Source organism: Caballeronia sp. LZ029, from assembly GCF_031451275.1.
GTDB classification, from domain to species: domain Bacteria; phylum Pseudomonadota; class Gammaproteobacteria; order Burkholderiales; family Burkholderiaceae; genus Caballeronia; species Caballeronia jiangsuensis.
In genome coordinates this window covers 1954577-2069919 of record NZ_JARUXO010000001.1, presented here as the reverse complement: position 1 = coordinate 2069919, position 115343 = coordinate 1954577, and the positions used below count along the sequence as shown (strand labels likewise).

The 115343-nt window shown below is 63.2% G+C and carries 99 protein-coding genes and 6 tRNA genes; 69 read left to right on the top strand and 36 right to left on the bottom strand.

From position 1 onward, the window contains the following. Window positions 1-53: 53 nt before the first annotated feature. From QCE73_RS09810 to earP, 4 genes are all read right to left on the bottom strand, one after another. A complete protein-coding gene (locus tag QCE73_RS09810; RefSeq protein ID WP_035501655.1) occupies window positions 54-1448 on the bottom strand; it encodes a sigma-54 dependent transcriptional regulator in 1395 nt (464 codons plus the stop codon). Window positions 1449-1606: 158 nt separating this feature from the next. Continuing rightward, window positions 1607-1957: a BON domain-containing protein gene (locus QCE73_RS09805; RefSeq protein WP_309880984.1), complete on the bottom strand. Its 351-nt coding sequence runs from the start codon at window positions 1955-1957 to the stop codon at window positions 1607-1609. 264 nt (window positions 1958-2221) lie between these two features. Then, entirely contained in the window at window positions 2222-2779 is a 558-nt protein-coding gene (efp, locus tag QCE73_RS09800; RefSeq protein WP_035501653.1) for an elongation factor P, read from the bottom strand. Between the two features lie 253 nt (window positions 2780-3032). Then, complete coding sequence (gene earP, locus QCE73_RS09795; protein ID WP_309880981.1) at window positions 3033-4190, bottom strand: elongation factor P maturation arginine rhamnosyltransferase EarP; 1158 nt, start codon at window positions 4188-4190, stop codon at window positions 3033-3035. A 103-nt stretch (window positions 4191-4293) separates the two neighbouring features. Here earP and uvrC point away from each other — a divergent pair, with 103 nt between their 5' ends. The 6 genes from uvrC (at window position 4294) to QCE73_RS09765 (ending at window position 8220) form a co-directional block, all read left to right on the top strand. After that, complete coding sequence (gene uvrC, locus QCE73_RS09790) at window positions 4294-6357, top strand: excinuclease ABC subunit UvrC (RefSeq protein WP_309880980.1); 2064 nt, start codon at window positions 4294-4296, stop codon at window positions 6355-6357. Window positions 6358-6467: 110 nt separating this feature from the next. Then, entirely contained in the window at window positions 6468-7064 is a 597-nt protein-coding gene (gene pgsA, locus QCE73_RS09785) for a CDP-diacylglycerol--glycerol-3-phosphate 3-phosphatidyltransferase (protein WP_035501650.1), read from the top strand. Between the two features lie 154 nt (window positions 7065-7218). Further along, window positions 7219-7294, top strand: a tRNA-Gly gene (locus QCE73_RS09780). Window positions 7295-7381: 87 nt separating this feature from the next. Next, window positions 7382-7457: transfer RNA gene (locus QCE73_RS09775), tRNA-Gly, on the top strand. 78 nt (window positions 7458-7535) lie between these two features. Further along, window positions 7536-7609 (top strand) — tRNA-Cys (locus QCE73_RS09770). Window positions 7610-7725: 116 nt separating this feature from the next. Continuing rightward, on the top strand, window positions 7726-8220 hold the full coding sequence (locus tag QCE73_RS09765; protein WP_309880978.1) for a GNAT family N-acetyltransferase: 495 nt from the start codon (window positions 7726-7728) through the stop codon (window positions 8218-8220). On the opposite strand, the gene QCE73_RS09760 is transcribed toward QCE73_RS09765, so the two are convergent. After that, the gene (locus tag QCE73_RS09760; protein WP_309880976.1) at window positions 8215-9093 is read right to left on the bottom strand and encodes a cytochrome c oxidase assembly protein; all 879 of its coding nucleotides are present in this window, start codon (window positions 9091-9093) and stop codon (window positions 8215-8217) included. The two genes, QCE73_RS09765 and QCE73_RS09760, sit on opposite strands and share 6 nt — an antisense overlap. A gap of 2 nt (window positions 9094-9095) precedes the next feature. After that, the gene (locus QCE73_RS09755; protein ID WP_309880974.1) at window positions 9096-9725 is read right to left on the bottom strand and encodes an SCO family protein; all 630 of its coding nucleotides are present in this window, start codon (window positions 9723-9725) and stop codon (window positions 9096-9098) included. Window positions 9726-9989: 264 nt separating this feature from the next. Between QCE73_RS09755 and otsB the strand changes: the two genes are divergently transcribed. Together otsB and otsA are read left to right on the top strand one after the other, a co-directional pair. Next, window positions 9990-10742 carry a trehalose-phosphatase gene (gene otsB / locus QCE73_RS09750; protein ID WP_187605778.1) on the top strand — a complete coding sequence of 251 codons (753 nt, stop codon included), beginning with the start codon at window positions 9990-9992 and terminating at the stop codon, window positions 10740-10742. After that, window positions 10739-12124, top strand: coding sequence for an alpha,alpha-trehalose-phosphate synthase (UDP-forming) (gene otsA / locus QCE73_RS09745; RefSeq protein ID WP_309880971.1), 1386 nt, complete (start codon window positions 10739-10741; stop codon window positions 12122-12124). The genes otsB and otsA overlap by 4 nt, the downstream gene beginning before the upstream one ends. Window positions 12125-12181: 57 nt before the next feature. On the opposite strand, the gene QCE73_RS09740 is transcribed toward otsA, so the two are convergent. After that, window positions 12182-14062 carry an ABC transporter ATP-binding protein gene (locus QCE73_RS09740; RefSeq protein ID WP_309880969.1) on the bottom strand — a complete coding sequence of 627 codons (1881 nt, stop codon included), beginning with the start codon at window positions 14060-14062 and terminating at the stop codon, window positions 12182-12184. Between the two features lie 809 nt (window positions 14063-14871). Between QCE73_RS09740 and QCE73_RS09735 the strand changes: the two genes are divergently transcribed. From QCE73_RS09735 to QCE73_RS09725, 3 genes are all read left to right on the top strand, one after another. Next, window positions 14872-15936 (top strand): glycosyltransferase family 4 protein, encoded by a 1065-nt coding sequence (locus QCE73_RS09735; RefSeq protein ID WP_035501645.1) that lies wholly within the window; start codon window positions 14872-14874, stop codon window positions 15934-15936. A 220-nt stretch (window positions 15937-16156) separates the two neighbouring features. Further along, window positions 16157-16987 (top strand): hypothetical protein, encoded by an 831-nt coding sequence (locus tag QCE73_RS09730; protein ID WP_238215403.1) that lies wholly within the window; start codon window positions 16157-16159, stop codon window positions 16985-16987. A gap of 64 nt (window positions 16988-17051) precedes the next feature. After that, entirely contained in the window at window positions 17052-17525 is a 474-nt protein-coding gene (locus QCE73_RS09725; protein ID WP_309880967.1) for a DUF2214 family protein, read from the top strand. A gap of 91 nt (window positions 17526-17616) precedes the next feature. Here the strand turns inward: QCE73_RS09725 and QCE73_RS09720 are convergent. The 4 genes from QCE73_RS09720 to QCE73_RS09705 form a co-directional block, all read right to left on the bottom strand. After that, window positions 17617-17691: transfer RNA gene (locus QCE73_RS09720), tRNA-Val, on the bottom strand. A 69-nt stretch (window positions 17692-17760) separates the two neighbouring features. After that, window positions 17761-18498, bottom strand: coding sequence for a DNA polymerase III subunit epsilon (gene dnaQ / locus QCE73_RS09715; RefSeq protein ID WP_187605772.1), 738 nt, complete (start codon window positions 18496-18498; stop codon window positions 17761-17763). Window positions 18499-18516: 18 nt separating this feature from the next. Then, window positions 18517-18978, bottom strand: coding sequence for a ribonuclease HI (rnhA, locus tag QCE73_RS09710; RefSeq protein ID WP_035501642.1), 462 nt, complete (start codon window positions 18976-18978; stop codon window positions 18517-18519). Continuing rightward, entirely contained in the window at window positions 18978-19811 is an 834-nt protein-coding gene (locus QCE73_RS09705) for a class I SAM-dependent methyltransferase (protein WP_238215397.1), read from the bottom strand. The genes rnhA and QCE73_RS09705 overlap by 1 nt, the downstream gene beginning before the upstream one ends. Before the next feature lie 27 nt (window positions 19812-19838). Here QCE73_RS09705 and gloB point away from each other — a divergent pair, with 27 nt between their 5' ends. From gloB to QCE73_RS09670, 7 genes are all read left to right on the top strand, one after another. Next, window positions 19839-20672 (top strand): hydroxyacylglutathione hydrolase, encoded by an 834-nt coding sequence (gloB, locus tag QCE73_RS09700; protein WP_309880965.1) that lies wholly within the window; start codon window positions 19839-19841, stop codon window positions 20670-20672. Window positions 20673-20833: 161 nt separating this feature from the next. Next, the gene (locus tag QCE73_RS09695; RefSeq protein WP_309880963.1) at window positions 20834-22489 is read left to right on the top strand and encodes a transglycosylase SLT domain-containing protein; all 1656 of its coding nucleotides are present in this window, start codon (window positions 20834-20836) and stop codon (window positions 22487-22489) included. A 109-nt stretch (window positions 22490-22598) separates the two neighbouring features. Further along, window positions 22599-23846 carry an MFS transporter gene (locus QCE73_RS09690; RefSeq protein ID WP_309880961.1) on the top strand — a complete coding sequence of 416 codons (1248 nt, stop codon included), beginning with the start codon at window positions 22599-22601 and terminating at the stop codon, window positions 23844-23846. 344 nt (window positions 23847-24190) lie between these two features. After that, the gene (carA, locus tag QCE73_RS09685; RefSeq protein WP_309880960.1) at window positions 24191-25333 is read left to right on the top strand and encodes a glutamine-hydrolyzing carbamoyl-phosphate synthase small subunit; all 1143 of its coding nucleotides are present in this window, start codon (window positions 24191-24193) and stop codon (window positions 25331-25333) included. A gap of 30 nt (window positions 25334-25363) precedes the next feature. Further along, window positions 25364-28618, top strand: a complete 3255-nt coding sequence (gene carB / locus QCE73_RS09680; protein ID WP_309880958.1) for a carbamoyl-phosphate synthase large subunit — start codon at window positions 25364-25366, stop codon at window positions 28616-28618. Window positions 28619-28731: 113 nt separating this feature from the next. Further along, a complete protein-coding gene (gene greA, locus QCE73_RS09675; RefSeq protein ID WP_035501637.1) occupies window positions 28732-29208 on the top strand; it encodes a transcription elongation factor GreA in 477 nt (158 codons plus the stop codon). Further along, complete coding sequence (locus QCE73_RS09670) at window positions 29208-29723, top strand: DUF4149 domain-containing protein (protein WP_035501636.1); 516 nt, start codon at window positions 29208-29210, stop codon at window positions 29721-29723. The genes greA and QCE73_RS09670 overlap by 1 nt, the downstream gene beginning before the upstream one ends. A 57-nt stretch (window positions 29724-29780) precedes the next feature. Here the strand turns inward: QCE73_RS09670 and QCE73_RS09665 are convergent, their stop codons facing one another. Beyond that, window positions 29781-30317 (bottom strand): YhbY family RNA-binding protein, encoded by a 537-nt coding sequence (locus QCE73_RS09665; protein WP_309880955.1) that lies wholly within the window; start codon window positions 30315-30317, stop codon window positions 29781-29783. A gap of 283 nt (window positions 30318-30600) precedes the next feature. Here QCE73_RS09665 and QCE73_RS09660 point away from each other — a divergent pair, with 283 nt between their 5' ends. The 11 genes from QCE73_RS09660 (at window position 30601) to phoR (ending at window position 42887) form a co-directional block, all read left to right on the top strand. After that, window positions 30601-31263: an RlmE family RNA methyltransferase gene (locus QCE73_RS09660; RefSeq protein WP_238215386.1), complete on the top strand. Its 663-nt coding sequence runs from the start codon at window positions 30601-30603 to the stop codon at window positions 31261-31263. A gap of 183 nt (window positions 31264-31446) precedes the next feature. Continuing rightward, complete coding sequence (gene ftsH / locus QCE73_RS09655; RefSeq protein ID WP_035501633.1) at window positions 31447-33333, top strand: ATP-dependent zinc metalloprotease FtsH; 1887 nt, start codon at window positions 31447-31449, stop codon at window positions 33331-33333. Between the two features lie 259 nt (window positions 33334-33592). Next, window positions 33593-34393, top strand: a complete 801-nt coding sequence (folP, locus tag QCE73_RS09650) for a dihydropteroate synthase (RefSeq protein ID WP_309881969.1) — start codon at window positions 33593-33595, stop codon at window positions 34391-34393. 114 nt (window positions 34394-34507) lie between these two features. Continuing rightward, window positions 34508-35869: a phosphoglucosamine mutase gene (gene glmM, locus QCE73_RS09645; RefSeq protein ID WP_035501631.1), complete on the top strand. Its 1362-nt coding sequence runs from the start codon at window positions 34508-34510 to the stop codon at window positions 35867-35869. 224 nt (window positions 35870-36093) lie between these two features. Beyond that, a complete protein-coding gene (gene pstS, locus QCE73_RS09640; RefSeq protein ID WP_035501630.1) occupies window positions 36094-37125 on the top strand; it encodes a phosphate ABC transporter substrate-binding protein PstS in 1032 nt (343 codons plus the stop codon). Window positions 37126-37250: 125 nt separating this feature from the next. Beyond that, window positions 37251-38234, top strand: a complete 984-nt coding sequence (pstC, locus tag QCE73_RS09635) for a phosphate ABC transporter permease PstC (protein WP_035501629.1) — start codon at window positions 37251-37253, stop codon at window positions 38232-38234. Further along, a complete protein-coding gene (gene pstA / locus QCE73_RS09630) occupies window positions 38234-39121 on the top strand; it encodes a phosphate ABC transporter permease PstA (RefSeq protein ID WP_035501628.1) in 888 nt (295 codons plus the stop codon). The genes pstC and pstA overlap by 1 nt, the downstream gene beginning before the upstream one ends. Window positions 39122-39136: 15 nt before the next feature. Beyond that, window positions 39137-40012: a phosphate ABC transporter ATP-binding protein PstB gene (pstB, locus tag QCE73_RS09625; RefSeq protein WP_035501627.1), complete on the top strand. Its 876-nt coding sequence runs from the start codon at window positions 39137-39139 to the stop codon at window positions 40010-40012. A gap of 39 nt (window positions 40013-40051) precedes the next feature. Next, on the top strand, window positions 40052-40756 hold the full coding sequence (phoU, locus tag QCE73_RS09620) for a phosphate signaling complex protein PhoU (protein WP_035501626.1): 705 nt from the start codon (window positions 40052-40054) through the stop codon (window positions 40754-40756). A 52-nt stretch (window positions 40757-40808) separates the two neighbouring features. After that, entirely contained in the window at window positions 40809-41510 is a 702-nt protein-coding gene (phoB, locus tag QCE73_RS09615) for a phosphate regulon transcriptional regulator PhoB (protein WP_035501625.1), read from the top strand. 63 nt (window positions 41511-41573) lie between these two features. Further along, on the top strand, window positions 41574-42887 hold the full coding sequence (gene phoR, locus QCE73_RS09610; protein ID WP_035501624.1) for a phosphate regulon sensor histidine kinase PhoR: 1314 nt from the start codon (window positions 41574-41576) through the stop codon (window positions 42885-42887). A gap of 649 nt (window positions 42888-43536) precedes the next feature. Here the strand turns inward: phoR and ppk1 are convergent. Beyond that, window positions 43537-45600 (bottom strand): polyphosphate kinase 1, encoded by a 2064-nt coding sequence (gene ppk1 / locus QCE73_RS09605; protein ID WP_035510828.1) that lies wholly within the window; start codon window positions 45598-45600, stop codon window positions 43537-43539. 267 nt (window positions 45601-45867) lie between these two features. Here ppk1 and ppx point away from each other — a divergent pair, with 267 nt between their 5' ends. Beyond that, entirely contained in the window at window positions 45868-47379 is a 1512-nt protein-coding gene (gene ppx, locus QCE73_RS09600; RefSeq protein ID WP_309880945.1) for an exopolyphosphatase, read from the top strand. Between the two features lie 50 nt (window positions 47380-47429). On the opposite strand, the gene QCE73_RS09595 is transcribed toward ppx, so the two are convergent. Further along, complete coding sequence (locus QCE73_RS09595; RefSeq protein ID WP_309880943.1) at window positions 47430-48254, bottom strand: GNAT family N-acyltransferase; 825 nt, start codon at window positions 48252-48254, stop codon at window positions 47430-47432. A gap of 141 nt (window positions 48255-48395) precedes the next feature. Continuing rightward, window positions 48396-48854: a histidine phosphatase family protein gene (locus QCE73_RS09590; protein ID WP_309880941.1), complete on the bottom strand. Its 459-nt coding sequence runs from the start codon at window positions 48852-48854 to the stop codon at window positions 48396-48398. Window positions 48855-48960: 106 nt separating this feature from the next. Between QCE73_RS09590 and QCE73_RS09585 the strand changes: the two genes are divergently transcribed. The 3 genes from QCE73_RS09585 to QCE73_RS09575 all read left to right on the top strand — a co-directional run bounded on the left by QCE73_RS09585 (window position 48961) and on the right by QCE73_RS09575 (window position 49731). Further along, window positions 48961-49037 (top strand) — tRNA-Pro (locus tag QCE73_RS09585). Between the two features lie 70 nt (window positions 49038-49107). Continuing rightward, complete coding sequence (locus QCE73_RS09580) at window positions 49108-49281, top strand: hypothetical protein (RefSeq protein ID WP_309880939.1); 174 nt, start codon at window positions 49108-49110, stop codon at window positions 49279-49281. Between the two features lie 147 nt (window positions 49282-49428). After that, complete coding sequence (locus tag QCE73_RS09575; protein WP_309880937.1) at window positions 49429-49731, top strand: hypothetical protein; 303 nt, start codon at window positions 49429-49431, stop codon at window positions 49729-49731. Window positions 49732-49742: 11 nt separating this feature from the next. On the opposite strand, the gene QCE73_RS09570 is transcribed toward QCE73_RS09575, so the two are convergent. The 3 genes from QCE73_RS09570 to QCE73_RS09560 all read right to left on the bottom strand — a co-directional run bounded on the left by QCE73_RS09570 (window position 49743) and on the right by QCE73_RS09560 (window position 51794). After that, complete coding sequence (locus tag QCE73_RS09570) at window positions 49743-50063, bottom strand: hypothetical protein (protein ID WP_404989742.1); 321 nt, start codon at window positions 50061-50063, stop codon at window positions 49743-49745. Window positions 50064-50092: 29 nt separating this feature from the next. After that, window positions 50093-50767, bottom strand: coding sequence for a peptidoglycan DD-metalloendopeptidase family protein (locus QCE73_RS09565; RefSeq protein WP_309880935.1), 675 nt, complete (start codon window positions 50765-50767; stop codon window positions 50093-50095). A 124-nt stretch (window positions 50768-50891) separates the two neighbouring features. Further along, a complete protein-coding gene (locus tag QCE73_RS09560; protein WP_309880933.1) occupies window positions 50892-51794 on the bottom strand; it encodes an aldose epimerase in 903 nt (300 codons plus the stop codon). A gap of 554 nt (window positions 51795-52348) precedes the next feature. Here QCE73_RS09560 and QCE73_RS09555 point away from each other — a divergent pair. The 3 genes from QCE73_RS09555 to QCE73_RS09545 all read left to right on the top strand — a co-directional run bounded on the left by QCE73_RS09555 (window position 52349) and on the right by QCE73_RS09545 (window position 54117). Further along, the gene (locus QCE73_RS09555; protein WP_035510816.1) at window positions 52349-53179 is read left to right on the top strand and encodes an undecaprenyl-diphosphate phosphatase; all 831 of its coding nucleotides are present in this window, start codon (window positions 52349-52351) and stop codon (window positions 53177-53179) included. 95 nt (window positions 53180-53274) lie between these two features. Then, a tRNA-Arg gene (locus tag QCE73_RS09550) sits at window positions 53275-53351 on the top strand. Window positions 53352-53661: 310 nt separating this feature from the next. Continuing rightward, window positions 53662-54117, top strand: a complete 456-nt coding sequence (locus QCE73_RS09545; protein ID WP_035510814.1) for a hypothetical protein — start codon at window positions 53662-53664, stop codon at window positions 54115-54117. Here the strand turns inward: QCE73_RS09545 and QCE73_RS09540 are convergent. After that, entirely contained in the window at window positions 54017-55321 is a 1305-nt protein-coding gene (locus tag QCE73_RS09540) for a cyanate transporter (protein ID WP_309880932.1), read from the bottom strand. The two genes, QCE73_RS09545 and QCE73_RS09540, sit on opposite strands and share 101 nt — an antisense overlap. Window positions 55322-55522: 201 nt before the next feature. On the opposite strand from QCE73_RS09540, the gene QCE73_RS09535 reads away from it, so the two are divergent. Next, complete coding sequence (locus QCE73_RS09535; RefSeq protein WP_309880930.1) at window positions 55523-56236, top strand: GntR family transcriptional regulator; 714 nt, start codon at window positions 55523-55525, stop codon at window positions 56234-56236. Window positions 56237-56308: 72 nt separating this feature from the next. Here QCE73_RS09535 and QCE73_RS09530 read toward each other — a convergent pair whose 3' ends face one another. Further along, window positions 56309-57877, bottom strand: a complete 1569-nt coding sequence (locus QCE73_RS09530; protein WP_309880929.1) for an acid phosphatase — start codon at window positions 57875-57877, stop codon at window positions 56309-56311. A 247-nt stretch (window positions 57878-58124) separates the two neighbouring features. Between QCE73_RS09530 and QCE73_RS09525 the strand changes: the two genes are divergently transcribed. The 3 genes from QCE73_RS09525 (at window position 58125) to QCE73_RS09515 (ending at window position 60490) form a co-directional block, all read left to right on the top strand. Continuing rightward, complete coding sequence (locus tag QCE73_RS09525) at window positions 58125-59477, top strand: cytochrome-c peroxidase (RefSeq protein WP_404989741.1); 1353 nt, start codon at window positions 58125-58127, stop codon at window positions 59475-59477. 145 nt (window positions 59478-59622) lie between these two features. After that, on the top strand, window positions 59623-60021 hold the full coding sequence (locus tag QCE73_RS09520; protein WP_309880927.1) for an RT0821/Lpp0805 family surface protein: 399 nt from the start codon (window positions 59623-59625) through the stop codon (window positions 60019-60021). A 19-nt stretch (window positions 60022-60040) separates the two neighbouring features. Further along, window positions 60041-60490 carry an NUDIX hydrolase gene (locus QCE73_RS09515; protein ID WP_309880925.1) on the top strand — a complete coding sequence of 150 codons (450 nt, stop codon included), beginning with the start codon at window positions 60041-60043 and terminating at the stop codon, window positions 60488-60490. Window positions 60491-61157: 667 nt separating this feature from the next. On the opposite strand, the gene QCE73_RS09510 is transcribed toward QCE73_RS09515, so the two are convergent. Together QCE73_RS09510 and QCE73_RS09505 are read right to left on the bottom strand one after the other, a co-directional pair. After that, window positions 61158-62132: a transporter substrate-binding domain-containing protein gene (locus QCE73_RS09510; protein ID WP_075583963.1), complete on the bottom strand. Its 975-nt coding sequence runs from the start codon at window positions 62130-62132 to the stop codon at window positions 61158-61160. A 90-nt stretch (window positions 62133-62222) separates the two neighbouring features. After that, a complete protein-coding gene (locus QCE73_RS09505) occupies window positions 62223-63932 on the bottom strand; it encodes a glutamine--tRNA ligase/YqeY domain fusion protein (protein WP_309880921.1) in 1710 nt (569 codons plus the stop codon). Window positions 63933-64287: 355 nt separating this feature from the next. Here QCE73_RS09505 and QCE73_RS09500 point away from each other — a divergent pair, with 355 nt between their 5' ends. Then, the gene (locus QCE73_RS09500; protein ID WP_035510797.1) at window positions 64288-64500 is read left to right on the top strand and encodes a hypothetical protein; all 213 of its coding nucleotides are present in this window, start codon (window positions 64288-64290) and stop codon (window positions 64498-64500) included. Between the two features lie 7 nt (window positions 64501-64507). On the opposite strand, the gene QCE73_RS09495 is transcribed toward QCE73_RS09500, so the two are convergent. Next, window positions 64508-65728, bottom strand: coding sequence for a CaiB/BaiF CoA-transferase family protein (locus tag QCE73_RS09495; protein ID WP_309880913.1), 1221 nt, complete (start codon window positions 65726-65728; stop codon window positions 64508-64510). A gap of 211 nt (window positions 65729-65939) precedes the next feature. On the opposite strand from QCE73_RS09495, the gene alaS reads away from it, so the two are divergent. From alaS to QCE73_RS09450, 9 genes are all read left to right on the top strand, one after another. After that, window positions 65940-68564, top strand: coding sequence for an alanine--tRNA ligase (gene alaS / locus QCE73_RS09490; protein ID WP_309880909.1), 2625 nt, complete (start codon window positions 65940-65942; stop codon window positions 68562-68564). Between the two features lie 751 nt (window positions 68565-69315). Beyond that, entirely contained in the window at window positions 69316-69552 is a 237-nt protein-coding gene (locus tag QCE73_RS09485; protein WP_035509248.1) for a hypothetical protein, read from the top strand. A gap of 165 nt (window positions 69553-69717) precedes the next feature. Continuing rightward, the gene (locus tag QCE73_RS09480) at window positions 69718-70752 is read left to right on the top strand and encodes a low specificity L-threonine aldolase (RefSeq protein ID WP_309881963.1); all 1035 of its coding nucleotides are present in this window, start codon (window positions 69718-69720) and stop codon (window positions 70750-70752) included. A gap of 65 nt (window positions 70753-70817) precedes the next feature. Beyond that, a complete protein-coding gene (locus QCE73_RS09475) occupies window positions 70818-71966 on the top strand; it encodes an iron-containing alcohol dehydrogenase (protein WP_035509246.1) in 1149 nt (382 codons plus the stop codon). 3 nt (window positions 71967-71969) lie between these two features. Further along, window positions 71970-72407, top strand: coding sequence for a thioesterase family protein (locus QCE73_RS09470; RefSeq protein ID WP_309880906.1), 438 nt, complete (start codon window positions 71970-71972; stop codon window positions 72405-72407). Between the two features lie 70 nt (window positions 72408-72477). After that, window positions 72478-73359, top strand: a complete 882-nt coding sequence (locus tag QCE73_RS09465) for a branched-chain amino acid ABC transporter permease (protein WP_309881961.1) — start codon at window positions 72478-72480, stop codon at window positions 73357-73359. Next, window positions 73352-74434, top strand: coding sequence for a branched-chain amino acid ABC transporter permease (locus tag QCE73_RS09460; protein ID WP_309880904.1), 1083 nt, complete (start codon window positions 73352-73354; stop codon window positions 74432-74434). The genes QCE73_RS09465 and QCE73_RS09460 overlap by 8 nt, the downstream gene beginning before the upstream one ends. Continuing rightward, complete coding sequence (locus QCE73_RS09455; RefSeq protein WP_309880903.1) at window positions 74431-75171, top strand: ABC transporter ATP-binding protein; 741 nt, start codon at window positions 74431-74433, stop codon at window positions 75169-75171. Before QCE73_RS09460 ends, QCE73_RS09455 begins: the two co-directional genes overlap by 4 nt. Further along, window positions 75168-75866: an ABC transporter ATP-binding protein gene (locus QCE73_RS09450; RefSeq protein WP_309880901.1), complete on the top strand. Its 699-nt coding sequence runs from the start codon at window positions 75168-75170 to the stop codon at window positions 75864-75866. Before QCE73_RS09455 ends, QCE73_RS09450 begins: the two co-directional genes overlap by 4 nt. Window positions 75867-76535: 669 nt before the next feature. Here the strand turns inward: QCE73_RS09450 and iolB are convergent. From iolB to QCE73_RS09415, 7 genes are all read right to left on the bottom strand, one after another. Beyond that, entirely contained in the window at window positions 76536-77348 is an 813-nt protein-coding gene (gene iolB / locus QCE73_RS09445; RefSeq protein WP_309880899.1) for a 5-deoxy-glucuronate isomerase, read from the bottom strand. Further along, the gene (gene iolE / locus QCE73_RS09440; protein WP_309880898.1) at window positions 77345-78247 is read right to left on the bottom strand and encodes a myo-inosose-2 dehydratase; all 903 of its coding nucleotides are present in this window, start codon (window positions 78245-78247) and stop codon (window positions 77345-77347) included. Before iolE ends, iolB begins: the two co-directional genes overlap by 4 nt. A gap of 700 nt (window positions 78248-78947) precedes the next feature. Beyond that, window positions 78948-80831 carry a 3D-(3,5/4)-trihydroxycyclohexane-1,2-dione acylhydrolase (decyclizing) gene (gene iolD, locus QCE73_RS09435; protein ID WP_309880896.1) on the bottom strand — a complete coding sequence of 628 codons (1884 nt, stop codon included), beginning with the start codon at window positions 80829-80831 and terminating at the stop codon, window positions 78948-78950. Further along, on the bottom strand, window positions 80828-82822 hold the full coding sequence (gene iolC, locus QCE73_RS09430) for a 5-dehydro-2-deoxygluconokinase (RefSeq protein ID WP_309880894.1): 1995 nt from the start codon (window positions 82820-82822) through the stop codon (window positions 80828-80830). Before iolC ends, iolD begins: the two co-directional genes overlap by 4 nt. Window positions 82823-82835: 13 nt before the next feature. Then, on the bottom strand, window positions 82836-83624 hold the full coding sequence (locus QCE73_RS09425) for an ATP-binding cassette domain-containing protein (RefSeq protein WP_309880892.1): 789 nt from the start codon (window positions 83622-83624) through the stop codon (window positions 82836-82838). Window positions 83625-83637: 13 nt separating this feature from the next. Further along, window positions 83638-84804, bottom strand: coding sequence for an ABC transporter permease (locus tag QCE73_RS09420; protein WP_035509222.1), 1167 nt, complete (start codon window positions 84802-84804; stop codon window positions 83638-83640). Between the two features lie 141 nt (window positions 84805-84945). Continuing rightward, a complete protein-coding gene (locus QCE73_RS09415) occupies window positions 84946-85998 on the bottom strand; it encodes a sugar ABC transporter substrate-binding protein (protein WP_309880890.1) in 1053 nt (350 codons plus the stop codon). A 202-nt stretch (window positions 85999-86200) separates the two neighbouring features. Here QCE73_RS09415 and QCE73_RS09410 point away from each other — a divergent pair, with 202 nt between their 5' ends. From QCE73_RS09410 to QCE73_RS09400, 3 genes are read left to right on the top strand one after another with little or no spacing between them, the layout of a single operon-like run. Beyond that, window positions 86201-87079, top strand: a complete 879-nt coding sequence (locus QCE73_RS09410; RefSeq protein ID WP_035509218.1) for a MurR/RpiR family transcriptional regulator — start codon at window positions 86201-86203, stop codon at window positions 87077-87079. Further along, entirely contained in the window at window positions 87069-88073 is a 1005-nt protein-coding gene (gene iolG, locus QCE73_RS09405; protein WP_309880887.1) for an inositol 2-dehydrogenase, read from the top strand. The genes QCE73_RS09410 and iolG overlap by 11 nt, the downstream gene beginning before the upstream one ends. Then, entirely contained in the window at window positions 88070-89086 is a 1017-nt protein-coding gene (locus tag QCE73_RS09400) for a Gfo/Idh/MocA family oxidoreductase (RefSeq protein WP_309880885.1), read from the top strand. The genes iolG and QCE73_RS09400 overlap by 4 nt, the downstream gene beginning before the upstream one ends. 34 nt (window positions 89087-89120) lie before the next feature. On the opposite strand, the gene QCE73_RS09395 is transcribed toward QCE73_RS09400, so the two are convergent. Next, complete coding sequence (locus QCE73_RS09395) at window positions 89121-89456, bottom strand: helix-turn-helix domain-containing protein (protein ID WP_035509212.1); 336 nt, start codon at window positions 89454-89456, stop codon at window positions 89121-89123. Between the two features lie 418 nt (window positions 89457-89874). Between QCE73_RS09395 and QCE73_RS09390 the strand changes: the two genes are divergently transcribed. The 4 genes from QCE73_RS09390 to QCE73_RS09375 all read left to right on the top strand — a co-directional run bounded on the left by QCE73_RS09390 (window position 89875) and on the right by QCE73_RS09375 (window position 93553). Continuing rightward, a complete protein-coding gene (locus tag QCE73_RS09390) occupies window positions 89875-90711 on the top strand; it encodes a VWA domain-containing protein (RefSeq protein WP_309880884.1) in 837 nt (278 codons plus the stop codon). Window positions 90712-90718: 7 nt separating this feature from the next. Beyond that, window positions 90719-91453, top strand: coding sequence for a hypothetical protein (locus QCE73_RS09385; RefSeq protein WP_035509210.1), 735 nt, complete (start codon window positions 90719-90721; stop codon window positions 91451-91453). Further along, window positions 91450-93183 (top strand): hypothetical protein, encoded by a 1734-nt coding sequence (locus tag QCE73_RS09380; protein WP_309880881.1) that lies wholly within the window; start codon window positions 91450-91452, stop codon window positions 93181-93183. The genes QCE73_RS09385 and QCE73_RS09380 overlap by 4 nt, the downstream gene beginning before the upstream one ends. Window positions 93184-93325: 142 nt before the next feature. After that, window positions 93326-93553, top strand: coding sequence for a sulfurtransferase TusA family protein (locus QCE73_RS09375; protein WP_035509205.1), 228 nt, complete (start codon window positions 93326-93328; stop codon window positions 93551-93553). Window positions 93554-93644: 91 nt separating this feature from the next. Here the strand turns inward: QCE73_RS09375 and galU are convergent, their stop codons facing one another. Further along, complete coding sequence (galU, locus tag QCE73_RS09370; protein WP_035509203.1) at window positions 93645-94526, bottom strand: UTP--glucose-1-phosphate uridylyltransferase GalU; 882 nt, start codon at window positions 94524-94526, stop codon at window positions 93645-93647. A 78-nt stretch (window positions 94527-94604) separates the two neighbouring features. Further along, the gene (locus tag QCE73_RS09365) at window positions 94605-97472 is read right to left on the bottom strand and encodes a valine--tRNA ligase (RefSeq protein WP_309880878.1); all 2868 of its coding nucleotides are present in this window, start codon (window positions 97470-97472) and stop codon (window positions 94605-94607) included. Between the two features lie 195 nt (window positions 97473-97667). On the opposite strand from QCE73_RS09365, the gene QCE73_RS09360 reads away from it, so the two are divergent. The 7 genes from QCE73_RS09360 to QCE73_RS39385 all read left to right on the top strand — a co-directional run bounded on the left by QCE73_RS09360 (window position 97668) and on the right by QCE73_RS39385 (window position 104672). Continuing rightward, a complete protein-coding gene (locus QCE73_RS09360) occupies window positions 97668-100028 on the top strand; it encodes a UvrD-helicase domain-containing protein (protein WP_309880876.1) in 2361 nt (786 codons plus the stop codon). Between the two features lie 2 nt (window positions 100029-100030). After that, window positions 100031-100783 (top strand): 5'-methylthioadenosine/adenosylhomocysteine nucleosidase, encoded by a 753-nt coding sequence (locus tag QCE73_RS09355; protein ID WP_309881959.1) that lies wholly within the window; start codon window positions 100031-100033, stop codon window positions 100781-100783. A gap of 118 nt (window positions 100784-100901) precedes the next feature. Continuing rightward, complete coding sequence (locus QCE73_RS09350) at window positions 100902-101150, top strand: hypothetical protein (protein WP_035509196.1); 249 nt, start codon at window positions 100902-100904, stop codon at window positions 101148-101150. A 26-nt stretch (window positions 101151-101176) separates the two neighbouring features. Continuing rightward, on the top strand, window positions 101177-101626 hold the full coding sequence (locus tag QCE73_RS09345) for a hypothetical protein (RefSeq protein ID WP_222946526.1): 450 nt from the start codon (window positions 101177-101179) through the stop codon (window positions 101624-101626). A gap of 95 nt (window positions 101627-101721) precedes the next feature. After that, on the top strand, window positions 101722-103617 hold the full coding sequence (locus tag QCE73_RS09340; protein ID WP_309880874.1) for a propionate--CoA ligase: 1896 nt from the start codon (window positions 101722-101724) through the stop codon (window positions 103615-103617). Between the two features lie 223 nt (window positions 103618-103840). After that, window positions 103841-104230, top strand: a complete 390-nt coding sequence (locus QCE73_RS09335) for a BPSL0067 family protein (RefSeq protein ID WP_309880873.1) — start codon at window positions 103841-103843, stop codon at window positions 104228-104230. After that, on the top strand, window positions 104175-104672 hold the full coding sequence (locus QCE73_RS39385) for an STY0301 family protein (RefSeq protein WP_404989740.1): 498 nt from the start codon (window positions 104175-104177) through the stop codon (window positions 104670-104672). The genes QCE73_RS09335 and QCE73_RS39385 overlap by 56 nt, the downstream gene beginning before the upstream one ends. 175 nt (window positions 104673-104847) lie before the next feature. On the opposite strand, the gene QCE73_RS09330 is transcribed toward QCE73_RS39385, so the two are convergent. Beyond that, window positions 104848-106104: an MFS transporter gene (locus QCE73_RS09330; protein WP_309880872.1), complete on the bottom strand. Its 1257-nt coding sequence runs from the start codon at window positions 106102-106104 to the stop codon at window positions 104848-104850. A 343-nt stretch (window positions 106105-106447) separates the two neighbouring features. Here QCE73_RS09330 and QCE73_RS09325 point away from each other — a divergent pair, with 343 nt between their 5' ends. Next, window positions 106448-108112 carry a methyl-accepting chemotaxis protein gene (locus QCE73_RS09325; protein ID WP_035509188.1) on the top strand — a complete coding sequence of 555 codons (1665 nt, stop codon included), beginning with the start codon at window positions 106448-106450 and terminating at the stop codon, window positions 108110-108112. A gap of 268 nt (window positions 108113-108380) precedes the next feature. Next, window positions 108381-108713: a hypothetical protein gene (locus QCE73_RS09320; RefSeq protein WP_309880870.1), complete on the top strand. Its 333-nt coding sequence runs from the start codon at window positions 108381-108383 to the stop codon at window positions 108711-108713. A gap of 35 nt (window positions 108714-108748) precedes the next feature. Here QCE73_RS09320 and QCE73_RS09315 read toward each other — a convergent pair whose 3' ends face one another. Then, the gene (locus tag QCE73_RS09315; RefSeq protein WP_309880868.1) at window positions 108749-110221 is read right to left on the bottom strand and encodes an HDOD domain-containing protein; all 1473 of its coding nucleotides are present in this window, start codon (window positions 110219-110221) and stop codon (window positions 108749-108751) included. 143 nt (window positions 110222-110364) lie between these two features. After that, entirely contained in the window at window positions 110365-112251 is a 1887-nt protein-coding gene (locus tag QCE73_RS09310) for an EAL domain-containing protein (protein WP_309880866.1), read from the bottom strand. A gap of 460 nt (window positions 112252-112711) precedes the next feature. On the opposite strand from QCE73_RS09310, the gene QCE73_RS09305 reads away from it, so the two are divergent. The 3 genes from QCE73_RS09305 to QCE73_RS09295 are packed head-to-tail and all read left to right on the top strand — an operon-like array spanning window position 112712 to window position 115122. Next, complete coding sequence (locus QCE73_RS09305) at window positions 112712-114010, top strand: EAL and HDOD domain-containing protein (protein ID WP_035509180.1); 1299 nt, start codon at window positions 112712-112714, stop codon at window positions 114008-114010. Between the two features lie 25 nt (window positions 114011-114035). Further along, on the top strand, window positions 114036-114599 hold the full coding sequence (locus QCE73_RS09300) for a peroxiredoxin (RefSeq protein ID WP_309880864.1): 564 nt from the start codon (window positions 114036-114038) through the stop codon (window positions 114597-114599). A 40-nt stretch (window positions 114600-114639) separates the two neighbouring features. Beyond that, window positions 114640-115122 carry a hypothetical protein gene (locus QCE73_RS09295; RefSeq protein WP_309880863.1) on the top strand — a complete coding sequence of 161 codons (483 nt, stop codon included), beginning with the start codon at window positions 114640-114642 and terminating at the stop codon, window positions 115120-115122. Window positions 115123-115343 lie beyond the last annotated feature (221 nt).

The window sequence follows — 115343 nt, the reverse complement described above, 5'->3', positions numbered from 1 at the left end:
CGAAAACGCCACGATCTGAATCGTGGCGTTTTTGCTTTTGGCGCCGTCGTGAATCACGACGATTCCAGCTTCATCCTCTGCAGCTTGTTGTAGAGCGTCTTCGGGCTGATGCCGAGCAGCGTCGCCGCGCGATGGCGCGTGCCGCCGACCGCTTCGAGCGTCGCGCGGATCAGCATGTCTTCGACATCGGCGAGCGCGGTGCCGACTGTCACCTGCACGCTGCTGCCGTTCAGGCCGCGTCCGCCGAGCCCGCCCGGCTCATCGACGCGCAGCGTCTCGATGGTTTCGCCCGACGCGTGATACGCGCGCCGCACGCGCTCGCGCATCTCGCGCACGTTGCCCGGCCATTCGCTAGTGATGCACTCGCGAATGAACGCCGGACTGATGCGCTTCGGCGAGCCGCTCGTGATCCCGGCGATGTGATTCTCGCGGTTCAGTTCATCGACGAGCGTTTCCGCGATCAGGGCGATGTCGTCGTCGCGATCGCGCAGCGGCGGCAGCATGATCGACGACGCCGACAGGCGCTGAAACAGATCCTCGCGCATCGCGCCGCTCGCGACCGCCTCGCGCATCGGCAGGCGGGACGCGGCGATCAGCCGGAAGTCCGTCATGATGCGGTTGCTGCCGCCGACGCGCATGAAGGTCTGCGAATCGAGCGCGCGCAAGAGCGCTTCCTGCTGCGCGGGAGGCAGCGAATCGATCTGATCGAGGAACAGCGTGCCGCCGCCCGCCTGTTCGAGCAGGCCCGGCTCGCGGTTCTCCGCGCCGGCGAACGCGTTGCGCTCGTGACCGAAGAGGATGCTTTCCATCGAGCGCTGCGAGCCGTCGCTATTGCGGCTCGCGGAGCAATCGAAGGTGACGAACGGGCCTTTGCGTCGACGGCTCAGCTGATGAATCGTGCGCGCCGCGATCTTCTTGCCCGTGCCCGGCTCGCCGCAGATCAGCACGGCGGCTTCTGTCGGCGCGGTGTGCTCGATCAGGTCGTAGACGTGCTGCATCGCGGCGCTGCGGCCGATCATGTCGCCGAAATGGCCCAGTTCGCGCAACGTCGAACGCAGCGCCTGGACTTCCTCGGTGAGCTCGTATGGTCGCGGTATGCGGGCGAGGAGGCTGCGCAGACGCGGAATGTTCACCGGCTTCAGCAGATAGTCCCAGATGCCGTGCCGCAGACCTTCGATCGCGCTTTCGACCGTCGCATTGCCGGTCATCACGATGACGGGCAGCGCGCCATCGGGCGGTTGCGAGGGCAGGCTCGGCAGCAGGTCGAGGCCGGAACCGTCCGGAAGATTCAGGTCGATCAGCACGACATCCGGAATGAAGCGGGTCAGCGCGGAGCGCGCCTCGGCGAGCGTCGTCGCTGTATCGACGGAAAAGCCGTCTGCCGTGAGGATCGCGGACAGGCCGGAGAGGCTATTGGGATCGTCTTCGACAATCAGTGCGTGTGGCATGGCGGACCAACGTATCAAAGTGGACTGTAGTGCGCCGTCTCCGCGTGGGATCGGGCGGTTCGTGGGCGGGAAACGGCGCCTCGTTCCGGCGTCTGGCGCGTCACTCGCTGCGGTTTTCGTCCTGCGTTACTCGTTCGTCATCTCTGGTGCTGCGCGCGTCATTGCGGCCTGAGATGCAATTCGTTGCTGACGGATTGCACGCCCGGCACGCCACGCGCCACGGCGAGCGCTTTTTGAATCTGTACCTCCGAATCCACATACCCCGACAACTGCACGACGCCGCGATAAGTCGCGACGCTCATCGGCAAGACCTTCAGCGCCGGATCCGCGACGAGCGCGGCTTTCACACGCGCGGCAAGCGCTGCGTCGTCGGTGGCGATATCGCTGCCTCCGTTCGTGTTCGCCGATGTCACCGGGGTGGACTTGCAGCCGGCAGTGAAAGCGAAGGCGGGCAGGGCGAGCGCCGCGACGATCAGAAACCGGCTCTGGATGAAAGGCGTGCTGTGCATGTCGGTTCTGAATTCTGGATTTGCACGTTCGAGCAGAAATCGTGCCAAGCAGTTAATTTTGCCGATGAAAGCGAATCGCGCGGGCCGGACGCGGATGCTTGCGTGGATTGTCGACAAAACTTATCGGGGCGCGACCGGTAAAGTTTGCCTGAATTTGTCAAAAAATTCATGCAAAAGAAAAAGCGCCCGCGAAGGGGCGCTTTTTTGGAATGGCGGCGAGCCTTTTACAGCGGCCGCTCCGCTTACGATGCGGCGGCGTGAGGCTTACGCGCGGCTGCGATATTCGTTCGTGCGGGTGTCGATTTCGATCTTGTCGCCGATGTTGCAGAAGAGCGGCACTTGCAGTTCGAAGCCGGTGTTCAGCTTGGCGGTCTTCAGCACCTTGCCGGACGACGTGTCGCCCTTGACGGCCGGTTCCGTGTAGACGATCTCGCGAACCAGCGTGGTCGGCAGCTCGACCGAGATGGCCTTCTCGTTGTAGAACACGACTTCGCAAGCCATGCCGTCTTCGAGGTAGTTGAGCGCGTCGCCCATCATTTCGGCTTCGACTTCGAACTGGTTGTAGTCGGCGTCCATGAAGACGTACATCGGGTCCGCGAAGTACGAGTACGTCACTTCCTTGCGGTCGAGCACGACGACGTCGAACTTGTCGTCCGCCTTGTAGACGGTTTCCATGCCGGCGGCCGTCAGCAGATTCTTGAACTTCATCTTGACGACCGCGGAGTTGCGGCCCGATTTGTTGTACTCGGCGCGCTGCACGACCATGGCATCGTTGCCGATCATGACGACGTTGCCGACGCGGAGTTCTTGTGCGGTCTTCATAAAACTAGGTCCTGTACAAAAGGATTTGGCTTGAATGCCTGGAATGAATCGATCGGACGGCGGCGCTGCCGGTTTTTATTGCCGCCACCGTGCGAGAGTTCTGGCTAACGAGGGAGGGACTCGCCTTCGGGCGAACCCGCGCGGCGTAATGTTGAAACTGCAACCTGCTTCCTCGGATAACCGCTTATTTTAACTGACTTTTTGCTGGTTTGGCCAGTCGCATGGCGCGGCGGGAAACGCCGTGAGGCAACGCTCATCGGCCCAGACGCGAAGCCGCGTGCGCGACGAGATTGCCCGCCAGATCGCCGACGCCCGCCAGTTCCTTCGCCCAGCGCGCCGCGCACGTCTCCAGCTTCTGCCGATGACGCCAGAAATCGGCCCAGTCGGGCGCGCCCGCGCCGTTCCACGCGTGCCAGAAGCGCGCGACGGCCTCGCGGGCGGACGGATCGAGCGTGCCCGTGTAATGCGCGAGCGCGGCGTCGAGTTTCGGCAAGTGGGCGTCGTCGGCTTGCGGATAGATTTGCCAGACGAACGGCTTGTGCGCCCATTGCGCGCGCACGAAAGAATCCTCGCCGCGCACGAAATTGATGTCGGCGGCCCAGAGCAACTCGTCGAAGCGCGGCTGCTCGACGAAGCCGAGCGCGTGCGCCCGCAACGCGCCCGCGCTCGCCGACGTGCCCGCCGCGAACGCCGGCAAGCCGAAAAAGCGCGCGAGTGCGCCGGAAATGCGGCCTTCGGGCACGAGCAGGACGACGGGCGCATCGCCGTCGCGCCATTGCGCGAGCAGCGCATCGACCGCCGGATTTTCATAGACGAAGAGCGACACGACCGTCTCGCCGTCGCCCGGACGCGCGATGCCGACGCGCTCGCGCCACCATGCGTGCGCATCGAAGTGCTCGCGTCGCGTGTCGAGATCGCGCTCCTTCAGCACGCCGCCCGTGCCCTTGCCGAGACCCGGAAAGAAGAAGCTCTTGTCGAGCGGATAACGCGGGTGCGGCGACGGCCGCATGTGGAAATCGGCGACCCAGTCCTCGCCGCTCAGATATTCGAGATTGATCCAGACGGGCTTCGGCTCGCGGCGCGCCATCGCGGCGATGTACGCGTGCGGCAACTCGCACCCGAACGCCTCGATCACGACATCCGGGATGGCGAGCGTATCGCCGGCGTGCGACGGCTCGTGCCAGCGCTCGATCGTGACGCCCATCGCATCCTGACGCGAAAGCGTCGCGTCGACTTCGGGGCAGAGCGCATGGAAGACCTTCAGGTCGTCGACGAAAAGACGCACGCGCCAGCCGTGCTCCGCGCGCAACTGCCGCGCGAGACGCCAGCACACGCCGATGTCGCCGAAGTTGTCGACGACCGCGCAGAAGATGTCGCAGGCGAGTTCCGGATCGGCGGGATGTGGAGTCATGAGGATGAAGGCGCGCGGTTTAATGTTCTAAACTGGCGATTCTAAGATAACGCGCCTGGCACGGCTCACCGTCGTGCCGATGCTTTTCCGTCCCCCTTGCTGCATGACCGACACCGACGCCCCCCAACCGGATTTCGACCCGAAGAAGACGCTCGCGCAATTGCCGCATCTGCCCGGCGTGTACCGCTATTACGACGGCGACGGCAACGTGCTCTACGTCGGCAAGGCGCGCAACCTGAAAAAGCGCGTGTCGAGCTACTTCACGAAGACGCTGCATTCGCCGCGCATCGCGATGATGGTCACGCGCATCCGCAAGATCGAGACGACCGTCACGCGTTCGGAAGCCGAAGCGCTGCTGCTCGAAAACAACCTCATCAAGGCGCTCGCGCCGCGCTACAACATTCTCTTTCGCGACGACAAGTCGTATCCGTTTCTCAAGCTCACGGGCCACAAGTTTCCGCGCATGGCCTACTATCGCGGCGCGGTCGACAAGAAGAATCAGTACTTCGGCCCGTTTCCGAGCGCGTGGGCGGTGCGCGAGAGCATCCAGATCCTGCAGCGCGTATTCCAGTTGCGCACGTGCGAGGACTCGGTCTTCAACAACCGCACGCGGCCGTGCCTTCTGCATCAGATCGGGCGCTGCACGGCGCCGTGCACGGGACTCATCACGGAAGAGGACTACGCGCGCGACGTGTCGAACGCATCGCGTTTTTTGCTCGGGCGTCAGGGCGAAGTGATGAAGGAGCTGGAGCAGAAGATGCACGCGTTCGCCGCCGATCTGAAGTTCGAGCAGGCCGCGGCGGTGCGCAATCAGATGAGTTCGCTGTCGACCGTGCTGCATCAGCAGGCGATCGAAGTCGGCGGCGAGAGCGACGTCGATATCCTCGCGGTCGTCGCGCTCGGCGGCAAGGTCTGCGTGAATCTCGCGATGGTGCGCGGCGGCCGGCATCTCGGCGACAAGGCGTATTTCCCGGCGCACGTCGAAAGCGCGATTGCCCTTGACGATGAAGACGATCTCCCCGAAGTCATCGATCTCCCCGAAAGCGACGAAGCGATCGCGCAGGCGGGTGTCGAGCCGGTGCAAGTCGATCCGGAATCCGAACCCGAATCGCGCGAAGGCGCGCTCGAAACCGAAGTGCTCGAAGCCTTCATGGCGCAGCATTACATCGGCAATCGCGTGCCGCCGGTGCTCGTCGTGAGTCATGCGCCGTCGAGCCGCGAGCTCGTCGATTTGCTGACGGAACAGGCGGGCCACAAGGTCACGCTGCTGCGTCAGCCGCAGGGCCAGAAACGCGCGTGGCTCTCGATGGCCGAAAACAACGCGAAGCTCGCGCTCGCGCGGCTTTTGTCGGAGCAAGGCTCGCAGCAGGCGCGCACGCGCTCGCTCGTGGACACGCTCTCGATGGAGATGGACGATCTCGCGCAACTGCGCATCGAGTGCTTCGACATCAGTCATACGATGGGCGAGGCGACGCAGGCGTCGTGCGTCGTGTATCACCATCACAAGATGCAGTCGGGCGAATACCGGCGCTACAACATCAACGGCATCACGCCCGGCGACGACTACGCGGCGATGCGCCAGGTGCTCACGCGTCGCTACGAGAAGATGGTCGCGCAGGCAGCCGCGAACGCGAACGACGAAGCGGCGACCCTGCAACCCGACGATGCCGCCGATCCCAACGTCACGCCCGATGCCGCCGAACCCGTGGCTGCGGGCGGCACGCTGCCCAACATCGTGCTGATCGATGGCGGCAAGGGGCAGGTCGAGATCGCGCGGCAGGTTTTCTCCGAGCTCGGGCTGGATCACGGCATGCTGGTCGGTGTTGCGAAGGGAGAAGGGCGCAAGGTGGGGCTCGAAACGCTGGTGTTCGCCGACGGCCGCAGCGCGCTCGAGCTCGGCAAGGAAAGCGCGACGCTGATGCTCGTCGCGCAGATCCGCGACGAGGCGCACCGCTTCGCGATCACCGGCATGCGCGCGAAGCGGGCGAAAGCGCGACAGACTTCGCGGCTGGAAGAGCTGGAAGGCGTCGGTGCGAAACGGCGTCAGCGGCTGCTGTCGCGCTTTGGCGGATTGCGCGGCGTGCAGGCGGCGAGCGTCGAGGACCTGGCGAGCGTCGAAGGCATTTCGCTCGCGCTCGCGCAGCAGATTTATCGTCAGTTGCATTGAGCCGCGAGAGCCGGCTGCGAGGCGCGCTGCGCGGGCGGCGCGCCTTGTGAGCGCGGAGTCGACGCGGCACAATGGCGGCTTCCTTACACGTCCATCAAGCGCTTTCGCCCATGCCGTTCAATCTACCGATCTTCCTGACGTGGCTGCGAATCGTGCTGATTCCGCTCGTGGTGGGCGTGTTCTATTTGCCGGACATGATGATGAGCCCGGAGCATCGCAACCTGCTCGGCATGCTTATCTTCGTGCTCGCCGCACTCACCGACTGGTTCGACGGCTTTCTTGCGCGCAAGCTCAATCAGACGTCTTCGTTCGGCGCGTTCCTCGATCCGGTCGCCGACAAGCTGATGGTCACCGCCGCGCTGCTCGTGCTCGTGCAGTTGTCGCGGCTGAATGCGGTGATCGCGCTCATCATCGTCGGACGCGAGATCACGATTTCCGCGCTGCGCGAATGGATGGCGCAGATCGGCGCATCGAAGAGCGTCGCGGTGAATCAGCTCGGCAAGTTCAAGACCGTATGCCAGATGGTCGCGATTCCGATGCTGCTGTTCTACGGGCCGCTGAAGATCGCCGGCACGCCGTGGATGATCGACACGCGCGTTTGGGGCTTGTGGCTCATCTACGTCGCGGCGTTCCTCACCGTGTGGTCGATGCTCTACTACATGAAGCTCGCGTGGCCCCAGATTCGCGAGCGCGGCGGCATGCTGTGAGACGAGCGAACGGCACATTGCAAAAATTGCGCCGGGGCGAAAAATTCCTCTCACAAAACAGTTGACAGCCCTCTTTGGCTTCTACATAATCTCGTTTCTCTGATGCACGGCGCGACGCAATAAGCGAAGCAACAGCAAAAGAGCAGCAGTAAATGCGGGAGTAGCTCAGTTGGTAGAGCGCAACCTTGCCAAGGTTGAGGTCGCGAGTTCGAGACTCGTCTCCCGCTCCAGATTTTGAAGGTTCGATGTCATCGGCGCTGAATTGGCGAAGCGCAACGGGGCATCGGGAGCCGGCAGTTTTAGCATTGCAGGATATTGCGGGAGTAGCTCAGTTGGTAGAGCGCAACCTTGCCAAGGTTGAGGTCGCGAGTTCGAGACTCGTCTCCCGCTCCAGTCAAAGGGGAAGCCAAGCTTCCCTTTTTGTTTGGTGATTCAGCCGGCATCATGCCGGTAAGCACCAAAACCGCTTGTGGCGCGGTAGCAAAGCGGTTATGCAGCGGCCTGCAAAGCCGTTTAGACCGGTTCGACTCCGGTCCGCGCCTCCACTTGAAAAGCCCTGATCCGTCAGGGCTTTTTTCTTTTCAGAACGCCGGCATCCAGCCGATTCTGCGTCCCCGTCGCGGCACGGCATAATTGCCATACTTCTGCCACACAAATCCAAATGACCGACCAACTCTCCGAATTCGAATGGCGCTGGAAGCGCTTCGACGACCTGACGACCACCGAGGTGTACGACATGCTCGCCGCGCGCAGCGCCGTGTTCGTCGTCGAGCAGAATTGCGTGTATGGCGATATCGACGGACTCGATGTCGATGCATGGCACCTCTTCGCCTACGGCAAGGGCGACAAGCGTCCCGCGCTCGCGGGCTATCTGCGCGTGCTGTTGCCTGGACACCCGGACGAGAGCGAGAAGGAAGTGCGCATCGGTCGCGTGCTGACGACGGCCGGCTTTCGTGGCCTGAAGCTCGGCAACGCGATGCTCGAGCGCGCGCTGGAACACATCCTGAAGCAATGGCCGGATCAGCCGGTCAGCCTGCATGCGCAAGCGCATCTGCAACGCTTCTACGGCGCGTTCGGCTTCGTGCCGTCGTCGGGTCTGCATGACGAAGACGGCATTCCGCACGTATGGATGCGCCGCCCCGGCTTCGGATCATGAAGTCGTGGCCTTCGGGCCGTTGACCGGCGCGCCCGCGCCGCGTCCGACACGTTCCTTTCTCAGCCGCGATCGCGCTGACAGCCGCAGCCAGTGGCGCAGGGCGATCAGCGCGCCGACGACGCTCATCATCGATCCCGGAATCCACAGCAAGAGGCCGCCGATCTGCTGATCGCGCATCGGCGTGATCCACGTGAACGCGCGGCCGCAGATCGAATAGATCGGATACAACTCGTGCGGCGTGAAGAAGATATAAGCGCCGAGGATGATCTGCGGCGGAATCGCGGCGATCACGACGAGAACGCGTCTGCCGGGCGCGAGCCGCGCGGGCGGCGCCGGGCGCGGATCGAGAATCAGCCACCAGAACAGCAGTCCGTCGATCACCATGCTCCAGTTCATCACGCGATAGAGCCGGTAATCGAGCATCGCCTTGAAGTGGATTGGCGAAAGCAGCCAGAAGTAAATCAGCCCGACGAACAGCGCGACCGCGATCACGGGATTGAACACGATATCGAAGAACACGCGCGCCACGCGGCTCTGCGCGGCCGGGCGCAGCCAGCGTTGCCGCCATGCGAACGGAACGCCCGCGCGCAATGCCGCGCCGGGGTACGACAATGCGATCAGGAACGGCCCGAGATGATGCAGCACGAGATGCTGCAGCCGATGCATGAAGAATTCGTGCTCGAAGAAGTAATCGAGGCGCGTGTGGAGCGCGACATAAAGGGCGATCAAGCCGAACCAGAACGCGATGCGACGCGATATCGACACGCGCGCATGCCGCGCGCCGCGCGCGAACAGAATCCCCGCGACGAGCACGGCGATCACGACCGTCGGCGACGGTTCCCACGGGTCGAGCCAGTACAGAAGCGCGCTCATCGTCAGGCATCCTTCGCGTGGATCACGCGCTTCAGATCGTTCGCGATGGCGTCGATGGAATCGTGATCGGTGGCGAGCAGGCGCGCGTGACCGGCGGCATCGAAGATATAGACGGCCGAGCTATGCGTGACTTCGTACTCGCCGTTCGGGTCGCGCTTTTCCATCTGATACGCGATGCGATAACGCTGCGCGACCGATTCGATCGCGCGCTCGGTGCCCGTCAGGCCGACGGCGTGTTTGTCGTCGAAAGCGCGCACGTAGGAGCGCAGGAGCGCGGGCGTGTCGCGCGCCGGATCGACCGAGACGAACACGATGCGCGTCCTGTCCGCGTCGGCGCCCACGCGCTGGAGCACCTGCATGAGGCGCGCCATCGTTTCGGGGCAGACGTCGGAACAATGCGTGTAACCGAAGTAGACGAGCGTCGTTTTGCCCGCGAACGATTGTCCGGTGACGGGCGCGCCGCCATCGTCGACGAGCGAGAAGTCCAGGTCCGGCAAATGGCCCGATACATCGGTCAATTGCCACGGGTCGGCGGGCCTGGAGCACGCCGCGAGCGCGCACAGCGAGAGAAGGGCGATGAAGCGCCGGAGTCGCACGGACCGCGCGGCGAGAAGGAGGAACGAAGCGTGCATCGGAGATCGCGTTGCAGGATGATTCGATATGAACTTCGTCGCAAAATACACGCCTTTTGCTGCGCTGCCAGCGCATCATGTCGCCATTAGACTATTTTTGAGACGATTTGCCGCATGACTCAGGCGTGCTGAAAGGGCTTGCAGCGAAGGTTGTAAGCTAGGAGCTTTCTTACCCGAAAGCGTTCGCGCGGTAAGATGCGCACGCATTGCGATGTCCCAAACGGGCGCGCGCCACATCACAGGCAAACCACAGGCCAAAGATCGATGCCAAATCTTCCCGATTCCCTGTCTCTTGCCGAGACCGCCTTTTTCTTTGATTTCGACGGCACGCTCGTCGAACTCGCGTCCACGCCCGACGGCATCTTCGTGCCGCGCTCGGTGCCCGACATCCTGGCCGCGCTCCGGCGCGCGACCAACGGCGCGGTGGCGGTCGTGTCGGGGCGCGGCATCGACAATATCGATTCGTTCCTGCAGATGCCCGATCTGCCCGTCGCGGGCATGCACGGCGCGGAACGGCGCGATTCGAACGGCGACGTGCAGCGCATCGGTTTCAACGACGAGCGGCTGCTGCGCATGGAGCACGCGCTCGAGAAGGTCGTGAGCGCGAATCCGGGCATGCTGCTCGAAATCAAGGGCGCGGCGCTCGCGCTGCATTACCGCAACGCGCCCGACCGCGAGCCGGCCGCGCGCGCGGCCACCGAGAAGCTGGTCGCGGAATACGCCGACGCCTACGTGCTGCAACCCGGCAAGATGGTCTACGAGATCAAGCCGAAGGACGTCGACAAGGGCCGCGCGGTGCGCGCGTACATGAGCGAGCCGCCGTTCACGGGCCGCAAACCGGTGTTCATCGGCGACGATCTCACCGATGAGAAGGGCTTTGCGGTGGTCAACGAATTCGACGGACTGTCGGTGAAGATCGGTCCGGGCGACACCGTGGCGCGCTCGCGTATCGAATCGGTCGAATTGCTGCTGGACTGGCTGCAGGTGATCGCGGGCACGGCCGGGAAGCACGCGTGAGCCGGCTGATCATCGTTTCGAACCGCGTCGCGCCGATTTCCGAAGGCGGCCCCGCGGCGGGCGGTCTCGCGGTCGGCGTGTACGACGCGCTGAAAGAAACCGGCGGCATGTGGTTCGGCTGGAGCGGAGACGTGCTCGCGTCTCATCCCGAAGGCATCAAGCTGGAAGAGCACGGGCCGGTGACCTTCGCGACCATCGGCCTCGTACGGCGCGACTACGACCAGTACTATCGCGGCTTTTCCAACGCGACCTTGTGGCCCGCGTTTCATTATCGGCCGGATCTGATCGAGTTCGATCGCCACGAATACGACGGCTATTGCCGCGTGAACCGCTGGCTCGCGGAGCAGCTCGCGCCGCTGCTCAGACCCGACGACGTGATCTGGGTGCACGACTATCATCTGATTCCGTTCGCGCAGGCGCTGCGCGCGCTGGGCGTGAAAAATCGCATCGGCTTCTTTCTGCATATTCCGTTTCCGGCGGCGCAGATTTTGTTGAGCGTGCCGCGCCATCGCGAACTTGTGGAAGCACTGTGCGCGTTCGATCTCCTCGGTTTTCAGACCGAGCCCGATCTGCGCGCGTTCTGCGATTACATCGAAACCGAAGCGGGCGGCTCGCTAAGGCGCGATGGCGCGAAACCGGTCGAGGTCCGCGCGTTCGGCCAGACGCTGCGCGCGGCGGCGTATCCGATCGGCGTGTATCCCGACGAGATCGCCGCGCTCGCGAAAGACGGCGAAAGCGGGCGTGACGTCGAGATCGTCAAGGCGACGCTGCATCATCGCAAGCTCGTGATGAGCGTCGATCGCCTGGATTATTCGAAGGGTCTCGTCGAGCGATTTCGCGCGTTCGAGCGGCTGGTCGAGCACGATTCGCGTCAGCGCAACAACGTGTCGTTTCTGCAGATCGCGCCGCCGACCCGTTCCGATGTCGATGCCTATCGCGACATGCGCTTCCAGCTCGAAGCGGAATCGGGCCGCATCAACGGCCGATATGCCGAGCTCGACTGGACGCCGATCCGCTATATCCATCGTCAATATGAGCGGCCGGTGCTCGCCGCGCTGTTCCGCGAGGCGCACGTCGGCCTCGTCACGCCATTGCGCGACGGCATGAATCTCGTCGCGAAGGAATACGTTTCGGCGCAGGATCCGGACGATCCCGGCGTGCTGGTGCTGTCGCAGTTTGCGGGCGCGGCGCGCGAACTGACGGCCGCGCTCATCGTCAATCCGCTCGACATCGACGGAATGGCCGATGCGCTCGCCATCGCGCTCAAGATGCCGCTCGACGAACGCAAGGCGCGCTACGGCGAGATGATGCAGCAGCTTCGCGAGAACAATGTCTCTGTGTGGCGCGACAACTTCCTGCGCGATCTGAAAGCCGGCGCGTAGACGCAAAAAAGCCGTGTTTCCTCACGAAAACACGGCTTTTCTCGACGGGCGTTGCGTTCAGGCGGGCTGCTTGTGCGGCGTCGCGACGATCGACGGCAGCTTGCCGTGCTGCTTCGCGAGCAACTCGCGATACAGCCCCGGGCGATCGCGCAATTCTTGCGGCGAGCCGTCGTCGATGACCTTGCCCGCGCTCATCACGATGATGCGATCGAAGTTTTGCAGCGTCGACAGACGGTGCGCGATCGCGATCACCGTGCGGCCGACCATCAGACGATCGAGCGCCTGCTGGATCGCTTCTTCGGATGCGCTGTCGAGTGCGGAGGTCGCTTCGTCGAGCAGGAGAATGGGCGCGTTCTTCAGGATCGCGCGAGCGATCGCGATGCGCTGACGCTGGCCGCCCGACAGTTTCACGCCCCGGTCGCCGACGATCGTGTCGAAACCTTCCGGCATCGCTTCGATGAAGTCCGTGCAGCGCGCCTCGCGCGCGGCGGCGAGCACGTCCTCGCGGCTCGCTTCCGGACGCCCGTAAGCGATGTTCTCGAACACGGTGCGATGGAACAGCGAAATATCCTGCGGCACGAGCGCGATCGCGTGGCGCAGGCTGTCCTGCGTGATCGCGCCGATATCCTGGCCGTCGATCTTAATGCTGCCTTTCTGCGTCTCGTAAAAGCGCTGCAGCAGCGCGAGCACGGTCGACTTGCCCGCGCCCGATTTGCCGATCAGACCGACGCGCTGACCCGGCTCGATATGCAGATGGAAATTGTCGAGAATCGGGCGACGGCGCGGATACGCGAACGTGACGTTGTCGAAATCGACGCGGCCGCCCTGCGGCACGAGTTCGGTCGCGTCCGAGCGATCCGGCATGCCGTGCGGTTCGAGCAACGTCTGGACGGCTTCGGCGAGACGCGCGACGTGCTGGGTGACATCGACGAGCGCGACCGCCAGATCGCGCGTGCCGTGCAGAATCGTGAAGCCGAGCGAGCTGACCAGCACGATATCGCCCGAGGTCGCGCGCCCTTGCGACCACAGCCACAGCGCCCAGCCGAGTAGGCCGGCGGAGAGAATGGCCGTGACGACTGCGTGGAACAGGCGCAGTTTTTCGAGGTACAGAAGACTCTGCTGACGCGCGACCATTTCGGCCTTCACCGTCGAGCCGAAGCGCTTTTGCTCGCGGAACGTCATGCCGAAGGCGCGCACGAGCGCCATATTGCCGATCACGTCGACGAGCTCGCCATCGACCGACGCCGCCTTCGACGCAAAGCTGTGATGCCGTGCCGAGCCGCGCTTCGCCAGGCGGTAGAGGATCAGCGCGAGAATCACCGACGCCGACATCAGGCCGGCGGCCATCAGCGGATTGACGGAGACGATCATCACGATCGCGCCCAGCACCGCGATGCACGGCGGCAGGACGTTCCACGCCATCACGTTTTCGGAGGTGTAGATCGCGTTCGACGTGGCCGTGATCCGGCTCGCGAGCATGCCGGGCTGTTTCTCGGAGAAGTACGTCGGCGAATGGCCGGACAGGTACGAGAACAGATCCTTGCGCAAGTCGCCGGTAACGATCACGAATACGTGCGCGCCGACCCAGCCGCCGACCCGCCAGAGCAGGTTGTCGGCGGCGATCAGTCCGACGAGGATCATGAACGCGCCCCAGAGCGGCCCGGGATGCCCGCGGCCTTGCCCGAGGACATCGATCAGATGCTTGATCGCGTACTGGGAGGCGAGGGCGCAGCCGACGGCGGCGAATACGCTGAAGAGCACGATGGCATGCGCGACGGGATGCCGGCGAATGTAGCGGAGCAGAAACGCGAGCGGCCGATGCGCGTAGCTCGAGAGCTTCGCGTTGTGCGCGTTACGCTGGGAGACGGTGAGTTGGTCCAATGGTCTTTTTTGGTCGTAGAGCGGTTGAGCGTATGTTGCGCCTTCGGGCAGTGCCATGCGCGGTGTCGACTGCGGCAACCGGCATGCGATGCGTCGCCCGATCCGGCGCGACTGACGTCAAGCGAGGCGACGCTGCGCCGTCTCCATCACGAATTGTAGCCAGTATCGCGGCGGGCAACGCGTTCTCGGGCATATGACGTTCGGGCTATGTGGCCATCCGAACGTCGCCCGTGGCGAAAATTGGGCTGCGGCCCGGCCTTCAGGCCTGCCGGGCGCACGGCTGACGGCATGGGCGCGCATTGTAAGCATATTGCGCAGCTTTTTGCGACGAAACGCTCGCCGGGCAGGCAGACATCTCGAAGAGCACGCGACGCGCCAGCCTTCAGGCTTGGCAGGCGCAATCGAACAGACACCATTGTTTGCCGCGGCGACGGGCGCATGCCGCGACAAGTCCGTGCTCCAATGTAGAACAACCTTAATAAACAGGGGTTTGCAAAATGTATCCCCCGTGTAACAAGGTAAATAAGTTGAAATGACTGCCGTCGTGACCCTGTAAAAAGCTCCATAATTCGATCCGGGTTTGCCCTTAGGTTTCCGACAGGTTTTTGCAAGTTCCCGTCAACCGCCGAAGCAGACGCGCGTTAATTGCTGGCGCGCGGCGATTTTCGAGATATGGAACCGCATTTGCTTAGTCCGAACGCCAGCGCGACAAACCGGTGATCAGCGACCCCGCTTTTTCACTCGAGCATCAGCCATAGCGCCGCGGCCACCGCGCCGCGGGAAGCTTCGCCCGAGCCGAGCGATTCGCTCTCCAACGTCAACATGACTGTAGTACTTGCCTGATCTTTCATTAGGAGTTTCACGACATGCGAATCGCTCAAATCGCGCCCCTCCACGAGGCTGTTCCGCCGAAGCTGTATGGCGGCACGGAACGCGTGGTGTCTTATCTGACCGAGGCACTCGTGGATGCTGGACACGATGTCACGCTCTTCGCGAGCGGTGATTCGCAGACGTCCGCCAAGCTCGAAGCATTCTGGCCGCAGGCACTGCGCCTCGACCCGACCATCCGCGACACGATGGCGCCGCACATGCTTCTGCTGGAAGAAGTTCGCCGCCGCGCGGACGAGTTCGACGTGCTGCACTTCCACATCGACTACTACCCGTTCTCGCTGTTCGCGCGCCAGCCGGTGCCGTTCCTGACGACGATGCATGGCCGTCTCGACCTGCCCGAACTCCAGCCGATCTTCAACACGTTCAACGACGTGCCGGTCATCTCGATCTCGGACAACCAGCGTCAGCCGCTGCCGCAGGCGCACTGGCTCTCGACGGTCTACCACGGTCTGCCGGAAAACCTGCTGAAGCCGATCCCGAACGTGAAGCCCGGTTATCTCGCGTTCCTCGGCCGCATCTCGCCGGAAAAGCGCGTCGATCGCGCGATCCGTATCGCGCAGGCCGCTGGCATGAAGATCAAGATCGCCGCGAAGCTCGACAAGGCCGACCGCGCGTACTACGAAGAAGAGATCAAGCCGCTCTTCGCGCTGCCGCACGTCGAGTACATCGGTGAAATCAGCGAAGCCGAAAAGACCGAGTTCCTCGGCAACGCGCACGCGCTGCTGTTCCCGATCGACTGGCCGGAGCCCTTCGGCCTCGTGATGATCGAAGCGATGGCCTGCGGCACGCCGGTGATCGCGTTCAACCGTGGCTCGGTGCCGGAAGTGATCGAAAACGGCGTGTCGGGTTTCGTCGTGGAAGACGAACTCTCAGCGATCGCCGCCGTCAAGCGACTCGACACGCTGTCGCGCGAGAAGGTCCGCGGCGCTTTCGAATCGCGATTCTCGTCGAAGGTGATGGCGCAGAATTACGTCAACGTGTACGAAGAATTGCTGCGCCAGAAGCGCCGCACCGTTCTGCGCGAAGTCAACGCAAGCTGAGTAAGTCTTGCCGCGTTGCGCGGCATCGGCTGTAAAACAACGCCCCGCGTGCCTCAAGGCACGCGGGGCGTTGTCGTAATAGCACACTTGGGTCTGCCTTTCGCGCGCCAGACCGCGCTACGGTTGTCAAACCTCTGACGACATCCGTAATCTCCCTATAATGACCGGGCTTCGCGATGCGCGGAGCGGCATGCAATGTTCGTGGACAGGAGTGTTTCTTTTGGCGAGACCCAAGCAAATCAGCGCGAGCCCGGTTCCGGGCGCCGGCACCGTGTTCGCGTTGCGTGCGATCGGACTGGTGCTCGCGGCGCGTTGGGCGTTCTCGATGTCGCAGATGGGCTACTTGTCCTCGCTGCGCGCGATGACGTCGTCGCCGTGGGCGTGTGTGAACCTCGTCCTGATTTTTCTCCTGATCGTGCTGCCGGGCGCGAAGGCGCGCATGGAGCGCCCGCTGCATCCGCTGCCGCAGTGGTTGCGGCAAGCGCTGCGCTTCATCGCGCTCCTGGCATTCGGCTTTGCGATGTTTTCCGTCGGCGCGTTCATCTGGAGTTCCGGATGGCGGCGCTTTACGCAAGCGCTCGCCGAGACCAACGGCTGGCTCGTCGTCGGTCCGGCGCTCTATGCGGTCGTCATGTGGATCTGTCGGCCGCGTGCGCTGTGGCGCACCAACGCCGCCGCACGGCGTTTCGCGATCGGCCGTTATGCGATCTCGCTCGATCCCGTCACGCGGACCGCGGTCGTCTGGGCGGAGAGCCGCAAGCTCGGCCAGTACGATGCGCGTGAACTGTCGGTGAAATGGCCGGCGCCATCGCCGGATGTATCTCCGTCAACGACGATGCTCACGCCGGCAACGGAACCCGCTGGCCCGTCGATTCGCGCAAGCGGCGAAGTGCGGCGGGGCGTGTTCGCGCGGCCGCCGAAGGTCGAATTGTTGTGGGACTCGCCCGCCGCGGCCGGACATAATCGCACCACTGTGTTCCGCGCGCCGCTCGCCAGCGAGGGCGACCGCAACGCGGCGCGTGCGCTCGATGTGACGCTGCGTCAGATCTGAATCGTTCGCCTTCGCAAGCCGAAATTGCCGTGCACGTCGTTCCTGTCTCTTCAGGGAGGAAAGGATGCTGATACGTTGGACGCTGGCCGCAATTCATCTTCTTGCTTTCGGTTTCGCGCTCGGCTCGGTGCTCGCGCGCGCCCGCGCGTTGCGGCATCTCGATGCCACGCAGTCCATTCAGGCGAACGAACTGCGGTTGCGCGACGTGTTTCGCTCGGATTCGGTGTGGGGCGTCACCGCGATCGTGCTGATCGTGACGGGCGTGACGCGCGCGTTCGGCGGCTTCGAAAAAGGGGCCGCGTATTATCTGCACGAGCCGCTGTTCCATTTGAAGATGACGGTGCTCGTCGCGATTCTGCTGATCGAAGTCTCACCGATGCTCGCGCTGATTCGCTGGCGCATCGCGCTTGCGCAGGGCGGGGCGATCGATTTGACGCGCGCGCGGCGTTTTGCGTGGATGAGCGATCTTGAAGCCGGGCTCGTGATGGTGATGGTGATCGCCGCGAGCGGGATGGCGCGCGGTATATGGGCGTCGTAACCACATTAAGCGATGGAAAATGAAAAAGGCCCAAGTCGTGAGACTTGGGCCTTTTGTTCTTCGGTGCTTGTCTTTACCAACACCAGAATTCTGGTGGGTAGTACTGGGATCGAACCAGTGACCCCTGCCGTGTGAAGGCAGTGCTCTACCGCTGAGCTAACCACCCGAAGAGAAACGAGATTATGTCAGGCGTTTCGCGTTTCGTAAAGACCCTCTTAAGCCAAATTCGAAAAATTTATGCGGGAACGGCATCGCCTTCGGCCGGCGCGGGTTCCGTGCGCCATACGCTCGTGCCTTTGAGCGCCTTGTCGAGATCGGTCAGCACGGCTTCGTGCGCGGCGAGCTCTTCCACGCTCGCGACGATCACCGGCAAATCCAGATCGTCGAGCGCGATGCGCGACGTCGACACCGAGCCCGACGCAGGCTGATCGCCGAGCATGTCGATGACGAGGCTTTCCTGGCCGCGCGTCATCGCGAGATAGACCTCCGCGAGCAACTCCGAATCGAGCAGTGCGCCGTGCAGCGTGCGATGCGCGTTGCTGATGCCGAAGCGGTCGCACAGCGCGTCGAGCGAATTGCGCTTGCCGGGGAACATCTGCTTGGCCTGCGCGAGCGAGTCGATCACACCGGCGCATGTTTCGGACACCTTCGGCAATCCGAGCAGCGCGAACTCCGTGTCGAGAAAGCCGACGTCGAAGGGCGCGTTATGGATGATCAGCTCGGCGTCCGCGATGAAATCGCGCAACTCGGCGGCGATCTCGGCGAACTTCGGCTTGTCGCTCAGGAACTCGGTCGTGAGACCGTGCACTGCGAGCGCGCCGGGATCGCTGTCGCGCTCCGGGTTCACGTAGAGATGCAGATTGTTGCCGGTGAGCCGGCGGTTGATCAGCTCGACGCAGCCGATTTCGATGATCCGGTCGCCCGTCCTCGCGTTCAGGCCGGTGGTTTCGGTATCCAGTATCAGTTGGCGCATAGATGACGTGTAGTTTGATTAGCTGTCCGCGAGCGAGGTCACGCCACGATTGGCGAGCGCATCGGCGCGTTCGTTCTCGGGATGACCGGCGTGGCCCTTGACCCAGCGCCACTCGATTTCATGCTGAGCGACGAGGCCGTCGAGCCGCTTCCAGAGATCGGCATTCTTGACGGGCGTCTTCGCGGCGGTCATCCAGTTCTTTCTCTTCCAGCCGTGGATCCATTCGCTGATGCCTTTTTGCACATATTGCGAATCGGTGTGGATGACCGCGTGGCACGGGCGCTTCAACGCTTCGAGCGCGGAGATCACGGCCATCAGTTCCATGCGGTTGTTGGTGGTCGCGGCTTCTCCGCCGAACAGTTCCTTTTCCTGCGTGCCGAAGCGAAGCAGGGCGCCCCAGCCGCCGGGCCCGGGATTGCCTTTGCAGGCGCCGTCCGTGTAGATGTCGATTACCTTGTTCGATGCGGGTTCTTGAGTCATCAATGCTCGTTGCGAGTCTCGTTGCGCGTGTGCGGAGCCGCGACCGGCGCGAGGCCGGGCGCGAGCGCGGTTTTTTTCAGCTTGCGCGGACCGATGACGCGCATGCCGCGCACGCGTTTCACCGCCGTGATCATGTACGCCGCGCCGAAGATGGGCCACCAGCGATCGCCGGCAGCTTCCATGAATTCATAGCGCTGCAGCCACTTGTCCGCGACGAGCGGCGGACGATAACAGCCGAAGCGCCCGCGTTCAAGATCGAATCCGAGCAGCTTGATCCAGTCCTTAATGCGCGTGAACGCGATCATTTCGTGCGCCGACGGCACGAACGGCCGGCCCGCCACCTTGCCGAGCGATTGCCGCGCTCCCCACAGGCTCAGCGAATTGAAGCCGAGGATGATCAACTGGCCCTCGGGCACGAGCACGCGTTCGGCTTCGCGCAAGAGCCGATGCGGATCCGGCGAGAATTCGAGCGTGTGAGGCAGCACCAGCAGATCGACGCTTTGCGCTTCGAAGGGCAGGTCGAGCAGATCGCACCATACGGTGCTGCGGCCATCGGGTGCGCTTGCGGCGGGCAGTGCGCTCACGCCCGGCGTTGTGGCGCGCGGCGGCGTGTAGGGCGCGCTCGACGCGCTTTCGGCGTCGAGCACCAGCGCGCGGCCGGTCATGCGATTTTCACGCAACGCGTCGAGCTGCGGCATGCCGAGCTGCAGCGCGTGATAGCCGAAGATGTCGGACACCACGTGATCGAGCTGCGCCTGCTCCCATTCGAGCACGTAGCGTCCGGGCGCCGAGCTCGTCCAGGTGGGCCAGTCTATAATCGGTCGGTCAGACATGTTCGAATTGCCGCATAGAAAATCGCCATGAATTCGCTTGCCAAGAATCTATCTGCTCAGGATGCACTCGAATACGTGCCGGTTCCGGCGTTCGAGGACAACTACATCTGGCTCGTATCGGACTCGCGCGATGCGGTCGTGGTCGACCCCGGTGACGCCGCGCCCGTGGAGGCGTATCTCGCCAGGCGCGGTTGGCGACTGACCGCTATTTTACTCACGCACCATCATCAGGACCACGTCGGCGGCGTGAAAGCGCTCCTCGATAGCCGATCGGCAGAGGGCGGCATTCCCGTCTACGGCCCGGCCAGCGAGCGTATCGAGCATCTGACCCAGCGCGTTACGGGCGGCGATACGGTGCGCATCGCGCATCCGGCGCTCGAACTTTCCGTGATCGACGTGCCGGGCCATACCGCCGGTCACATCGCTTATTTTCAGGCAGGCGACCCGGGCGGCACGCCGCATCTCTTTTGCGGCGACACGCTGTTCGCAAGCGGCTGCGGCCGACTCTTCGAAGGCACGCCGCAGCAGATGCTCGCCTCGCTGGACGCGCTCGCCGCGTTGCCCGAGAACACGCAGGTTCACTGCGCGCACGAATACACGCTGTCGAACATCAAATTCGCGCGCGCATGCGAGCCGGACAACGCCGCGCTCCTGCGTTGGAGCGACGACGCTCAGACGCTGCGCGCCGCCGGCAAGCCGACTTTGCCGACGACCATCGGCCACGAAAAAGCGGTAAATCCGTTCTTGCGCTCGGACGTTCCGGCGATCCACGCGACACTTTCGTCACAGTTCGGCACCCCGATTTCCGACCGTCTCGAAGCGTTTCGAATGATGCGAGGCTGGAAGGATAAGTTCCGCTAACCGAAGGCTTTTAGGGATAACTTCAACCGAAACGTTGGAATCGCCGTTAGATGCAGGATTTTGCAGGGGTTTTGCGCGCATTCTTATTGACGTCTTAGGTGCTGTTCCGTACTATCGGCTGCAAATTTCCAAGCATTATTTTGTGGAAGCAGAGACGTTCCATGCGACTAACCCTTAGCGCGCTGTCCGTCCTGATGCTCGCCGCGTGCGCGAGCCAGGGACCTACAGCGTCAGATCCTTTATCAGCTTCAGCCACTACCGCCGCTTCGCAGCAACAGCAGCAGCAAGTCGCCGACACCATCCGCCGCACCGCAGCAGCCAAGGAAACCATCGACGTCGACAAGACGCCCGTGACTTCGCTCGCGGGATCGTCCGATCTCTGGAACCGCATTCGTGGCGGCTTCCAGATTCCCGATCTGCAAAGCGATCTCGTCGACATGCAGGTCAACTGGTACGCGCAGCGCCCGGATTACGTCGAGCGCATGACCACGCGCTCGCAGAAGTACCTCTATCACATCGTCGAGGAACTCGAGCAGCGGCACATGCCGACCGAACTGGCGCTGCTGCCGTTCATCGAGTCGGCTTACAGCCCGCAGGCGCTGTCGGTCGCGAAGGCCGCGGGCATGTGGCAGTTCATGCCGGGCACGGGCCGCGATTACAACCTCAAGCAGAACATGTGGCAGGACGAGCGCCGCGACGTGCTCGCATCGACGAGCGCCGCGCTCGACTATCTCTCGCGTCTGCATGACATGTTCGGCGACTGGCATCTCGCGCTCGCCGCATACAACTGGGGCGAGGGCAATGTGCAGCGCGCGATCGCGCGCAACGAGGCGGCGGGCTTGCCGACCGACTACGAAAGTCTGCGCATGCCCAACGAGACGCGTAACTACGTGCCGAAGCTTCAGGCCGTAAAGAACATCGTGAGCAATCCGCAGATGTACGGCCTCGCGCTGCCGGACATCCCGAATCACCCGTATTTCGTGACGGTCACGACGGCACGCGACATCGACGTGACGATGGCCGCCAAGCTCGCCGCGATGAGCGTGGAAGAGTTCCGCTCGCTCAATCCGTCGTTCTCGAAGCCGGTGATTCTCGGCGCGACCAATCCGCAGATTCTGCTGCCGTTCGACAACGCGGCTTCGTTCCAGCGCAATCTCTCGTCGTATTCGGGCGCGTTGTCGTCGTGGACCACGTACACCGTGACCGAGCGGTCACGCCCGGCGGCGATCGCCGAGAAGATCGGCGTGGACGCGGACACGCTGATGTCGGTCAATCGTATTCCGGCGGGCATGCGTCTGAAGCCCGGCTCGACGATCGTCGTGCCCCGTACGGACGACGACGATGAAGACATCAGCGCCGATGTCGCCGCAAACGCGATGCTCGCGATCGAGCGCGATGTGCCCGACACGCGCCGACTCGTGATCCGCGTTCGCCGGAAGCAGGCCGTCAGCACGTTGGCGGATCGTTACAACGTTTCGCCGGCGCAGGTACGCGCGTGGAACCGTACGCACGGCGATATGATCATGCCGGGCCAGGTGGTCGTCCTGCACGTGCCTTATGGCCGTCCGGTGCCGGCAGAGCCAGGTCCGGCGCGCGTGGAGACGGTGGCGGCATCGAGCCGTTCGTCGGGCGGTGTGTCGAAGATCGGCACGCGCGTACCGGATGGGAAGTCTTCGCGCGGCGGCAAGGCAACCGCGCATCCGGCGGGCAAGGTGACGAAAGTGTCGGCTTCGACGGCATCGCATGCGGCAAAGCCCGCCGCCACGGCCAAGACCGCGAAGCCGGCAGCATCGACGAAAACGAGCAAGAAGAAATAAGGCCGACGTTTCGGCGAAGCGCTATCCCACGCCGTCACCAAGGTGACGGCGTTTTCTTTTGGCGACGCCGCTAAACTGGCGGTCCATAAGAATGAAGCGTCCGTTTCACATGCCTTCCACTCGTCTCCGTGTTTTTCTCCTGTTCGCCGCCGGATATTTCGTCTCGTACGTGTTCCGCGGGGTCAATCTCGGCTTCGCGCCGCTCATCACGCACGAGCTGGGTCTGTCCGCGGCCGATCTGGGTCTTCTCACCTCGCTGTATTTCATCGGCTTCGCGCTGGCGCAGATTCCCGTCGGCGTGTTGCTCGATCATTTCGGCCCGCGCCGCGTGACGGCCAGCATGCTGGTGTTCGCGGCGGCCGGCATCTGGGTGTTCGGTGCATCCCACGGGCTCGCGGGGCTGATGACCGGCCGGTTCCTGATCGGCGTCGGCGTATCGGTGTGTCTGAGCGCGGCCTTCAAGGCGTCGGCGCAGCATTTCGCGCTCGCGCGCCTGCCGCTCATCAATGGACTCACGATGGCTGTCGGCGGACTGGGCGGCGTCGTGGTCGGGTCGCCGCTCGCATCGCTCTTGCATGTCGCGAGCTGGCGGCAGGTGTGCGTGGGACTGGGCGTGTTCACGCTCGCCGTCGCCGCCGCGATCGTCCTGTTCGCGCCCCGCAAGGCCGAGGCCGAGCCACATCATCGGGCGGACGTCGTCGCCCAGTTCAAGGGCACGTGGCTCATTCTGAAAAGCGGCGTGTTCTGGAAGATCGCTTCGTTTTCTGTCGTCACGCAAGGCGTTTTCTATGCGATGCAATCGCTATGGATTCGCCCCTATTTGCTCGATGTCATGAACCTCGCGCCCGCGCACGCCGCAGCGCTCGTGTCGGTTCTCGGCTTCGCGATGATGTTCGGCTGCGTCGGTTTCGGCGCAGCGGCGCGCGGCATGGAGCGGCGCGGCGTTTCGGTGTATGCGTTCTGCGGCGTCGGCATGGTGCTGTTCGTTGTGACGCAAGTGTTGATGGTGCTGCGCGTGCCGCTGCCGCCGTCCGTGCTGATTACCGCATACGGGATTTTCGGCGGGACGGGCATCCTGAGCTACGCGGTCGCCGCGGAGTATTTTCCGTCGCACATGATCGGACGCGCGCACACGACGCTCACGCTCGTGATTTTCCTGTTGATCTTCGGCTTCCAGGTGGGTGTCGGCGCGATGCTTTCGCTCTGGCCGTCCGATGGCGGACGCTACCCGGCGTCGGCGCATCTGACGGTGTGGATCGTGCTGATCGGGCTGCAAGTTGCGAGTGCGGTCTGGTACGTTTTTCCGAGCCGCGTGCTGCACAAGGCCGAGCGAAAAGCGGAGCGCGCGGCGCACTGACCGGCATGCGCGAGGCAGGCGGTATGCAAGCGGACGTTTCCCAAATCTGGCGAATGCGACGTTTTCGCGCTATAATTCGAAGGTTTGAGCATATCAACCCGCACCCTAGCGCCTACCTCCCATTCACCGTCGTTCGCTGCGCATGAACTGCGCGCCGCACGGTGCCGATCGCCCGCTTGAATTCGTCGATGCCACGCGCAAGCGTGCCGGTTCGAGCCACGATGCGCGCACAGCGAGCCGCCGCTTTCACTGCGAAGGAAACCCTCGTTCTTCGAGCGACGGGAGGCCAAGCCTGAATTTCGGACAGACAGGTCGGTAACAGGGTGTTCCCCAAGGAGCTTCCCGTGTTGCCGTCATTTTCCCCCGCACTCCTCGCACTTGCCGACGGCACGGTCTTTCGTGGTCAATCGATCGGCGCGCCCGGTTCGACGATCGGCGAAGTGGTGTTCAACACCGCCATCACCGGTTATCAGGAAATCCTGACCGATCCGAGCTATGCCCGCCAGATCGTCACGCTGACCTATCCGCACATCGGCAACTACGGCGTGAACGCCGAAGACGTCGAAGCCACCAAAGTCCATGCCGCCGGCCTCATCATTCGTGATCTGCCGGTGCTCGCTTCTAACTTCCGCTCCGAGCAATCGCTCTCCGAATATCTGAAGGCGCAAGGCGTCGTCGCCATCTCGGGGATCGACACGCGCAAGCTCACGCGCATCCTGCGCGAGAAGGGTGCGCAGAACGGCTGCATTCTCGCCGGCACCGACGACGAAGCGAAGGCGCTCGGCCTCGCGCGCTCGTTCCCGGGCCTCGCGGGCATGGACCTCGCGAAGGTCGTGTCGACGCAAGAGAACTACGAATGGACGCAGACCGAATGGCGTCTCGGCAGCGGCTACGGCAAGCAGGAAGCGCCGAAGTTTCGCGTCGTCGCGTTCGACTACGGCGTGAAGTTCAACATCCTGCGCATGCTGGCCGAGCGCGGTTGCCACGTGACCGTGCTGCCGGCGCAATCGAGCGCCGCTGACGCGCTCGCGCTCAATCCGGACGGCATCTTCCTGTCGAACGGTCCCGGCGATCCGGAACCCTGCGACTACGCGATCCGCGCCACGCGCGAGTTCATCGAGCGCGGCATTCCGACGTTCGGCATCTGTCTCGGTCACCAGATCATGGGTCTCGCCGTCGGCGCGAAGACAATGAAGATGAAGACGGGCCATCACGGCGCGAACCATCCGGTAAAGGACATGGAAGACGGCCGCGTGGTGATCACGTCGCAGAACCACGGCTTCGCGGTCGATGCATCGACGCTGCCCGCCAACGCGAAGGTCACGCACGTTTCGCTGTTCGACGGCACGCTGCAAGGTTTCGCGCTCACCGACAAGCCCGCGTTCTGTTTCCAGGGCCACCCGGAAGCGTCGCCCGGCCCGCACGACATCGCGTATCTGTTCGACCGCTTCATCAAGCTGATGGAGTCGGCGAAGGTCGCCGCTTAAAAGTACCGAACATATATATCGAGAGCAGTTATGCCGAAGCGCACAGACATCAAGAGCATCCTCATCATCGGCGCGGGCCCGATTATCATCGGCCAGGCGTGCGAGTTCGATTATTCGGGCGCGCAAGCCTGCAAGGCGCTGCGTGAGGAAGGCTACAAGGTCATCCTCGTCAACAGCAATCCGGCGACGATCATGACCGATCCGAACACGGCCGACGTCACCTACATCGAGCCTATTTCGTGGGAAGTGGTCGAGCGCATCATCGCGAAGGAGCGCCCGGACGCGATCCTGCCGACCATGGGCGGGCAGACCGCGCTCAATTGCGCGCTCGACCTGTTCCATCACGGCGTGCTGGAGAAGTACAACGTCGAACTGATCGGCGCATCGCCCGAAGCGATCGACAAGGCCGAAGACCGCCAGAAGTTCAAGGACGCGATGACGAAGATCGGCCTCGGTTCGGCCAAGTCGGGCATCGCGCATTCGATGGAAGAAGCGCTCGCCGTGCAGGCGCAGATCGCCGAGGCGACGGGCAGCGGCGGTTATCCGACCGTCATTCGTCCTTCGTTCACGCTGGGCGGCTCGGGCGGCGGCATCGCATACAACAAGGATGAGTTCGAGGAAATCTGCCGCCGCGGTCTAGATCTTTCGCCGACGCGCGAACTGCTGATCGAAGAATCGCTGCTCGGCTGGAAAGAGTACGAGATGGAAGTCGTCCGCGATAAAAAGGACAACTGCATCATCGTGTGCTCGATCGAAAACCTCGACCCGATGGGCGTGCACACGGGCGATTCGATCACCGTCGCGCCCGCGCAGACGCTCACCGACAAGGAGTATCAGGTGCTGCGTAACGCGTCGCTCGCGGTGTTGCGCGAGATCGGCGTCGATACGGGCGGCTCGAACGTGCAGTTCGCCATCAACCCTGTCGATGGCCGCATGGTCGTCATCGAGATGAACCCGCGCGTGTCGCGCTCGTCGGCGCTGGCATCAAAGGCGACGGGCTTCCCGATCGCGAAGGTCGCCGCGAAGCTCGCGTGCGGCTACACGCTCGACGAACTCAAGAACGAAATCACCGGCGGACAGACGCCCGCATCGTTCGAACCGACGATCGACTATGTCGTGACGAAGGTGCCGCGCTTCGCGTTCGAAAAATTCCGCGAAGCCGATTCGCGCCTGACGACGCAGATGAAGTCCGTCGGCGAAGTGATGGCGATGGGCCGCACGTTCCAGGAATCGTTCCAGAAGGCGCTGCGCGGTCTGGAGGTGGGCGTCGATGGTCTCGACGAAAAGACCGCTAGCCGCGACGAAGTGATCCGCGAAATCGGCGAGCCGGGCCCGGACCGTATCTGGTATCTCGGCGACGCGTTCCGTCTCGGCCTCACGATGGAGGAGATCTTCGAAGAGACGTCGATCGATCCCTGGTTCCTCGCGCAGATCGAACAGATCATCCTGAAGGAAAAGGCGCTCGAAGGCCGCACGCTCGCGAGCCTAACGCGGGACGAACTGCTGTACCTGAAGAAGAGCGGCTTCTCGGATCGCCGCCTGGCGAAGCTGACTGGTTCGACGCAGGACGATGTGCGCAAGAAGCGCCACGAACTGAAGGTGCGCCCGGTCTACAAGCGCGTGGACACGTGCGCGGCCGAGTTCGCGACGAAGACCGCCTACATGTACTCGACCTACGAGGAAGAGTGCGAAGCGAATCCGACGGACAAGAAGAAGATCATGGTGCTCGGCGGCGGCCCGAACCGGATCGGGCAGGGCATCGAGTTCGACTATTGCTGCGTGCATGCCGCGCTCGCGATGCGCGAGGACGGCTATGAAACCATCATGGTCAACTGCAACCCTGAAACCGTGTCGACCGACTACGACACGTCCGATCGTCTGTACTTCGAATCGCTGACGCTGGAAGACGTGCTCGAGATCGTCGATCTCGAAAAGCCGGTCGGCGTGATCGTGCAGTACGGCGGACAGACGCCGCTCAAGCTCGCGCTCGATCTCGAAGCGAACGGTGTGCCGATCATCGGCACGTCGCCGGACATGATCGATGCCGCCGAAGATCGCGAACGCTTCCAGCAGCTTCTGAAAGATCTCGACCTGCGCCAGCCGCCGAACCGCACGGCGCGCGCCGAAGACGAAGCGTTGAAGCTCGCGGACGAAATCGGTTATCCGCTCGTCGTGCGTCCGTCGTACGTGCTGGGCGGCCGCGCGATGGAAATCGTCCACGAGCCGCGCGATCTCGAACGCTACATGCGCGAGGCCGTGAAGGTATCGAACGACTCGCCGGTGCTGCTCGACCGCTTCCTCAACGACGCGATCGAATGCGATGTCGACTGCATCTCCGATGGCGATGACGTGTTCATCGGCGGCGTCATGGAGCACATCGAACAGGCGGGCGTGCACTCGGGCGACTCGGCGTGCTCGCTGCCGCCGTACTCGTTGTCGAAGGAAACCGTCGACGAGCTGAAGCGGCAAACCGCCGCGATGGCGAAGGCGCTGAACGTCGTCGGCCTGATGAACGTGCAGTTCGCGATCCAGCAGGTACCGCAGGATGACGGTTCGAAGAAGGACATCATCTACGTGCTGGAAGTGAACCCGCGCGCATCGCGCACGGTGCCGTACGTGTCGAAGGCGACGGGCCTGCCGCTCGCGAAGATCGCCGCCCGCGCGATGGTCGGTCAGAAACTGAAGCAGCAAGGCGTCACGAAGGAAGTCATTCCGCCGTACTTCAGCGTGAAGGAAGCCGTGTTCCCGTTCGTCAAGTTCCCGGCTGTCGATCCGGTGCTCGGACCCGAGATGCGTTCGACCGGCGAAGTGATAGGCGTGGGCCGCACCTTCGGCGAGGCGCTCTTCAAGTCGCAGCTCGCGGCCGGCTCGCGTCTGCCGGAATCGGGCACGGTGCTGCTGACGGTGATGGACGCGGACAAGCCGAAGGCCGTCGAAGTCGCGCAGATGCTGCACGAGCTCGGCTATCCGATCGTCGCGACCAAGGGTACGGCGGCCGCGATCGCGGCGGCGGGCGTGCCGGTGAAGGTCGTGAACAAGGTGAAGGACGGCCGTCCGCACATCGTCGACATGATCAAGAACGGCGAGATCGCGCTCGTCTTCACGACCGTCGATGAAACGCGCGCCGCCATCGCCGATTCGCGTTCGATCCGCATGAGCGCGCAGGCCAACAAGGTCACGTACTACACGACCATGTCGGGTGCGCGCGCGGCCGTCGAGGGTCTGCGTTATCTCCGCGATCTGGAAGTCTATGATTTACAAGGGCTGCATGCTCGCCTAAACTAAGGCTTCGATTACAAGTCTAAGCATCACGAGCCGCGGTTAAGCGGCGTCTCCTTTGATCGGGAGATGCGCTTAACCGCGGTAATTTTTTTGACGAAATTGTTTGTGAGTGGTCTATGAGCACGATTCCTTTGACGAAGCGCGGCGCGGAGTTGCTGCGCGACGAGTTGCAACGCCTGAAGGCCGTGGAGCGTCCGGCGGTCATCACTGCGATCGCGGAGGCCCGCGCACAAGGCGACTTGTCGGAAAACGCGGAATACGACGCCGCGAAAGAAAAGCAGGGATTCATCGAGGGTCGCATCGCTGAGATCGAGTCGAAGCTCGCCGCCGCACAAGTGATCGACCCGACGCAGGTCGAAGCCGAAGGCCGTGTGGTGTTCGGCGCGACGGTCGAACTGGAGGATCTGGAGTCGGGCGACATGGTGACGTATCAGATCGTCGGCGATGACGAAGCGAATATCGATCACGGTCTCATCTCGGTGAGCTCGCCGATCGCGCGCGCGCTCATCGCGAAATCGGAAGGCGACGTCGCGTCGGTGCAGGCACCGAGCGGCGCGCGCGAATACGAAATCATCGCTGTACGTTACGTCTGATGGAGCACCGGCTCTTTCGCACCATCAGCATGGTCTGGGTCGGCAGCTTGCTGACCCTGGGCCTCGTCGCCGCGCCCGTCCTTTTCTCGATGCTCGACCGCACGTCGGCGGGCTCGGTGGCGGCGCAACTCTTCAGGATCGAGGCGATCATCGGCGTGGTCAGCGCGCTCGTGCTGATTCTGATCGGCAATCGCTTCGTGAAAAGCGGCATCGTCGATTACAAGCGCGTGCGGTGGATCGTCGCGGTGATGCTTCTGTGCGTGCTGGTCGGCTACTTCGCGCTGCAGCCGTTCATGAACTCGCTGCGCATGGCGGCGCAGGAAGCGGGCACCGATCTCGCCAGCTCTCCGTATGCGAAGGAGTTCGGCGTACTGCACGGCATATCGAGCGCGATCTATCTGATCGAATGCCTGTTCGGTATCGCGCTGGTGTGGCGCCTGCCGGGTGCGGCGCCGGTCAAGGTCGTGCCGAAGGGCAAATCGGCCAAGGTGGCGGCGAAACGAGCGCGTAGCTGAATCGCAGTGGTTACGGAACGGCGCGTGCGTGACATCGGCAACGCACGCGCCGTTCGATCATTTCACCGCTTGATGCTGGCGCTTCGAGCCGGTCTGACGCTTCTTCGCGCGCTTCACGTTGCCGCCGGCCGTCACGCGTTCGTTGCCCAGCACTTTCAGCGTGGTCTTCTTCGGCTTCTTGAAGGCGGGCCCGTCGCGCGTGATCTTCACAGCCTTGACGGTGCGAGGCGCGCGGCCCTTGGTCGAATTTTCGGCGGCTTCGCCCGCGCTCGGCGGCATCGTGCTGCGCGTGCGGGTGGCGCTTCGTTTAGGCGCGGTGCCCTCGGGTCTCCAGATCACGAGCAGCTTGCCGATATGCTGGATAGGCGCGGCGTTCAGGCGATCGCAGATTTCGTCGTAGACCTCGACGCGCGCTTCGCGCTCGTCGCCGAATACGCGAACCTTGATGAGTTGGTGCGCTTCGAGGTGGACGTTGATCTCTTTCAGCACGGCATCGGTCAGACCCTCCGCGCCGACGAGCACGACGGGCTTGAGCGCATGGGCCTGGGAGCGCAGATCGGCGCGCTCGGCGGGGGAGAGTTTAAGTGCTGGCATGAGAAATTTGGGACTCGACTAAAATGTGGGCGGCGTGAGGTAGCTCGCGAGGCGGTTTGAACACGCTGAAGCGAAAGCGCATGGCTTCGCGCCGCATCTGCGGCGCATCGATCGCGCCACCGCCCACCAGAAACAGAACAGGCCGGATGCCGGGTTTCGGCGCACGTGAGCGTCCGAGGGCCGGTCCGGCCGACAAGACGCGTATTATCCGCTAAAAGCATCGCGCGATGCAGCAAAATCCGCACCGGGCGCGCTGTCAGCGCGCCACATGAGCTCAGTTTGAATGGCAAAAAACCGTTTTAATCATTCGTGGTTGCACGACCACATCAACGATCCTTACGTGAAGATGGCGCAGCGCGAGGGCTACCGCGCGCGCGCCGCGTACAAGCTGAAGGAGATCGACGAGCAGGACAAGCTCATCAAGCCGGGGCAGGTCATCGTCGATCTCGGTTCGACGCCCGGCAGCTGGAGCCAGTACGCGCGCAACAAGCTCGCGCAGGGCGCGAAGCGGGACGCCGAACGCGAGGGCGGCATCGACGGCACGATCATCGCGCTGGATATTCTGCCGATGGACCCGATTGCGGACGTCACGTTCATTCAGGGCGACTTCCGCGAGGACGAGGTGCTCGCGCAACTCGCTGAAATCGTCGGCGAGCGTCAGGTGGACCTTGTAATTTCCGACATGGCCCCCAACCTCTCTGGCGTAGCGAGTGCGGATGCGGCGCGCATAGAGCATCTCTGCGATCTGGCGCTGGAGTTCGCGCAGAACCATCTGAAACCGGAAGGTGCACTGCTGGTCAAATGTTTTCACGGCAGCGGTTACAGTCAGATCGTCGAAAAGTTCAAGCAGCAGTTCAAAGTGGTGGCGCCGCGCAAACCGAAAGCCTCTCGCGACAAATCGTCGGAGACGTTTATTCTCGGGCGGCGGCTCAAGCACCCGAACTGAAAGGCCCGCAACCAATTTGGCGAAAATCGGCGATATTCGCGCGGATAATGTCGAAAAAGGCCTGTCTGCCGATATTTGTGCGGTAGATAAACCTTATGGCAGGGGTTAGCGGTCTGGATTAGAATGCTTTAGTGGCGTCGCAAGGTTTATGTAGGCGCCCGTCTATGAGTGAGGAGTGGTGCTTTGAACAACAATATGTTCTCTAAAGCGGCAGTGTGGCTCGTGATCGCACTGGTGCTGTTTACGGTGTTCAAGCAGTTCGATAAGCCCCGCGTCCAGGAAGGTGTGTCCTATTCGCAGTTCATGGACGACGCGAAGAACGGCAAGGTCAAGAATGTCACCGTTCAAGGGCGCAATCTGACGGTCACTCCGGCAGACGGCCAGAAGTATCAGATCGTGTCGCCCGGCGACATCTGGATGGTCGGCGATCTGATGAAATACGGCGTTCAGGTCAGCGGCAAGGCTGACGATGAGCCGAATGCGCTCGTCTCCGCGCTGTACTACCTCGGACCCACGATCCTGATCATCGGGTTCTGGTTCTACATGATGAGGCAGATGCAGGGGGGCGGCAAAGGCGGGGCGTTTTCGTTCGGGAAGTCGCGAGCGCGGCTGATCGACGAGAACAACAACGCTATCAATTTCACCGACGTCGCGGGCTGCGACGAAGCCAAGGAAGAAGTGTCGGAGCTCGTGGACTTCCTGCGCGATCCGCAGAAGTTCCAGAAGCTGGGCGGGCGCATACCACGCGGTGTGCTGCTGGTCGGGCCTCCGGGTACGGGTAAGACGCTGCTGGCGCGCGCCATCGCGGGTGAAGCGAAGGTGCCGTTCTTCAGCATCTCGGGTTCGGACTTCGTGGAAATGTTCGTCGGTGTCGGTGCGGCTCGTGTGCGCGACATGTTCGAGCAGGCGAAGAAGCATGCGCCGTGTATCGTGTTCATCGACGAAATCGACGCGGTCGGCCGTCATCGCGGCGCCGGCATGGGCGGCGGCAACGACGAACGCGAGCAGACGCTGAACCAGATGCTCGTCGAAATGGACGGCTTCGAGGCGAACTCGGGCGTCATCGTGATCGCGGCGACGAACCGTTCGGACGTGCTCGATAAAGCGCTGCTCCGTCCGGGCCGTTTCGACCGTCAGGTGTACGTCGGTCTGCCGGATATCCGCGGTCGCGAGCACATCATGAAGGTGCACCTGCGCAAGGTGCCGATCGCGAACGACGTGGACGCATCGGTCATCGCGCGCGGCACGCCGGGCTTTTCGGGCGCGGATCTCGCGAACCTGGTCAACGAAGCTGCGCTGTTTGCCGCGCGTCGTGGCAAGCGCATCGTCGAGATGCAGGACTTCGAGGACGCGAAGGACAAGATCTTCATGGGTCCGGAGCGCAAGTCGGCGGTCATGCGAGAAGAAGAGCGCCGCAACACGGCTTATCACGAGTCCGGTCACGCAGTGGTGGCGAAGTTGCTGCCGCACGCTGATCCCGTGCACAAAGTCACGATCATGCCGCGCGGTTGGGCGCTTGGCGTCACTTGGCAATTGCCGGAGCATGACCGCGTGAATCTGTATCGCGACAAGATGCTCGAGGAAATCGCGATCCTGTTCGGCGGCCGCGCAGCGGAAGAAGTGTTCCTTAACTCGATGTCGACGGGCGCTTCGAACGACTTCGAGCGCGCGACGAAAATGGCGCGCGATATGGTCACGCGTTACGGCATGTCGGATGTGCTCGGCACGATGGTCTACGTCGACACGGAAGACAACGGCATGTTCGGCAAGATGGGCGCGAAGTCGGTGTCCGAAGCCACGCAGCAGAAGGTCGATGCGGAAATCCGCCGCATCCTCGATGAGCAATACGCGCTCGCCCGCAAGCTGCTGGAAGACAACCGCGCGAGAGTCGAAGCGATGACCAAGGCGCTGCTCGAATGGGAAACCATCGACGCAGACCAGATCAGCGACATCATGGCGGATCGCCCGCCGCGTCCGCCGAAGAACTTGCCACCTCCGTCCGGCGATACGCCGCCGGGTGGCAGCAGCGGCACCGAGGTCAAGCCGGGCAACGCGCCGGCAACGGCCTAAGTTCTCTGCGTCCGTTCATGGGCCGGTGTGCATTGCACGCCGGCCCATTTTGACTTTACGGCCCCGGTTTTAATGAGATGCTGAACCACGCGCCGCACAACGCCGGTTCGTTTCGAATTTCATCGCTTGCAAGAGCCGCTTCCCATTTCTCTTTCTCCGCTTCGTTCCTACTCGCTTGACCACGCCGATCTCATCCCCGCTTCCCGCAGCGCCGCTCCAGTGCGGCCGCTTCACGCTGACCTTCGAACGTCCGCTCGTCATGGGCATTCTCAACGTTACGCCGGATTCGTTCTCGGACGGCGGCCGTTTCGTCTCGCGCGACGCCGCGCTCGCGCGCGCCGAGCAGATGCTTGCCGATGGCGCCGACATGATCGATATCGGTGGTGAATCCACGCGTCCGGGCGCGCCACCCGTGCCGCTCGACGAGGAACTGGAGCGCGTCGTGCCGATCGTCGAAGCGCTGCGCGCCATGCGAGTGCCGCTTTCCGTCGATACCTACAAGCCTGCCGTGATGCGCGCCGTGCTCGAGGCCGGCGCGGACATGATCAACGATATCTGGGGCCTGCGTCGGGAAGGCGCGCTCGACGCCGTGAAGGACAGCAAGTGCGGGCTATGCGTGATGCACATGCTCGGCGAGCCGCGCACGATGCAGCTCCACGATCCGGTGTACGAGGACGTCGTCGCCGACGTGCGCGCCTTCTTCGCGGAGCGCGTCGCCACGCTCGCGCAAGCAGGCATCGCGGCTGCGCGCGTCAGCGTCGATCCGGGCTTCGGCTTCGGGAAGACGGTCGAGCATAATTACGCGTTGCTCGCGCATCTCACGGGCACGCTGCCAGGCGGGACGAATTTCCCGTTGCTCGCGGGCATGTCGCGCAAGTCGATGCTCGGCGCGGTCACCGGACGCAGCGCCGGCGAGCGGCTCGCGGCAAGTGTCGCCGGTGCGGTTTGCGCGGCAGAGCGGGGCGCGGCGATCATTCGGGTGCACGACGTCGCGGAGACTGTCGATGCGCTGAAAGTCTGGCAGGCCACAAAGAATGCTGCCCGGAATGGGCATCATTGACACTAGCCTCATTCATCAGGAATTTAGGCGCAGGCGCGCGCCGATAGAACTCATCAACTAAAAATCGCGGTCCGATAACAAGCGCCCTACGGCCGCGAGGAGGGTCAGGCAACAATGGCACGTCAATACTTTGGAACAGACGGCATCCGCGGTCGCGTCGGCGTCGCGCCGATCACGCCGGATTTCGTACTCAAGCTCGGCTACGCGGCGGGCAAGGTGCTGGCGGGCGCCGACCGCGCCCAGCAGAAGAAGGGCAACCGTCCGACGGTGCTGATCGGCAAGGACACGCGCGTGTCGGGCTATATGCTCGAAGCCGCGCTGGAATCGGGCTTCTCGGCGGCGGGCGTCGACGTCATGCTGGCCGGCCCGATGCCGACGCCGGGCGTCGCATATCTGACGCGTGCGCTGCGCCTGTCGGCGGGCGTCGTGATCAGCGCGTCGCACAATCCGTACAACGACAACGGCATCAAGTTCTTCTCCGCCGATGGCAACAAGCTGCCCGACGAAGTCGAGCTCGAAATCGAGCGCCAGCTCGAGCAGCCGATGGAATGCGCGCCGTCCGAGCGTCTCGGCAAGGCGCGCCGTCTCGACGATGCGGGCGGACGCTATATCGAATTCTGCAAGAGCACCTTTCCGGCGAGCTTCGACCTGCGCGGACTGAAGCTCGTGGTCGATTGCGCGCATGGCGCCGCATACGACGTCGCGCCGCACGTGTTCCATGAACTCGGCGCGGAAGTCGTGTCGATCGGCGCGTCGCCGAACGGCTTCAACATCAACGACGGCGTCGGCGCGACCGCACCCGAGGCTCTCGTGCGCGCCGTGCTGGAGCACAAGGCCGATCTCGGCATCGCGCTCGATGGCGACGCGGACCGTTTGCAGATCGTCGATTCGACTGGCCGTCTCTATAACGGCGACGAACTGCTCTACGTGCTGGTCAAGGACCGCATCGCGACCGACGGCAAAGTGGAAGGCGCTGTCGGCACACTGATGACCAACATGGCCGTCGAAGTGGCGCTGAAAGAAGCCGGCGTGCAGTTCGTCCGCGCGGCGGTCGGCGACCGCTACGTGCTCGAAAAGCTGCGCGAGAACGGCTGGCTGCTGGGCGCGGAAGGCTCGGGTCATATCCTGTCGCTCGACCGTCATTCGACCGGCGACGGCATCGTCTCGGCGCTCCTCGTGCTCGCGGCGATCCAGCGCAGCGGCAAGTCGCTCGCCGATTTGCTGCACGGCGTGAGCCTGTTCCCGCAAAAGCTCATCAACGTGCGCATGAACGCGGGCGCGAACTGGAAGACGAGCGACGCGATCCGGCGCGCGGTCGAACAAGCCGAGCATTCCCTCCAATCGCACGGCCGGGTCTTGATTCGCGCGTCGGGAACCGAGCCCGTCTTGCGCGTGATGGTGGAAGCATCGGCGCAGAAGGATGCGGTTCGGTACGCGGAAACGATTGCGCAAGTGGTGAAAGAGGCGACTTCGTAGGCGTTTACTGAAAATCGTCACGTTCTTCTTAAAGCGGGCTGCGGCCCGCTTTTTTATTTGCATCGACGCCTTGACAAATCGGGCGTGATCAAACTTTCAGCACGTAAGCGGAATGACATGCTGGCTTCACAGTAATTCATATTACTGTCACAGACTCCTCCTATATTTCGCGGTGTCGTCTCACACGCATACACGACACACGCTCACAAACCCTGGAGGTTTCAATGAAATTGATGCAAACCGCGCTGGCCGGCGTTATTGGCGCCCTGTTCGCCATCTCCGCGCAAGCCGCCGACATCACCGGCGCGGGTTCTACCTTCGCAGCTCCGATCTACACGAAGTGGGCAGACGCCTACCAAAAGACCGGTGGCGGCAAGGTGAACTACCAAGGCATCGGCTCGTCGGGCGGTATCAAGCAAATCATCGCGAAGACGGTGGATTTCGCGGGCTCGGACGCTCCGCTGAAAGATGAAGAACTCGCGAAGGACGGCCTGTTCCAGTTCCCGACGGTGGTTGGCGGCGTCGTGCCGGTCATCAACGTGCCGGGCGTGAAGGCTGGCGAAGTGACGTTGTCGGGTCAGGTGCTCGGCGACATCTACCTGGGCAAGATCAAGAAGTGGAACGACCCGGCGATCGCCGCGCTGAACCCGAAGGCCAAGCTGCCGGATACGGACATCGCCGTGGTCCGCCGCGCTGACGGCTCGGGCACCAGCTTCATCTGGACGAACTACCTGTCGAAGGTCAACCCCGAGTGGAAGTCGAAGGTCGGCGAAGGCTCGACGGTGAACTGGCCGACGGGCACGGGCGGCAAGGGCAACGACGGCGTCGCGGCCTTCGTGCAGCGTCTGCCGGGCGCGATCGGCTACGTCGAGTGGGCGTATGCGAAGCAGAACAAGATGACCTACGTCGGCATGAAGAACTCGGCCGGCACGGTCGTCGAGCCGAAGACGGACACGTTCAAGGCAGCCGCCGCCGGTGCGGACTGGTCGAAGTCGTTCTACCAGATCCTCACGAACGAGCCGGGCCAGAACGCATGGCCGATCGTCGGCGCGACCTTCGTGCTGCTGCACGCGACGCAGGAAAAGCCGGCCCAAGGCACGGAAACGCTGAAGTTCTTCGACTGGGCGTTCAAGAACGGCGGTCAGGCCGCCAACGATCTCGACTACATCTCGCTGCCTGATTCGGTCGTCGCCGAAATCAAGTCGCAATGGAAGGCGAAGGTCAAGGATGGTTCGGGCAAGTCGGTTGCCGAGTAAGCGCAGTACTCATAGCTGGAAACTGTCCTAAGCTTCTGAAGCCCGGACGGTAAGCAACAAAGAAAGCCGCGCGGCGGGCCTAAAGGCTGCCGCGCGGTCTGACACGTAGCGAAACCAAGGCTCCCATGTCGGACATCAACTTAACGTCGGCGGTGCCGGCAGCGCACACGCAGCGCGCGCCGAGCCGTCTCGGCGACATCATTTTCGGCGGCGTGACACGGCTTGCGGCCGTCGTCACGCTGCTTTTGCTTGGCGGCATCATCGTTTCGCTGCTCGTCGCCTCGATGCCGACCATCCAGAAGTTCGGCCTCTCGTTCCTGTGGCGCTCGGAGTGGGATCCGCCCAGCGAGACGTTCGGCGCGCTCGTGCCGATCTACGGCACCATCGCGACCTCGATCATCGCGCTCATCATCGCGGTGCCGGTGAGCTTCGGCATCGCGCTCTTCCTGACGGAACTGTCGCCCGCATGGCTGCGCCGCCCGCTCGGCGTCGCGATCGAACTGCTCGCGGCGATTCCGTCGATCGTCTACGGCATGTGGGGCCTGCTCGTGTTCGCGCCGATCTTCGCGCAATACTTCGAGAAGCCGCTCGGCCATCTGCTCGGCGACGTGCCCGTCATCGGCATGTTCTTCCAGGGCGCGCCGATCGGCATCGGCATCCTGTGCGCGGGCGTGATTCTCGCGATCATGATCATCCCGTACATCGCGTCCGTGATGCGCGACGTGTTCGAAGTCACGCCCGTGCTGCTGAAGGAATCGGCGTACGGCATTGGCTGCACGACCTGGGAAGTGATGTGGAAGATCGTGCTGCCCTATACGCGCGCCGGCGTGATCGGCGGCGTCATGCTCGGCCTCGGCCGCGCGCTCGGTGAAACGATGGCCGTCACGTTCGTCATCGGCAACACGAACCTGCTCGACAACGTGTCGCTCTTTTCGCCCGGCAACAGCATCACCTCGGCGCTCGCCAACGAGTTCGCGGAAGCGAGCCCGGGCCTGCATACCTCGGCGCTGATGGAGCTCGGTCTGATTCTCTTCGTGATCACGTTCTTCGTGCTCGCGCTCTCGAAGCTGATGCTTCTGCGCATGGAACGCGGGGAGGGCCGTAAATAATGAGCCGTCCCGCTACGTTCAATCAGGATCCGGATCGCGTGCAGGCCACGCGCAAGAAGCTGCAGAGCCGCCGCCGCGGCACCAATGCGCTCGCGCTGACGCTCTCGCTCGCCGCGATGGCCTTCGGCCTCATCTGGCTCGTCTGGATTCTTTACACGACGCTCAAGCTCGGCATCGGCGGATTGTCGGTCGATCTCTTCACGCAATCGACGCCTCCGCCGAACACCGATGGCGGCGGTCTCGCCAACGCGATCGTCGGCAGCCTGTTGCTCGTCGTGCTCGCGACGTTCGTCGGCACGCCGCTCGGCATTCTCGCGGGCGTGTATCTCGCGGAATACGGCCAGAAGCGCTGGCTCGCGAGCGTGACGCGCTTCATCAACGACATCCTGCTGTCGGCGCCTTCGATCGTCGTCGGTCTGTTCGTGTATGCGATCGTCGTCGCCAAAATGGGCCGCTTCTCGGGCTGGGCCGGCGTGATCGCGCTGGCTCTGCTGCAGATTCCGATCGTGATCCGCACGACCGAGAACATGCTGAAGCTCGTGCCGAACGCATTGCGTGAAGCCGCGTTCGCACTCGGCACGCCGAAGTGGAAGATGGTGATGTCGATCACGCTGAAGGCGTCGGTCGGCGGCATCGTGACCGGCGTGCTGCTGGCGATCGCGCGTATCGCCGGCGAAACCGCGCCGCTGCTTTTCACGGCGCTGTCGAATCAATTTTTCTCGTGGGACATGAATCAGCCGGTGGCCAACCTGCCGGTGACGATCTACAAGTTCGCGATGAGTCCGTTCCCGCAGTGGCAATCGCTCGCGTGGGCCGGTGTGTTCCTGATTACGCTCGGCGTGCTGGGTCTGAATATCCTGGCGCGTGCGATCTTCTCGAAGAAATAAGGGCGGAGTGATTCCATGAATATGGTCGAAAGTGGTGTCAACCACCTGAATCCGAAGGCTGACGCAAAGCCGGTCGAGCGTGGCCCGGTGCCGGGCAGCGTGCGTCCGACGCACGCCTCGCAGCCTGCCGATTCCATCAAGCCGAAGATCGAGGTGAAGAACCTCAACTTCTTCTACAACAAGTATCACGCGCTGAAGAACATCAACCTGCGCATTCCGGAGAAGAAGGTCACGGCCTTCATCGGTCCGTCGGGTTGCGGCAAGTCCACGCTTCTGCGCACGTTCAACAAGATGTACGCGCTCTATCCGGAGCAGCGCGCCGAAGGCGAAATCCTGATGGACGGCGCCAATCTGCTCGATACGACGAAAGACATCTCGCTCCTGCGCGCGCGCGTGGGCATGGTGTTCCAGAAGCCGACGCCGTTCCCGATGTCGATCTACGACAACATCGCGTTCGGCGTGAAGATGTTCGAGCAGCTCTCGCGCTCGGAGATGGACGATCGCGTCGAATGGGCGCTCACGAAAGCGGCGCTCTGGACCGAAGTGAAGGACAAGCTGCAACAGAGCGGCTACGGTCTGTCGGGCGGCCAGCAGCAGCGTCTTTGCATCGCGCGCGGCATTGCGATCCGCCCGGAAGTGCTGCTGCTCGACGAGCCGTGCTCCGCGCTCGACCCGATTTCGACGGGCCGTATCGAAGAGCTGATCGCCGAACTGAAAAGCGATTACACGGTTGTCATCGTCACTCACAACATGCAGCAGGCGGCGCGCTGTTCGGACTACACTGCCTACATGTACCTCGGTGAATTGATCGAGTTCGGCGATACCGAAAAGATCTTCATCAAGCCGGCCCGGAAAGAAACGGAAGACTACATCACGGGCCGCTTCGGCTGATCGTCAGCCAGGTCAAACAGAAAGGCTTAAGGAGCATATATGTCCGATAAACACCTCTCGAGCCAGTTCGACGCCGACCTCAACGCGGTGTCGTCGAAGGTGCTGGAAATGGGCGGTCTGGTCGAGTCGCAGATCATCAATGCGATGCAGGCGCTGAACGAATTCGACATCGGCATCGCGGATCAGGTGATCGCGGCCGAAGCGCGCCTGAACACGATGGAAGTCGAGATCGACGAAGATTGCAGCAACATCATCGCGCGCCGTCAGCCGGCTGCGCGCGACCTGCGTCTGCTCATGGCGATCTCGAAGACGATCACGAACCTCGAGCGCGCCGGCGACGAAGCCGAGAAGATCGCGAAGCGTGTGAAGCGCATCAATGAAGACGGCGCGGGGCGCACGGTGAATATCGCCGAGATCAAGCTGTCGGGCGAGATGGCGGTGTCGATCCTGCGCCGCGCGCTCGACGCGTTCGCGCGTCTCGACACGGTGGCGGCCGCGCAGATCGTGCGCGACGACAAGGCCATCGACGATGAATTCCGCGCCTTCGTGCGCAAGCTCGTGACCTACATGATGGAAGATCCGCGCACGATTTCCGCGGGCCTCGACTATCTGTTCATCGCGAAGGCGGTGGAGCGCATCGGCGATCACGCGAAGAACATCGCCGAGTTCATCATCTATATCGTGAAGGGCACGGACGTGCGCCATATCTCGCGCGACCAGCTCGAGCGCGAGGCGCTCAGCTGAGCGTCGCGAGCGCGCAATCGTTTTAACTCAAGCAAAAGGTCAAGAGGTGCCGATGCCCAGCAGTATCCTCGTCGTCGAAGACGAACCCGCGATCTCCGAACTGATTTCGGTGAATCTTCAGCATGCGGGACATTGCCCGATCCGCGCATATAACGCGGAGCAGGCGCAAAACCTGATCAGCGACGTGCTGCCCGATCTCGTGCTGCTCGACTGGATGTTGCCCGGCAAGTCGGGCATCTCGTTCGCGCGCGACCTGCGCAACAACGAGCGCACGAAGCACATCCCGATCATCATGCTGACTGCGCGCGGCGACGAGCAGGACAAGGTGCTCGGCCTCGAGATCGGCGCGGACGATTACGTCACGAAGCCTTTCTCGCCGAAGGAACTGATGGCGCGCATCAAGGCGGTTCTGCGCCGCCGCGCGCCGCAGTTGACGGAAGACGTGGTCGCGATCAACGGCCTGCGCCTCGATCCGGCGACGCATCGCGTGGCGGCGAGTCATTCGGGCAACGACATCAAGCTCGATCTAGGCCCGACCGAATTCCGTCTGCTGCATTTCTTCATGACGCATCCGGAGCGCGTGCACAGCCGCACGCAATTGCTGGATCAGGTCTGGGGCGATCACGTGTTCGTCGAAGAGCGCACGGTCGATGTACACATCAAGCGTCTGCGCGCCGCGCTCAAGCCGGCGGGCTGCGATGCTATGATCGAAACGGTGCGCGGCAGCGGATACCGCCTTGCGAAAAGCGCCTGAGTTCGCGGCTGGCGTCATCCGCTTTAACGTTCCGCATCAACGTCACTCAGACTCACCGACAACATGAACATCATCTGGACGCGTGCGATCGTGTCCCTCGCGCTGCTCGCCGCGCTCAGCGCAGCGATCGGCGCACTGGCGGGCGTGCGCATTGCGCTCGCCTTCGCGGTGCTCATGCTGGTCGTGCAGGGCTTCTTCGTCACCTATCACATGCAGCGCCTGTGGCGTCTGCTCGAAGCGCCGGTCTACGGCGAAGTGCCGAGCGCGCTCGGCGTCTGGGGCGAAATCTATTACCGCCTGCACAAGCTCGCGAAGCGGTGGCACGCGCAGGTGCGCCAGGTCGAGCAACAGCACGCGCGCTTCATTCAGGCGATCCAGGCTTCCCCGAACGGTGTCGCGATGCTCGACGATCACGATCAGATCGAGTGGTGCAACGCCATCGCCGAAAAGCACTTCGGGCTCGATGCCAAGCGCGACTTGCGCCAGCACATCACGCATCTGGTGCGCCATCCGGATTTCGTCCGCTATCTGAACGCGCACCACTACGAAGAGATGCTCGTGATGCGCGGCATGGGCGTGAATCGCAAGTACACGGTGTCGGTGCAGGTGTTTCCGTATGGCGACCATCGCAAGCTGATTCTCACGCAGGACATCACCGAGCTCGAACGCACGGATTCGATGCGGCGCGACTTCGTCGCCAATGTCTCGCATGAACTGAAAACGCCGCTCACGGTGCTTTCCGGCTTCCTCGAAACGATGCGCGAGTTGCCGCTCGATGAGGCCGACCGCATGCGCTATCTCGACATGATGGAACAGCAGGCGTCGCGCATGCAGAACATCGTGCGCGATCTGCTCGTGCTCGCCAATCTGGAGGGCGACATGCGTCCGCCGGGCGATGAGCTGCTCGACATGCGTGCCGTGATGCGCCATCTGGAAGACGATGCGAACAATCTGTCGAGCGGGCGGCATCGCATCACGTTTCATAGCGACGATGCGCTGACCATCGCGGGCGCGGAGACTGAGGTGATGAGCGCGCTCGGCAATCTCGTCACGAACGCGGTGCGGTATACGCCGGACGGCGGGACGATCGAAGTGACGTGGCAGCGGATGAAGGAGCGGGCGGTGTTCACCGTGCGGGATAGTGGGCTCGGGATTCCGGCCGAGCATATTCCGCGGTTGACGGAGCGTTTCTATCGCGTGGATCGCAGCCGGTCGCGGGATACGGGGGGCACGGGGCTCGGGCTTGCCATCGTCAAGCATGTGTTGCAGCGGCATAATGCCGAGCTCGATGTGAAGAGCGAAGTGGGGAAGGGGAGTATGTTTATCGTGCGGTTTCCGGGGTCGCGGACGGCTTCGAGGAAGTCGCTGGCCGCGTGAGGGGTTTGGGGGTTGTTGTCGCCGGATCCCGGTTTCGTGTCGGTCTATTAGCACTGCCCCTCCCCGGGGCGGGGGTCACTTTCTTTGCTGCTGCAAAGAAAGTAACCAAAGAAAGCAGCTTCTCATCGCCCGCGGTCACACGCACGTTGGCCATGCTTGCCAGCCCGCGGTGGCCCTCGCCTAAGTGTCGCCCCCAAAGGCCCAATCGGGCTTGGCTCGCGCACGGTCTGACACATCGCACCGCTTCACTGACTGGTTCAGCACGAAATAGCTCCGGCCCGCTTCGCGGCCGATGGGTCAATCGGGTGTGTGCGCGCTTCTTCTTCGACGGTTTCCCCTGCATACCCAACGGCAGCGCGTAGCGCTGTGCCGATGCTCTTTGGTGCTGAACCAGCGCGCTCAAGGTTATGGTTTGTCAGACCGTGCGCGGTCCAAGCCCTTGTCTGCTTGTGGGGGCACTCGCTATAGCCGGGCCATTCAGCCAATCGTCTGTGCCGCGGCCGGCGTGAAGTGCTTAGGCTGGGGATAGCTGTTTCTTTGGTTACTTTCTTTGCAGCAGCAAAGAAAGTGACTGCCGCCCCGCACAGGGGCAGTGCTAATAGACCGACACGAAACCGGGATCCGGCAACAACAAACCAACAAAACCCCATCAAGAACAAAACTTCGCCAGCAACCCCAACTGCGCATTGCGAATAGACTTCCCGGGCCGCCGCTTCCGATAATGCCCATCGCTCTGCATGACCCAGGCCGATTGATTATCCCCGAGACAAACCGACAAGCCCTCGGCAATAACTCGCCGCTTCAACCGCCGATCGCGAATCGGAAACGCCACCTCCACGCGACGGAAAAAGTTTCGATCCATCCAGTCCGCGCTGGAAAGAAACACATCTTCCTTGCCGTTCGCATAAAAATAGAAGATGCGATGATGCTCGAGAAAGCGCCCGACGATCGACCGGACCGTGATGTTCTCCGACAGATCCTCAACGCCCGGCTTGAGCGAACACACCCCGCGCACGATCAGATCGATCTTCACCCCCGCATGCGACGCCTCGTAAAGCGCGGCGATAACGGTAGGCTCCAGCAACGCATTCATCTTCGCGACGATGCGCGCGCGCCGTCCCGCGCGCGCATGTTCGGCCTCGGCACGAATCGCATCGATGAGCTTCGCATGCAGCGTGAACGGCGATTGCCATAGCTGATGCAGCGCAATCTCCCCGCCGATGCCAGTCAGTTGCTGAAAGACGTGATGCACGTCCTCGCACATTTCCTGATCGGAAGTCATCAGGCCGAAGTCGGTATAGAGACGCGCCGTGCGCGGATGATAGTTGCCCGTGCCCAGATGCGCATAACGCTTCAGCACGAGCTTGCCGCCTTGCGATACGCGCCGCACGATCAGCATCATCTTCGCGTGGCACTTGTGGCCGACCACGCCATACACGACATGCGCGCCCACCGCTTCGAGCTGCGACGCCCAGTTGATGTTCGTCTCTTCGTCGAAACGCGCGAGCAGCTCCACGACCACGGTCACTTCCTTGCCGTTGCGCGCGGCCTGCATGAGCGCGTCCATCAGCGGCGAATCGGTGCCCGTGCGATAGATCGTCTGCTTGATCGCGACGACCTGTGGATCTTTCGCCGCCTGAAGCAGCAACTCCAGCACCGGCTGAAAGCTCTCGTACGGATGATGCAGCAGGATATCGCCCTGATCGATCGCATCGAAGAGATTCGACGTGTTCGCGATCGCCTTCGGCACAGACGGAATATGCGGCACGAACTTGAGGTCCGGGCGATCGACCATTTCGGGCAACTGCATGAGCCGCACGAGATTGACCGGCCCGTTCACGCGATACAGATCGCGTTCGCTCAACTGGCCTTCATCGAGGAGACGCCGCACGAGATGCGGAGGCGTTTCCGCCGAGACTTCGAGACGCACCGCGTTGCCCAGGTGACGTGCCGGCAATTCGCCCTGCAACGCGACCCGCAGATTGGTGATTTCGTCCTCGTCGACGAAAAGCTCGCTGTTGCGCGTGATGCGAAACTGATTGCAACTGCGCACGACGAGATGCGGGAACAGCTCGTTCACGAAGTGCTGCATGAACGAACTCAGCAGCACGAAACCATGCGGATAACCCGACAGCGCTTCGGGCATGCGCACGAGTCGCGGCAGCGCGCGCGGCGCCTGGACGATGCCCATCATCGCCTGACGGCCGAAGGCGTCGGTGCCTTCCAGCTCGACAACGAAGTTCAGGCTCTTGTTCAACACGCGCGGAAACGGATGCGCGGGGTCGAGTCCGATCGGCGTCAGCACCGGCAGTAGTTCGTTGTGAAAGTATTCGCGCGCCCACGCATTCTGCTGCTCAGTCCAGTCCTCCGCGCCGTGGAAGTAAATGCCTTCCATTTCGAGCGCCGGCAGCACGATGTCGTGCAGCATCGAGTATTGCTGGCGCACGAGACGCTGCGCGCGCTCGGAGACGAGATCGTAGACGTGCTGCAACGACATGCCGTCCGGCGAGAGCGAGCCGGGGTTGTCGCGCATCTGCTCTTGCAGACCCGCCATCCGGACTTCGAAGAATTCGTCGAGGTTGCTACTGGTGATGCAGATGAAGCGCAGGCGTTCCAACAAGGGAACCGTCGTGTCGGCGGCTTGCGCGAGGACGCGCTCGTTGAAACCTAGTATGCCCAGTTCGCGGTTGAATAGCGGATAGCGTATGGACATCGGAGGGAGGGAAGGTGTCTCGATCAGATGGGCAAAGGAACTCTCGGATGCTCTCACAGTATGATGTCTTTTTTAAGACAGAACGAATTTCACAAATTCTACTCACAATGCGGATAGCGTCGCTAGCGCAAACGCGCGATTCCGGCAAACAGGCGGTCCGAACGAGTCGGCAAGGGCCGCGGGCCGCGTCGGCATAGAATAGAATTCGTGCGCTGCAACAGCGCCGCTGTGACAGTGCCTTTCCCACTTCACGAATCTGGAACTCCGATGGTCACACATCCCCATCTACTTGCCGCCGTCGACCTCGGATCGAACAGTTTCCGGTTGATCGTCGGACGGGTCGAGGAAACGCCCGCCGGCAGCCAGATCTATCAGGTCGACGCGCTGCGCGAACCCGTGCGGCTCGGCGGCGGCCTGTCGAAGGACAAGATGCTCGACCGCGCATCGCAGGTGCGCGGCTGGGACGCGTTGAAGCGTTTCGGCGAACGTCTGCGCGACTTTCATCCCGATCAGGTACGCGCCGTCGCCACCAATACGCTGCGCGTCGCGAAGAATGCGCACGACTTTCTCGTCGAAGCGGAAGCCGCGCTCGGTTTCCCGATCGAAGTGATCGCGGGGCGCGAGGAAGCGCGCCTCATCTACGCGGGCGCGGCGCATTCGGTGCCGGCAAGCGCGGGCAAGCGGCTCGTGGTCGATATCGGCGGCGGCTCGACAGAGTTCATCATCGGCTCGCATTACACGCCGATCCACATGGAAAGCCTCTATATCGGCTGCGTGAGCCATAGCCGCCAGTTTTTCCCGGCGGGCAATGTCGACGAATACACGATGCGCCAGGCCGAACTCGCCGCCAAGCGCGAAATCCAGATCATCTCGAGCGAATACAAGGGCACCGGCTGGGATCAGGCGATCGGCTCGTCGGGCACGGCGCGCGCGCTCGCGGAACTGATCGAGGCGAACGGCTTCAACGACGAAGGCATCACGCACGGCATCTCGCGCGGCGGGCTGGAGAAGCTCAAGCGCGCGCTCATCAAGGCCGAGAACGTGAACCGGCTGAAGCTCATCGCGCTGAAGCCCGATCGCGTGCCGGTGCTGGCGGGCGGCCTGTCGATCATGCTGGGCGTGTTCGAGGAACTGGGCATCGAATACGCCGATACGACCGACGCCGCGCTGCGTCTCGGCGTGCTGTACGACCTGCTCGGGCGCTCGCAGCATCAGGACATGCGCACGGTCACAGTGGAAGGCTTCAAGCGCCGTTACGGCGTCGATGCCGCGCAGGCCGAACGCATCGGCGAACTGGCGATCAGCTTTTACGATCAGCTCGGCGAACCCGACGAAGACGTGCGCGAAGAAAACCGCATGTTCCTCGCGTGGGCGGCGTCGCTGCACGAGATCGGCTTGTCGATCGCGCATAGCGCCTATCACAAGCATTCCGCGTATATCGCGAGCAACGCCGACATGCCCGGCTTCTCGCGCACCGATCAGGCGCGCCTCGCCGCGCTCGTGCTCGGCCATGCGGGCAAGCTCGGCAAGCTCGCACAGGCGCGCGACGTCGAGTGGACGCTGCTCTTCTGTCTGCGGCTCGCGGCGCTGCTGTCGCGCCGCCGCGCCGATGTCGGGCTGCCCGGCATCGAGGTGAAAAAAGCGGGCGGCGGCTTCGACGTGCATCTGCCGAGCGAATGGGTGACGAACAATCCGCTCACCGATTACAGCCTCGTCCAGGAAGCGATGGAATGGGAGAAGATCGGCCGGCCGTATCGCGTCGTGTACACGGGCGACTGATGCCGCGATGAGAAGGCCCCGTCGAGCGGGGCCTTTTTTGTATCGGGGCTTCAGCGGCCCTGCATGTCGCCGATGAAGTGCCGTGCGTAACGCGCGTTGATCTCGGACAGACGAAAGAGCGTGAGGAAGTCGGCCGTGTTGAAATCCGGATCCCAGGCCGGCGCGCCGCAGATCTTCGCGCCCAGGCGCAGATAACCTTTCACGAGCGGCGGCGGGCTCACGTTGGCGCCCGTGCGCAGTTCCTCGACGGGCAGCGGCGTGTGCGGGAATGCGCGATATTCGGGCGCGGTGAGCGCATCGGGCGGCAGCGAAGTGTAGAGATTCGCGGCATAGTGCCCGCCGTCGATCATCCCGACGCTCGCGCAGCCGAGCATCGTTTCATAGCCGTTCTGCATCATGTACGCGGCGAGGCCGCCCCACAGCGACATGATCACCGCGCCATTGCGAAAGTCCGGATGCACGCACGACCGGCCCACTTCGACGAGCTTCGGCCGCAGGTGCGTCAGGCGCGACACGTCGAATTCGCTTTCGGCGTAAAGACGGCCGATGCGCGCGGCCTGATGCGGCGGCAGCACGCGATACGTGCCGACCACCTGCAGCGTGTCGAGATCGCGCACGAGCAGGTGATCGCAATAGGCGTCGAAGGCATCGACGTCGAGGCCCGCGGGGCCGGACAAACGTGCACCCATTTCTTCGGAAAACACGCGGTAGCGCAGGCGTTGCGCGTCGCGCAGCGCGTCTTCGTCACGCGCCCACGTGACTTGCAGGCGCTCGCGGCCCGTGACGGTTTCCGACGTGCGCGGAAGGTGACGGCGCGAATCGAGCGAGAGCGATGACGCTCCGAGTTGCAGGAAAGGCGTCGGCAAATCTTGCATTGGCATTCCTCGACAGGACGTTGCTGTGGCTTCAAGTCCTCGCCAATGTAGTAATGCACGGTGACGCTCGCATGGCATCGCAATGACGTTTCGATGAAACGACACGCGCATGAACGCGAGCTTACGCCGCCGCTGCCGCGCTCAGAGCAGATCGGGATTGACCACCGCGCGCAGCACGACGTGGCCATCGCCGCCGCGCGTGCGTCCCTGAAACCACCAGATGCCCGCTTTCTTGACCGACCATTCCGTTTCGTGGCCGGTCATGAGGAGCGCGGCGACACGGCCGAGCGTCGGCTGATGCCCGATCACGACGACCGTCTCCGCGACGCCTTCCGGCCAGCCCGCTGCATCGAGCACGGCCTGCGCGCCGTTGCCCGGCGCGAGCGCGTCGATCACGCGATAGCGGTCGCCGAAGGCTTCGGCGGTCTGGATCGTGCGCGTCGCGGGACTGGCGAGCAGCACGGCGTCTTCGCCGACGCGCGACTTCAGCCACTTCGCGATGCCTTGCGCCTGTTTGCGTCCGCGCGGCGTGAGCTGGCGCGCGAGATCGCTCGCCGCCTGATCTTCCGCTTCGGCGTGACGCCAGAGGATGAGGTTCATTGATCGTCTCCGGGTGATGAGGTTCGCTTTCGGATGAACCAGTAAGTTGCGTGCCCGCGTTCGGCATTGCGGATGCTCGCGGGGCGCGTTACAATCTGCGGCTCGTCGGAGCGTAGCGCAGCCTGGTAGCGCATCTGATTTGGGATCAGAGGGTCGAAGGTTCGAATCCTTTCGCTCCGACCACGATACACGAAGGGGTTACAAGTTACGGCTTGTAACCCCTTTGTCTTTTCGACGCTCATCCGGGAGTCTCATGCCGCGTATCGTTTTCAACATCGTCTGCGCCGTATTCATCGCGATCGGTTTCGCTGCCTGCGCCGACTCTGCTCATCAGAAGCACGAACCGCAAGATCCGCCCGACTACAAGGGCGTGCCGACGGACATGACCCCGCCGTCGATGGTCACCGATCCCGCCAAGCCTCAGTAACCGCCACAAAAGGCGAAGCCCCGATGCGGGCACATCGGGGCTTCTGACCCGCGTCGACTGTTCGCGCTGATATCGTGCGCGGGCTGTCGCCAGTGTAGGAAGATCGCCGGTTCGTGACTGTATGCGCTTGTTTCGGCGCGTAACGGGATGCAAGCGCAGATGCAGGCCGCTGCCCGGATCGACGTATGCCGGCGCACCGTTCGAATTCGGGAAACGCTACCTGCCGCACGATTCAGAGGATTCGCTCAAGCGGAATATTTGCCTGGCAAGTATGATTCGAGCAGTGTGTTTCAAAGTGTATCTGTCATGGATCTGCTCTGGGTTTTCGCCGCCGTCGCGCCGCTCGCCGTTGGATCGCTCGTTGCGTTCGCGGCGCATATCGATCCGTTATCCGGGCATTGGCGTCCGCCAGGCTCGAACAAGCCGAAAGACGAAACGTTCGACACCTGACGGCGCGGGCGTCACTGCTTGCAGCGAATGACCATCGAGCGGTTCTTGATGTTCGCGCCGAATATCCCGCCGACAGACCCGCCCGCGGTCGCGCCGTTATCCGCATCCTTCGACACCACGTCGTAGCCGTACGCTCCGCACATTTCGCCCGCCTGCTTGTAGCAGGCCGCCCAGGTCGTGCTCGCGTCGCCGCCGCTGCAGTTGATCGCGAAGCCCGTGTCGCCCGAAGGCAGATAGGTCATCGTCGCCGTCTGCGCGCATCCTGCGAGTGCGCCCGTCAAAGTCAGAGCCGCGCCGAGCGCGGCCGTGTGCATCCTCATCGTCAATCTCATCAATCTTCCTCTTAACGTCCGCCGGGCCTTCAGCGCGGCGGTAGATAGCGCGCGGGATCCGTCGAACGGCCCATGTAGCGCACTTCGAAATGCAGCATCGTGCGATCGCTGTCGGTATCGCCCATTTCGGCGATTTGCTGGCCCTGCTGCACCGTCTGACCTTCCTTCACCAGCAGCACCCGATTGTGGGCGTAAGCGGTCAGATATTCGTCGTCGTGCTTGATGATCAGCATGTTGCCGTAGCCGCGCAGCCCATTGCCCGCGTAGACGACATTGCCGGTCGCGGCGGCGACGACGGGCGTGCCCGCCGCATTGGCGATATCGATGCCCTTCGAGTTCTTGCCGTCGAAGCCGCGAATGATGTTGCCCTGCGCCGGCCACACGAGCGTCACGCCCGGTCCCGCCTTGTTCTGCGACGACGCTTGCGCGCTGCCGGCCGTGCCCGCAGCCGATGGCTCAGGCGCCGATGCGCTGCCCGCCGGCGGCGCGATGCGCAGCACCTGTCCGACCTCGATGGCGTCGGGATTCGTAAGCCCGTTCCAGCGCTTGATGTTCGCCACCGACGTGCGATTCTCACGCGCGATCTTGGACACGGTGTCGCCGCGCTCGACGCGATAAAAGCCCGGCGCCACCGGTCCCGTTCCGCAAGCGGCCAACACTGCGATGAGCGATGCGCAGACGAGCCGTCGAATTCTTTTTTGCAAACCTGACCTCGTAAAGCACCGCCGCGAGAAGTGCGCGGCACGTCGCGCGGCGAATCGAAAGGCAGGATTTTACCGTCTCGGGTTTCCCCGGACAGAAAGACGCCTCACGGCGGCGTCTTTCGCCTCACTCGTCGCGTGTGACGACGAGCCTGAGCGATGCCGTCTCGGTCTTGCCCGGCGCGAGCCAGCGCAGGCCGCGGCCGTTGTGGATGGCGTCGGGCAAGCCGATCCACGGCTCGACGCAATAGAAGTCCGACGTGTCCGATTCGGTCCAGGTCGTCACCGCGTACCACGGCACCGAGTCCGGCTGCTGGAGTTCGAAGCCGATCGTGCGCTTCAATCCGGGGAGCTTGATCAGCATCGGTTCGTCGGATTGCCGCGTGAGGCAGTGAAACGTATCGACGATGCCCGGATCGGCGAGCGAATAGCGCGGCAGGCCCGGCTCGGCCTCGCTGATCGACCCGTCCGCGAGTTGCTGGCGCCGCTCGGTGTGCGGCAGCTCGACGCTGCTCTCGGCGCGCTGGCCGTGCGGCAGATGAAAGTAGAAGTGATGCCCGGCGTAGTAGGGCAGCGCGACCTCGCCCGGATTCGACGTCGTGAGCTCGACTTCGAGCGTATTGCCGTCGACGATGCGATACGCCGCCTCGAAACGAAACGCGAACGGATAACCGTCGCGGGTCGCGTCGCTGTCGACGAGCGTCATCCGCAGGCCATGGCCGTCGGCGTCGCGCGTGCAGGAGAAGGGCAGGTTGCGCGCGAAGCCGTGGGTCGGCAACGCATGCACGACGCCTTCCGGATCGCGCCATCTGCCGATTTCACCATCGACGAAATGACGCCCGAGAAACGGAAACAGGAGCGGATTGCCGCCGCGGATTTTGGCCGGATTGGACCAGTCGGGCGCGTCGGGCCAGTGCACGACCGGCTCGCCGCCGACGCGCCATGTCATGAGCCGCCCGCCCGCGTGCGGCGCGAGCTGGATGGCGGCGCCGTCGCGCTCGATTTCGATGACGTCAGTTTCCGGTGACATGATGGCAGGCGCTCCGTTGGATGGCGAGGCGCCGCGCGCGGCGATCGGGCGCGGCTCGACCTCGACGATTCTGCCTCGGAATTCCGTCCGGAAAAACCCTTTGCGGGAAATTGCGACTGACCAAGCCTCATTCGATATGTTGTTATATGCTCCGAGTGTTAGGAATCAGACGGACAAGGAGCAGTCATGGATCTGGCGATGGCAATGGGCGTCGCGATGTTCGCCCTCTTCGGCGCGAGCACGGCAATCTTCCTCTACAAGCTGACAATCTGACGGCGCAATCGCGGCTTCGCCACGCCGCGCGCTTTCTTTCGTATTGCCTGTATTCTGTTTGCGATTGTTCTTCGTTTTCCCGACGATTTACTGTCGACGCATTTTGTGTGCGGTTTGCGCTTGGCGCGGGTTTTCACCACCGGCATAATCGGTCCCGTTTGCGCGCCGTATCGACTTTTCCTTCCTGTTCCAATTTCCCGTTTGCCTCGTTCGGCTTCGCGTGATGCGAGGGATGGAACTGCACGGCGCGTCCTTCTTCCTCCTCAAAAAAGGACCGACGCGTGACTCTGTGGTTTCTCGTATTTCTGAGCGTGCTCCAGGGCGTGACCGAACTCTTTCCGGTCAGCAGTCTGGGCCACACCTTGCTCGTTCCCGGCCTGATCGGCATGCATATCGACAAGCATGCGCCGCAATTGCTGCCGTTTCTCGTCGCGTTGCACCTGGGCACGGCCGTCGCGCTGCTCTGGTATTTCCGCGTGCGCTGGATCGCGCTGATTCGCGGCTTCTTCGCGTCGCTCGGCGGCCGCAAGAACGACGACGGCCACATGATGTGGGCGCTCATCATCGGCACGATTCCGACGGGCATCGTCGGGCTGGTGCTCGAAAAGCGGCTCGAAGCCATTTTTCACGATTTGCGGATCGTCGCGGCGGCGCTGATCGTCAATGGCGTGCTCCTGTGGCTGGGCGACCGTCTGCAAAAAAGCCGCGCGATGCGGGCGCCCGAAAAGCTCACGTTCAGGCAGGCGTTTCTGGTCGGCCTGGCGCAGATCGGCGCGCTGATTCCGGGTTTTTCGCGCAGCGGTCTGACGATGATCGCGGGCGTGGGCGCCGGGCTCACGGCTGAGGCGGCTGCGGAATTCTCGTTCCTGCTCGGCACGCCGATCATCTTCGCGGCGGGCGTGCTCGAATTGCCGAAGCTCTTCCACGCGCCGGGGCAACTGGCCGACTCGCTGCTGGGCGGCGTGCTGACGGGCATTGCGGCGTATCTCAGCGTGCGCTTCCTGATGCGCTACTTCGAAGGCCACGGCAAGCTTGCGTCGTTCGGCGTGTATTGCGTGATCGCGGGGATCTTCTTCCTCGGCTGGTTCATGATGCATCCGCAGCCGGTGTGATGAACTCGGGCCAAGCGGGGCGGCGAATGAGGTAAAATCGCGATCTCTTCTGATTCGCGCGGCTGCTTTCCGCCCTTGCCGCGCGCTCCGGTTCTCCGCCCTTAGCTCAGCTGGATAGAGCAACGGCCTTCTAAGCCGTAGGTCACACGTTCGAGTCGTGTAGGGCGGGCCAAACGGCCTGCGTCGAGCCCAGTCTTTGGACTGGGCTTTTTGCTTTTGTGGCGTCCGTGCAGCCACCCGACAACGTCAGCATGCCTAATCGAATCGACGCATTCCGCACGCCTGGCCCGCTTCCTGCCCATCCCTGACCTGCGTGCGCGCGCCCGATCCCCGCGATCCCGCGCCCCGCAACGCATCGGAAAAATTAACCATCTCGTACAAGCGAGTGTTCCGCCCATCCACGGTGCGCCGATGCGTCATCGTGGCGCGCGATGCGCCATAACGGTGACAGCGACAGGCCTGATCGACGCTAGAGGAATGACTTGAACAAACGAGCATACGAATCCAGCCTCGCGCAATGCTCGCTATGGAACCGCAAGCAGTCGCGCCTGCAACCGGAGTCGCGGCGCGTGCTGCTCGCGCTGCCGGAGCGCGTGCTCGGCGCATCGCTCGCCTCCTTGTTCGAACTGAAGGGCTTTCCCGCGCAACTCGCGGTGGATGCGTCCTCGCTCAGGCACATCGCCGGGGAATGGCGTCCGCATGTGCTTTTTCTCGATACGCGCGTCGGCGGCTGCGGCAATTACGCGCTGGTCCGCGCGCTACGCGAACTCGACGACGACGCCAATCGCCTCATCATCGCGATGAGCGGTTTTCTGCCCGAAGAACCGATCGCGCATCTCAGGGAAGCGGGCTACGACGGGCATTGCCGCCGCCCGTGTCCCGTGTGGCAGATGACCGATCTGCTAGACGAGTTCTTCGCATGTCACGCGGTGCGTTGAGCGCGCCGTCCTGCTGGCGCATCGCGCGAGCATAGCTGCGCGGCCCGAATACGACATTCAGCGCGATCATCGCGACGAGGCTCGCGGCCAGCATCATCCACGACATCGAGAAGCCGCCGCTCACATCGCGCACGACGCCCGCGACGACCGGCGCGATGGCCGCGATGACGAAGCCCACGCCCTGCACGAACGCGACGAGCCGCGCGGCCAGTGCGGGGTCGTCGGCGTGATCGAGCGTCAGTACGAGCGACAGCGCGAACACGCCGCCGAGCCCGCCGCCGAGCAACGCCACGACCACGAGCGGCGCCGAAAGCGGCGCGGCGAGCAGCAGAGCGAAGCCCGCCAGTTGCGCGACGAGACCGAGTGCGATCCACGGACGACGATCACGGCCGCGCCCGAAGCGAGCGGCCGCCATCGGCAGCAGCAGCGCCGACGATGCCTGGAATACCGTGAGCATCGCAAGCAGCGCGCCGCTCTCGGTCACGCCGCGGCCGAATTGCTGGTAGTACGCGGGCATCCACGCGACGAGGCTCGTATAGCCGCCATTGACGAGCCCGAAGAAGATCCCGAGCGTCCACGCCCGGCGATTGAGAAAGAGCGACGGCGCGGGCTTCGCGGAACCTGCCGATGAAGCGCGAGGCAACGCGTCCGCGCGCATAAGCAGCATCCACACCGCCAGCGCGATGAGCGCGGGCAACGCCCAGAACGCGAGCCCCGCCTGCCACGACACGCGCGATGCGACCGCCGGCGTGATGCTCGCGCCGAGTCCGCCGCCCGCCATGATCGATGCGGAGTAAAGGCCCATCGCGAAGGGCAGGCGCGCGGCGAAGCGCGTCTTCATGACGCCGGGCAGGAGCGCCTGAATGACCGCGACGCCCGTGCCCGCGATCGCCGCGCTCGCAATGAGCGCAGCCGCGTTTCCGGCGAAGAAACGTCCCGCGCAGGCGGCGACGATCGCGATAAGCCCGATCGCCACGCCGCGCGCCTGGCCGACGGAACGCGCAAGCGCGCTCGCGCCGAACGCGCACACGCCCATCGCGACGACGGGCAGGCCGGTCAGCATCGACGCGCCGCGAAACGACAATCCCGTCGCGTGGAGAATCACGCCCATCAACGGGCTGATCGACGTGAGCAGCGGCCGAAGGTTCAGGCCGATCGCGACGATCACCGCGAGCCACGCAAGGTTCGATGCACGCGGGTTCATCGCGCGAACTCGAACGATCGTGCGTCGACGATCCAGGTCGATGGTTTCATGTGATGGAATCCTCCGGTGATTCGTGCGATTTGGTTGACCATTTTATCAGTTTTTGGTCAACCAAAAATACTCTGAACCTGATAGACCGAATTCACGCCGGCGCGTCTGCACTCGATACAATGCGATTCAACGCAAGCACGACCAGGGACCATGGCATCACGCAAGGACACATCATCCAACGAAGCCGCGGCCGCGACGCCGCCCGACGAACGCGTGCACGCGGCGATCACTTCCGCGCTTTTGCACGGCAAGCTCGCGCCCGGCGCGCAGCTCGTCGAGCGCGAGCTGGCCGCCGCGTTCGACTGCACGCGCGGCACGATCCGAAAGGTGCTGGCGAGGCTCGGCGCCGAAGGCAAGCTCACGCTGGAAGCGAATCGCGGCGCGTTCGTGCCGTCGCCGACGCCCGCCGATATCCGCGAGGTGTATCGCGCGCGGCAGGTCGTGGAGGCGGGCATCGTCGCGGTACTGTGCGGCACGCTGAGCACGCAGGCGAGGCGTGCGTTGCGCGCCCACGTCAAGGCCGAGCAGCGCGCGCTGAAGGCGGGAAGCGTCGAGGAATGCGTGCGTCTCGCGGGCCACTTCCATCTGCTGCTCGCGGAGCTGGCGGGCGCGCCGGACGTGCAGGCGTTTCTCGCGAAGCTGGTCGCGAAGACCGAGCTCTACAAGGCGCTGTTCGATCCGTCGAAGTTGTCGAACTGTTCATCGGACGAGCATGGACGACTCGTCGATGCGCTGGAGGACGGCAATCTTGCCGCCGCGCTCACGGAGATGCGCACGCATATCGACGAACTGGAAGCGCGCGTGCTGGCGCAGGCGAGCGGCGCGCGCACCGACGATCTGGCGACGCTCTTCGCGGGCGCGTGAGCATCGGCGCAAAAAAACGGGCCGCGGCGTAAAAGCCGCGGCCCGTCTCGTTACAGCACCGGCAGATGTCGCTTACTGCGAGAAGTCGAGCGCGTTGGTCAGATCGCCCATCGCCTTGCCGCCGTTGGCGACGAGTGCGTCGTCGCGCGATTTCAGGCCCGGCAGTTCCGGCAGGCTGTAGCGCTTGGTGATGAAGCGCAGGATCGACGTCGTGTCGTATTGCGTGTGATCGACGAAGCCCTTCTTGGCGTACGGCGAAATGATGAGCGCCGGAATACGCGTGCCCGGACCCCAGCGGTCGCCCTTCGGCGGCGCGACGTGATCCCAGAAGCCGCCGTTTTCATCGTAGGTCACGACGACGACCATGTTCTTCCACTGCGGACTCTTCTGCAGATGGGCGATCAGATCGGCGATGTGCTGGTCGCCCTGCGCGACGTCCGTATAACCGGCGTGCTCGTTCAGGTTGCCCTGCGGCTTGTAGAACGCGACTTGCGGCAGCGTGCCCGCATCGATCGCCTTGATGAACTCCGAACCGTTCGTGCCGCCGTCGAGCAGATGCTGCGCGCGCGCCGCCGTGCCCGGTGCGAGATCGGCGAAGTAGTTGAACGGCTGATGGTGCGTCTGGAAATCAGGCACCACATTGACCGCGCCGTTGATGACCGAACGGTCCGCGAGCGCCGCCGCCCACGAGCCGCCGTACCATGCCCAGCTCACGCCGGCCGTGTTCAGCAGATCGCCGATATGCTGCTGCGTTTGCGGGGGCAGCGTCGTCGGCTGGGTCGGGTCCGCGAGGTTCGCATCGCCGCCGGTGACCGGCTTGTTGCCGCTCGGCTGATACGGCGGCTGCATCGTGTTGACCGCGAAGAAGTCGGGCGTGAGCGTGCCGGAGTTCACGAACTGCGCGTCGGCCGAGCCGGTCATCGCGGAGGGCGGAGGATTCGTCTTTGTCTTGAGCGACACGCCATCCGGATTCACCGCGGAAATCGATCCCTTCGCGACGCTCGTGTCCGCGTTCGGGTAAATCGGCGTACATGCGCAGATGAGCCACTGGTGGTTCAGGAACGAACCGCCGAACGCGCTCATGAAGAAGTTGTCCGCGAGCGTGTATTGCTGCGCGATCTTGTAGAGCGGCAGCTTGTCCGGCGGCGTGTCGTAGTGACCCATCACGAGACCGCCCGAGTCGCCCCATGCGGCGAACTTGTCGTTCTTGCCGCCGTCGATCTGCATCTGGTTCTCGTAGAAGCGGTGATACAGATCGCGCGTCGTGACGTTGAGCTGCGTGTTGAAGCCGTTGGGATCGTCGATTGCGAACGGGGTGTTCGGCAGGTTCGCCGTCATCGCTTCGGAAATCGCGGGCGTGACGCCCTTCGCCGTCAGGCCGGTCCAGATCTTCGGCAACGTCGCGAGCACGCTGCCGTCGCGATCGAGCTGCTGCGAGTTCGCCGCAGTCACGTTCTGCAGACCGTTCGCGCCGGGAAAGTGCCCGTACAGATTGTCGAAGCTGCGGTTTTCCGCGTAAATCACGACGACGTTCTTCACCGAAGAAATATCGCTGGTCTGATGGTCGTCGCCGCCGCATGCGTAGAGGCCGAATGCGAGAGCCGCCGCGAGCGGCACCGCGCAAACGAGTTTCTTGTTCATTGAGATTCTCTCTTGTGTTGGGGACCGGCGCGTGGCGCGGGCGTCGTCGTCGGAAAGCCTTTACCCGCCGGCGAGCGCAGTGTCGCAATGCAAATTGACGCCGCCATGTAATAAGGCTTTCGTTTGCGTAATGTTCGCTTAATAAATTTCGCCCGACGGCCCCGGCATGACAGCGTCGCGGCTTGTCACATGAAAGACACGCGCACGACATACGCTTCGGCATCTTTCAATTCCGATCGTCACGTCCATGTCTTCGATGCGTTTGCCGTCCGTCTTTTGTGGTCTCGCGTTCGTCGTGTTGTCGGTGGCGATGAGCGGCTGCGATTCCCATGCGGCGGACCAGGGCGCGAGCGGGCAGACGCAGGCCGCGCCGAGCATCGCGGCCAACACGGCGCCGCACGGCCAGTCGCGCGCGGAAGTGTTCGCGCATGTGAAGCAGATGACGTCGCTCGGCGAAAAGCTGTTCTTCGATCCGTCGCTGTCCGGGTCGGGCAAGCTCGCATGCGCGTCGTGCCATAGCCCGAGTCATGCGTTCGGGCCGCCGAACGCGCTGTCCGTGCAACTGGGCGGCAACGACATGCATCGGCCGGGATTCCGCGCGGTGCCGTCGCTCAAGTATCTGCAGTCGGTGCCGGCGTTCACGCGCCACTTTCACGATTCCGACGACGAAGGCGACGAGAGCGTCGATGCCGGCCCGACCGGCGGCCTCACATGGGATGGCCGCGTCGATCACGGTTCGGACCAGGCGCGCATTCCGCTGTTGTCGTCGTTCGAAATGGGCAGCACGCCCGCCAAGGTGACGGCCGCGGTGAAGGCATCGCCCTATGCCGACGACTTCCGCAAGGCGTTCGGCGCCGACGTGTTCGACAGCGACGACAAGGTGTTCGCCGCGGTGCTGCAATCGCTCGAGGCGTTCGAGCAGACGCCCGAGAAGTTCTATCCGTACACGAGCAAGTACGACGCGTTCCTCGCGGGACGCGCGAAGCTCAACGAGGCCGAGATGCACGGCCTCCAGCTCTTCAACGACGAGAACAAGGGCAACTGCGCGTCGTGTCACATCAGCCAGCGCGCGAAGGACGGTTCGCCGCCGCAGTTCAGCGACTTCGGCCTGATCGCGATCGGCGTGCCGCGCAATCGTGCGCTGCCGGTCAACAGGAACCCGAATTTCCACGATCTCGGCGCATGCGGTCCCGAGCGCCGCGATCTGACGGGTCAGGACGAATATTGCGGCATCTTCCGCACGCCCACGCTGCGCAATGTCGCGCTGCGCAAGACGTTCTTCCACAACGGCATCTATCACAATCTGGAAGACGTGGTGCGCTTCTACGTCGAGCGCGACACGAACCCGGCGAAGTTCTATCCGGTGTCGAAGAAGGGCGTCGTCCAGAAGTTCGACGATCTGCCGAAGCGCTACTGGGAGAACATCAACACGGAGGCGCCGTTCGATCGCAAGAAGGGCGACAAGCCCGCGCTCGACGAAGCCGAGATCAGGGACGTCGTCGCATTCCTCGACACGCTCACCGACGGCTACGATCCGGCGAAGGACAAGAACTCGCAGAAGGGCATCGGCATCAACGAAATGAAGTCCGCATCCAACTAGCGCACGCCCGTGCGGCGCGGCGGCCGAGCGCGCCGCGTCATGCTATTCTCCTTGCGACCGCCCACACGGGCCGAGTTGATGAATCGCCGTTGCCGCTCTGGCCGCATTTGCAGACGGCATACTCATCCGCAATGAGGACACTTCAATGCCGATCACACATCGAGCGCTCGCTCGCGCTTCTTCCCTGACTCTCACGGCAGCCGCGCTCGTTGGCGCGAGCACGGCGGCATCCGCCGCGAATCTCGGATTCCTGAACAACACGCCGATCACCTACATGAAGCAGCGCGATCTGCAGGCGCTCAACAACGCCGCGCAGATCGCGCTCAATACCAAGCAGGACGGTGAATCGCTCGACTGGGACAACAAGGGCGCGGGCAACACGGTGCCGATCAACGGCACCGTGACGCCGCAAGAAACCTTCGATTCCGGCGGGCTCAAGTGCCGCAAGGTCATGCTCGTCGCACATGCGAAAGGGCAGACGCAGACCTGGACGCCGGTCGCCTGCAAGGGGAGCGACGGCAAGTGGAAACTCAAGAAGCAGTGATGAACGGGGACCGGTGTCGATGAGCGCCCGCACCGTATCGTGCGGCGTCGTCATCCTGAACGGGCAGGGCGACGTGCTGCTGTGCCACGCGACCGAAACCACGCACTGGGACGTGCCCAAGGGCGCCGCCGAGCCCGGCGAGAGCCCGTGTGAGGCGGCGTTGCGTGAACTCGTCGAGGAGACGGGGATCGTGTTGCCCGCCGGGCGGCTTATGGATCTCGGGCGCTTTGTCTATCGTCGTGACAAGGATCTGCATCTCTTCGCCGTGCGGGTGAGTGAGGATGAAGTTCTGATCGAGAACTGCGTGTGCGAATCGTACTTTCCGCGTTATAGCGACGGGACGATGATTCCTGAGATGGATGCCTACCGCTGGGTCAGTCCGGCCGACGTCGACACGTTTGCGAGCCGCAGCCTCGCGCGGTTGTTTCAGACGACGTTATCGCTTGTTGAGTTGCATGAGAGGCTTTAAGGGGTTTTTTTTGTGGAATCCTGATTTCGTGTCGGTCTATTGGCACTGCCCCTCCCCGGGGCGGGGGTCACTTTCTTTGCTGCTGCAAAGAAAGTAACCAAAGAAACAGCTATCCCCAGCCTAAGCACTTCACACCGGCCGCGGCACAGACGATTGGCCTAATGGCCCGGCAGTAGCGAGTGCCCCCACAAGCAGATAAGGGCTTGGACCGCGCACGGTCTGACAAACCATAACCTTAAGCGCGCTGGTTCAGCACCAAATAGCTTCGGCACAGCGCTACGCGCTGCCGTTGGGTATGCAGGGGAAACCGTCGAAGAAGAAGCGCGCGCACACCCGATTGACCCATCGGCCGCGAAGCGGGCCGGAGCCATTTCGTGCTGAACCAGTCTGGGGTGCGGCGCGATGTGTCAGACCGTGCGCGAGCCAAGCCCGATTGGGCCTTTGGGGGCGACACTTAGGCGAGTGCCGTCTGCGGCTGGCAAGCATGGCCAAAGTGCGTGTGACCGCGGGCGATGAGAAGCTGCTTTCTTTGGTTACTTTCTTTGCAGCAGCAAAGAAAGTGACCCCCGCCCCGGGGAGGGGCAGTGCTAATAGACCACCGCGAAACCGGGATCCGGCGAAAACCCAACCCAGTCACGCACACGGGATCCGGGCGAAAAAACCCAACTCAATCAACCGTACGATCATTAGGATTGGCAAACAACGCCTTCATCTCCGGCGACATCGGAAATTCCAGGTTCATACCATCCGGCGGAATCGGCCGCATGAACCACGTGTCGTAGAGCTTCGCAGCTTCGCCAGAACGCTGCATATTGGCGATCACATCATCCACGATGCGCTTGAACACCGGATCGCCTTTCCTCATCATGCACCCATACGCCTCGTTCGCCAGCGATGCGCCCGTCACCGCATATTCGTTGCGCGCAGCGCCTTCCTGAGCGATCTTGCCGTAGAGAAGCGGATCGTCCATCACGAACGCCACCGCGCGATCCGACTTCAGCGCGGCGAACGCTTCCGCATGATCGCGCGCGCTGATGATGCGCAGATTCAGCTTCTTGTCGATGCTCATCTGCCGCAACATGCGCTCATCCGATGTACCCGCCGTGGTCGCCACCGTCTTGTTCGCGAGGTCCGCGTAATCGCGGATGCCCGACTTCTTCTTCACGGCCATGCGGATGCCGTACTGAAAGAAGCTGTTCGAAAACGCGACGAGCGGATCGCGGTCCGCCACATGCGCGGTCGAGCCGCATTCAAGATCGACCTGGTTGTTCACGACATACGAGATGCGGTTCGCCGACGTGACCTGCACGTTCTTCACCGCGAGATTCGGCAGTTTGAGGCGCTTCTTGATCTCGTCGACGACTTTCAGCGCGATGTCGTACGAGTAGCCGACCGGCTGCTGCTTCACCGTGTACGAGAACGGCACCGACGACTCGCGCGTGCCGAGCACGATCGCGCCGTTCTCCACGATCTTGCGCAGGGTCGCGGAAGGCGGCATCTGATCGACGGTGGCCTGCGCCGTGGCGAGTTCGGCAGCGGTGGCGCCATGCGCGCCGGCGGATGCGAGCAGAAGCCACGAGGCGAGGGCGCCACTTCGTTGCGCCCAGGTGCGATGCGGCGCGAAGGCATGCGGCAGCTTCATGGATGTCCTCGTTAGAAGCGGCGTGCGGTGAGTCCGGCGAGATTCACCGAGTGCGCCGCGTGGCTGCGCGGCGCTTTTGTTACGTCGATATCAGGCCGGTTTGCCCCAGCTGTCGCGCAGGCTCACGATGCGGTTGAACACCGGCTTGCCCGGCTGCGAATCCACACGGTCCGCGACGAAATAGCCGTGCCGCTCGAACTGGACGCGGTCTTCGGCGTTCGCATCACGCGCGCTCGGTTCGAGATACGCGTTCACGACGCGCTTCGAATCCGGGTTGAGCGCATCGAGGAATTCCGCGCCGCCCGCGCCGGGCTGCGGTTCCTTGAACAGACGGTCGTAGAGGCGCACTTCGGCCGCATACGCGGTGGCCGCGCTGACCCAGTGGATCGTGCCCTTCACCTTGTAGTTGTTCGCGCCTTCCGTGCCCGACCGGCTGTCCGGGAAGTAGTTGCAATGGACGGCGATCACGTTTCCGTTCTCGTCCTTGTCCGCGCCCGTGCATTCCACGACGAAGCCGTATTTCAGGCGCACCTTGTTGCCCGGGAAGAGGCGGAAATAGCCCTTCGGCGGCGTTTCCTGAAAGTCCTCGCGCTCGATCCACAACTCGCGCGAGAACGGGAACGTGCGCACGCCGCGATCCGGATGATGCGGATGCACCGGGGCGCTGCACGACTCGCTCTGTCCTTCCGGATAGTTGTCGATGATGAGCTTCAGCGGATCGAGCACGGCGATCGCGCGCGGCGCCTTCTCGTCGAGATCGTCGCGCAGTGCGCCTTCGAGCACGCTCATGTCGATCCACGAATCGACCTTCGTGACGCCCACGCGCTCGACCATCAAGCGGATGCTTTCCGGCGTGAAGCCGCGCCGGCGCACACCGACGATGGTCGGCATGCGCGGATCGTCCCAGCCGTCGACGTGATTGTCCTGCACGAGCTGCAGCAGCTTGCGCTTGCTCGTGATCGCATACGTGAGGTTCAGGCGCGAGAACTCGATCTGCTGCGGCAGCGGACGTTGAAACACGCCGTCGTCCGCGAGCTGCGCGAGGAACCAGTCGTAGAGCGGCCGATGATCCTCGAATTCCAGCGTGCAGAGCGAGTGCGTGATGTTCTCGATCGCGTCCGACACGCAGTGCGCGTAGTCGTACATCGGGTAGATGCACCACGTGTCGCCCGTGCGGTAATGATGCGCGAAGCGGATCCGATAGATCACCGGATCGCGCATGTTGAAGTTCGGCGACGCCATGTCGATCTTCGCGCGCAGCACGTGCTCGCCTTCCTTGAACTCGCCCGCCTTCATGCGGCGGAAGAGGTCGAGGTTTTCTTCGGGCGTGCGGTTGCGATACGGCGAGTCGATGCCCGCTTCGGTGGCCGAGCCGCGCGTCGCGCGCATCTCGTCGGCGGTCTGACTGTCGACGTACGCCTGCCCCTTCGCGATGAGCATCTCGGCGAACTCGTACAGCTTGTCGTAGTAGTCGCTCGCGAAGTATTTGTGCTCCGCGCCGTCCTTGTTCCAGTCGAAGCCGAGCCATTTCACGGCGTCGATGATCGAATCGACGTATTCGACGCTTTCCTTCTCGGGGTTCGTATCGTCGAAGCGCAGGTGGCACACGCCGCCGTATGCCGCGGCGAGACCGAAGTTCACGCAGATGCTCTTCGCATGGCCGATGTGCAGATAGCCGTTCGGCTCGGGCGGAAAGCGCGTCTCGACCCGCTGCGCCCATTTGCCGGAGCGGTTGTCGTCTTCGATGATGTTGCGAATGAAATTGGATGGCGCCGGAGCGTCGTTGCGATCGGTGTTCATGCGAAAGAGAGTGCCAGCGGATGCGCTCGCGCGCGTGAAACGGTTCGGGAAGCGTTCCTTGCGGCCAGCCGGCCAGAAACGCGTACGAATGCATTGAATATTGGGTCGATTCTACCTTACGCAACCATCCAGAGCAGGCCGCGACGGCGTTCGTCGCGCGATTCGCACAGTCGCCTCCTTTTGCGAGTTCCATTACGCGGCGTGTGCGCGATAACGCGCTTCGTAACCGCCGTAACGGGACGTAAATCGCGTTGAAAGGCGCGGGTGCGCGATTCTAAGATCGGCTCGCCTGCATCGATCGCAGGCATGCGCGAAAAGCACGACACATCACAACGATAAAACAAGGAAGCCCATCATGAAGAAGATCGCCCTCACGACACTCCGGTTCGCCGCCGCCGCCGCGCTCGTATCGAGCCTCGCAGCCTGCGCAAACGTGTCGCGCCAGCAGGCGCACGCCGGAGTCGGCGCGGCCGCGGGTGGCGCGCTCGGCTATCTGGTCACGGGCGGGCCGATCGGCACCGTCGCGGGCGCGGCGGCGGGCGGTCTGATCGGCGCCGGCGTTCGCTGATATCCGCTCAGATTGCCTTCGACGCCCGCAACTGCGCGATGGTCGCCTCGTCGTAACCGAGCACGTCGGCGAGCACGCTCGTCGTGTGCTCGCCCAGTAACGGCGGATGCGTGCGCGCTTCGGGCGGCGTCGCGCTCATCTTGATCGGACTCGCGACCAGCTTCACCGTGCCGGCCGTCGGATGCGGCAAATCGATCTGCATCTTGCGCGCGAGCACCTGCGGATCGTCGAACACTTCGCCGAGATCGTTGATCGGACCGCACGGCACGCCCGCCGCTTCGAGTTCGGCGATCCATTCGTGCTTGCCCTTTCGCCGCACCATGTCCGCGAGAATCGGCACGAGGATGTCGCGGTTGCGCACGCGCGACGGGTTCGCCGCGAAACGTGGATCGTCCGCGAGTTCCGCGCGGCCGCCCGTCTCGACGAACTTGCGGAACTGCCCGTCGTTGCCCACGGCGACGATGATCCAGCCATCGCTCGTCTGGAACGTCTGATACGGCACGATGTTCGGATGCGCGTTGCCCCAGCGCACCGGCGGCTTGCCGCTCGCGAGGAAATTCGTGTTCATGTTGGCGAGCATCGCGACCTGAACGTCGAGCAGCGCCATGTCGATGTACTGCCCTTCGCCCGTGCGGTCGCGGTGCGCGAGCGCGGTGAGCACGCCGATGGTCGCGTACATGCCGGTCATCAGGTCCGCGATCGCCACGCCGGCTTTTTGCGGACCGCCGCCGGGCTGCCCGTCGCGCTCGCCGGTGATGCTCATGAACCCGCCGATGCCCTGCACGATGAAGTCGTAGCCCGCGCGCTGCGCATACGGCCCGGTCTGTCCGAAACCCGTGACCGAGCAATAGACGATGTCCGGCTTCACGGCCTTCAGCGATTCGTAGTCGAGCCCGTACTTCTTCAGTTGCCCGGCCTTGTAGTTCTCCAGCACGACATCGCTTTGCGCGGCCAGCTCGCGGACGATCCGCTGGCCTTCCGGCGTGGCGATATCCACCGTCACGGAACGCTTGTTGCGATTCGCGGCGAGATAGTACGCGGCCTCGTGCGTGTCCTCGCCGCCGGGCGTCTTCAGGTACGGCGGACCCCAGTGGCGCGTGTCGTCGCCGGTTTCGGGTCGCTCGATCTTGATGACGTCCGCGCCGAAATCGGCGAGGGTCTGCGCGCACCACGGTCCCGCCAGCACGCGGGTCAGGTCCAGCACGCGGATATGGCTCAAGGCTCCCATTCGATGGTTCGCTCGCTCAAATTGTCTCCGGACTGCGAATGTCGCACAGAACGGCCGCGCGCGCGATACCGGGCGTACCGCGCGGACGCCGCGCCCCCGGCTGCGCGCGGCGAATCCCGTATAATCGACAATCACCCTCGCCGCGCCGGCAGCGCTCGAAGAGAGCCGCCCGCGAGCACCATCAAAGAACCGAAGACACGCCCCGTACGCTATGAAAGCCGCCGAAATACGCGAGAAATTCCTGAAGTTTTTCGAATCGAAGGGCCATACGATCGTGCGTTCGTCGAGCCTCGTGCCCGGCAACGACCCGACGCTGCTCTTCACCAACTCAGGCATGGTCCAGTTCAAGGACGTGTTCCTGGGCAGCGAATCGCGTCCGTACTCGCGCGCGACCACCGCGCAGCGCAGCGTGCGCGCGGGCGGCAAGCACAACGATCTGGAGAACGTCGGCTACACCGCGCGCCATCACACGTTCTTCGAGATGCTCGGCAACTTCTCGTTCGGCGATTACTTCAAGCGCGACGCCATCCACTATTGCTGGGAACTGCTGACCAAGGTCTATAACCTGCCGGCGGAAAAGCTCACGGTGACCGTCTACCAGGAAGACGACGAAGCCTTCGACATCTGGGCGAAGGAAATCGGCGTGCCGGTGGAGCGCATCATCCGTATCGGCGACAACAAGGGCGCGCGTTACGCATCGGACAACTTCTGGCAGATGGCCGACACCGGCCCGTGCGGCCCGTGCTCCGAAGTGTTCTACGACCACGGCCCGGAAATCTGGGGTGGTCCGCCGGGGTCTCCTGAAGAAGACGGCGACCGTTTCATCGAGATCTGGAATCTCGTGTTCATGCAGTTCAACCGCGACGCCCAGGGCAACATGACGCCGCTGCCCAAGCAGTGCGTCGATACGGGCATGGGCCTCGAACGGCTCGCCGCGGTGCTGCAGCACGTGCACAGCAACTACGAAATCGATCTGTTCCAGACGCTCATCAAGGCCGCGAGCCGCGAGACGAACACCGAAGATCTGGAAAACAACTCGCTGAAGGTGATCGCGGACCACATCCGCGCGTGCTCGTTCCTGATCGTCGATGGCGTGATTCCCGGCAACGAAGGCCGCGGCTACGTGCTGCGCCGTATCGTGCGCCGCGCGATCCGTCACGGCTACAAGCTCGGCAAGAAGGGCGCGTTCTTCCACAAGCTCGTGACCGATCTCGTCGCGGAAATGGGCGCGGCGTACCCGGAACTGAAGGAAGCGCAACAGCGCGTGACCGACGTGCTGCGTCAGGAAGAAGAGCGCTTTTTCGAGACCATCGAGCACGGCATGTCGATTCTCGAAGGCGAACTCGCGGATCTGGAAAAGAAGGGCGTCAAGCAACTGGACGGCGAACTGGCGTTCAAGCTGCACGACACCTACGGCTTTCCGCTCGACCTGACCGCCGACGTGTGCCGCGAGCGCGGCGTGACGGTCGACGAACCCGCATTCGACGACGCGATGGCGCGTCAGCGCGATCAGGCCCGCGCAGCGGGCAAGTTCAAGATCGCGGCGGGCCTCGAATACGCGGGCGCGAAGTCCACGTTCCACGGCTACGAAAAGGAAATCTTCGACGACGCGAAGATTCTCGCGCTGTATGTCGAAGGCGCATCGGTGAACGAGGTGAAGGACGGCCAGCAGGCGGTCGTCGTGCTCGATCACACGCCGTTCTACGCGGAATCGGGCGGCCAGGTCGGCGATCAGGGCGTGCTCGCGAACGCGAACGTGCGCTTCGCCGTCGCGGATACCTTGAAAGTGCAGGCCGATGTCGTCGGTCATCACGGCACGGTCGAGCAGGGCACGCTCAAGGTCGGCGATGTCGTGAAGGCTGAAATCGACGCCATTCGCCGCGCCCGCACCGCGCGCAACCACTCGGCCACGCACCTGATGCACAAGGCGCTGCGCGACGTGCTCGGCGGCCACGTGCAGCAAAAAGGCTCGCTCGTCGATGCCGACAAGACGCGCTTCGACTTCGCGCACAACGCGCCGATGACGGACGACGAAATCCGCCGTGTCGAGCAGATCGTGAACAACGAGATCATCGCGAACGCGCCGGGCGTCGTGCGTGTGATGCCGTACGACGACGCGGTGAAGGGCGGCGCGATGGCGCTCTTCGGCGAAAAGTACGGCGACACCGTGCGCGTGCTCGATCTCGGCTTCTCGCGCGAGCTTTGCGGCGGCACGCACGTGCAGCGCACCGGCGATATCGGCTTCTTCAAGATCGTGATGGAAGGCGGCGTCGCGGCGGGCATTCGGCGCGTCGAGGCGATCACTGGCGACAATGCCGTGCGCTACGTGCAGGAGCTCGATTCCCGCATCAACGCGGCGGCGGGCGTTTTGAAGGCGCAACCTTCCGAACTCACGCAGCGTATTTCGCAGGTTCAGGAGCATGTGAAGTCGCTGGAAAAGGAGCTCGGCGCGCTGAAGTCGAAGCTCGCAGCCAGCCAGGGCGATGAACTCGTGTCGCAGGCCGTCGATGTGTCCGGCGTGCGCGTGCTCGCCGCGCAGCTCGAAGGCGCGGACGTGAAGACGCTGCGCGAAACCGTCGACAAGCTGAAGGACAAGCTCAAGAGCGCGGCGATTGTGCTCGCGTCGGTGGAGGGCGGCAAGGTCAGCCTGATCGCGGGCGTGACGGCGGATGCGTCGAAGAAGGTGAAGGCCGGTGAACTCGTCAACTTCGTTGCGCAGCAGGTTGGCGGGAAGGGTGGCGGTCGTCCGGATATGGCGCAGGCGGGGGGCACGGAACCGGCGAATTTGCCGGCCGCGCTCGCCGGCGTTACTGGTTGGGTGCAGCAGCAGCTCTAGAGCGGATGTTTGTTCGGCGGATGTTTTGTCAAGTTCGCCGGATCCCGTTTTCTTGTCGGTCGATTGGCACTGCCCCTCCCCGGGGCGGGGGTCACTTTCTTTGCTGCTGCAAAGAAAGTAACCAAAGAAAGCAGCTTCTCACCGCCCGCGGTCACACGCAGTTTGGCCATGCTTGCCAGCCCGCAGTGACACTCGCCTAAGTGTCGCCCCCAAAGGACCAACCGGGCTTGGCTCGCGCACGGTCTGACGCGCTAGTTGTTTTAGGGCGCTGGTTCAGCACCAGATAGTTTCGGCACAGCGCTACGCGCTGCCGTTGGGTATGCAAGGGAAACCGTCGAGAAGAAGCGCACGCACACTCGATTGACCCATCGGCCGCGAAGCGGGCCGGAGCTATTTGGTGCTGAACCAGCGGGGCGAGTGGTGCGATGTGTCGGACCGTGCGCGGTCCAAGCCCTTGTCTGCTTGTGAGGGCACTCGCTACTGCCGGGCCATTCAGCCAATCGTCTGTGCCGCGGCCGGTGTGAAGTGCTTAGGCTGGGGAAAGCTGTTTCTTTGGTTACTTTCTTTGCAGCAGCAAAGAAAGTGACTGCCGCCCCGCACAGGGGCAGTGCTAATAGACCAAAAAGAAACCGGGATCCGGCGACCACCCAAGCAAACCGCCCCTCCCAACCCCACCACCAACACTTACAGCCTGTCAGGCACATCACATGCAACGCTCCCATCACGTTCAACGAGAAGAGGGAGAAGCACCATGAGTCGCAAAATCGCATTGATCGCACTGACGTCCGCCATGCTCGCCGCCACCGGCGCGGCGCAGGCCAAGGGCTGCATCGAAGGCGCGGCGGTCGGCGGCGTGGCGGGCCACGTCGCGGGCAAGCACGGCACGGCGGGCGCGGTCGGTGGCTGCGCGATCGGCCATCACGAAGCCAGCAAGAAGGACAAGAAGGCGCAGCAAGCCAACGCGGCGAGCGGGACGGACGCCAAGTAAGACCAAGTAAGACGGCAAACAAGCATCGCCCGGATCGGCGCCACGGCGCGCGCCGATCCGAGCCGCTAGAATGGCCGGATTGCCGGCCGCACGACGCCATCCGTTGCGCGCGCCTCGTTCCGACAAGGCCATCACAGCGATCCCATGACAGCGTCCACGGACCCGATCCAGCATTTCGCCTCCGACAATTACGCAGGCATCTGCCCCGAAGCGCTGCAGGCGCTCATCAATTCCAACACGAGCGGCCACGAACCCGCCTACGGCGACGATTCGTGGACCACGCAAGTCTGCGACCGCATCCGCGATCTCTTCCAGACCGATTGCGAAGTCTTCTTCGTATTCAACGGCACCGCGGCCAATTCACTCGCGCTCGCTTCGTTGTGTCAGTCGTATCACTCGGTGATCTGCCACGAGCTCGCGCATATCGAAACCGATGAATGCGGCGGCCCCGAGTTCTTCTCGGGCGGCTCGAAGCTGCTCACCGCGCGCGGCGAGAACGGCAAGCTCACGCCCGATGCAATCGAGGAACTCGTCACGAAACGCGCGGACATCCATTATCCGAAGCCGAAGGTCGTCGCGCTCACGCAGGCAACGGAAGTCGGTACCGTGTACACGGTCGAGGAAATCCGCGCGATCGCCGCGATCGCGAAGCGCCGTCATCTGAAAGTGCACATGGACGGCGCGCGTTTCGCCAACGCGGTCGCGACGCTCGGCGTGCATCCGTCGGAGATCACGTGGCGCGCGGGCGTCGACGTGCTGTGCTTCGGCGGCACGAAGAACGGTTTGCCGGTGGGCGAAGCGGTCGTGTTCTTCGACAAGGCGCTCGCCGCCGATTTCGCGTATCGCCTCAAGCAGGCGGGACAGCTCGCATCGAAGATGCGCTTCATCTCCGCGCCGTGGCTCGGCCTGCTCGATGACGACGTGTGGCTGCGCAACGCGCGTCATGCAAACGCGATGGCGCAACTGATGGCCGAGCGCCTCGTCGAGATTCCCGGCGTGAGCCTGCTCTTCAAGCCCGAATCGAACGCGGTGTTCGCGGAACTGGCGGCGCACGTCGCCGCCGCGCTGCGTGCGAAGGGCTGGCGCTTCTATCAGTTCATCGGTTCCGGCGGCTGCCGTCTGATGTGCGCATGGGACACGAAGCGCGAAACCGTCGAACGCTTCGTCGATGACGTGCGCACGCTGGCCGCGTCGACCTAACCCCGATTGACACGCGCCTCACAGCGCTCCAACATGCCCGCACATTCCTCACCGGTTCCCGCGCTATGGCCTATATCTTCTACCTGACTCATATCCATCTCGGCTACGACGCGCTTCAGTCGCTCGAAAGCGAATGCGCGCGCATCGGCGTGAAGCGTCCGCTCGTCATCACCGATAAAGGCGTCGCGGCGGCGGGACTCGCCGATCGCGTGATCGAAAGCGCGAAGCTGGGCGCGTTGCCGGTATTCGACGACACGCCTTCGAATCCGACCGAAGCGATGGTCATGCGCGCCGCGGAGCAATACCGTCGCGAAGGCTGCGACGGGCTGATCGCGGTAGGCGGCGGCTCGTCGATCGATCTGGCGAAAGGCGTCGCGATCGCGGCGACGCACGACGCGCCCCTGACGAGCTTCGCGACGATCGAAGGCGGCAGCGGCAAGATCACCGAGCGGTCCGCGCCGCTGATCGCGGTGCCGACCACGTCGGGCACGGGCAGCGAAGTGGCGCGCGGCGCGATCATCATCCTCGAAGACGGGCGCAAGCTTGGCTTCCATTCCTGGCATCTGCTGCCGAAATCCGCGATCTGCGATCCGTCGCTCACGCTCGGCCTGCCGCCGTCGCTCACCGCCGCAACGGGCATGGACGCGATCGCGCATTGCATCGAAACGTTCCTCGCGCCCGCCTTCAATCCGCCCGCCGACGGCATCGCGCTCGACGGACTCGAACGCGCGTGGGCCAATATCGAGCGCGCGACGCGCGACGGTCAGGACCGCGATGCGCGCCTGAACATGATGTCCGCATCGATGCAGGGCGCGATGGCGTTTCAAAAGGGCCTGGGCTGCGTGCATTCGCTGTCGCATCCGCTGGGCGGGCTCGCGGTGAACGGGCGCACGTCGCTGCATCACGGCACGCTGAACGCGGTGGTGTTGCCCGCGGTGCTGCGCTTCAACGAGAGCGCGCCGACGGTCGTCGCGGACCGGCGCTTCGCACGCATGCGCCGCGTGATGAACCTCGCGGAGAACGCCGATGTCGCGCAGGCGGTTCACGACATGACCGCGCGCCTCGGCTTGCCGACGCGCCTTTCGCAGATGGGCGTCGAAGAAAGCATGTTCGACAAGGTGGTGAAGGGCGCGCTCGCCGATCATTGCCACAAGACGAATCCGCGCGAGGCGAGCGCCGACGATTATCGACGCATGCTGACGGAGTCTCTCTAAGCGATGAGCAAGCCGGTCCCGACCACGCGCGCGGACTACGCGCACTTTCTCGCGATCAGCACGCGCTGGTCGGACAACGACGTCTACGGACATATCAACAACGTCGTCTATTACAGCTACTTCGACACGGTCGTGAACGAGTATCTGCTGCGCGCGGGCGTGCTCGATTTCAGCGAGGGCGAGACCATCGGCCTCGTCGTCGAGACGCGCTGCAACTTCTTCGCGCCGGTCGTGTTCCCCGAGCCGATAGAGGCGGGCTTGCGCGTCGAGAAGCTCGGCAACACGAGCGTGCGCTACGAAGTGGCGATCTTCACGCAAGGCTCGGACGTCGCCGCCGCGCAAGGGCATTTCGTGCATGTCTATGTGGATCGCGTGACGCGCAGGCCGGTGCCGCTGCCCGCGCCGCTCGTCGATGCGCTGAAGCCGCTCATTACCAGCTGAGGGTCGCGTCTTGCTTCAGTGGTTCTGCGTGAGTCTGCTCAACGGCGTGAGCGTGGGCTTGCTGCTCTTCATGCTGTCGGCGGGACTGACGCTGATTTTTTCGATGCTCGGCGTGCTCAACTTCGCGCACGCGAGTTTCTATATGCTCGGCGCGTATGTCGGGCAGGCGCTCGCCGCCTATGGCGGATTCTGGTTCGCGTTGAGCGTCGCGCCGATTATTGTCGGCATTGCGGGCGCGTTGTTCGAGCGGCTGTTGCTGAGACGCGTGCATGCGCGCGGCGCGCTCGGGCAAATGCTGCTCACGTTCGGCGCGACCATCGTGATCGGCGAGGGCGTCAAGCTCGTGTGGGGGCTCGGGCCGTTGCCGGCGGTGATTCCTCACGTGCTCGACGGTCCGCTTTTCACGCTCTACGGCGCGTCTTTCGCGCGCTATCGCGTGTTCATGATGACGATCGCCGTCCTGATGCTCGGCGCGCTCTGGCTCGTCTTGCGCGTCTCGAAGACGGGCCTCGTCGTGCGTGCGGCGCTCACGCATCCCGCCACGGTCGAAACGCTCGGCCATGATGTGCCGCGCGTGTTCACGATGGTCTTCGCCATCGGCACCGCGCTTGCCGCGCTCGGCGGCGTGATCGGTGCGCCGCTCGCCGTCATCGAACCGGCGATGGCCGATGCGATGGGCCCGATCGTGTTCGTCGTCGTCGTGATCGGCGGGCTCGGGTCGCTGGGCGGCGCGCTCGTCGCGTCGCTTCTGATCGGCTGCGTGCAGACCTTCGCGGTGGGCGCGAGCGCGTCGGCGGGCAGCATCGCCGCATCGCTCGGCGTGACGCTTCCGCCCGCGTGGAGCGCGTTGACGGTCGCGCAGCTCGCGCCCGTGCTGCCTTATCTCGTGCTCGTCGCGATGCTCGCCGCGCGGCCGCGCGGACTCTTCGGCGAGCGTACGCACGATGCCTAGGTTTCTCGCGCTCGCTCTCGCCTTCGCGCTCGCGCTGCCGCTCTTCTTCGATCAATCCTGGCTGCTCGCGTATTTCGCGCAGACCGCGACGCTCATCGTTTTCGCGCTTTCGTACAACCTGCTGCTCGGCGAGACCGGCTTGCTGTCGTTCGGCCACGCCGTGTATTCGGGGCTCGGCGCATTCGCCGCCGCGCATGTGTTCAATCGCTACGGCGTGCCGTTGCCGCTCTTGCCGGTCATCGGCGGATGCGCGGCGATGCTCGTCGCCGTCGTGTTCGGCGCGATCTCGACGCAGCGCGCGGGCACGGCTTTCGCGATGATCACGCTCGGCATCGGCGAACTCGTCGCTGCGTGCGTGTGGCTCGTGCCCGGATGGTTCGGCGGCGAGGGCGGCGTGACGATCGATCGTGCGAGCGGGCCGTCGTTGTTCGCGTGGAGCTTCGGGCCGTTGCGCGAGGCCTACGCGCTGATCGCGTGCTGGTGCGTGGTCGCGGCGCTCGCGATGTTCGCGTTGTCGCGCACGCCGATGTGCCGCCTCGCCAACGCCGTGCGCGACAACCCCGCGCGCGCGGCCGCGATCGGTTTCGCGCCGGCGCGCGTTCGTTTCACGATGCTTGTCGTGTCGGCGTTCTTCGCGGGCATCGCGGGCGTGCTGTCGTTGATCAACGTCGAGCTGGTGTCGTCGGAAAGCGTGGGGCTCGCGCGCTCGACGAGCGTGCTCGTCGCGACGGTGATCGGTGGAACGGGCGCGTTCTTTGGGCCCGTGATCGGCGCGGTGCTGCTGACGTTCTTCAGCGTCGCGGTGGCGAGCGTGAGCGCCGCGTGGCCGATGTATCTCGGGCTCTTCTTCGTGTGGGTCGTGATCGCCGCGCCGGAGGGCGTGGCCGGTCTGGTCCGGCGCGATGCGCGGTCGCTGTGCTTCGGCGCGATCAGCGCGATGGTGTGGGGCGTCGCGGTCGTCGTGCCGGTCGAAGCGCTCTATGCGGGACGAATCGACGTGCGTGCGTGGCTCATCGCGTTGCCGTGCGCCGTGCTGGGTCTCTGGTTCGCGCGACGCACGAGGACCGCGCGATGAACGCCGCGCTCGAACTGCACCGCGTGACCAAACGCTTCGGCGCGACGCGTGTGTTGCGCGGCGTCGATCTGCACGTTGCAGAGGGCGAGCGGCATGCGCTCATCGGACCGAACGGCGCGGGCAAGTCGACGCTCTTCGATCTGATCTCGGGACGTGCGCGACCCGACGACGGGCGCATCGTCGCGAAGGGAATCGACATCACGGGCAGGCCGCCGCAGCGCGTCTCCCGAACGCTTGCGCGCAGCTTCCAGACGACGAGCGTGTTCGGCGGTTTATCCGTGCTCGACAATCTGCGTTGCGCGGCGCTGGGCGCGTCGTCGTCGCGCTTTATCGACCGATGGCTGGCTTCGCGAAGAGTCGATGCGCGCGCATACGCGATGCTCGATGCCATCGGCCTTGCCGAACGCGCGCACGAACTCGCCGCGCGTCTCACTTACGCGGAGCAACGCGCGCTCGATCTCGGCATCGCGCTCGCGACCGACGCGCCGCTCATTCTCCTCGACGAGCCCACCGCCGGCATGAATCGCGCGGAGGCGACGCGCGCACTCGCGTTGATCCGCGCGACGACGCAAGGGCGCACGCTGCTCGTGATCGAGCACGACATGGATGCGGTGTTCGGTCTCGCGGATCGCATTTCGGTGCTCGTGCAAGGGCGAGTGATCGCGACCGGCACGCCTGCCGCGATACGTGCGAATCGTGATGTGCGGGAAGCGTATCTCGGCGGAGTCGCAACATGAGCGCGTCATTGCGTATCGACAATTTGCGCGCGTGGTATGGCGCGGCGCAGGTGCTGCATGGGGTGAATTTGTGCATCGGCGAAGGGGAGGTGGTCGCGCTCGTCGGCCGCAACGGCTCGGGACGCTCGACGCTCGCGAAGGCCATCATGGGACTCGTGCGATGCGCGGGCGACATGCGTTATCGCGATGTTCAGCTCGTCGGTTTGAGGCCGCATCGCATCGCGCGGCTTGGGATCGGCTATGTGCCCGAAACGCGTGATGTGTTTCCCGCGCTTACCGTGCGGGAAAACCTGTTGCTCGGCGAGAGGAAAGGCACGCGGTTTTCGCTGGGCGATGCGTATCGTTTGTTTCCTGTGCTCGAAGAACGCGCGTCGGTGAAAGCGGGTGCGCTATCGGGCGGCGAACAGCAGATGCTCGCGCTGGCACGTACGTTGACGGGCGATCCGTCGCTCGTCGTCATCGACGAACCCGGCGAAGGGCTCGCGCCGCAAGTGCTCGCGCAAGTGGCCGGGTGCCTCGCGATGTTGCGCGAACGTGGGGTCGCGATGCTGCTGATCGAAGAGCGATTGACGATCGCGAGGATGCTCGATGCGCGCGTCGCGGTGATGGGGCATGGGGCGATTCAGTTCGATGGAGCGATCGGGGTGCTCGCGGCGAGCGAGCATGTTATGCGGGATTGGGTTTCGATAGGGTAGAGCGTGGTTGGTTGACGTGTTTCGGGTTTGTCGCCGGATCCCGGTTTGTTTTTGGTCTATTTGCGTTGCCCCTATGCGGGGCGGCAGTCACTTTCTTTGCTGCTGCAAAGAAAGTAACCAAAGAAACAGCTATCCCCAGCCTAAGCACTTCACACCGGCCGCGGCACTGGCGATTGGCCTAATGGCCCGGCAGTAGCGAGTGCCCTCGAAGGTCTCGCGGGGCTTGGACCGCGCACGGTCTGCCGCACCAAATGTTTGGCGTCACTGGTTCAGCACCAAACAGCTCCAGCCCGCTGCGCGGCCGATGGGTCAACCGGGTGTGCGCGTGCTTCTTCTTCGACGGTTTCCCTCGCATACCCAACGGCAGCGCGCAGCGCTGTGCCGAAGCTCTTTCGTGCTGAACCAGCGCCCTAAAACACCTAGCTTGTCGGACCGTGCGCGATCCAAGCCCGATGAGACCTTCGAGGGCGACACTTAGGCGAGTGCCACCGTGGGCTGGCAAGCATGGCCAACGTGCGTGTGACCGCGGGCGATGAGAAGCTGCTTTCTTTGGTTACTTTCTTTGCAGCAGCAAAGAAAGTGACCCCCGCCCCGGGGAGGGGCAGTGCTAATAGACCGACGCGAAAACGGGATCCAGCAAAAAGCCCCTCCCGCGTCCAACCCCATCGCCTAGCTCGAAGCCTTGCTATCCCTCTCCACGATCCACTCATGCTTCGGATCGTTCTTGAAGTGCCACGTGCGTTTGCTACCCGCCATCACGTTGAGATAGTAGTTGTCGTAACCATAAGGCACGACGACCGGATGATACCCACGCGGCACCATCACGACATCGTGATTCTCGACGGCCATCGTTTCGTCGAGATCGCGCTCGTCGGTATAGACGCGCTGAAACGCAAACCCTTGCGGCGGATTCAGCCGATGGTAGTACGTCTCTTCGAGCGAACTCTCGACGGGCACATTGTCCTGATCGTGCTTATGTGGCGGATAGCTCGATGCGTGTCCGCCCGGCGTGCGCACTTCGACCACGAGCAACGACTCGGCCGCTTCCGTTTGGGGAAGAATGTCGCACACGTAGCGCGTATTGGCGTTCCTGCCGCGCGTCGAGCGCTTCATCTGCGATGGCTCGATCAGCCGCGGCGGAAGATCGCCCTTGGCGGGTGCGCTCGCGACGCCGACTTCCGCATCGCGCTCCGCACGCACGATCGCCGCGAGCTTCGGCGGCACATAGACCGCATAGGGCGCGGCGTCCTCGAACACGCTGTCGCGCGAGCCGATAGACTGATAATGCTCGTCGCCCGCCTCGACGCTCACGGTGCCCGTCAGCACGACGATGCAGCTTTCACGATCGGCGTCGTACACATGCACGACATCGCCCGCGTTCAGGCGATACGCCGCGAAGCCGACATGCTTCCAGCCCGCGGAATCGGGCGTGACGCGCGCGATGGTTTGTCCTTCGCGCGATGCTTTGACCAGCAGGCTCATGCTGCCTCCTTGAATGTTCCATCGACGAGCGCGCGCAGCGTGCGATAGCCCTTGTCGGCATACGCATAGCTCGGCGCGATCACCGGATCCTGTTCCGCTTCGACGACGAGCCAGCCGTCGTAATCATGTTTCGCGAGACACGCGATGATGCCCGGATAGTCCACGCAGCCATCGCCGGGCACGGAGAACGCACCGTTGATGACCGCATCGAGAAAGCTCCAGTTGCGATTGCGCGCGAGCTTCACGATGTCCGGCCGCACGTCCTTGCAATGCACATGACACACGCGGGCGATGTGCTTTTGCAGCACGCTCAGGGCATCGCCGCCCGCGAACGTGATGTGCCCCGCGTCGAACAGCAGGCCGACTGCATCGTTTGTCAGGGCCATGAGGCGATCGACGTCCGCGGGCGTTTCGACATACGCGCCCATGTGATGATGATAGGCGACGCGCACGCCGCGCGTGAGCGTGAATTCGGCGAAGCGGTTCAGGCGCTCGGCGTATTCGTTCCATTGCGCATCGGAGAAGAAGCGCGGACGTTGATAGAGCGGCCGCGGCGCGCCCTGGATCGAATGCGCCACTTCGCCGTAGACCATCACGGTTGCGCCGTTCTTCGCGAGCAGATCGAGATGCGGGCCGACGGCTTCGATTTCCTCTTGTGCGCTGCGCTCCGCGAGCCTGCCGGAGTACCAGCCGGACACGAGCGCGAGATCGTATTGGGCTAGCAGCGATTTGAGCGCCTGCGGTTCGCGGGGGAACTTGTTGCCTAGTTCGAACCCCTCGTAGCCGATTTGTTTGCCTTCGGTCAAGGCGGTAGACAGGGGGGTCTCACCGCCTAGCGATGGCAAGTCGTCGTTCATCCACGATAGTGGGTTGATGCCGATGCGGACGTTTAATGCCATGGTTTTTTGTCCTCGTGGTTTTGATTGTGCTTTGAGTCTTGATTCGCCGGATCCCGTGTTCGTATCGGTTTATTAGCGTTGCCCCTATGCGGGGCGGCAGTCACTTTCTTTGCTGCTGCAAAGAAAGTAACCAAAGAAACAGCTATCCCCAGCCTAAGCACTTCACACCGGCCGCGGCACAGACGATTGGCTGAATGGCCCGGCAGTAGCGAGTGCCCCCACAAGCAGACAATGGCTTGGACCGCGCACGGTCTGACACATCGCACCACTCGCCTCGCTGGTTCAGCACCAAATAGCTCCGGCCCGCTTCGCGGCCGACGGGTCAATCGGGTGTGCGCGTACTTTCTTGCTGACGCTGCAATCTCAATGCACTGCACGTGCGCCCCGTTGGTTTCCCTTGCATACCCGGCGGCAGCGCGTAGCGCTGTGCCGAAGCTCTTTGGTGCTGAACCAGCGCCCTAAAACAACTAGCTCGTCAGACCGTGCGCGAGCCAAGCCCGGTAAGTCCTTCGAGGGCGACACTTAGGCGAGTGCCACCGCGGGCTGGCAAGCATGACCAAACTGCGTGTGACCGCGGGCTTAAACGAGCTGCTTTCTTTGGTTACTTTCTTTGCAGCAGCAAAGAAAGTGACCCCCGCCCCGGGGAGGGGCAGTGCTAATAGACCGACACGAAAACAGGATTCCACGACGAAGAAGCCCCCTAAAACCCCCGAGCCTTGACCGCCCGCTCATAACCCTCCCGAGCAACGACGACCGCAGCGCGATCAGAAACCTCGGGCACGGCGACTTCCCACCACCATCCCCCTTCCTCGGTAGGCCGAGCCGGATCGGTATCGATAGAAATGAGATAACTTCGATCCGCCGCCCGCGCGCGCTTCATCGCGGCTTGCAGTTCATCGATGCCAGCAACATGCTCCGACAATGCCCCAAGCGCCCGCGCATGCATCGCGAAATCGATCTCCGGCGCCCCGAGCGCGCCTTGCTTGCAATCATCGATAAGGTTGTTGAACGGCGCCCCCCCGCAAGCCTGCTGCAATCGATTGATGCAACCGAACCCGCGATTGTCGAGCAGCACCACAATCAACTTCGCGCCAAGCATCACCGAACTGGCGAGTTCGCTATTCATCATCAGATAGCTGCCGTCGCCGACGATCACGATCACCTCGCGCTCCGGCCGCGCGAGCTTCACGCCGAGACCGCCCGCTATTTCATAGCCCATGCACGAGTAACCGTATTCGACGTGATAGCCGCCCGGCTTACCGGTGCGCCAGAGCTTCTGCAAATCCGCAGGCAAGGTGCCGGCCGCACACACGACGATGTCGTTCGCAGGCGATTCATCGTCCGAGCGCTGCACCGCGCCGATGACATCGGCTTCGCGCGGCAACGAGCCATCCGCGACAGGCGTGTTCGTCACATGCGCGACGGTCTCGCGCCATTCGTTCGCGAGCCGGTGCGCGCGCGTCGTCCATTGCGGCGATGCGCGCCAGTCGCCGAGCGCCGCCGACAGCGCATCGAGCGCGACGCGCGCATCCGCCTGCACGGCGACAGCGTTCTGCTTCAGCGCATCGAATGGATTCGCATTGATCGCGACGAGCCGCGCCTGCGTAAAGAGCGTGTTCGATCCGGTCGTGAAGTCCTGCAAGCGCGTGCCGACAGCGAGCACGCAATCGCTCGCATGTGCAAGTTCGTTCGCAGCCGATCCGCCCGTCACGCCGATGCCGCCGGCGTTCAACGCATCGTCCCAAGCGAGCGCGCCTTTGCCCGCCTGCGTTTCCGCGACCGGAACGCCATGCTTGTGCGCGAACGCGCGCAAGGCATCGGTCGCGAGTCCGTAGAGCACGCCGCCGCCCGATACGATCATCGGTTCACGTGCTTCACGCAGCATCGCGGCGGCACGTTCGATCTCGCGCGGAATCGGCGCGGGCGCATGAAACTCGACCACGGGCGGCTCGAAGAACGAAGCAGGGTAGTCATACGCCATCGCCTGCACGTCCTGCGGCAGCGCGAGCGTGACCGGGCCGCACAGCGCCGCATCGGTGAGCACGCGAATCGCGCGCGGCAATGCGCTCAGCAACTGCGCGGGATGCACGATGCGATCGAAGTATCGCGACACCGCTTTCAATGCATCGTTCGCGGACACGCCGCCATCATGGCCGTCCTCGACCTGCTGAAGCACCGGATCCGGCGCGCGCGACACGAAGATATCGCCCGGCAGCAAAAGCACCGGCAGCCGGTTCACATGCGCGAGCGCGGCGGCGGTCACGAGATTGGTCGCGCCCGGTCCGATGGACGTCGTCACCGCCATCATGCGACGGCGCATGTGCGCCTTTGCATAAGCGATCGCGCTATGCGCCATCGCCTGCTCGTTGTGCGCGCGGTACGTCGGCAATTCATCGCGATGCCGATACAGCGCCTCGCCGATACCCGCGACATTGCCGTGGCCGAAGATCGCGAACACGCCGCCGAAAAGCGCTTCGCCATGTTCGGTGCGAAGCGCAGCGAGATAGCGCACGATGGCCTGCGCAGCGGTCAGTCGAATGGTGTTGTTCACGGCGGTTTCAGTTTGCGTAGCGCGCTGGTTCATGCGGCTTGCTCCTGTTTGATCCGATGGTCTTCGACATGCGATGCCGCACGCGCATCGCGCCATGCTCCGATCAGCGTTTCGAACGTGCGGCGCACACGCGCAATCAATTCGCTGTCGTCGATCTCGTTCGCGAGCCACGCATGGCTCGGCTCATGAAAGATCGTGCGTCCGACGGTGAACCCCTTGCAGGTCTTCGACGATGCCGCCGCCCTGAAGCCATCGCGCAACTGATCGACAGCCGCCGACAGCCCGAGCAGCACGACGCCCCTGCAATACGGATCGCGTTCGGCGATGAGCGCATCGATCGCCTGCCATTGCTTCGCGCTCATCGGTTCGAGCTTCCACCATTCCGGATAGATGCCGAGGTTGTAGAGACGCTTCAACGCGCGATACACGGTGTCGTCTTCCACAGGCGGACCGTTCTTCGGCACGATCACTTCGAGCAGCAGTTCGTTGCCGCTTTCCTGCACGGCATCGTAGAGCGCGCGTATCTGCGCTTCCTGTTCGAGCCGCACGTCATGCGGATGATCGGGGTGATATTGCACGAGACACTTCGCGACCTGCTCGCGCGGCCATTGAACGAGCGTCGTGCCGATCGAGCGGCCGTGATCGAACACGAGCGGCATCGAGCCCGGCAATTCGACGGGACGTCCGACCCACCAGCCGCGCCCGGTCGCCGCGTTCAGCGCATCCTGGCCGTAGCGATCGTCGATCAGAACGCCGATGCGTCCTTCGAGCCCGAGTTCCTTTTCTGTCTGCGCGACGGCATCGACGAACAGGTTCTTCAATGTCGCGATGCGCGTTTCGCTCGCGCCCGTCTGCTGCGCGAGATCGAAAAACTGGTTGCGGTGGTCGAACGCGAAGCCGAGCACTTCATCCCATTGCCTGCGCTTCGGGCTCACGCGATGTAGCCGCGCCAAAGTCGCATCGCGGTCCGGTCGGCGCATGCGCACGGGATCGTCCTTGGCCGCGGCGAGGAAGTAGTCGAGCTCGGCGGGCGTGGGCATCGCGGGTGCGCAGCCGTGACGCGACACGACGAGCGCGCCGCATGCATTGGCCGTTCGCGCGCAGGCTTCGAGCGGCTCGTCGCGCAGCCAGCCCGAGAGGAAGCCGGACGCGAACGCATCGCCCGCGCCGAGCACGTTGAGCACTTCGACTTCGACGCCGCCGTGTATCGGCGCATCGTCGATGGAAGCCGGCACGTCGCCCTCGATGATCGAGCAGCCGAGCGGCCCGCGCTTCACGACGAGAGTCGCGCTCGTGACGCTGCGGACCATCGCGAGCGCATCGGTCAGACGGTCCTTGCCGCCCGCGATGCGAAACTCTTCTTCCGTGCCGATCACGAGATCGATCAGCGGCAGGATGCGCTGCAAATGCGCGGTGACGCTTTCGTTCGCGACGAAGCGCGTCTCGCCATCGGCCTTGCCCGTGAGGCCCCACAGCACCGGCCGATAGTCGATGTCGAGAATCGTGCGCACGTCGTTGCGCCGCGCATATTCGAGCGCGCGGCGGCTCGTGCGATTCACCTGCTCGGTGGAAAAGTGCGTACCCGTGATGAGCAGCGCTTTCGACGACGCGATATACGCCTCATCGAAATCGGCTTCATCGACGGCCATGTCCGCGCAGTTCTCGCGATAGAACACGAGCGGGAACGTGTCGCGGTCTTCGAGGCCGAGCAGCACGAGCGCGGTGAGCCGTTCGCGATCGATGCGCACATGGCTCACGTCGCAGCCTTCGCGTTCGAGTGTCTCGGTGAGAAAGCGCCCCATGTGATCGTTGCCGACGCGCGCGAGCATCGACGAATCGAGACCGAGCCGCGCGCAGCCGAACGCGATGTTCGCGGACGAGCCGCCGAGATATTTCGCGAACGTCGATACGTCTTCGAGACGCGCGCCGACCTGCTGTGCATAGAGATCGACGGCGAGGCGTCCGAGGCACACGATATCGCGCGTGCGATCCGAGGCGAAGCGAGAGGTATTTTGTGTTGGCATGGCTTCCGTGTCCTCAGATCGTCGCGCCTTCGAGTTCTGTCATCATCTGCTGCATTTCGGCGCCGCCCGCCATCATGTCGAGCACTTCGTTCTTGCTGATGGTGTCCTTCGTGTAGGTGCCCATCGAGCGGCCGCGATTGAGCAGCGTGAACGAATCGCCGATCGGATACGCGTGATGCACGTTGTGCGTGATGAAGATCACCGAGATGCCTTTTTCGCGCGCCTTGTGGATCAGCTTGAGCACGTTGAAGCTCTGCTTCACGCCGAGCGCGGCGGTCGGTTCGTCGAGGATCAGCACGCGTGCGCCGAAATGGATCGCACGCGCGATCGCGAGACATTGCTTCTCGCCGCCGGACATCGTGCCGATAGGCTGATGCGGATCGCGCACGTTGATGCCCATTTCCGCGAGCTTGGCGCGCGAGGTTTCGGCGGCGAGATCGAGATCCATCACGCTGAAGACGCCGAAGCGCTTCTTCTGCGGCTCGCGTCCCATGAAGAAGTTGCGCGCGACGGAAAGAAGCGGCACGAGCGCGAGATCCTGATACACGGTCGCGATGCCGAGATCGAGCGCTTCCTTCGGCGAATCGAAATGGACCGGCTTGCCGTCGACCAGATAGTCGCCGGAAGAGGGCGTATGGACGCCTGCCAGCGTCTTGATGAGCGTGGACTTGCCCGCGCCGTTATCGCCGAGCAGGCAATGCACTTCGCCGCGTTTGAGCCGCAACGTGACGCCGTTGAGCGCGATCACCTTGCCGAAAAACTTGCTGACGTTCTCGAGTGCGAGGATGTTGTCGTCGTTCATGTCGGTTCTCCTCTTATTGAGCCTGCGAGACGCGGCGGCGCACGTAGTGATTGAAGAGCACGGCGATCAGCAGCATCACGCCGAGGAACACGCGGAACCAGTCCGAGCTCACGTTCGTATAGGTGATGCCGATCTGCACGACACCGAAGATCAGCGCGCCGAAGCATGCGCCGACCACCGAGCCGTAACCGCCCGTCAGCAACGTGCCGCCGATGACCGCCGCGATGATCGCCTCGAATTCCTTTTGCAGGCCGCGATCCGCTGCAGCCGAGCCGATATCGCACACTTGCAGCACGGCGAACAGGCACGAGCAGAACGCGGTCAGCACGAACAGGGAAATCTTCACGCGCTTCACCGGCACGCCCACGTTTTTCGCGGCATTCGCATCGCCGCCGACCGCGAGAATCCAGTTGCCGTAGCGCGTCTTGGCGAGCACGAACGCGCCGATCGCCGCGAGCACGAGCCACCAGATGATGACCTTCGGAATGCCCGGTACGAGCGGCTCGCCGCTATCGAGCAGCTTGCCGATGCCCATGTGCGCGAGCCAGGTGAACAGGCCGTGGAGCGCGACGCCGTGAAAGAGCGTATTGGCGATCGGATCGGCCTGCGCGAGATCGCCCACGCCCGAGATGATGGTGCGATCCGCGAACATGATCGACAGCGCGAGCGTCAGGCCGCGCAGGATGAACAGGAACGCGAGCGTGACGATGAACGACGGCAGGCGCGTCTTCATCACGAGATAGCCGTTCAGTGCGCCGAGCAGCATCGACATCAGGAACGCGAAGAGAATGGACAGCGATAGCGGCCAGTGAAAGTAGACCGAGGGCAACGCGACCATCATGCCGGCGAAACCGATCATCGAACCGATGGACAAGTCGAACTCGCCCGCGATCATCAGAAGACACGCGCCGACCGCGAGCAGGCCGAGATAGGCGGCGACCTGCGACCAGTTCATCACGCCGTCGAGGTTGAACATGCCGGACGAGCCCGCGCCGAACCCGAACACGATGAACACGAGCACGGTGCCCGAAATTGCCGCGAATTCCGGGCGATTCAGCAAGTGACCGAACCACGATTGCTGGCGTACGCGCTCATCCGAGGGCTTGGCCTTGTCGGGTGTTTCAGCGTCGTCCTGCTGAGCGTTCACGTGAGGAGGGTAATGCTTGCCGGCTACGCCCATGATGGCTCCTTGAGACTCGATACGATGCAGTACGGATGTGCGTGCCCCCGCCGCGCCCCGCAAGGGAGCGCGACAGAAGCATGGGACATCGATGAAAGCGGGCGGCGCTAAGGAAGCCGCCCAAAGAAGGTCAGCTTGCGATCAACGATATTGACCGGCGTACTTCACGACCTTGTCGAGATTTTCTTTGGTGATGAAGCCCGGTCCCGAACGAATGTTCTTGGGGCCGTAAGACGGTTGCAGTCCGTAGGTTTCGAGGCGCGCCTTGAACTTCGGATTCGCTTCGAGAATCTGACGGATCTTCGCCGGATCGGTGGTGTGCTCCTTATGCACGATCGCGAGCACCGCCACCGGGATATAGCCTTGCAGATACGGCTGCTGATCGATCGCGAACTTGATCGTGCCGTCCTTGATCCCCTTCGCGATGTCGTCGGAGAAGTCGAAGGTCACGAAATAGATCTTGTTTTGCAGGCCCATTTGCGTGACGGCCTTGAGCGTCGCTGATGCGGGCGTCGGTCCGAGCGTGAGGATCGCGCCCGTATCCGGATGGTTGCGCAGATACGCCGATACCTTCGACTGAATCTCGGTCGGATCTTGTCCCGAATCGATCGTCGAGGCCTTGTAGTCGATGCCGAGCGCGTCCGCGAAGCCCTTGCAGCGATCGAACGAAACGGTGTTCGTCGCGATGTGGTTCACGCACAGGAACGACTTGACGCCCGCGGCCTTCGCCTTTTCGCCCGCCGCCTTGCCGGCCACATATTCCGGCTGGCCGACGTGCATGATCGCGCCCAGTTGCGCGCTCTGTTCTTCCGTGCCCGAGTTGATCGTCACGAGCGGAATCTTCTTCGCGGTGACCTTGTTGATCGCGCTCTTCAACACGTCGAAGTCGGCGATGGTGGTGATGACGCCGTCGTAGTTGCGCGCGGCGGCCTGCTCGATCAGACGCGACATGTCCGCGATATCGCCGTTCGGCGGATTGCGGTAGTCCGTCTGCACGTTGAAGTCTTCGTCAGCCTGCTTGATCGCGTTCTTGATGGTGTTCCACCAGGAATCCGAGTCCGGCGCGTGGCTGATCAGTACGAACTTCGCATCTGGCGCCGCCTGAGCGGAACTCGCCGCCATCAACGTTGCGCTGCACAACGCAGCAGCAGCCACCAGCGCGCGTAGCGCGGCCCGACCGTTGCAAATGGTCATTGTCTCCACCTATCTCGGTTGTTGTTTGGTGTGATGTTTTCGCGAGCCGGCCGATTGATGTGCCGCGCTCAGGACCAAGAGTAGGTCAGTTTTCGGCGACCTGCAACAGAAATTTCATTGATGCGGCAAATGGAAAATACATTCCAATTTGCTTGCCGCCTTCCTATAATCGGTTCTACGACGAACATCGAAAGAGCCTGTGATGGATGACGCCAGCACCGACGTACAAAGCGTCGACGAACTCATGCAGCGGATCACCGACGCGTACGACTCGCTGCCGCGCCAGTTGAAGAGTGTCGCGACCTACATCGAGCAGCATCGCCAGAGTGTGATGATGGATCGCACGAGCGATATCGCGAGCGCGTGCGGCGTGCATGCGTCGGCGGTCGTGCGTTTCGCGCAGCGCTTCGGCTTCTCCGGTTTCTCAGACCTGCAGGCCGTGTTCAGACAGGCATATACGGGCGCGGGCGGCTCGCAGCAGAGCTATCAGCAGCGCATTCGCAAGTTGATCGACGAGAAGGCGGGCGAGGCGTCGGGGCTGTCGGTGGCGCGCGAGTTCATCGCGGCGAGCCGCACGGGTCTCGACGAACTCGAAGCCGGCCTCGACGACGCGCAGTTCGAAGCCGCCGTCGACATGCTCTCGCAGGCCGAGAACATCTATGTGATCGGCGTGCGCCGCTCGTTCGCGGTGGCGAGCTACATCGTCTATGCATTGCAGCACACGAAGAAACGCGTGCATCTGATTTCGGGCTTCGGCGGCATGTTCCGCGAGCAGGTCCGCAGCGTGAAGAAGGGGGACGTGGTGGTCGCGATCAGCTTCGCGCCCTACGGCAAGGAGACGCAATATTGCGTGCGCGCCGCGCAGCATCACGGCGCGGCGACCCTCGTCATCACCGATAGCCAGCTTTCGCCGCTCGCGCGTCACGCGAGCGCGAGTCTGCTCGTGAAGGAGGGCAGCGCGTTCGCGTTCCGTTCGCTCACGAGCACCATTTGCCTGTGCCAGGCGTTGTTCATCGCGCTTGCGTACCGGCTGGAGTTGAATGTCGAGGAATCCAAGGAGACAGGTGGCTATGACGATTGATGTGGCGGTGTTTGGGGCAGGGCGCATCGGCAAGATTCACGCGGCCAATCTCGCGCGGCAGCCGGGCGTGCGTTTGAAATACGTCGTCGATGTGAATCGTGACGCGGCGTCCGCGCTGGCTGCCTTACATGGAGCACAGGTCGCGGATGTCGATGGCGCAATGGGCGATGCTTCCGTCGGCGTGACCGTCGTGTGTTCGAGCACGGATACGCATGCGGATCTGATTCTCGCGTCGGCGGCGCAGAAGAAGCATGTGTTCTGCGAGAAGCCCGTCGATCTCGCGATCGAGCGCGCGCGTGCATGCGCCGATGCGGTCGCGAAGGCGGGCGTCGTCTGCATGATCGGTTTCCAGCGCCGCTTCGATCCGACGTTCTCGGCATTGAAGGCGCGCATCGATGCGGGCGAGATTGGCGATCCGGAAATGCTGATCGTCACGAGCCGCGATCCGGGCGCGCCGCCGGTCGAGTACATCAAGCATTCGGGCGGCATCTTCAAGGACATGCTGATCCACGATTTCGATATCTTCCGCTGGATTCTCGACGACGAAGCCGACACGCTGCACGCGACGGGCAGTTGCCTGAGCGATCCGGCCATCGCCGATGCGGGCGATATCGATTCGACCGCGGTGACGATCCGCACGAAGCGCGGCCGTCTGTGCCAGATCAACACGGCGCGGCGTGCGGCGTATGGCTACGATCAGCGCTTCGAACTGCTCGGCAGCGCCGGCATGCTTCAGGCGGGCAACGTGCGGCCGACCGAAGTCACCGCCTATACGGCGACGGCCGTGTCGAGCGACAAGCCCGAAGCATTCTTCCTCGAACGTTATCGCGCGGCGTACGCGGCGGAAATCGCGCATTTCTTCGATGCGGTCGACAACGGCAAGCCGGTGCGTACCACGGTCGCGGACGGTCTGAAGGCGCTGGAACTCGCCGAAGCCGCGACGCTGTCGTGGCGCGAGAAGCGCATCGTCGCGCTCGGGGAGAAGGTCGCATGAATCCGCTGCGCTTCGGTATCGTCGGATTGGGGCGGCTCGGGCGGCGTCATGCGGAAAATCTCGCGTGGCACGTGCCGGGCGCGCGGCTCGTCGCGGCGTGCAGCCCGGTGAAGGAAGAGCGCGCGTGGGCGGAGCAGTCGCTGTCCGAGCTTTCGCTCTATGCGGATTACGATGAACTGCTCGCGGACGCTTCCATCGACGCCGTGTGGCTCGTCACGCCCACGTCGTTGCATGCGCGGCAGATCATCGCCGCATTGCGCGCGGGCAAGCACGTGTTCTGCGAGAAACCGCTATCGCTCGATCTCGCCGAATGCGATGCCGTGCTCGAAGAACACGCGCGTCATCCGCATCTGCAGGTAATGATCGGCTTCGTGCGACGTTTCGATGCGAGCTATCGCGATGCGTTCGATGGCGTCGCGAAAGGCGCGATCGGCCGGCCCTTCATGGTGCGCTCGCAGACCTGCGACAAGAACGATCCGGACGGCTTCTTCGTGCGATTCGCGCCGACATCGGGCGGGCTTTTTCTCGATTGCAGCGTGCATGACATCGATCTTGCGCGCTGGCTGCTCGGCAATCCGCGCGCCAAACGGGTGTATGCGAGCGGCACCATCGCGATTCACGATGGCTTGCGCGAGTGCGGCGATATCGACAATGGCGTGGGTACGATCGAATTCGAGGACGGGCGGCTCGCGGTGCTGTACGCATCGCGCACGATGGCGCATGGGCACGATACGCAGACGGAAGTGATCGGCACGGCGGGCGCGCTGTCGGTGGGACGCAATCCGCGGGCGAATCGCGTCGAGATCGCGGATGCGCACGGTATGCGCAACGCGTGTACGCCGACGTTCTTCGAGCGCTTCGAGGATGCGTTCTTGCGCGAGGCGCAGGCGTTCGTGGCGTTGCTCAGGGACGGGAAGGCGACGGGCCTCACGCTGGAGGATGCGAGGGAGGCTACGCGGATTGGGATCGCGATGCGCGAGGCTTATGAGAGCGGGAGGGCGGTGGAGTTGTGAGTATTCCAGGGCCCGCACTCGTCGATGCGGGCCTTTATCCGACAACCAGCCTGACGGGTTTGCCCACCCGAGCCAGCATCTCCACCAGCGTATCGATGGTGAACTTGGCCGTTTTCTTGTTCACGACATCCGAGACACGAGGCCGCGTGACATGCAGTATCTCGGCGGCTTCGGCTTGCTTGAGGTGATGCGCTTCGATCCACGTGGCGAGTTCGTCCATGAGTTGCGCTTTGAGCGCCAGGGTCTGGCCGACGAGTGCTTGCGACTCGTCATGGTATCGACGGGCTTCGTCGGCCGCGAAGCCGAGTTCGGTGAAGATGTTTGCGCCGGGCTTGGTTACGTGCCGCACTTGGGTGTCGACTTTGCTCATATCCGTGTTTTCCTTTCGGTCGTGATCGCGCGATAGCGAATCGCGGCGATTTCCTTATCGCGCTGGGACGTTGTGCCTATTTTAGAAGCAATGCAAAACATAGACAGCTTTCTCGAACTTGGCACATACACAGAGCAATCTAGCTTCAACAACGTCACGCGTGAACTAGAAGAGTCTCAACCAGCATGGGCCTGTCTTCGTGAGGAAAGCGATGCGTATCGGCATTGCGATGCGCAGGCTTTTGAATGTGAGAGGACGGATTTCGCGGTTGGTCACTGAGCTTTCGATGACTTTTACAAACTGTGTCAAATAGAAGTGCTAACAGTAAAAGGCTGATTCTTGTCACTAGTTTATTGGATTGACTACTGGTATCTTTGCGAACATTTCAAAAGACGCAATGTTTGATAAGGATAACAATATGGCTTACCAAGCCGCCATCCAGCGTAGTGATCCAACGGTTTTGCTGTTTCTCGTAGACCAGTCTGGCTCAATGGCTGACAGAATGGCGGGTAGCGAGCGCACGAAGGCACAGTTCGTGGCCGACGTTCTCAATAGAACTCTGATGAACCTGGTTACACGCTGCACGAAATCCGACGGAGTAAGGGATTATTTTGAAATTGGTGTCATCGGATACGGCGGGACCGGGGCGGCCAACGGTTTTCGCGGCAATCTGGCGACGTCTCTCCTGCAACCAATATCTCAAATTGAAGCGAACCCGCTTCGAGTGGAAGATCGTAACCGTAAGTTGGATGATGGTGCGGGGGGCTTTATTGAACAGTCGGTTAAATTTCCAGTCTGGTTCGAGCCTAAGGCGGACGGTGGTACGCCAATGTGCGCGGGCATCACGATGGCCGCAGAGGCGCTCGCAGGCTGGTGCGACGCACATTCGCAGAGTTATCCACCGACCGTTCTTCACGTGACGGACGGGGAGTCGACCGATGGGGATCCGGGCGCGCTGGCGGAAACGCTTCGCCAGTTCCATACCAGCGATGGCCACGTACTGTTGCTTAATTTGCACGTGAGTGCGCAGTGTGGACAGCCGGTGCAGTTCCCCGCGTCCGACAGTGCATTGCCTGATCAATACGCGAAACTGCTCTTTCGCATGTCAAGCCAGTTGCCGGAACATCTCGTTCGAATGGCGCAGGAAAAAAGTATCCAAGCTTCGCTCGAAAGCCGGGGCTTCATGTTCAACGCAGAAGCAGGCGAGATCGTGAATTTTTTCGACATCGGCACGCGTGCCTCGCAGCTTCGATAAATCGAAGATGTTCGACGTCGTCTTTAAGGCTTCAATCGCCAAGAATATCGAAGAGCAAGATGCAAACGAAGATGCGACGAGCATCGATTCATCGCGTGGCATCTTCGCAATATCGGACGGTGCCTCTGAGTCTTTTGATTCGCAGTCTTGGGCGCGACTCCTCGTCTCGAGATTCATCGAGGAACCTTCAATAAGCGTTTGTTGGGTCGACGCTGCGAGGAGGCTCTACGAGAGGACCTCCGACTTTGGTGCGATGTCCTGGTCGCGGCAAGCCGCATTCGAGCGAGGGAGTTTCGCAACGTTGCTTGGCGCGGAATGGCGTGAGAATTTGCAGGAGCTCGAGATTATCGCCGTCGGCGACAGTCTGGCTGTTCATCTGAGCGACGCTGATACTTTGGAGTCCTTTCCCTACAGGCGCGCCGAAGAGTTCGATGCGCGGCCCAAACTTCTATCGACGTTATCCGCAGCGAACGTTTTCGTTGCTTCCAGAGCGTTCAACACGGAGTCGTGCGTTGTCTGGCCGCTGACGAAACAGAGCATTGTCTTGATGATGACTGACGCGCTAGGACATTGGTTGCTGAACACCGCTGAGTCTGCGCGATCTCGTGCTGATTTGTTGTTGGCGGCGAATACCGAGGACGCGTTCAGACACCTTGTGCTGGAACAGCGAAGAATTGGTGCAATGCGGGTCGACGATACCACCTTGCTTGTTCTTGGTTTTGATGGAGCGGTTGCGGGATGACGTACCCGACACTCGAGCAGTATCAAGAGGTTCTGCAACATCCCAGAACGGCATTCCTTGATTCTGAGCTGACCGGCGGCAAGGTGGCGACGACAGGTCTGGGCATGCCTTTGGCGATGTGCGGTGGATTCGCATTGACTTACACCGTGACAGTCGGTGGCCGCAAGCTGGCAGTACGTTGTTTTCATAAAGAGTCTCGCGAATTACAACAGCGCTACGATGCCGTCTCATCAGTATTGCGCTCACTGCGCTCGCCGTATTTTGTGCCATTCGATTTTTTGAAATCGGGCGTCAGGGTCAACGGGGTTGACTATCCCATTGTCAAAATGGCGTGGGCGCAAGGTACGACCTTGGGCGAGTTTGTTGAGCAATATCACAGAGACAGTGCGCGAGTCGTGACGCTGATCGAAGCGCTGCGAAACCTTGCGCTTTACCTCGAGAGCCAGGGTATCGCGCACGGCGATATCCAGCCGGGCAACGTGATGGTTTCTCAGGACGGCGCGAGCATTCAGCTCATCGACTACGATGGCATGTTCGTCCCTGGCTTGGCCAACATGAAGAGCGCGGAGCTTGGGCATCGCAACTTTCAGCATCCTAGGCGCACGGACCAAAATTTCAACGCTCAACTGGATCGCTTTTCGTTCATCACGATAGACTTGGCTTTGCGCGCCCTTCTGCTGTCTCCACAGCTATGGACGACTACGCAGTGTGAACCTGAATCGTTTGTCTTTCGCGCCAATGACTTTGCGGATCCTGCGTCGTCGGAGACCTTCGCGACGCTTTCCCGATTGAGCGGACTCACGAGAGAGGTAAGCCACTTTGCCTCGATATGCGGCGCGGACATTGTCCAGACGCCATCATTGAGCGAATTCGTTGCGGGTCGGTCGATTCCCGCAGCGCCGGCGTACATTACTCCCGCAGCGACGGGATCAGGACGTCGTGCGCCCTACATGGGGCAGTACCCGGTGCTGGATGCTTCCAATTACCAGCGAGTCCACGGCTATGTTGGACAGATGGTCGAGCTAGTCGGTGAGGTGATCGACGTGGGCGGCGGGATGAGTCGCAGAGGGGGCCGACCGTATGTGTTCGTGAACTTTGGTGATTGGCGAGGGAAATGTGTAAAGCTCGCCATCTGGAGTGACGCGCTGGAGAAAATGAGAGTACAGCCTGATAGTTCTTGGAAAGGGCGCTGGTTGAGCGTGAAAGGTCTCGTTGATCCGCCTTACTCGAACCCGAAGCGTGAATATACACATCTTTCCATCACGATTTCGTCTCCAGGGTTGGTCCAGCAGATCGCAGGCGAGGAGGCAAGATATCGACTTGCGCTGGTCAATTCGACAGTGCGAACGTCGTCTCGTAGCGACGCAAATAGCAAACTTCTGGCCAGTCTCGGTAGCAGTCCGGCAACAGTGATACCAACACGGTCGTCTTCAGTACCGCCGAATGCTGCAAAGTCGACGGCATCTGGAAATCAGAAGTTGCTTGACCAGATGCGCAATCGGGCCAGTACGTCTTCGCGGACTACGGCACCGCCGTCTGTGCCCGCGACGGTTACTCGAAGGACAAGTCGGCCGAGTCCTGGCGCAGCACCTCAACCTGCGTCGCGCATCGTACCTGCATCCTCGAATGGCGTGCCTCAGTCGAAGTCGAGCGGTGAAGAAGTTCCTGGTTGGGTGTATGTTGTCGCTGTAGCGATCCTCGTCATGCTACTGAAGGCCATCATCAAGTAATCAATGATTCCTTCATCCTGCGCAGGAGGCGGCTCTCACGTCAGCCTTATGCGACCACCCTCGCAATCGATCTACCTCTCTTGCGCTAAAATCGAACCTTCACCGAGCGCTCACCCCCCAGGCAAAGAAAGGTTCAATCGCGATGGAAGTTCACAAGGAAGTCGACGCGCGCGGGCTCAACTGTCCGTTGCCGATTCTGCGGGCAAAGAAGGCGCTCGCCGACATGACGAGCGGTCAGATTCTGAAGGTGCTCGCCACCGACCCGGGATCGCAGCGCGATTTCGCGGCGTTCGCCAAGCAGACCGGCAACGAGATCGTCGAATCGACGTCGCAGGACAAGACGTTCATCTTTCTGATGCGCCGTCGCTGACACGGACAAGCACGCGTCCAAAAACAAAATGCCCGTCACGCAGGTGACGGGCATTTTTTTCAGGCGATCCGGCTAGCTAGCCAGCGCGGTTTCAGCCTTCGAGAATCGGCGCGCGATTGCGCAAATATTCCTCGAAGTCCGCCTTCACTTCCGGATGACGCAGCGCGAATTCCACCGTGGCCTTGAGATAGCCCAGCTTGCTGCCGCAGTCGAAACGGGTGCCGTGGTACTTGTACGCGAGCACTTGCTCGTCCGACAGCAGCGATTGGATCGCGTCCGTCAGTTGCAGTTCGCCGCCCGCGCCCGGCTTCAGCGCGCGGATGTGATCGAACACGCGCGGCTTGAGCACGTAACGGCCGACCACGCCCAGATTCGACGGCGCCACAGCCGGTTCCGGCTTTTCGACGATGCCCGACAGCTTGAAGATGTTGTCTTCCCACTCCTTGCCGTCGATGACGCCGTAGGACTTCGAATCCTGCGCCGGGATTTCTTCGACGCCGATCACCGAGCTGTGATAGTGATCGAATACTTCGATCATCTGCGACATCACGGGCGGCTTGCCGTACAGCAAATCGTCCGCGAGGATCACGGCGAACGGGTTATCGCCGACGAGCTTTTCCGCGCACAGCACCGCGTGGCCCAGACCGAGCGCTTCGGCCTGACGCACATAGAAACAGTCCACGTGGCTCGGCTTGATGCTGCGCACGAGTTCGAGCAGCTTGTCCTTGCCGCGCGCTTCGAGTTCCGCTTCGATCTCGTACGACTTGTCGAAGTGATCTTCGATGGCGCGCTTGCTGCGACCGGTCACGAAGATCATTTCGGTGATGCCGGCGGCCATCGCTTCTTCGACCGCGTACTGAATCAGCGGCTTGTCCACGACTGGCAGCATTTCCTTCGGGCTTGCCTTGGTCGCGGGTAGGAACCGCGTGCCCAGACCTGCGACGGGGAAAACCGCTTTGGTAACTTTTAGCATGTGATGACCCTGATCCTCTTAATTCATTGAAACGTCGAGACAACCGGAACGGATCGATAAATGATTCGAACCCCCAATTCAAGCCGGCAGACGCAATAATTGGGCCTGAAGTTTCTCGATGGTGGTTCCGTATTCTGCCAGCCTTTTGCGCTCCTGTTCAACGACAGCCGCCGGCGCTTTTGCAACAAAGCTTTCATTACCGAGCTTCGCGTTACATTTTGCGATCTCGGCAGTCAGACGGTCCACTTCCTTCGTGAGACGCTCGCGCTCCGCGGCGACATCGATCTCGACCTTCAGCACGAGCTTGCTCGTGCCGACGATCGCGACCGGCGCGCCATGGGCTTCCTTGTCGAGAGCGGCTTCGTCGTCGATGATCTTCACTTCGGAAAGACGCGCGAGGGCGGCGATATACGGCGCGAACGCGGAGAGGCGCGCCGCGTCGCCGTGCGCGAGCAACGGCACCTTCACCGCGGGCGACAGATTCATTTCGCCACGCAGATTACGACATGCATCGATGACAGTCTTCAGTTCGGCGGCCCACTGTTCAGCGGATTCGTCGATTTTTTTCTGCGCGGCGCGCGGGTAGGGCTGCGTCATGATCGACACTTCGCCTTCCTTCGCGCCCGACGGGAACGCGTCCGTCAGCGGGGCGACCTTCTGCCACAGCGCCTCGGTGATGAACGGAATGATCGGATGCGCGAGGCGCAGCACCGTTTCCAGCACGCGCAGCAGCGTGCGGCGCGTCGCGGTCTGCTGTTCCGGCGTGCCCGTCTGGATCTGCACCTTCGCGAGTTCGAGATACCAGTCGCAGTATTCGTCCCACACGAACTTGTAGATCGCGCTCGCGACGTTGTCGAACCGATAGTCCGCGAAGCCTTTCTCGACTTCCGCTTCCACGCGCTGGAGCAGCGACACGATCCAGAAATCGGCCTGCGAGTAATCCGTGTAGCCGCCCGGACCGCAATCGCCCGGCTTGCACGCGCCCGGATTCGCGAAACCGCAATCGTGACCTTCGCAGTTCATCAGCACGAAGCGCGTGGCGTTCCACAGCTTGTTGCAGAAGTTGCGATAGCCCTCGCAGCGCGCGAGGTCGAAGTTCACGTTGCGGCCGAGCGTGGCCATCGACGCCATCGTGAAGCGCAGCGCGTCCGTGCCGAACGACGGAATGCCTTCGGGGAATTCCTTGCGCGTCTTTTTCTCGATCTGCGCCGCGGCCTTCGGGTTCATGAGGCCCGTCGTGCGTTTCGCGACGAGCGCTTCGAGATCGATGCCGTCCACGATGTCGATCGGGTCGAGCGTGTTGCCCTTGCTCTTCGACATCTTCTGACCTTCGGCGTCGCGCACGAGGCCATGCACATAGACGGTGTCGAACGGCACCTTTCCGGTGAAGTGCGTGGTCATCATCACCATTCTGGCGACCCAGAAAAAGATGATGTCGAAGCCGGTCACGAGCACGGAAGAGGGCAGGAATGCGTCGAGTTCCTTCGTCTCGTTCGGCCAGCCGAGCGACGAGAACGGCACGAGCGCGGACGAGAACCATGTGTCGAGCACGTCTTCATCGCGCTTGAGCGAGCCTTTGTAGCCGTGCGCGTCGGCATCGGCGCGGGCTTCGTCTTCCGTCTTCGCGACGAAGATCTCGCCGTTCTCGCCGTACCACGCGGGAATCTGATGGCCCCACCACAACTGGCGCGAGATGCACCAGTCCTGGATGTTTTCGAGCCACTGATAGTACGTGGTGGTCCAGTTCTCCGGCACGAACCTGATCTGGCCGCTGCGCACGACATCGAGCGACGTTTCCGTGATCGACTTGCCCGGATTGAACGTGCCTTCGGGCGCGGCCTTGGTCATCGCGACGAACCACTGGTCCGTGAGCATCGGCTCGATCACGACCTGCGTGCGATCGCCGCGCGGCACCATCAGCTTGTGCGGCTTGACGGATTCGAGCAGGCCGAGCGCTTCGAGATCCTTCACGACTTCCTTGCGCGCGTCGAAGCGGTCCATGCCGCGATACTTCTCGGGCGCGTTGTCGTTGATCTTCGCGTCGAGCGTGAGGATCTCGATCTGCGGCAGCTTGTGGCGCTGGCCGACGGCATAGTCGTTGAAATCGTGTGCGGGCGTGACCTTCACGACGCCGGTGCCGAATTCGCGATCGACGTATTCATCGGCGATCACCGGGATTTCGCGGTCGCACAGCGGCAGCACGACCGTCTTGCCGATCAGATGCTGATAGCGCTCGTCCTCCGGATGCACCATCACGGCGACGTCGCCGAGCATGGTTTCGGGGCGCGTCGTCGCAACCGTGAGATGGCCCGAGCCGTTCGGCAGCGGATACTGGATGTGCCACAGGCTGCCGTTCTCTTCCTCGCTCACGACTTCCAGATCCGACACGGCCGTGCCGAGCACCGGGTCCCAGTTCACGAGGCGCTTGCCGCGATAGATGAGCCCTTGCTTGTAGAGCGTGACGAACACGTCGCGCACGGCGGCCGACATCTTGTCGTCCATCGTGAAGTATTCGCGCGACCAGTCGATCGACGCGCCCAGGCGGCGCACCTGATTCGTGATCGTCGAGCCGGATTGCTGCTTCCACGCCCAGACGCGCTTCAGGAATTCCTCGCGGCCGAGGTCATGGCGCGACACGCCTTGCGCATCGAGCTGACGCTCCACGACGATCTGCGTCGCGATGCCCGCGTGGTCCGTGCCCGGCACCCACAGCGTGTTCTCGCCGAGCATGCGGTGATAGCGCGTGAGACCGTCCATGATGGTCTGATTGAACGCGTGCCCCATGTGCAGCGTGCCGGTGACGTTCGGAGGCGGCAACTGGATGGAGAAATTCTTCGCGCCCTCTTTGAACGTGGGCGCGGAAAGCCCGCGTTTTTCCCATTCCGGGCCCCATTGGGACTCGATGTTTTGAGGCTCGAAGCTCTTCGCAAGCGTGCTGTCGCTCATTGTGGAATCTGCCGAAAAATGCGTGAAAAAATGCGGGGGAATCCCCAATTATAAGGTTGCGCGCGCGACGTCGGACGAATTCGGCCCGTGGGCGCGCACCTCTGGCCGGCCGGCGACTCCATCGGCGCGGTCTTATAATGACCGGCCCATCGCCAGAATTATTTCTGGCCCGCTCTCCTGCCGCTGCACTTTCCCATGCCCGACCTGCTCGCGAATCTGAACCCCGAACAACTCGCCGCCGTGACGCTGCCGAACGAGCCCGCGCTCATTCTCGCGGGCGCCGGCAGTGGCAAGACGCGCGTGCTCATCACGCGCATCGCATGGCTGATCCGGCAGGGCTATGCGTCGCCGCCGACCGTTTTGGCCGTCACCTTCACGAACAAGGCGGCGCGCGAAATGATGGCGCGCCTTTCCGCGCTTCTGCCGATCGACACGCGCGGCATGTGGATCGGCACCTTTCACGGCCTGTGCAACCGCATGCTGCGCGCGCATTACCGCGACGCCGGCCTGCCGCAGACCTTCCAGATCCTCGATACCGCCGATCAGCTTTCCGCCATCAAGCGTCTGATGAAGGGCCTGAACGTCGACGACGAAAAGTATCCGGCGAAGAATCTCCAGTACTTCATCAACAACGCGAAGGAGCAGGGCCTGCGTCCAAAAGACGTCGATGCCACCGACGCGTTCAATCGCAAGTTCGTCGAGCTTTACGAAGCCTACGATCAGCAATGCCAGCGCGAAGGCGTCGTCGATTTTCCGGAGCTGCTGCTGCGCTGCCATGAGTTGCTCGCGCACAATCCGCCGCTGCGCGCGCACTATCAGGCGCGCTTTCGCAATATTCTCGTCGACGAGTTTCAAGACACGAACAAGCTGCAATACGCCTGGCTGAAACTGCTCGCGGGCGAACACAACGCGATCTTCGCGGTCGGTGACGACGACCAGTCGATCTACGCATTCCGCGGCGCGAATGTCGGCAACATGCACGACTTCGAGCGCGAGTTCCGCGTGCGCAATCTCATCAAGCTGGAGCAGAACTACCGCTCGCACGGCCATATTCTCGATACGGCGAACTATCTCATCGCGAACAATGCGCGACGGCTCGGCAAGAATCTGCGCACCGACGCGGGCCACGGCGAACCGGTGCGCGTCTACGAATCCGCGACGGATTCGCAGGAAGCGGGCTGGATCGTCGAGGAGATCAAGGCGCTCATCAATACGGGCGTGTCGCGCGGCGAGGTCGCGGTGCTTTATCGGAGCAACGCGCAGTCGCGGACCATCGAGCATACGCTCGTGAACGCGGGCATTCCGTATCGCGTGTACGGCGGCCTGCGCTTCTTCGAGCGTCAGGAAGTGAAGCACGCGCTCGCGTATCTGCGTCTGATCGACAATCCGAACGACGACACCGCGTTCGCGCGCGTCGTCAATTTCCCGACGCGCGGCATCGGTGCGCGTTCCATCGAGCAGGTCGCCGACGCGGCGCGTCTCTATAACTGTTCGATGGCCGCCGCCGTGCCGTATGTCACCGGCAAGGCGGGTTCGAGCCTCGGCGCGTTCGCGACGCTCATCGCGAAGATGCGCGCCGAAACGCAGCAGATGAGCCTGCCTGATACGGTCGAATACGTCGTGCGCACGAGCGGCCTCGCCGCGTTCTACGAAGGCGAGCGCGAAGGCCAGGATCGGCTCGAAAACTTGCAGGAACTCGTGAACGCGGCGGCGGCATTCGTCAGCGAAGAAGGCTACGGCCTCGACACACCCGCACGCTCGATTCCGCTGCGTCCGGGTGCGACGGCTCTGCCGGAGATCGTCAGCGACGACGGCGAGATCGAAGTGCTCGACGCGCCTGGCATCGCCGATCCCGCGCAGAATCCCGACACGATGACGCCGCTCGCCGGTTTCCTGTCGCACGCATCGCTCGAAGCCGGCGACAATCAGGCGCAGGCCGGCCAGGACGCCGTGCAACTGATGACCGTGCACGCGGCGAAGGGCCTCGAATTCACGGCGGTCTTCATCACCGGGCTGGAAGAGGGCCTGTTTCCGCACGAGAATAGCGCGCAGGAATCGGACGGGCTGGAGGAAGAGCGGCGTCTCATGTACGTGGCGATCACGCGGGCGAAGGAACGGCTCTATCTGTCGTTCGCGCAGAGCCGCATGCTGCACGGCCAGACGCGCTACAACATCCGCTCGCGTTTCTTCGACGAGTTGCCCGAAGGCTCGCTCAAGTGGCTCACGCCGAAGGTCGAGGCGGGCGCGCGCTGGGGCGGACGCGCCGACAACGCCGGCTGGGGCCGCGACTGGTTCGCGCGTCCCGGACAGGAGCGCGGCGGTTCCACCTACGGCGCCGCTCAGTCGAGTCCGGCGCTGCCCGCGTTCGCCAACGAGCAGCGCGCGGCGGAGGGCGGCTTCAAGGTCGGCCAGGCCGTGTTCCACACGAAGTTCGGCGAAGGCACCGTGACGGCGCTCGAAGGCTCCGGCGGCGACGCGCGCGCGCAGGTGCGCTTCAAGCGCCACGGCGAGAAGTGGCTCGCGTTGTCGGTTGCGAAGCTTCAGGCCGTCGAATGAACATGAAGCGGCTCGGCATCATGGCGGCGCTGCCGCAGGAACTGGGCGACCTGATCGCGCAGATGCAGGCGGCGGGCGAGGTTCGCACGGTCACGCTCGGGCGGCGCGAATACTACATCGGCGATGCGCACGGCCGCGCCGTCGTGGTCACGCTCGCGCGCATCGGCAAGGTGGCGGCGGCGGCGACCGCCAGCGCGCTGATCCACGTCTTCGAAGTCGATGCCATCGTCTTCACGGGCGTCGCGGGCGGCGTTCGCGCGGATGTGCAGGTGGGCGATGTCGTCGTCGCAGATACGTTGATGCAGCACGATCTCGATGCGTCGCCGCTCTTTCCGCGCTACGAAGTGCCGCTGCTCGACCGCGCGCGCTTCGACGCCGATCGCCCGCTTTCCGATGCGCTCGCCGCAGCCGCCGACGCGTTCATCGCCGAAGAAGGCGGCGCGCTGGCGGAACGTTTCGCCGTCGCCGCGCCGCGCGTGCATCGCGGGCTGGTCGTGAGCGGCGATCGTTTCATCGCGAGCCACGACGCGCTCTTCGCGTTGCGCGATGCATTGCCGGACGCGCTCGCGGTCGAAATGGAAGGCGCGGCCATCGCGCAAGTCTGCTACGAGCACGACGTGCCGTGCGCGGTCGTGCGCACGATCTCCGATACCGCCGACGCAGCGGCGCCCGCATCGTTCGCCGAATTCCTCACCTCGATCGCCGCGACTTACTCGTCCGGCGTTTTATCGCGGTTTTTGCGCGACGCGGCCTGATTCACCGCCGACGCCCGCGTTCTCTCGCAGAAATTCCCGCTTGTAGTTGAGAATGATTCTCAATACAATGACTCGCACGACGTGAGGCAGTCATCGAGCAAACGGGAGGTGCGACGACATGACCAACGATTTCACCGCCATCGGCATGACGAACGACCGCGGCGAGCGTTGCGCGATTTCGGCGAACGCCGCCAAGGTGCTCGAAACGACGCGCCGCGCGTGGAACGAGGCGTCGGCTCAGGCGCCGCAGAAGGCGACGCATCGTCCGCCGCGCGTCGCGCAACCGAAGAAACGCGTGGTGCCGCGGCGTTCGCGCTGGTCGTCGCTCGTCGCCGCGCTGAACTACTGGAGCCCGAAACCGCTGTGAACGCCGCCGATTCCACTTCGAAATCCATGACGCCTTCCTCGCTCGCGCTCGACGCGCGCTTTTTCGACGCGAGCCGTTTCCCGCTCGTGCGCCTGCGTCCTCGCGCCGTGAAACCGGGTTACGCGTTCGCGTGGAGCACGCAGATGCGGCGCCTCGTGGCGCTCTCGACGCCCTTCGTGCTGGTCGCCGAGCACGACGAAAACGAAACCGCCGACGACGCGCGCCTGCGCGCCGCCTGGATGCGCACGCATCGCGCGATGCTCGCCGCTTACTGCCGTGGGCTGATCGTGATCGAGCCGCGCATCGCGGCGCGCGCGACCACGCGTGAAGCGTTGCGCGCGCTCACCGAAGGCTGCGGCGTGCGCACGGTCGTCGTGTCGAGCATCCGGGTCGCGGGCGAGCTCGCGCCGGTGCTGCTGAAGCATTCGGCGTCCGAGGCCGCGCCCGTTCCCGCTACGCGAAGCCGGGCGATCTGAACGATCCGATCGATCAGGGCGCGCCCTGTCTAGCACGGGTTTGTCGGCTGCTCTATTCTGTGAGGCCAGCCAACGCCGTTTTGCAGAGGACGCGCATGCCGACTTACCAGGAAGCGTATCGTCGGTCCGTCGACGAGCCCGAAGCGTTCTGGGCCGAACAGGCCCGACGCATTCATTGGCAGACTCCGTTCGATCAGGTGCTCGACCGCAGCAAGCCGCCGTTCGCGCGCTGGTTCGTCGGCGGCAAGACCAATCTTTGTCACAACGCGGTGGATCGGCATCTGGCGTCGCGCGCGCAACAGGACGCGCTCGTCTATGTGTCGACGGAAACGGGCATCGAGCGCCGCTACACCTACGCCGAGCTGCATGCCGAAGTGAACCGCATGGCCGCCGTCATGCGTTCGCTGCACGTGAAGAAGGGCGATCGCGTGCTCATATATCTGCCGATGATCCCCGAAGCGCTCTTCGCGATGCTCGCGTGCGCGCGTATCGGCGCGGTTCATTCGGTCGTGTTCGGCGGCTTCGCGGCGCCGAATCTCGCGGCGCGTATCGATGACGCCGAGCCCGCGCTCATCGTCACCGCCGATGCCGGCGCGCGCGCGGGCAAGGTGATCGACTACACGCCGCTCGTCGACGAAGCGCTGTCGCGCGCCGAATACAAGGTGCCGCAGGTGCTGCTGATCGACCGGCAACTCGCGCCCGAGCGTTTGCAGGCGAGCTATCTCGTCTCCTACGAGCCGCTGCGCGAACAGTTCTTCGATGCCCACGTGCCCTGCGAATGGCTCGAATCCAACGAGCCTTCCTACGTGCTCTACACGTCCGGCACGACGGGCAGGCCGAAGGGCGTGCAGCGCGATGTCGGCGGTTACGCGGTGGCGCTCGCCGCGTCGATGGAGCATATCTTTCAGGGCTCGCCGGGCGACACGATGTTCACCGCATCGGATGTCGGCTGGGTCGTAGGTCACAGCTACATCATCTATGCGCCGCTCATCGCCGGATTGACGACCGTGATGTACGAAGGCACGCCGATCCGTCCCGACGGCGGCATCTGGTGGCGGCTCGTCGAGCAGTACAAAATCAACCTGATGTTCACCGCGCCGACCGCGATCCGCGTGCTCAAGAAGCAGGACCCGGCGCTGATGGAGAAATACGATCTGTCGAGTCTGCGCGCGCTGTTTCTCGCGGGCGAACCGCTCGACGAGCCGACCGCGCAATGGATCCAGAGCGCGTTGAAGAAGCCCGTCATCGACAATTACTGGCAGACGGAAACCGGCTGGCCGATGATCGCGATTCCGCGCGGCATCGAGGAATTGCCGACCAAGCTCGGCTCGCCGGGCGTGCCGTCGATGGGCTTCAACCTCAAGCTGCGCAACGAAGCGACAGGCGAGGAGTGCGCGCCGGGCGAGAAGGGCGTCGTCACGCTGTCGTATCCGTTGCCGCCGGGCTGCATGCAGACCGTCTGGGGCGACGACAAGCGTTTCATCGATACCTACTGGGAGAGCGTGCCGAACCAGATGGTCTATTCGACCTTCGACTGGGGCGTGCAGGACGAAGACGGCTATGTGTCGATTCTCGGGCGCACCGATGACGTGATCAATGTCGCGGGGCATCGGCTCGGGACGCGCGAGATCGAGGAGGCGTTGTCGGCGCATCCGGCGGTGGCCGAAGTGGCGGTCGTCGGTATTGCGGATTCGGTGAAGGGGCAGGCCGCGGCGGCGTTCGTCGTGCTGCGTGATGCCGATCGCATCAATGCGCCGGGCGCGCGTGAGGGCATGGAGGCGGAGCTTTGCCACGCGGTGGATTCGCAGCTCGGCGCGATCGCGCGTCCGGCCCGAGTGCACTTCGTGACGATGCTGCCGAAGACGCGCTCGGGGAAGCTGCTGCGAAGAGCGATTGCTGCGCTGGCGGAAGGGCGCGATCCGGGTGAACTGCCGACGATCGAGGACCCGGGCGCGCTGATGCAGGTGAGGGAAGCGCTGGGGATGAAGTAGGCTCTCGCGGCGTAGCTGGTTGAAGGGCGGCGGCATCGCGCGAGCGGAGCCGCCGCTTTTTTCTGTGTGTGTGCGCTATTTCCCAATCGGTGACAATGCGCACGAAGTTTCCGATCGCGAGCATTGATTGTGAGCAAAAGCTTCGCGCTTTGACTTCTGAAAGGATCGGCTGGCGGGAATGGCATTGATATGATTGGTATGACTAAATTATCGAGGCCGTTCCATGTCGTATCGTTATCCCGATGCCGCAAATCTCGCCGGTAAGCCGCTTGTAGGATCACACAATTGCGTAGACCTCGTGAAGCACTACGCAGGCGCTCCGGCGACGTACGCCTGGCACGAAGGCGAGCGCGTTCTCGATGCGGCTCACATTGACGTCGGCACTGCGATTGCCACGTTCGAAAATGGAAAGTATCCAAACAGGGCGCACGATAACCATGCTGCGCTTTTCTTGCGCCGAGAGGGCAGCACGATTTACGTCGTCGATCAGTGGGCGGGCGACGAGCGTAAGCCGACGATCACGGAGCGGTCCATTCGCTCGAAAGGAAAATACAAGAATGGAGAATACGTTGATCCGAGCAACAACGCAGATGCTTTCTCTATCATCCAGTGACGTTAGACGTATGCGATTGTCTTCGTTTCTCGTGGTAGCGGTCACCTGCATTGGCGTGCTCGCATCCACGGACGTCAGCGCGGAGGTTCACATCTCCTGCCCCACGAGCGTTTCCACGCAGCCAGCGGTCGTCAACGACGTGCCGGACGGATGGCATGCGAACCAGCGATCGACCTCGTCTTACGTGCGAGGCGTTTCGATCTCTGTCGGTCCACCGGACGAGCTCGGCGATCTCAAGCCCGACATCAGGACGATCAAGGGCGGCAGATCCTTCTCATGGCAATTCGTGCAGGCTGACCACGATGCCGGCGTCTGGTTGTCCTGTGGTTACGAAAATACCGTGGCGTTGTCACAGCTCTTGCCCAAGGGCCTCTCGAAATGCCGTGCCATTCTCTCCACTACGCGAGATGGATATCCGAATGTTGTCGTGTCCTGTCAGTAGAGCGCGCTTTACGGCGCCTGCGCAAACACGGTGTTTCGGTCAGCGTCGCGCGTGGATTGGCATCAGAGAAGCGCATCTGGACGACGCTGACTGTCTACCGCTCGTCACGCATCGTTAAGCCGATTGCCCATCGAATCGATCGATGGGCGACGGCCAGATCCACGCTAGAAAGGCCTCAGCCCTTCGCGTGCGCCTCATGCGTCTTCGGCAGCAACACCGTCAGCACACCGAGCAACGGCAGGAACGCACAAACCTTGTACACGTAATCGATGCTGGTGGCATCGGCGAGATGCCCGAGCACCGCCGCGCCGACGCCGCCCATCCCGAACGCGAAGCCGAAGAACAGGCCCGCGACCATCCCGACCTTGCCCGGAATCAGCTCCTGCGCATAGACGAGAATCGCCGAGAACGCCGAAGCCAGCACGAGCCCGATGATCACCGACAACACGCCCGTCCAGAACAGATTCGCATAAGGCATCAACAGCGTGAACGGCGCGACGCCGAGAATCGACACCCAGATCACCACCTTGCGCCCGACCTTGTCGCCGACCGGCCCGCCGATGATCGTGCCCGCCGCCACCGCCGCGAGGAACACGAACAGGTGAATCTGCGCGGCCTGCACCGACAGCCCGAACTTGCTGATCAGATAGAACGTGAAGTAACTCGTGATGCTTGCGAGATAGAAGTACTTGGAGAACACGAGCAGCACGAGCACGCTCATCGCCATGATGACCTTGTTGCGCGGCAGCGTTGCATGCGTGACCTGCGCGCGGCCCTTCTTCGTCGCCGGATGACGCTTGTACCAGCGACCGATATTCGCGAGCACGAACATCGCGACGAGCGCCGCCGCCGAGAACCACGCGATGCTCTTTTGCCCGTGCGGAATGACGATCAGCGCGGCGAGCAGCGGCCCGAGCGACGAGCCCGCATTGCCGCCGACCTGAAACAGCGACTGCGCGAGACCATGTCTGCCGCCCGACGCCATGCGCGCAACCCGCGACGACTCCGGATGAAACACCGACGATCCGCAGCCGACCAGCGCCGCCGCGATCAGCAGCGTGCCGAAATTGCCCGCGATCGACATCAGCAAGAGACCCGACAGCGTAAAGCCCATGCCGACAGGCAGCGAATAAGGCTTCGGGTGCTTGTCCGTGTACAGGCCGACGAGCGGTTGCAGCAGCGAAGCCGTGACCTGATACACCAGCGTGATGAGGCCGATCTGTCCGAACGAGAGCGCGAACTCAGCCTTGAACATCGGATAGATCGCCAGAATCAGCGACTGGATCATGTCGTTCAGAAGGTGCGAGAAGCTGATCGCGCCCAGAACGGAATAAACGGTGCGTTGCGTGCCCGCGGTGGCGGAACCCGCGGCGGTTGCGCCGGCCGATGCGCCGGAAGGCGACAAAGCGCCCTTGTCGATGCTCGTTTGCATGGTGAATGGCTGATGTAAGCGAAAAAGTCCCGGTTTTTGGTCCATTTCAGTGCGGCATTTATGCGCAGGCTGAAGTTCTGACAAGTTTAGGATGTCCTCGTTACGTTGTCCTGCCAAGCTTTGTCGCGAATCGGACAGGATAACCGCCGCCATCGCCGTTGTTTCGTCTTACGCAACCATTTTTGGCCGGTTATAACAAGCACGGCGGCGAACGCATGTTCGCTTTCCGATAAAAAGGCTCAAGAAAGCCGACAAACCTGCCGTACTCCGGTGGGGAGACCAGACCAGGCCAGGGCTTGCCACACGACGGCTAAGTCCGCAGATCAAATCGGGGAAACGATCGATGAAACTGCTTTCGCTACGCGCCGCAAAAGACGCGGGCTTCGTGGCGCGCGCCGACGCCGCGGCAACCGAAGAACACGCGCGCGAGCGCACGACCACGCGCGCGCTGTCCGTCAAGGCATCGCTCAGGCTCGCTTTCGGGCTCGTGCTCGCGGGGACGCTCGCCATCGGCGCGATTTCGCTCACGCAGATCAGCCGTCTGAACGGCGCGACCGAATCCATCTACACGCAAGGCTATGTCGCGAGCCGCGCGGCCGAGGAAACGCGCGGCTATCTGCTGCGCGCGAGCCGTTCGCAGAAGATGCTGCTGACCGCGTCGACCGCGAAAGAGCGCGACGATCTCGGCGCGCAGATCGAGCAGTCGCTCGCGGACATCGGCCGTGAGCAGGCGCAGCTCGCGCAATATATCGATCACGCCGACAAGGACGCGCTCGCGCAGCAAAAGAGCTTCTCCACCGCGCTGTCGAAGTGGAGCGAGAACCTGCGCACCTTCGTCAAGCTCGTGAAAGAGCAGCCGCTCGATCTCTCGCAGATGAACTGGCAAGTCGGCACGCAGGACGTGTCGCTGCTGGTCGAAACGGGCAAGCTCGAAAAGATGGTCGACGATCTCGTCGCGCGCCGCGGCGCAGCGGCCAAGGCGACGATCGATTCCGCCGCGTTCATCTTCCACTCGTCGTTCGTGATGGTGCTCGGGCTGACGCTCGCGCTGTTCGTGCTCGCGATCGTCGTCTCCGAATGGGTCGTGCGGCGTCTCGCCGGGCAGCTCGGCGGCGAGCCCGGTTATGCGAAGGACATCGCGCGGCGCATCGCGTCGGGCGATCTCGCGTATCCGGTCAGGCTCAAACGCCGCGACGATGCGTCGATGCTGCACGCGCTCGCGGAAATGCAGGCGGGCCTTTCGTCGACCGTCGGCGATATCGCCGCGAGCGCGGAGGCGATCGCATCGGCGTCGAGCGAAATTTCCACGGGCAACGTCGACTTGTCGCGCCGTACCGAAGAGCAGGCGGTCGCGCTGGAAAAGACCGCGGCCAGCATGGAGCAGCTCACGTCGACGGTCCGTCAGAACGCGGACAACGCGAAGCAGGCGAGCACGCTCGCCGCGAACGCATCGGCGATCGCGGAGAAGGGCGGCGCGGTCGTCGGCCGCGTGGTCGAGACGATGCAGCGCATCGATGCGAGCGCGAAGAGCATTGGCGACATCATCGGCGTGATCGAAGGCATCGCGTTTCAGACCAACATCCTCGCGTTGAATGCGGCGGTGGAAGCCGCGCGCGCGGGCGAGCAGGGGCGCGGCTTCGCGGTCGTCGCGGGCGAGGTGCGCAGTCTCGCGCAGCGCTCGTCGTCGGCGGCGAAGGAGATCAAAGGGCTGATCGGTACGTCGGTGTCGCGCGTGTCGGACGGCTCGACCTACGCGCAGGAAGCCGGCGCCACGATGGAGGAAGTCGTGAAGGCGGTGCGCCGCGTCACCGACATCATGGGCGAGATTTCGGCGGCATCGGCGGAGCAGAAAACGGGCATCGAGTCGATCGGCGAAGCGGTCACGAAGATGGACGCGAACACGCAGCAGAACGCCGCGCTCGTCGAAGAAGCGGCCGCGGCGGCGCAATCGCTCGACGATCAGGCGCGCGCGCTGAAGTCGCTGGTCGGCAAATTCCAGTTGGCCTGACGCAAGACATCGATATAAAATCGCGGACGGGCGCGGCAGGGCGCCCGGTCTCGCGAAAGTCTTGGGCATCTGCCACGCAACACATCAATTCTGGATCGAACCGCAACGTCGAACCTTTATAGCCGCAGCGAGAACGGCGCAACAAAGGAACAACGTTATGTGGTCAACATCCTGTCCGATCTCTTCTTCCGTTTCCAATAGCGACTTTCTGCGCGAACACGCGCGGCGCTTGCTTCGCCATGCGCGCGACGGCGACACGAGCGCATCCATGCCCGTCCTGCGTCGCCTGCTCGCGGCAAGCGTTACGCGAGCTGAACGTCTCGCCGACCTGCACGCGATCCGCGACGATCTGCAACTGAAGCATCTTCTTGCGATGCTCGCCGCCGAACTCGGCTACGCGAGCTGGGACGCCTGCAAGCTCGATATCGACGAGCAGCCGGGCGCGAAGATCGACCGTTACCGGCTCGACGCGGGCGCGTTCAACGACTATGAAAAGAACTGGTTTGCGAACGAGGAGGACGCGCTCGAATGGCAGTGCGCGCACGGCGGCTATATCGTGCGATACGGCGATCAGGCCGTGGCGATCCTGAAGCGGGAATGAGGCAGAAAGGCTGATGCGCGCAGGAAGGAAGCCGGTCAGATCAGCTCGACTTCCTTCCAGTTCGCGCTAAGGAAAAAACGGCTCAGCTCCTTCGTGAGCTCGTTGAGCGCGCTCATCTCGGGCGCCGAGATCTTGCGCACGTGCTGCGGGGACGTCCAGTCGCCGTAAATGAGCGCGACGGTCGAATCGTTCGATTTCACCGGCAGCAGCACGAAAGCCTGCGCCTCGCCGAGCGTGTCCTTGTACCAGCGCGGCAGGCGTGCGTCGATACGCGCGTCGTGCGCGTTCTCGATGAAGATGCCGACCGGATTCGTGATCGCGAGATGGAACACGTCGGGGCGGAACTCCGCGGAGAAGCGCAGTCGCGGCAGCATCGGCTCGACGCCGCCGCCGAGCGCGAGACGCGCGTGGAACTCGTTATTGGCCTGGCGCACGAACACCACCGTGCGCGACAGATGCAGACTCCCGAGAATCGATTCCGAGGCCAGCGCGAGCGCCGGCGCGAGCGCATTTTTCGTCGGCAGCGAGCGTAAGTCCTCCACGCTCGCCCCGATGCGCGCCTCCGCCGACACCTTCGCGCGCGCCATGGCATCGGCGTTCGCCTGCAGCTCGGAGATTTCGCGGATCACGCCGTCGCTCGCCTCCTCGTTCGCGAGCGCGAGGCTCATCGCGGTGAGGGTGTCCGCGTCGGTCTTGAGCGGGCCGCTGTAGCGGCTGGCGATGTCGAAGAGCACCGATTCGCGGCCTTCCACGGCCGTGTTCTGCGCGGTGAGCGCGTCGGCGACTTCGGTCGAATAGTTGGAGATGGCGCGCAGCCAGCGCACGTGCTTCGGCACGGTTTCATCGACGGGCGCGTTCGGATCGGTCGCGCGCATGCCTTCGCGGATCGTTTCCGGCAGCCGCCAGCGATCCGCGGCTTCGAGACCGATTTCGTCGAAGGTGACGCCCAGAAGCGCCGCGCACGCGTCGCTGTCCGGGATATTTTCCGACGCCGCCTTGCGCCGCAACTGATCCCACTCGTGTTCGAGATAGAACGCGACGAGCAGCTTGCCGATCTGCCGCATCAGCGTGCAGACGACCGCTTCTTCGGCGGAGCGCAGATCCTTGTGCTCGGTGAGCTGCCGCGCGACCGCGCCCGAGAGCAGGGTGCGGTTCAGTTCGAGCTTCGCGTCGATACGGCGCGGCGCGCTCTGATGGAAGTGATCGACGAGCTTCAGTCCCACGACGAGATGGCCGACCGCGTCCATGCCGAGCACCATCAGCGCGCGCGTGACGGTGGTGATGTTGCCGCCGAATGCGATGTACATCGCCGAATTGGCGAGGCGCAGCACCTTCTGCGTGAGGCCGACGTCCGACAGCACGACATGCACGAGCGACGTGAAGTCGAGGTCGTTGTCGTTCATCGCGGACACAGTGGTGCGCAGCGCCTGAGACAGCATGGGGAAATCCCCGCGCTCGCTCATGCGCGCCCACAGCTTGTCCAGTAGTTCGGCCTTGGTGCGTGCCATTGCTAAAAGTTAAAAGCCTGTTCGTTACGCGACGGCTAACCCGAGGCGGCCCTGCAAGTTCAATCCGCCCTGACAACGAAATGTACACGTTATTAGGGAGTTACGGCGCGTCCTTCGATCAGAACGCGAACATCGCCCGCTCGTCACGACTCGTGCAACACGAGCGAATTCGACTGGAACGAGCGCGCCAGCTCGTCCGACGGCAACGCGTGGCTGATGAGCCAGCCCTGAATGTGATCGCAGCCGAGGTCCGCGAGCAAGTCGCGCTGCGCTTCCGTTTCGACCCCTTCGGCAACCAGTTCCAGCCCGAGCGACTGCGCGAGCCCGACGACCGCGCTCACGATCGCGCGGTTGTTGCGGGACGTAATCAGGTTCTCGACAAAGCTGCGGTCGATCTTGAGCTTCGAGAGCGGAAAACGTTGTAAATAGGCGAGGCTCGAATAGCCGGTGCCGAAATCGTCGACGGCGAACCTGATGCCGATCGACGTCAGCGCTTCCAGAAGACGCGTCGCTTCTTCCGGATCGTGCATCAGGAGGCTCTCGGTGATCTCGAAGACGAGCCGGCGCGCGTCGATGCCGGTGAGCGCGAGCGCTTCCTTCACCGCCGCGGTGAAGCGCTTGTCGCGGAACTGCTGCGGCGACACGTTCACCGACACGTAATCGAGCCGGATGCCGATCGCATCCCACTGCGTGATCTGCATGCACGCGGCCTTCAGCACCCAGTTGCCCAGATAGTTGATGAGGCCGATCGATTCCGCGAGCGGAATGAACGTCGACGGCGGCACGAGCCCGTGCACCGGATGATTCCAGCGCATCAGCGCTTCCACGCCGACCACCGCGCCCGTGCGGATCTTCGTGATCGGCTGGAAGTAGAGCGAGAACTCGCCGTTGCGCACGGCTTCGTACAGATCCGCTTCGAGCTTCAGACGCTCGGCGTCGGCGGGGTTGTCGTCGATCGTGTGGAAGACGAGCGCGTTGCCGCCCGATTCCTTCGCCTGCGCGAGCGCGTGATCAGCCATGCGCAAAAGACTCGTCTGCGCGCCGTTCTTCGCGCTCTTGCCGCTCTGATCCGGATACAGCGCGACGCCCACGCTCGCCGACAAATGCGTGTGCTGCCCGCGATGCCGATACGGCTGCGCGATCGCGGTGAGCAGGCGTCGGCCGAGACTTTCGGCGAGTTCCGCCGTGGTGCCCGCCGGCAGGAGCACGGCGAATTCGTCGCCGGCCACGCGGGCGACGCGTTCGCCGTGCCCCGCCGTATGCTGGATGCGGCGCGCGGTCTCGCGCAGCAGTTCGTCGCCGGCGTCGTAGCCGAGCGCGCGGTTGATGCGCTGATAATCGTCGATGTCGAGCAGCACGAGCCCGGCGTGCGTGCGCATCAGCTCGGCTTCGTCCTGCGCCGCGCTGATGGCCGTCTTGAGCGCGACGAGGTTGTCGAGGCCCGTGAGCGCGTCGTGGTTGAGCGTGTGCGTGAGCGACGCTTCGCGTTCGCGCCAGTGCGTCACGTCGAACGCGGCGAGCGCGAAGCCGGGCGTGCCGCATGCGGCCGTCGATACGAGCCGCAGCTCGACGCAGATCGGATAAGTGAGCGACTTCACGACGGTCAGCGTCGCCGATTCGAGCTTGCCGCTCGCGCGCGCCCGGGCGACGAGCGCGTGCAACTCGTCGGCCTCTTCGGATGCGACGAGATCGTGCAGCGTCAGCATGCTCAGATAGTCACGGTGATAGCCGATGAACTCGATGCTCGCATCCGATACATACTGAAAGCGCAGCGCGTCGTCGAGCTGCGCGAGGAAATCGACCGCGCCGAGCGTGGCTTCGCTCGCGGCGGCCAAAGCGGGCGCGACGGTTGCGGCTGACGCCGTGTTCTCGATGGCGTCGCCGGGCGATGGCGGCGGGCTCGCTTCGGGAAGCGAGTCGGGCGCGCTGTCGTGCCGCGCGCGCGCGGCGCTTCCCCATGCGCGCGCGAGCACATCGAGCGCGATGCGCCACGGCGTGCGGCGGGAGACGTTGATCCGGTTCGCTTGCATGGTCTCGTAGGGTTCTGGCGGCTGCGCTCGCCCGCGTCGGGCGAACGGCGGCGCGCGAAACGCCGCGTCTCGCGGGTTCCGGCCGGGACGTGCCGCGACGCGCGCGACACGCTCTATCAGGCGAGTTATCGGCGCTGCAGGGGATTTCTTTAACGGGCCACGCAGGTGCAACAATTCCGTTTGAGGATCAAGATTGTCCAGGGATTGTCGATATGAGGTTTCATATTATCTCGTCAGGCGAATTCGGGTACAGTGGCGCGTTTCCTGCAACAACGGTTTCCCGCGAGTTGCGATCGATGCCGGGTCTTCGGCGCGCTGTTGACCACCAGAATTCCGTTCGACTCGTTCGCCCCATGATCGAATCCACTATGCTGCCGGCCTGCGTCATGGCCCGAACCCCCGAGCCGGCCTTCATGCAGAGCTTCACAGCGCCGCGGCGCGTCCCTGAGCGGTCTTCGTCATGCCCGATTCATCCCTGAAGCGCACGGCGCCAGCGCGGCGCGGACAGAGCGTCTATGTCGGGCGTCAGCCGATCCTCGACGGCGACGGCGTGCTCGTCGCCTACGAACTGCTCTTTCGCGACAGCCCCGACAATCGCGCGCGCGTTCACGACGACGTGCAGGCGACCGCGCATGTCGTCGCGCGCACGATCGGCGAGATCGGCGTGCCGGCCGTGCTCGGGCCGCATCCGGGCTATGTGAACATGAGCCGCGAGCTGCTGTTCGACGACATCGTCCACATCATGCAGCCCGAGCGCTTCGTGCTGGAGCTGCTGGAAAACATCACCTTCGACGACACGCTCTTCAAGCGCTGCGCGCAACTGCGCAACGCGGGCTTTCGCTTCGCCCTCGACGACGTCGTGCGGCTCGACGATGCGCTGCTCGCCGCGCTGCCCTCGGTGGATATCGTCAAGGTCGATTTTCTGGCGGCGGATCATGACCATCTGCCCGAACTCGCGGCGGCGGTGAAACGGCGCGGCAAGCTGCTGGTGGCGGAGAAGGTCGAGACGCCCGACGATTTCACGCAGGCGAGGAAGCTCGGCTTCGACTTCTTCCAGGGCTATTTCTTCGCGCGGCCTCAGGTGCTTTCGGCACGTCGCGCCAGTCCCGCGCGCGGCTCGCTGCTGCGGCTCATGGCCGTGCTCGCCGGCGAGCCGGGGATGCGCGAACTGGAAGCGGAGTTGAAGCGCAATCCGGACATCGTCGTGCAGTTGATGCGCCTCGCCAATTCGAGTGCGCAGACGCGCGGGCGGCGCGTGTCGTCGCTGCGCGAGGCGATCGCGGCGACCGGCACGCGCCAGCTTATGCGCTGGACGCAGTTGCTTTTGTACGCGGACGGCAGCGGCCTGCCGTGGCGCTCGGACCCGCTCCTGCAACTCGTCGGCACGCGTGCGCGCTTCCTGGAGCTCGCAGCCGAAACGCTGCGCCCCGCCGACGAAGCCTTCTCCGATGCCGCGTTCATGACGGGCATCTTCTCGCTCGTGCATGTCGTGCTCGACATGCAGCCGGCGGAAATTCTCGATAAGCTGCATCTGGCGGCGGAAATCCGCACCGCGATTCTGGCGGGCGACGGGCCGCTCGGCGCGCTGCTCGGCATTGCACGGGCGGCGGAGCAGGGCGACGGGTCCGCCATCGACGCGAGCCGGCACGCGCAGCCATCGCTCGACGTGCTCACGCCCGCCGTGCTCGCGAAATTGCAGTTCGACGCGGCGGCGTGGTTCGCCGGACATCGCATGGATCAGGGCGCGGACGACGCGTAGAACGAGATCATCTAAAGGAGCGGGCATGAAGAGCAGGATTCTCAGCTTTACGGCGGGTGGCGCCTTGGTGATCGCGGCGGCGATGCATTCGCTCACGGCGGGCGCGACGCTCAAGCCCGGCGATGCCGCGCCCGACTTCACCGCGCAGGCATCGCTCGGCGGCAACGTCTACGACTACTCGCTTGCCGACGCGCTCAGGAAGGGCCCGGTCGTGCTGTACTTCTACCCGGCGGCGTTCACCAAGGGCTGCACGATCGAGGCGCACGAGTTCGCCGAAGCGGTCGATCAATACAAGGCCGAGGGCGCGACGGTCATCGGCGTGTCGCATGACAACATCGATACGTTGAAGAAGTTTTCCGTGAGCGAGTGCCGCAGCAAGTTCCCGGTCGCGGCGGATGCGGATTCGAAGATCATCCGTTCCTACGACGCTTCCATGCCGATGAAAAGCACGATGGCCAATCGCGTGTCCTACGTGATCGCGCCCGACGGCAAGGTCATCTACGAGTACACGAGCCTGTCGCCGGACCAGCATGTTGCGAACACGCTGCAGGCGCTGCGTGAATGGAACGCAAAGCACAAGGCGCAGTGATAGGTTTCGGTTTTTAGCGGTTGAGCGCGCGGGAGACGCCATGCCCATCGTCGTCGGATTGATCGCCTTAGGGTTGCTGATTTACGGCGCGATATGGTCGTTCAACGCGCTTCATGCGCATTTCGGGCTGGGCGTGGCCGTGGCTGTGGCGATCGTCGTGTTGCTCGCGATCGCCGCGGGCGTGATGCGCTGGCTCGCGAGCCGCCGCGAGATCGCGCCGAATCTTCGCAAAGGCGAGAGCGGCGACTGGACGCACGAGCTCAGGACCGACTGGGGCGGCGTGCGGGTCGCGGCGGGCAAGCGTCTTTGCGATGTGCGTGTCGGTGACGAGCGCGGCAGTTATATCTTTGCGGATTTGCGCGGGGCGCGGATGCAGGAGCCGGGTGGTGGAAGCGGTGTGTGGCACGTCGTGCTCGATGTGCAGGATGCTAAGCACGGAGCGTGGAATCTGCCGATGCGCGATCGTGGGGAGGCGCGGAAGTGGGCTCGGATTCTGTCGCTTGCTACGCAGCAGAGGCTTTGATTTGTCGGATCCCGATTTCTTGTTGGTCTATTAGCGCTGCCCCTGTGCGGGGCGGCAGTCACTTTCTTTGCTGCTGTGTATGGACCGGGGACATGGGTAACACCTGTTCCAGGACATGGGTAACACTTCGGACGAATGGTTCGTCCGGAGTAGATCATGACCTGGGATAGCAAAGACATCATGGAACTGAGGCTTGAATTCGTGGAATTCGCCACCCGAGA

Excerpts from the sequence above, each read along its gene's own strand:
- QCE73_RS09810 (WP_035501655.1), bottom strand. The coding sequence starts at position 1,448 with ATGCCACACGCACTGATTGTCGAAGACGATCCCAATAGCCTCTCCGGC.
- QCE73_RS09805 (WP_309880984.1), bottom strand. The coding sequence starts at position 1,957 with ATGCACAGCACGCCTTTCATCCAGAGCCGGTTTCTGATCGTCGCGGCG.
- efp (WP_035501653.1), bottom strand. The coding sequence starts at position 2,779 with ATGAAGACCGCACAAGAACTCCGCGTCGGCAACGTCGTCATGATCGGC.
- earP (WP_309880981.1), bottom strand. The coding sequence starts at position 4,190 with ATGACTCCACATCCCGCCGATCCGGAACTCGCCTGCGACATCTTCTGC.
- uvrC (WP_309880980.1), top strand. The coding sequence starts at position 4,294 with ATGACCGACACCGACGCCCCCCAACCGGATTTCGACCCGAAGAAGACG.
- pgsA (WP_035501650.1), top strand. The coding sequence starts at position 6,468 with ATGCCGTTCAATCTACCGATCTTCCTGACGTGGCTGCGAATCGTGCTG.
- QCE73_RS09765 (WP_309880978.1), top strand. The coding sequence starts at position 7,726 with ATGACCGACCAACTCTCCGAATTCGAATGGCGCTGGAAGCGCTTCGAC.
- QCE73_RS09760 (WP_309880976.1), bottom strand. The coding sequence starts at position 9,093 with ATGAGCGCGCTTCTGTACTGGCTCGACCCGTGGGAACCGTCGCCGACG.
- QCE73_RS09755 (WP_309880974.1), bottom strand. The coding sequence starts at position 9,725 with ATGCACGCTTCGTTCCTCCTTCTCGCCGCGCGGTCCGTGCGACTCCGG.
- otsB (WP_187605778.1), top strand. The coding sequence starts at position 9,990 with ATGCCAAATCTTCCCGATTCCCTGTCTCTTGCCGAGACCGCCTTTTTC.
- QCE73_RS09740 (WP_309880969.1), bottom strand. The coding sequence starts at position 14,062 with ATGGCACTGCCCGAAGGCGCAACATACGCTCAACCGCTCTACGACCAA.
- QCE73_RS09735 (WP_035501645.1), top strand. The coding sequence starts at position 14,872 with ATGCGAATCGCTCAAATCGCGCCCCTCCACGAGGCTGTTCCGCCGAAG.
- QCE73_RS09725 (WP_309880967.1), top strand. The coding sequence starts at position 17,052 with ATGCTGATACGTTGGACGCTGGCCGCAATTCATCTTCTTGCTTTCGGT.
- dnaQ (WP_187605772.1), bottom strand. The coding sequence starts at position 18,498 with ATGCGCCAACTGATACTGGATACCGAAACCACCGGCCTGAACGCGAGG.
- rnhA (WP_035501642.1), bottom strand. The coding sequence starts at position 18,978 with ATGACTCAAGAACCCGCATCGAACAAGGTAATCGACATCTACACGGAC.
- QCE73_RS09705 (WP_238215397.1), bottom strand. The coding sequence starts at position 19,811 with ATGTCTGACCGACCGATTATAGACTGGCCCACCTGGACGAGCTCGGCG.
- gloB (WP_309880965.1), top strand. The coding sequence starts at position 19,839 with ATGAATTCGCTTGCCAAGAATCTATCTGCTCAGGATGCACTCGAATAC.
- QCE73_RS09695 (WP_309880963.1), top strand. The coding sequence starts at position 20,834 with ATGCGACTAACCCTTAGCGCGCTGTCCGTCCTGATGCTCGCCGCGTGC.
- QCE73_RS09690 (WP_309880961.1), top strand. The coding sequence starts at position 22,599 with ATGCCTTCCACTCGTCTCCGTGTTTTTCTCCTGTTCGCCGCCGGATAT.
- carB (WP_309880958.1), top strand. The coding sequence starts at position 25,364 with ATGCCGAAGCGCACAGACATCAAGAGCATCCTCATCATCGGCGCGGGC.
- greA (WP_035501637.1), top strand. The coding sequence starts at position 28,732 with ATGAGCACGATTCCTTTGACGAAGCGCGGCGCGGAGTTGCTGCGCGAC.
- QCE73_RS09670 (WP_035501636.1), top strand. The coding sequence starts at position 29,208 with ATGGAGCACCGGCTCTTTCGCACCATCAGCATGGTCTGGGTCGGCAGC.
- QCE73_RS09665 (WP_309880955.1), bottom strand. The coding sequence starts at position 30,317 with ATGCCAGCACTTAAACTCTCCCCCGCCGAGCGCGCCGATCTGCGCTCC.
- QCE73_RS09660 (WP_238215386.1), top strand. The coding sequence starts at position 30,601 with ATGGCAAAAAACCGTTTTAATCATTCGTGGTTGCACGACCACATCAAC.
- folP (WP_309881969.1), top strand. The coding sequence starts at position 33,593 with ATGGGCATTCTCAACGTTACGCCGGATTCGTTCTCGGACGGCGGCCGT.
- glmM (WP_035501631.1), top strand. The coding sequence starts at position 34,508 with ATGGCACGTCAATACTTTGGAACAGACGGCATCCGCGGTCGCGTCGGC.
- pstS (WP_035501630.1), top strand. The coding sequence starts at position 36,094 with ATGAAATTGATGCAAACCGCGCTGGCCGGCGTTATTGGCGCCCTGTTC.
- pstC (WP_035501629.1), top strand. The coding sequence starts at position 37,251 with ATGTCGGACATCAACTTAACGTCGGCGGTGCCGGCAGCGCACACGCAG.
- pstA (WP_035501628.1), top strand. The coding sequence starts at position 38,234 with ATGAGCCGTCCCGCTACGTTCAATCAGGATCCGGATCGCGTGCAGGCC.
- pstB (WP_035501627.1), top strand. The coding sequence starts at position 39,137 with ATGAATATGGTCGAAAGTGGTGTCAACCACCTGAATCCGAAGGCTGAC.
- phoU (WP_035501626.1), top strand. The coding sequence starts at position 40,052 with ATGTCCGATAAACACCTCTCGAGCCAGTTCGACGCCGACCTCAACGCG.
- phoB (WP_035501625.1), top strand. The coding sequence starts at position 40,809 with ATGCCCAGCAGTATCCTCGTCGTCGAAGACGAACCCGCGATCTCCGAA.
- phoR (WP_035501624.1), top strand. The coding sequence starts at position 41,574 with ATGAACATCATCTGGACGCGTGCGATCGTGTCCCTCGCGCTGCTCGCC.
- ppk1 (WP_035510828.1), bottom strand. The coding sequence starts at position 45,600 with ATGTCCATACGCTATCCGCTATTCAACCGCGAACTGGGCATACTAGGT.
- ppx (WP_309880945.1), top strand. The coding sequence starts at position 45,868 with ATGGTCACACATCCCCATCTACTTGCCGCCGTCGACCTCGGATCGAAC.
- QCE73_RS09595 (WP_309880943.1), bottom strand. The coding sequence starts at position 48,254 with ATGCAAGATTTGCCGACGCCTTTCCTGCAACTCGGAGCGTCATCGCTC.
- QCE73_RS09590 (WP_309880941.1), bottom strand. The coding sequence starts at position 48,854 with ATGAACCTCATCCTCTGGCGTCACGCCGAAGCGGAAGATCAGGCGGCG.
- QCE73_RS09580 (WP_309880939.1), top strand. The coding sequence starts at position 49,108 with ATGCCGCGTATCGTTTTCAACATCGTCTGCGCCGTATTCATCGCGATC.
- QCE73_RS09575 (WP_309880937.1), top strand. The coding sequence starts at position 49,429 with ATGCAAGCGCAGATGCAGGCCGCTGCCCGGATCGACGTATGCCGGCGC.
- QCE73_RS09570 (WP_404989742.1), bottom strand. The coding sequence starts at position 50,063 with ATGAGATTGACGATGAGGATGCACACGGCCGCGCTCGGCGCGGCTCTG.
- QCE73_RS09560 (WP_309880933.1), bottom strand. The coding sequence starts at position 51,794 with ATGTCACCGGAAACTGACGTCATCGAAATCGAGCGCGACGGCGCCGCC.
- QCE73_RS09540 (WP_309880932.1), bottom strand. The coding sequence starts at position 55,321 with ATGAACCCGCGTGCATCGAACCTTGCGTGGCTCGCGGTGATCGTCGCG.
- QCE73_RS09535 (WP_309880930.1), top strand. The coding sequence starts at position 55,523 with ATGGCATCACGCAAGGACACATCATCCAACGAAGCCGCGGCCGCGACG.
- QCE73_RS09530 (WP_309880929.1), bottom strand. The coding sequence starts at position 57,877 with ATGAACAAGAAACTCGTTTGCGCGGTGCCGCTCGCGGCGGCTCTCGCA.
- QCE73_RS09525 (WP_404989741.1), top strand. The coding sequence starts at position 58,125 with ATGTCTTCGATGCGTTTGCCGTCCGTCTTTTGTGGTCTCGCGTTCGTC.
- QCE73_RS09520 (WP_309880927.1), top strand. The coding sequence starts at position 59,623 with ATGCCGATCACACATCGAGCGCTCGCTCGCGCTTCTTCCCTGACTCTC.
- QCE73_RS09515 (WP_309880925.1), top strand. The coding sequence starts at position 60,041 with ATGAGCGCCCGCACCGTATCGTGCGGCGTCGTCATCCTGAACGGGCAG.
- QCE73_RS09510 (WP_075583963.1), bottom strand. The coding sequence starts at position 62,132 with ATGAAGCTGCCGCATGCCTTCGCGCCGCATCGCACCTGGGCGCAACGA.
- QCE73_RS09505 (WP_309880921.1), bottom strand. The coding sequence starts at position 63,932 with ATGAACACCGATCGCAACGACGCTCCGGCGCCATCCAATTTCATTCGC.
- QCE73_RS09500 (WP_035510797.1), top strand. The coding sequence starts at position 64,288 with ATGAAGAAGATCGCCCTCACGACACTCCGGTTCGCCGCCGCCGCCGCG.
- QCE73_RS09495 (WP_309880913.1), bottom strand. The coding sequence starts at position 65,728 with ATGGGAGCCTTGAGCCATATCCGCGTGCTGGACCTGACCCGCGTGCTG.
- alaS (WP_309880909.1), top strand. The coding sequence starts at position 65,940 with ATGAAAGCCGCCGAAATACGCGAGAAATTCCTGAAGTTTTTCGAATCG.
- QCE73_RS09485 (WP_035509248.1), top strand. The coding sequence starts at position 69,316 with ATGAGTCGCAAAATCGCATTGATCGCACTGACGTCCGCCATGCTCGCC.
- QCE73_RS09475 (WP_035509246.1), top strand. The coding sequence starts at position 70,818 with ATGGCCTATATCTTCTACCTGACTCATATCCATCTCGGCTACGACGCG.
- QCE73_RS09470 (WP_309880906.1), top strand. The coding sequence starts at position 71,970 with ATGAGCAAGCCGGTCCCGACCACGCGCGCGGACTACGCGCACTTTCTC.
- QCE73_RS09465 (WP_309881961.1), top strand. The coding sequence starts at position 72,478 with ATGCTGTCGGCGGGACTGACGCTGATTTTTTCGATGCTCGGCGTGCTC.
- QCE73_RS09460 (WP_309880904.1), top strand. The coding sequence starts at position 73,352 with ATGCCTAGGTTTCTCGCGCTCGCTCTCGCCTTCGCGCTCGCGCTGCCG.
- QCE73_RS09455 (WP_309880903.1), top strand. The coding sequence starts at position 74,431 with ATGAACGCCGCGCTCGAACTGCACCGCGTGACCAAACGCTTCGGCGCG.
- QCE73_RS09450 (WP_309880901.1), top strand. The coding sequence starts at position 75,168 with ATGAGCGCGTCATTGCGTATCGACAATTTGCGCGCGTGGTATGGCGCG.
- iolB (WP_309880899.1), bottom strand. The coding sequence starts at position 77,348 with ATGAGCCTGCTGGTCAAAGCATCGCGCGAAGGACAAACCATCGCGCGC.
- iolE (WP_309880898.1), bottom strand. The coding sequence starts at position 78,247 with ATGGCATTAAACGTCCGCATCGGCATCAACCCACTATCGTGGATGAAC.
- iolD (WP_309880896.1), bottom strand. The coding sequence starts at position 80,831 with ATGAACCAGCGCGCTACGCAAACTGAAACCGCCGTGAACAACACCATT.
- iolC (WP_309880894.1), bottom strand. The coding sequence starts at position 82,822 with ATGCCAACACAAAATACCTCTCGCTTCGCCTCGGATCGCACGCGCGAT.
- QCE73_RS09425 (WP_309880892.1), bottom strand. The coding sequence starts at position 83,624 with ATGAACGACGACAACATCCTCGCACTCGAGAACGTCAGCAAGTTTTTC.
- QCE73_RS09420 (WP_035509222.1), bottom strand. The coding sequence starts at position 84,804 with ATGGGCGTAGCCGGCAAGCATTACCCTCCTCACGTGAACGCTCAGCAG.
- QCE73_RS09415 (WP_309880890.1), bottom strand. The coding sequence starts at position 85,998 with ATGACCATTTGCAACGGTCGGGCCGCGCTACGCGCGCTGGTGGCTGCT.
- QCE73_RS09410 (WP_035509218.1), top strand. The coding sequence starts at position 86,201 with ATGGATGACGCCAGCACCGACGTACAAAGCGTCGACGAACTCATGCAG.
- iolG (WP_309880887.1), top strand. The coding sequence starts at position 87,069 with ATGACGATTGATGTGGCGGTGTTTGGGGCAGGGCGCATCGGCAAGATT.
- QCE73_RS09400 (WP_309880885.1), top strand. The coding sequence starts at position 88,070 with ATGAATCCGCTGCGCTTCGGTATCGTCGGATTGGGGCGGCTCGGGCGG.
- QCE73_RS09395 (WP_035509212.1), bottom strand. The coding sequence starts at position 89,456 with ATGAGCAAAGTCGACACCCAAGTGCGGCACGTAACCAAGCCCGGCGCA.
- QCE73_RS09390 (WP_309880884.1), top strand. The coding sequence starts at position 89,875 with ATGGCTTACCAAGCCGCCATCCAGCGTAGTGATCCAACGGTTTTGCTG.
- QCE73_RS09385 (WP_035509210.1), top strand. The coding sequence starts at position 90,719 with ATGTTCGACGTCGTCTTTAAGGCTTCAATCGCCAAGAATATCGAAGAG.
- QCE73_RS09380 (WP_309880881.1), top strand. The coding sequence starts at position 91,450 with ATGACGTACCCGACACTCGAGCAGTATCAAGAGGTTCTGCAACATCCC.
- QCE73_RS09375 (WP_035509205.1), top strand. The coding sequence starts at position 93,326 with ATGGAAGTTCACAAGGAAGTCGACGCGCGCGGGCTCAACTGTCCGTTG.
- galU (WP_035509203.1), bottom strand. The coding sequence starts at position 94,526 with ATGCTAAAAGTTACCAAAGCGGTTTTCCCCGTCGCAGGTCTGGGCACG.
- QCE73_RS09365 (WP_309880878.1), bottom strand. The coding sequence starts at position 97,472 with ATGAGCGACAGCACGCTTGCGAAGAGCTTCGAGCCTCAAAACATCGAG.
- QCE73_RS09360 (WP_309880876.1), top strand. The coding sequence starts at position 97,668 with ATGCCCGACCTGCTCGCGAATCTGAACCCCGAACAACTCGCCGCCGTG.
- QCE73_RS09355 (WP_309881959.1), top strand. The coding sequence starts at position 100,031 with ATGAAGCGGCTCGGCATCATGGCGGCGCTGCCGCAGGAACTGGGCGAC.
- QCE73_RS09350 (WP_035509196.1), top strand. The coding sequence starts at position 100,902 with ATGACCAACGATTTCACCGCCATCGGCATGACGAACGACCGCGGCGAG.
- QCE73_RS09345 (WP_222946526.1), top strand. The coding sequence starts at position 101,177 with ATGACGCCTTCCTCGCTCGCGCTCGACGCGCGCTTTTTCGACGCGAGC.
- QCE73_RS09340 (WP_309880874.1), top strand. The coding sequence starts at position 101,722 with ATGCCGACTTACCAGGAAGCGTATCGTCGGTCCGTCGACGAGCCCGAA.
- QCE73_RS09335 (WP_309880873.1), top strand. The coding sequence starts at position 103,841 with ATGTCGTATCGTTATCCCGATGCCGCAAATCTCGCCGGTAAGCCGCTT.
- QCE73_RS39385 (WP_404989740.1), top strand. The coding sequence starts at position 104,175 with ATGGAGAATACGTTGATCCGAGCAACAACGCAGATGCTTTCTCTATCA.
- QCE73_RS09330 (WP_309880872.1), bottom strand. The coding sequence starts at position 106,104 with ATGCAAACGAGCATCGACAAGGGCGCTTTGTCGCCTTCCGGCGCATCG.
- QCE73_RS09325 (WP_035509188.1), top strand. The coding sequence starts at position 106,448 with ATGAAACTGCTTTCGCTACGCGCCGCAAAAGACGCGGGCTTCGTGGCG.
- QCE73_RS09320 (WP_309880870.1), top strand. The coding sequence starts at position 108,381 with ATGCCCGTCCTGCGTCGCCTGCTCGCGGCAAGCGTTACGCGAGCTGAA.
- QCE73_RS09315 (WP_309880868.1), bottom strand. The coding sequence starts at position 110,221 with ATGGCACGCACCAAGGCCGAACTACTGGACAAGCTGTGGGCGCGCATG.
- QCE73_RS09310 (WP_309880866.1), bottom strand. The coding sequence starts at position 112,251 with ATGCAAGCGAACCGGATCAACGTCTCCCGCCGCACGCCGTGGCGCATC.
- QCE73_RS09305 (WP_035509180.1), top strand. The coding sequence starts at position 112,712 with ATGCCCGATTCATCCCTGAAGCGCACGGCGCCAGCGCGGCGCGGACAG.
- QCE73_RS09300 (WP_309880864.1), top strand. The coding sequence starts at position 114,036 with ATGAAGAGCAGGATTCTCAGCTTTACGGCGGGTGGCGCCTTGGTGATC.
- QCE73_RS09295 (WP_309880863.1), top strand. The coding sequence starts at position 114,640 with ATGCCCATCGTCGTCGGATTGATCGCCTTAGGGTTGCTGATTTACGGC.